Raw genomic sequence first — 115,343 nt, forward strand, 5'->3', positions numbered from 1 at the left:
ACGTCCGATGAAGGTTTGGTCTCGCGAAACGGCTCCAGCGCTGCTGACACCACAGCCGCCGCGGCCTGCCGAAGGCTGGCTTACGCCAACGTCCGATGAAGGTCTGGCCTCGCGGAGATGGCTCAGGCGCTTGGCCGACGTGACGATGGGCCGATAGGATCGATCAACTGGAATACGCGATGTTTCGTATTACGAGCCGGTACATCGTCCGGGAAGTCATCCCGCCCTTCCTGCTGTCGCTTTTCGTGTTCACGTTTCTGCTGTTGCTTCCGCCGATTCGGGATCGGGCCGAAGAACTGATCGGGATCGGAATCGCGCCCGGCGAGATCATCCGGATGCTGGCGCTTCTGATTCCTCAGTCGCTCGGACTGACTATCCCGATGGGATTCCTGCTGGGCGTTCTGATGGCCCTCGGACGTCTTTCCAGCGATCGGGAAACGGTGGCGATGCAGGCATGCGGGATCAGCTTCGGACGGATTCTCGCCCCGCTCCTTCTCCTCGCTACTATCGTGGCGGCCGTCAACTGCTGGATCATGGTCGAGTTGATTCCCCGGTCGAATCTGGCGTTCCGCGAACTGGTCTTCCAGGTGGTGGCGAATCGCGCCGAGGGTGAGATCAAGCCGCGGGTCTTCCACGCGGACGACTTCCCCAATCTCGTCCTGTACGTTCAGGAGGTCTCCCAGACGGGCGGCGGGTGGTCAAATGTCTTCCTGGCGGACGTTGGGGACCCGAACCGGCCGGACATCTACGTGGCGGAGCGCGGCCAGGTCATGGTCGATGCGGAACGCGGCACCGTCGAAGTCGCCCTATCGCGCGGAACACGCCACCATGTCGACCCGGCACGACCGGAAGAGTACGAGCGGCACGCGTTTGAGGACCTGCTGATTCAGGTAGATGCATCGTCGACTTTCCCCGCCGGTGGCGTGCAGGAAGGCTATGCGGAGATGACAATCCCGCAACTGCGCGAGCGAGCCTCGGAGATGGAGGCGGACGGTTTGTCGCCCCACTGGCCCATCATGTACCTCCACCAGAAGTTCTCCATCCCGGTGGCGTGTTTCGTCTTCGTGCTGTTGGGCGCGGCCTTCGGGATCAGCAATCGGAAGGATGGCCGCCTCGCCAGCTTCGCGTTGGGTATCGGCGTGATCTTTGCGTACTACATCGCGATGTATACGGGTGAAGCGATGGCAATGGGCCAGCGTATGTCGCCCGAGCTAGCCCGATGGCTACCCAATATGGTCTTGGGAACCGCCGGAATCCTGCTGGTCTGGTGGCGTACGGGACGGACCGATCGACGCCTTCCGGGCGCAGCGCTGGCAGCGCGCCTACTTCCCCGCCGGGTTCCCGGCGCGGGCGCCGGGGCGGTCGACGGTCCGAAGGCTCCCGGTAACCGGGGCGAGGCGCTCGTCACGGTTCCCAGAGGATCGGCCACTATCGGCTTCAACATCCTCGACTGGTACGTGACCGGCATGTACCTCCGGTGGGTCGGTCTGGCCTTCGTCGGCCTGCTCGGCATCTTCTACATTACGGAGTTCGTCGAGCTCTCCGACAACCTGTTCAAGGAACAGGCGACCGGCCTGATGCTGCTGCAGTATCTCTGGTACGCCACGCCGCAGTTCATCTACTACGTTCTGCCGGTAGCAGGACTCGTGGCGACGCTCGTGACTATCGGGGTTCTGACCCGGACGAGCGAGCTTACCGTCATGAAGGCATGTGGCATCAGTCTGTACCGGGTGGCGCTCCCGCTACTTGCCTTCAGCCTGGTCTGGAGCGGCTGCCTGTTCCTGATGGCCGAGACGGTGCTTGCCAGAGCGAACCGGCAGGCGGAGGCGCTCGATCAGCAGATTCGTTCCGGCCGGGTCCAGATGTTCGATCCGCTGAACCGGCGGTGGCTGGTGGATGACAACGGCCACATTTATCACTACCTCCATTTCGATCCGGATCGCCAGGAAGTCGGGGCGCTCTCGATCTTCGAGTTCGAAGATACCCCCTGGTCTCTCCGCCGGCGGACCTTCATCGCGGAAGCAACGTTCGGAACCGACGCCGGGGCACCCGCGGGCTGGAACGGTCGCGACGTCTGGGAACAGGACTTCACCGCCGGCACTTCGAATGGCTCGGGGTACCGGCGCGATGCCGAGCGCCGACTAGCGACGATCGCCCCCCCGGAGGTGTTTGCGTCCGAACTGCCGGAAGCAGAGTTGATGAGCTTCCGGGAACTACAGCAGTACATCGAGGAACTGCGGGCACGCGGCTTCGATGTCGTAAGCCTGGTGGTAGCGCTTCACCGCAAGGCGTCGTTTCCCTTCGTTACGGTGATCCTGACGCTGATCGCGATTCCGTTCGCGGTCACCACCGGCCGGCGCGGCACGTTGTACGGTGTCGGCGCAGGAATTGTCCTCGCGTTCACCTACTGGATCGTCGTCAGCATCTTCGGAGCTTTCGGCAGCGCCGGAATGCTTGCGCCGATCATCGCCGCGTGGGCGCCGAACGCCTTTTTCGGGGCATCGGCCGGCTATTTCCTCTTCGCGGTTCGCACCTGAGGAACTCCCGCCTCTATGGCCCGACCAGGTGCGGGCCGACAATCGTCAGGCTGCCGCGCGTGCCGGGGAAAGTGTTGACGGTGTCGACGACGATCAACAGGCTGTCGACAGCTGCCAGATCCGGTTGCGCCTCCAGGTCCGGCGTCACCCGGACCAGTTGATCAAAAGGAACCGTCACGGCGCGTCGCTCCGTACCGACGTAGAACGAGCGGCGCCAGCGGTCACCCTCGCCGCCAGCCGGATGCGAACGCCTCAGCTGCAACGAGAGCCTCATCGGCTGAGACGCTTCGGTTTCGAACCGTACGGCCGTTGTGCCGACAAGTTCTCCCGCCTCGAGGGGCTGGACGGCCGCGGCATAGGTCTCCACATCGGATCCCAGCTCGAACGTCATCTGGATCTCCTCACCGGCGTCTGTTTCCGGTCCGAGACGATTCGAAGCCAGGAACACTTCGGCATCCCTCTGCTCTACCTGCCATTCGCGTGGCAGCCTTCTACCCTGGCCAGTTGCCGCCGGGTCGTCGGCTTGTTCCGGCAGACTACTCGGTTCTGCAGAGATGGCGCTCACCAGGTTGGTATCGCCCACCGCGTCGGCCGGCGCTCCCCCGACATAAATGGGGTTGCTCACGATCCAGGGAACGGGGGGATCGCCCGGGGCGTCCGGCAGAAAGACCTCGACGCGGAAGGCCGTCCAATCTTCGGGGGCCACCGGCGTGCGGTACGTCAGCGTCGGACCCGGCTCTCCCGCCAATATCGGGGCGCCGTTGCTCAAGAGCGTGAACGTCGCGTCCTCCACGCCAGCCACGTTCGCAATGAGGTCTACGGGGCCATTTCCCGGGGTCCACTCCCCCATTCGAATCAACTCGCCGCCCGCCGCCCGGCCGGTCCAGGCGACTCGGGCCGGCCCGGCAATGGCGTCTACCACGGTATAGACCCGTCCTTCGCGCAGCGAAGATAGGATGGCCGCCGCGTCCGGCAGTGCTTGACCAATGAGCGGCCGGTCCAGCTCGATCTGTACCGAGAGCGCACGGAAGACCGGTTCGTAGCCCGGCAGCCGCAGGCCTCCATTCTCGGCACTGCCGTCCCCCGCTCCTTCCCCGCCGTAGCCCTCGTCGTCCGCTTCCGTGGAGAGACGCCCGTGAGCATCCGCTGCACCAATACCGACGACCCGGCGCCGGGACGCCAGGTCGTCCCAGAGCGCCAGGGCCGACTCGGGGCGATCGAGCATCAAGGCAAGGCTCTCGGCGGGGCGAATCCAGTAGCCGAACAACACGTGCGCCAACGAGGTCCAGTTCTCGTCGCGCCATTCGCTGTCACCATTGATCCATTCGACCGCGTCGACCGGCAGCGAGGGGTCGGACCAGGCCAACGCCGGCCTCGGCGACGTAGGATGCGCAGCGATCCCGATGCCCCCCAGTCGGCGGACATCCTCGATCACGCCCCGTGCATCACCACCGAGAGGGTACGGCGCCGAGCCGAGACCTAGCGCTGCGTAGTGACCTCCATCGGTGCTGACTTCGACGCCATCGATCATCAGCACGCCCTCGTAGTAGGCCGGCGCCGCAATCCCGGTCGCGTCGCCGTGATCCGTCAGAACGACGAAGTCGAGGTCCGCCTCGGCGGCGGCAGTTGCGATCTGCGGCACCGTCCCGCTCCCGTCCGAGCGACGACTATGCACGTGGTACACGCCACGAGCCGTGTGAGTGATGCCGCCGGCTGCGCTACTCGCTGAGTCCGGACCGGCCTGGGACGGGGGGAGCGGCGTCTCCAGAACGCGTGCCGACGGCGGCAACAGGAGGCCGAAGACAAGGCCAGCGGCCGCCGCGAGGGCGACTATCCCGATGAGGGGCCGTAACCGCCCTGCTCGCCGTTCCATGCGCCCTGTCCCCAGAACGCTCGTCCTGGCAGCCCGTGGTGTAACCCAACTCGGCCGGGCGGCTCAGGAGTGGACCGCCGCCAGGCAGTCCGGCGCGCCAGCGGCTGCGCGCAGAGCGTCCGCCTTGTCGGTTCGCTCCCAGGTGAACTCCGGCTCTGAACGCCCGAAGTGACCGAACGCCGCGGTTGATCGGTAGATTGGCCTGCGCAGATCGAGTGTTTCAATGATGTCCCGGGGCTTCAGCGCGAAGTGAGCCTGCACGAGGTCCCCGAGCTGTTCGTCCGTCATTCCGGTGGTGCCGGTACCGAACGTCTCGACCAGCACCGAAACCGGGTCGGCGACCCCGATCGCGTACGCCAGTTGAACCTGCACGCGGTCCGCGAGACCCGCCGCGACGCAGTTCTTCGCAATGTAGCGGGCCATGTAGGCCGCGGAACGGTCCACCTTTGTCGGGTCCTTTCCGGAGAACGCGCCGCCGCCATGGGGCGCCATGCCCCCGTACGTGTCGACGATGATCTTGCGTCCGGTCAGGCCGCAGTCGCCGTGCGGGCCGCCGGTGACGAACCGGCCGGTTGGATTCACGTGGATGATCGTCCGGTCGTCGAGGAGGCTCGCCGGCAACGTCGAACGGACGACCGCCTCCTCGATTCCCGCGCGCAACCGCTCGGTCGACACTTGGTCGCTGTGCTGGCTCGATACGACGACCGTGTGGATCCGCTGCGGTTCGTCGCCGACGTACTCGACCGTCACCTGCGACTTTCCGTCCGGCCTCAGGTACTCGAGCACGCCGTCGCGCCGCGCCGTTGACAGCGCCTTCACGAGACGGTGCGACAGGGCGATCGGGAGCGGCATCCGTTCCGGCGTCTCCGTGCAGGCGTAGCCGAACATCAATCCCTGATCGCCTGCCCCGCCCGGATCGACCCCCATCGCGATGTCGGGCGACTGGCTGTGCAGCCTCACCTGCACCTCGCAAGTGTTGGCGTCGAAGCCGAACGCAGCGTCGGTATAGCCGACGTCGCGCACCGCATCGCGCGCCACCGCCTCGTAGTCGACCTCGGCGCTGGTGGTGATCTCGCCCGCCAGGACGATGAGGTCGGTCGTCAGAAGCGACTCACAGGCGACACGTCCCCTGGGATCCTCGGCGAAGATGGCGTCGAGGACACCGTCCGAAACCTGATCCGCGATCTTGTCCGGATGTCCTTCGGTGACCGACTCGGAAGTGAAAAGATAGTGGCCGGTTCGGTGCATGGGTTGTGGTTCTCCTTCAGTATCGCTCCGGCTCTGGCGGGCAGGACGCGCCCACGGCAACCGTGGAGAGTACCAGCCCTCATACTGCCCGGTCAACGTAAGTCAGGCCCGCGGATGAAATGCCTCGAAGACCGCCTTGAGGCGAGCGTCCAGAACATGGGTGTAGATCTGCGTCGTAGACAGGTCCGAGTGCCCCAGCAGCGTCTGGATCGATCGGAGATCCGCCCCACGCTCCAGCAGGTGCGTGGCAAACGAATGCCGCAGAACATGGGGACTCAGGTCCCGTGGCAGCCCGGCCCGTTGGCCGTACTGTTTCAGTTTCTTCCAGAAACCGACGCGGCTCAGCTTTCCGCCCCCGCGAGCATTGACGAAGAGCCAGGACGATGTCCGCCCCTTGAGCAGCGCGGGCCGGGCTTCGTCGCGATAGCGGGTCACCCACTCGACCGCGGGCGCTCCCATCGGCACGAGGCGCTCCTTGTTCCCCTTGCCGAGGCAGGTGAGATAGCCATGGCGCAGGTTGAGATCGCCGGGCCGAAGCGACACCAGTTCAGTCACGCGGAGACCCGTGGCGTACAGGAGTTCAATGAGCGCCCGGTCGCGCAGACCGGCCGGCGTTCCGGTATCGGGCTGAGCGATCAATGTGTCGATTGCTTCGGCCGAGAGCGCCGACGGCAACGCCGGCCATGACCGCGGCGGCCGCAGATCTTCGGCCGGGTTCTCGTCGATGCGGCCGTCCGCCACCAGGAAGCGGTAGAAGCTCCGGACGCTGGCTACCACCCGGGCCACCGACCGGGGCGCGAGGCCGTCCGTCATTCTCTCGCGAACGAACGCCTCCAGGTCCTGCCGGCCAAGACGATCGAGCTCCTTGCGCCGACTGTCAGCGTACGCCGCGAGTGCCGCCAGGTCTCGGCGGTAGCTCGCGAGGGTGTGCGGAGACAGCCGGCGAACACCCTTCAGAACGTCAAGCCAAGCCTCAACCAGCCCGCGGGCGCGGTCGGCTGGAGACCAGCGTTGTATACTGGGCAACGTCGAACAACCCGGTTCGCGTCACTCTACAGGGGTTTCGTCAGTTGGCTCAACAGTTCGTGCGGGTTGTCGCCATCGGCCTTGCGCTCGGTTTGCCGCTGGCCGGCTGCGCCACTCGCAACGCCTCCGTCATTCCCGTTGCCGCCCAGCCGGCCGACTTCCCGACCCAGCTCGCCGAGTATGTGCGGGCGCAGACGGCGCTCGCCGCCGACGATTTCGAAGGAGCCCAGACCGCGCTTGCCGGCCTGATCGCCATAGCGGATCCGACCATCCGGCCACTCGCCGAAGTGGCGGCCGGCGCGAACGACATTGCGTCCATGCGAAGTGACTTCAAGCCGCTGTCAGAGTTCCTGGCAGCCATGGAGTTGCCACCGGGCTATGCACGCGCCTACTGTCCGATGTACGACGGCGGATCGAACTGGGTGCAGGTGGACGGCCCGGTCCGCAACCCGTACTACGGTTCGGAGATGCTCACCTGCGGCGTGGTCGACGCGGCCCCGGGTGCGCACATGGACCACAGCCCGCAACACGGCGGGCGAGTCTTCATGGCGCCCGACAGTTTTCACCACATCGAGGGGGTTTACCCCGAGCCGGGGATCTTCCGTCTCTATGCAACCGACAACTACCGCGAGCCAGTGGATGTCACGTTCTGGATGGGACGCATCGTTCTCGAGGAGGAGTACGACGCGGAGAGCGACGAGTTCGTTGAAGTTCGGTCGGCCGCCCTGCTGCCGTCGCCCGACGGCGCGTACCTCGAGGCGGAAGTCGGCGATCAGCCCTTTCCCGCCGAGATGATCGCCAAGATTCGCGTCGTGGAGGAGTTTCCTGAGGATCGGTTCGATTTCATCTTCAGCGAGTTCTCCAGCGCTGCGCCCGATGTAATCGATACTTCGCCCGCTGCCGCGGTGCCCGAGACGCTGCCGCTTGCCGAGCGTATCCGCCCACGCATCCCGGAACTGACGAGCGACATCGTTCAGGGGATCAGCCAGCGGAACGAAGAGATCGCAAACCTGGTAGCGACCGGCGGATTCACAGAGATCTTCATTCCGGCGCTTCAGTCGAAGGAACTGGCGCTCGCGCTGCACGATCGGGCGGAGGACCTGCCAGCGCAGGACCGCAATCTGATCCGAATCGCGGTTCGCAGCCTCGTCCGCTCCGCCTGGCTCCTTGACTGGTACGGAGATCTGGGCAACAAGCAGCAGGTCAGCGACGCGCACGACGTCTTCGACGAGGCGGTCGATCTCATCACCGAGATCTACGGAGGCGTGGAACCATGACATCGAGACGTCGGACGGGGGGCGCAACGATCGTGCGCATCGCGGCCAGCGCGCTGCTCACTTTGGTGATCGTGCTCACGGCGAGCTTGCCAACGGAAACGCACACGCCGATCGCATCACGCTGGAACTACAACGAGCACCTCTTCCCGATATTCCGGGACAACTGCGGAGCCTGCCACCGCGAGGGAGGCATCGCTCCGATGTCGCTCGTCACCTACAACGAGGCCTTCCCCTGGGCGCAGTCGATTCGCGAGGAGGTGCTTGGTCTTCGGATGCCGCCGTGGAAGGCGGAGGATGGCTTCGGCGACTTCCGGAACGGTCATGCCCTTCCCGCGAAGGAGATGGACATGATCCTCGAATGGTCCAGCGGCGGCTATCCGCAGGGGCCCCGCAACATGGAGCTCGACCCGGTCACCGGCCCCACCGACTGGCCACTCGGAGCGCCGGACCTGGAACTTGAGATGCCAGATCCGTTCACGGTCGACACAGGGACGAGCGAGACGGTTCGCTACTTCGTCTTACCGTCCGGCGCCAATGCGGATCGCCTTGTGACGGGCGCGGATGTGATACCCGGCGCGAGTGCGGTCGTCCGGGACGTGGCGATCTACATCGACCCGTCGGGGACGGCACGGTCGCTTGACGAGGCTGATCCGGAGCCGGGCTTTGCCGAGCCCGACGGCGCCCGCTTCCCTGCCGCCCCACCGATGGCGCTCTGGTCACCCGGCCGCGCGAGTGTTGTTCTGGAGAACACCGCTCACCCGATGCCGGCCGGAGCCGATGTCGTTGTGCGAATCCACTACAAGAAGACCTGGATAACGGACGGGCAGGAATTCACGGACCAGAGCCGGGTCGGCCTTTACTTCGCCGACGGTGATGCGGCGACCATCGAGTCGATCCTGATCGCTTCGCCAGCCGATGAAGCAGGCCGGACGATCACGTTCAGCCAGGCAATCGACAGCGACGTAAGAGTGCTTGCCATGCTGCCGGAGATCGAGATAGAGGCAAGGGACGTACAGGTCGTGGCAGTGACTCCTGACGGCTCTCGAGTGCCGATGCTGTTCCTCCGAGAGCCGGACACCGCATGGCCTACCCGCTACTGGTTCGATGCGCCGATCGCTCTGCCGGCCGGGACGACCATCGAGGTGGAGGCAGTCGTCCATCCAGGCGCGGACCATACGCCGGGACGGTCTCTGTTCGGCGCCGACGCGGGGGCGCCGATCCGCCTGATGATGGACTATGCGAGCGGCGCTGCCGTCGCCAACTGAGTCGATCGCGCTCGTCGCGGCTCTTTTCGCGACCGGCTGCGCGGAACTGAGTTCGCCCGCACCCATTCCCACCCTCTCAATTGGCGTCGTCGATGCCAACGTCTGGACTGGCGACCCGGAACGGCCGCTGGTCGAGGCGATCGGTGTGGCCGGTGATCGTGTCGCGGCGCTGGGATCGAGTGACGCGATTCGGGCGCTGGCGACCGACGCAATCATCATTGACGCGGACGGCGCTACCGTCGTGCCCGGCTTCATAGACGCCCATGTCCACCTGCTCGACGCCGGTCACCGACTGCTGGCGGATTCCACGGGCGACGCGCTGCTGCTGGACGATGACTTCTGGCCAGTAGCGCCGGAGCCACCGCCCGCTTACACGCCGGCCGAGGACGACGCGGCGCTGGACGCCGCCCTCGCCTATCTGGCAGAACGCGGAGTTACGTCGGTCCATCACATGGGAAGCTGGAGCGACCTGGAGGCACTCGGACGGGCGCGCGACTCGGGACGCCTTACCGTGCGGGTCTACGCCGCGGTGCCCCTGCCCACGTGGCGGCGGCTGCGCGACGCGATCGCCGATGGCCGTTTTGGCGGCGACGACGGACGGGGAGACAACTGGCTCCGAGTCGGTGCGCTGAAGGGCGTAGTGGACGGTACCGTCGAGACCGGTACCGCCGCGCTTGATCGCCCCTATCCCGACTCGGCCGACGATCGCGGCTTGATGCTGTACGACGTCGATCGACTTAGCGCGCAGGTCGATGCGGCTGACGCGGCAGAGCTCCAGGTGGCCCTTCACGCGGTCGGCAGCCGCGCCAATCACCTGGCGCTCAACGCCTACGAGCGGGTGATAGCGGCAAACGGTCCGCGCGACCGCAGGTTTCGGATCGAGCATGCACAACATCTCCGGCCGGACGACATTGCCCGGTTCGCCGCGCTGGACGTGATCGCCAGCATGCAGCCGGCCGGGATAGGTGACACCGGTCCGCGATTGGAAGCGATGGTGGGCAGCGCCGCGCTCGCGGAACCGTTTCCCGTCCGGTCCCTTCTGGACACCGGCGCGGTCGTGGCGTTCGGGACGAACTGGGGATTTGCACCGGCGGGCCCCATCCTCGGCCTGTACGGGGCGGTCACCCGGCGTCCGCTCGAAGCGTTCTATCGGAGCAGCTGGACCCCATCCGAGAGGATCACGATCGCCCGGGCTCTCAACGCCTACACCATTGCTGGCGCGTACGCCTCTTTCGAGGATCGAATCAAGGGGCGGCTGGCGATCGGGCAACTGGCCGACTTCGCGGTCCTCGACCTGGCGCTGCTCTCCGTGCCCTTGCCGGACGTCCGCCTGGCGTCGGTCGTCGTTACCGTTACCGGCGGCCGAATCGTCTACGACGCGCGCTGATTTAGCAGGCCATCGACCCGCATCATCTCGGCGTTCAGGATCGCCGCGCCGGCCGCGCCGCGAATGGTGTTGTGCCCGAGCGCAACGAACTTCCAGTCGAGGACGGGGCATCGCCGGAGGCGGCCGACCGTAACCGCCATGCCCTGCTCGCAGTCGACATCCAGCCGCGGCTGCGGGCGGTCCGGGTCGCCTGTGTAGTGAATCGGGCGCGCGGGCGCGGTCGGCAGCCCTTCCTCCTGTGGCCGGCCGCCGAACGAGCGGAACGCGTCGATCAGGTCCTGTTCCGACGGCGAGTCCTCGAATTCGACCGAAACCAGCATCGTATGCCCATTCAGGACAGGCACCCGCGTCGTCGTCGCGCTCACGACCATCGGGTGCGGGTGGATCGCGCCACCGTTCAGCGTGCCGAGAATCTTCTGGGTTTCCGTTTCCATCTTGTCCTCCTCGCCCCGGATGTGCGGGAGGATGTTGCCCGTGATGTCGAGTGACGCCACCCCCGGATAGCCGGCGCCGGACACTGCCTGCAACGTGGAAACGGTCACCCGGGAGGGATTGAATGGCCGGAGCGGCGCCAGGGCAAGCGTCAGGACGATGGTCGAGCAGTTCGGATTGGTGACAATACGCCCCGGCCATCCCCGTGCACGCCCCTGCACGTCTAGCAGCGCGAGATGGTCCGCGTTGATCTCCGGAATGAGCAGCGGCACGTCCGTTTCCATGCGGTAGTTCCGTGCGTTGCTCACCACCGTGTGCCCCGCCTCCGCGAACGCCCGCTCCACCTCACCCGCCACGGACGAGTCGAGGCCCGAAAAGACGAGGCTCGGCGACGCGCCCCCGGGCTCGCAACGCTGCACGGTCATCCCGGCAACGAACTCCGGGCGAGGCGTCGGGAGACGCCACGCCGTGGCGTCCGCGTAGGGCTTGCCGGCGGAGCGCTCGCTTGCGCCAATCCAGGCCACCTCGAACCAGGGATGGTCCGCCAACCCTGCTATGAACTCCTGCCCCACCGTCCCGGTGGCGCCCAGCACGCCAACCGGCACCCGCTCACTCATCTCACCTCCTGCCGTTCCGCCGACGCTGCCGCATCCGCCGTCTCGCCCAGCGGGAAGAACTCGTCATGCACCGCCTGTACCGCCCGCTCCGCGTCGACGGCATTGATCACGCAGGCGATCTTCATCTCCGACGAGCTGATGCAGTCGATGTTGATCCCCTCGCGCGCCAGCACGGCGAACATCCGGGCCGCGAGGCTGGGTGTCGAGGCCAGACGCGACCCGACGATCGAGATCTTGGCGACATCGGGGTCCACCTCGTCCGACTGCGCCAGGCCGCGCGCCTTCCAGCCATCGATCAGAGGGCGGGTCGCATCGACGTATTCGGTATCGAGAACGAACGTAATTCGCCCGATTCCCGCCGCGCTCGCACTCTGAATAATCAACCGGACGTTGATCGACCGCGCGGCCAGGTCCTGAAACACCTCTGCCGCAAGGCCGGGCCGATCCGGCACATCAATCAATGTCACCTTGGCGATCTTCGTCTCCTTGTTGACGCCGACGACCGCCGCCTGTTCCATCACCATCTCTTCTGCTCCACGGATCCACGTGCCTTCTCCGTTATGGAAGCTGGACCGCACATGGATCGGAATCCTGTAGGCCATGCAAACTTCCGCCGCGCGGGGATGCAGCACCTTGGCGCCGCTCGACGCCATTTCGATCGCTTCCTCGTAGGTCATCTCGACCCAGCGCGTCGCGTGCGGGACGACGCGCGGGTCTGCGGACATGACGCCATCGACGTCGGTGCAGATTTCGCATACGGTGGCGCCCACGGCCGCCGCCACCGCGGCGCCGGTGATGTCGCTGCCACCACGTCCAAGGGTGGTCACCTCCTGATCACGCGTGATCCCCTGAAAGCCCGTGATGATCACCACGCGCCCGTGTTCGAACTCCGCGTTGATGCGTGCCGTGTCGATCGACTCGATCCGTGCGATGTTGTACGCATCGTCGGTGCGGATGCCGCACTGCGACGCGGTCAGCGAGACCGCCGGTATCCCGCGATTCTGCAACGCCAGGCCGAGGAGCGATACGGACACCTGCTCACCCGTCGCCAGCAGGAGATCCATCTCTCGCCCGCGCGGTTCCGACGACACCTGATGCGCCAGACCAACCAACTCGTCCGTGGTCTTCCCCATCGCCGAAAGCACCACCGCCAGCCGCTGCGTCTCCTCCCGGGCGCGCGCTACGCGGTCGGCAATCCTGCAGATATGCTCTGCCGTGGCGACCGAAGTCCCGCCATATTTCTGGACGACGACGGGGGCCGCGGCGCTGGCGCCGGTCATCGCGCACCTCCCACCGCGGCGCTGGCCAGCTTCGCCGCCGCCAGCTGCGACGTCAACTGGTGCAGGAAGAGCCCGACGTCGGTGACGATGCCGGCCGTCTGGGACGACCCTCGATCCGCGAGCTTGGTTACAACCGCGGGATTGATGTCGACACAGACGACGCGGACACTCGACGGGAGCATGTTGCCGACACCAATACTGTGGAGCATCGTGGAGAGCATCACCACAAGGCTGACGTCGCGCAGTGAAGCCGCGTAGCGATCCTGCGCCTCGATCAGGTCCATCACCGTGTCGGGCAGCGGTCCGTCATCCCGGATGCTTCCCGCCAGGACATACTCGACATTGTTGCGGATTGCCTCGTACATGATGCCGGAGCGAAGCACACCCCGCTCCACCGCTGGCCGCAGGCCGCCCGCGCGGCTCACGACGTTGATCGCCCGCATGTGATTCCGGTGACCTTCCTTGACCGCGATTCCCGCATTCAGGTCGATGCCGAGCGACGTGCCGAATAGTGCATGCTCGACGTCATGTACGGCCAGCGCGTTCCCGGCCAGAATGACGTCGACGTAACCCTGGCGGATCAACTCGGCAAAGTACTCGGCGCCACCACTGTGAACCACCACCGGACCGGCAACGAACGCGATTCGTCCCCCCGCCGCCTTCGTCGTGCGCAACATCGACACGACGCGCGCCACGCTCACCTCCACGCGCCGCTCGGTCGAGACATCGCCCGTCATGAATGCGAAGCCGAGCCGGTCGCGCTCCCGGAACTCGGGCGACACGCGCACGCCGGCGACGCCGCAGACCACCTGGTCGCCGGCCCGGACGTCGCGGAGCTTGCGACACTCGGCATGGCCGTCCGCGACGATGATCACCGCGTCCATGCGCTGCCGCGCCACTTCAAGCCAGTCGCCGCCGTGATGGACGAAAGTCCGGTGGTTCGTAGTCGAATAGAAATCGTCCGGCACGCAGCCGTCCGCTTCCGCCGGCTCGAGCTTCGCATCCCGTTTCGCCGCTGCATGACAACCGAGCGGCATGAGATTCGAGAGCAGCTCCGTCAGCACCGCCGGGCTCGGCGCCGTCACCCTCAGCTGGAGATGCGAAATTTCCTCGTTCGTTCGTCCCAGATCAAACCGGAGCACCTCGAACGATGCTCCGTGCTCGATCACCCGGTCGAAGACCTCCTGGAGGAGGTTCGAATCGACCAGATGGCCTTCCGCCTCGACAACTTCGCTTCTCTCGGAGCGCAGCGCTTCGGTCTCGGTCATCACGCCCCTGCTGCTCCCGACGCACCGACCTTCGCTCCCCGCGCCGCGTCGCGCTCGGCGACGAACTGCTCGAACTCCCCCAGCGAGCGGCCGAGGGCGGTCGGTGCGTCGACCAGCGAGGACATCACGTCGGCGGTCTTGTAGCCATTGCCAGTAATACAGATGACCGTGCTCTCGTCGCGCGGGATTACCCCCTGCTCGAACAGCTTGCGCGCCACCGCAAGGGTCGTCCCGCCCGCCGGCTCCGTGAAGATGCCCTCGGTTCGCGCCAGCAGCCCGATCGCATCGAGAATCTCATCGTCGGTGGCGGAGGCGCCACCACCGCCCGATTCCCGCACGCTACGCAGTACGTGATAGCCGTCGGCCGGCGCGCCGATCGCGATTGACTTGGCAATCGTGTCCGGCCGAACCGGCTCGGGATAGTCGAGCCCCGTCTCGAGCGCGTGGATCACTGGAGCGCAGCCCGTCGCCTGCGCCGCATGGATGCGGGGTGGCGATCCATCCATCAGACCAGCGTCCAGAAGGTCGTTAAAGCCACGGCCGATCCGCGGCAACAACGTACCGCCCGCCACCGGACAGACGAGGTGCTGCGGGAAGCGCCAGCCGAGCTGCTCGACGATCTCGAAACCCATCGTCTTCGCGCCCTCGGCGTAGTAGGCGCGCAGGTTGATGTTTGCGAACGCCCAGCCGTACTTGTCTCCCACCTGCGTACAAAGGCGATTGACGTCATCGTAGGTCCCGTCGATCGCCACCACGTGCGGCCCGCTCACCGCGGAGCCCAGGATCTTCCCCGGCTCGAGCGTCCGCGGGATAAAGACGTAACACTCGAGGCCAAGCCGCGCCGCGTGCGCGGCGACGCTGTTCGCGAGGTTGCCGGTCGAGGCACAGCCGAACACGCCGGCGCCCAGCTCGCACGCCCGCGTGGCCGCCACCGGAACGACACGGTCCTTGTACGACAGGGTCGGGTGATTGACCGAATCGTCCTTCACATAGAGCTCGCGCACGCCCAGCTCCGCCGCCAGGCGGTCGGCGCGCACGAGCGGTGTGAATCCGGACGCAAGGCCGGTCCGAGGCTCGCCGTCGATTGGAAGAAACTCACGATACCGCCAGAGGCTGGGAGGCCGTGCGGCGATCGTCTCGCGCGAGACGTCCCGCCGGATCGCGTCACGATCGTACGTCGTCTCAAGGGGACCGAGGCACTCCGGGCAAACGTAGAACGCCTCGGCCGGAAAAGACGCCTGGCACATTGAGCATTGCAGGCCGGTCAGGTAGCTCATCGACGGTCTCCGGGAAGCAGGATTGGCATCCAGACGGGTGGGCGGGCGTGAAAATCGAACGCGGCGATTTCCGCCAGCGCCGCCTGCACGACATCCGTGCGGCACGGTTCGAGTGTGACGACGAATGGAAGCTCCGACTTCGAATAGCCCGGCACCTGCAACACCGAGTCGAAGTTCAATTCATGGCGGAGACACACTTCTGCGATCGCCGCGATGATTCCGGGACGGTCGACGACGACGAACCGAAGGTACTGCGGCGCAACGAAGTCCGCTTCTATCTCTGCGCGCGGTGGCACGGGCGTCCGCAGGGGCGGCGCTTCGCTGCCGATCCGCGCGATCGCCTCAAGGTCGGAGACCACCGCCACGGCAGTCGGATTTCCACCCGCGCCGAAGCCGCGAAACGCCGTCTCGCCGCCGTGCGAGCCCTCGACCACGACGACGTTCTGGCTTCCTTCGGCGCGCGCCATTGGCGATCGAATCGGGACCAGCATCGGCTGAACCGATGCCGTTATGCGATCGTCGCCGCCCCCGTTCACCAGTTCGGCGTGCGATACCTGGCGAATGGTGCTGTCAAGGCGTCGCGCGTAGACGAAGTCGATCGGCTCGACCGGACGGATCGATCGGAGGGGAATCGTGCTGGCGTCGAGGCGGCGTCCGAGGCCGACCGCCGCAAGTATCGCCAGCTTCGCGCCGGCATCGCCTCCGTCGATGTCCGCCGTCGGATCCGCCTCGGCGAAACCCTTCTCCTGCGCCTCCGCGAGCACTGCGTCGAACGACAGCTCCGGCTCCCTTTCCATGCGCGTCAGAATGTAGTTGCAGGTGCCGTTCAGCACCCCCGCGACACGGCAAAGACGGTCACCTGCCAACCCTTCCCGCACCGCGCGGATGATCGGCACGCCGCCAGCTACCGCCGCCTCGAACAGCAGATGCCGCCGGTGTTCCGCCGCCACATCAAGCAACTGGGCGCCGCTCTCGGCGATCACCTGCTTGTTTGCAGTGACGACGGACTTCCCCGCCTCAAGGGCCTGCCGGATCCAGTCGGCAGCCGGATGGGTACCGCCAATCAGCTCGACCACGATGTCGGCGTCGGAATCGAGAACGTCGGCAAAATCGGAAGTCCACACCAGATCGTCCGGTGTCCAAACCGCCGACGTCCGCTTCCGATTGACGTCGCGGTTGCAGACATGGGTAAGCCTGAGCGGCCGACCGTCCCCCGTGCCGAGGATCCTGGCGACCGACTGCCCGACCGTACCGAAACCGACGATCGCAACCTTCAGCACAGCGTCATTACCAAAAAAAATAGCCATCAGCCGACTGGCGGATGATGGCCATTGGAGCGTCGAGTTGTGCCGCTGGCGTCATCCGCTACCCGTGCGCCCCGTCATCGGGGTGCCCGGAGTAGCCGTGGTCTTCATGTGGCCAGCCGTCATGACCTTATGGCGATGCACCTTCTGCGGCTCCAACCCTCGGCAAGTCAACCGTGCTTTATACTCCGGCCGCCGGCCGCGCGTCAAACCGACGCCGGCCGCGCGATCCGCCCGGTGGCCGGGACTGCCAGATGCCTCTACTGGACTTCGCGGTCGTCATTCTCTACCTCGCCTTCTCCCTGTGGTTCGGCCGCCGACTACGGGGCGGCGATGGCGTCCGCGACTACTTTCTGACCGGCCGCCAAGCCCCCTGGTGGGCGATCATGGCATCGATCGTCGCCACCGAGACCAGCACGGTGACTGTCATCAGCGTACCCGGCTACGCCTTTGCCGGCGATCTGACATTCCTGCAACTGGCATTCGGCTATGTCGTCGGACGGCTACTGGTGGCCGCGTTCCTGCTTCCCGCCTTCTTCAGTCGCGATCTGCTCTCGGTCTACCAACTGCTGACGGAGCGGATGGGGCGTGGCCTCGGCCGGGCCGCGGCAGTGGTCTTCCTGGCCACGCGCAACATCGCCGACGGCCTGCGACTCTTCGCGACGGCGGTCGTGCTGGCGGCGATGGTCACGGTCGCGGCCGAGTCGACCAACACCGCCGCACCCTCTGAAACCCTTGTTCTCGGGCTCGCCATAGCAGCCATTGCCGCCGTTACGCTCGCCTACACATGGCTCGGTGGGATGCGTGCCGTGATCTGGATGGACGTCGTGCAGCTCGGGCTGTACCTGGCCGGCGCGCTTGCAGCGGTCACGATACTCGTGGGGCGTCTGCCGGATGGGTTGGCCGGCGCCTGGGTGGCCGCCTCGATGGCCGGCAAACTGACGCTCTTCGACTTTGCCTGGGATCTGACCCGGGACTACACCTTCTGGTCAGGCGTCATTGGCGGTGCCGTCTTCACGGCCGCCACGCACGGCGCGGACCAGATGTTCGTGCAACGCTATCTGTGCAGCCGGTCGCTTCGCGAGGCGCGGCTGGCCCTTGGCCTGAGCGGAGTCTTCGTCCTGGCGCAATTCGCACTCTTCCTCGCCATCGGTCTGTTACTCTGGGCGTTCTACGAAACCGTTGCGCCACCGGGAGCCCTGGAGTCAATCACGACGGCAGGTGCGTTACAGGCCGATCAGGTCTTTCCCCGGTTCCTGATGATGCACCTGCCCACCGGCCTGCGCGGCCTCGTGCTGGCCGCGATTCTGGCGGCGGCCATGTCGACGCTTTCGTCCTCGCTGAACTCGTCGGCGGCATCGACGATTGGCGACTTCTATCTGGCCCGTTTCCGTAGTCCCGACGACGACGCGCGTCTTCTGTGGACATCTCGGATGACCACGCTCGTGTGGGCTCTCGCGCAGGTCTGCGTCGCGCTCCTGGCTATCCGACTGTCGCAACGCGTTATTGACGACGTCCTGCGCGTGCAGTTCTTCGCCGGCGGGTTGATGCTCGGTCTGTTCGTCCTGAGCACGATGCGGACGCCGCCCGCGGCCCGGGCCGGCGTCGCGGGACTGGCGGTGGGAGTGGCGGTACTGCTCGCGGTGACGCTGTTCACCGCGTTGTCGTGGCAGTGGTACGTTCTGGTCGGCGCCATCGCGACAGTGGGAGCCGGAGCGCTCGCGCAACGCGCGGTCCAGCGGGAGGGGCTCGCATGAGCAGTTTCTCTCGGGCGGAACAACAGCTCCGTGATGCGGTCGCCGACGGCGTCTTCCCAGGCGCCGTCGCCGAGGCAGGAACCCTTGACGGCCCCGTCTGGAGTTGCGCGACCGGACATCTCACTCTCGGCCAGGACAGCCCGGCGGTCACCGCGGAGACCATCTTCGACCTGGCCTCACTCACAAAAGTGGTAGCCACGACAACGATTGCCATGCGACAGGCTGATGCTGGCGTGACGCCGCTCGATCTTCGTGTTGGCGATGCATTGACCGGCTGGCGCGGCGACGACCGCCGACAAGTCACCGTGCGCGATCTGCTGGCGCACTGCTCCGGTCTGACGGCGCATCTTCCCTTCTATCGCGACCACGCGGATCGCGCAGAGTTCGAAGCGTCCGTCTGCCAGCTGCCGCTCGAGTACCCCCCCCGAACGCGGTCCGTCTACAGTGACCTCGGTTTCATTCTGCTCGGTTTCATCCTGTCGAACCGGCACCCGGACGGCGCCGGTCTGGCGGAACAGTTCGCTCACTTCGCCGCGGAGCGCGGCTGGGGAGAAATCGGCTACCACCCACCCGCATCCTGGCGGCCCCGGACCGCCCCGACGGAACAGGATCCCTGGCGCGGACGAACCCTCGTTGCGGAAGTTCACGATGAAAACGCGTGGGCGCTGGGTGGTGCTGCAGGGCACGCCGGCCTCTTCGGCACGGCGGCGGCGGTCAGCGCGTTCGCGCGCGACATCCTGCGCGGGTTCAACGGCGACGCTACGATTGCTTCGCCTGCGACCTTCGAGACATTTTGCAGGTGCACCGATGTTCCCGGCAGCTCGCGCGCTCTCGGCTGGGACACGATGCGCCCTACGTCGTCATGCGGCGAGCGCCTCTCGCCGCGCTCCATAGGCCATACTGGGTTCACCGGCACGTCGCTCTGGATCGATCCGGACGCCGGCCTCTCGATCGTGTTGCTCACCAACCGTGTCCACCCGTCGAGAAAGAACGAAGCGATCCTGCAATTCCGCCCCGGCTTCCATTCGGCCGTCCATGCGGCGGTGACGCACCCATGCTCCTGACGCCGCTCGACTGGTTCCTGCTAGCCGTAACTCTGGCGCTTCCGATTACGGTGGGCATCCTGGCCGGACGAGGGGCAGGCCGGAGTCTGTCGGACTACTTTCTCTCCCGCCGCAACCTCCCGTGGTGGATCGCCGGAACTTCCATGGTCGCGACGACATTCGCCGCCGATACCCCGCTCGCGGTAACCGGCCTGGTGGCAACAAACGGCATCGCGGGCAACTGGCTCTGGTGGAACGCGGCCCTCGGCAGCATGTTGACCGTCGTCTGCTTCGCACGACTCTGGCGGCGCGCCGGCATCCTGACCGACGTGGAGTTCGTAGAGATTCGTTACACGGGCAGGACGGCGGCGCTGCTGCGCGGGCTGCGGGCGATCTGGCTCGGCCTTCCCGTCAACTGTCTGGTCATCGGTTGGGTAAACCTGGCGTTGTCGAAGGTGCTCTCCATCGCTCTGGGCTGGAATCGTCTGACCGCGGTGCTGATCGGCTTGGCGGCCACCGGCGCCTACGCGGCCCTCGCCGGACTCCGCGGAGTCGTCGCAGCAGATGTAGTGCAGTTCGTCGTCGCCATGACGGGAGCCGTCGCGCTGGCGTACTACGCACTCTCCACGCCCGCGGTGGGCGGGATCGAGGGCTTGCGGGCAGCGCTGCCGGAATCGACCTTCCGCCTGCTGCCGGCGGTCGGCTCCTCCGACCTGTCACTCACGACCGGCACGTTGCTACTGCCCCTCGGCGCGTTCTTCGCATACCTCGGCGTGCAATGGTGGGCGAGCTGGTATCCGGGGCAGGAGCCCGGGGGCGGCGGTTATGTCGCTCAACGGATGCTGTCGGCCAAGAACGAACGCCATGCCGTCCTGGCGACACTGTGGTTTACGCTGGCGCACTACTGTCTACGCCCCTGGCCCTGGGTGCTGGCCGCACTCGCCTCGCTCGTCCTCTACCCTGGCCTCGCCGACCCGGAGGCGGGCTACATCATGCTGATTCGCGATCATCTTCCCGCCGGCTGGCGCGGCCTGCTCGTGGGCGCCTTCTTCGCTGCCTACATGTCGACGGTATCGACCCAGCTGAACTGGGGCACGTCGTACCTGGTACACGACGGCTACCGGCGATTTGTTCGACCGGACGCGACCGAGAACCATCTGGTCACCGTCTCTCGCCTCACGACGATCGGCCTGATGATCGTGAGCGGGGCGATCACGTTCTGGCTCGACTCGGTCCGGCAGGCCTGGGAGTTCATGCTGGAAGCGGCGGCCGGACTTGGCCTGGTGCTGATCCTCCGGTGGTACTGGTGGCGTGTGACCGCGTTGTCGGAGATTACCGCCCTGGTCGCGTCCGCCGTCGGCTTCGTCCTACTTCGGACTCTGACCGATATCCCCTTCCCTGATTCCCTCCTCTATCTGGTCCCCTGGACCACCGGCTGGTGGATCGCGGTGACGCTCGCAACGCCACCCGACCCCCTCCCGCACCTGATTGCCTTCTACCGCCGCGCCCGCCCGGCCGGCCCCGGATGGCGTCCGATTGCCACCGCCGCCGGTGAGGCGCCACCTGAGCCGGTCGCACCGCTTCTGCGACGCTGGGCGGTTGGTGGCGCGGCAGTCTATGCGACGCTGGCGGCAACCCACCAGTGGTTGTTCGGAACGCGCACGTTCGCCGCTCTCCTGTTTGGGGCAGGGGCGGTATTGACCGTCTGGCTTGCGCGCGATCTGACGGCTACGGACCGGCGTCAGGCAACGTGACGTGGATCGACAACGGCGTACCGTCGCGAACGATACTCAGTGTGAACTCCTCAGCCGGGTCGACCGAGCGGAGATACCGTCGAAGCTCCTGGCGACCCTCGACCGCGGTCTCATCAATCATCGTAATCACGTCGCCCGCGCGCAAACCAGCCTCCGCGGCTGGAGTGGACGGCTCGACGTGTGTCACGAGCAGTCCCCGCTCAATGCCAAAGTAGTCGGCCAATTGTCCGTCGACGCCACGGACGCGCACCCCGAGGCGGCCCGGCGCAGACTCGAGGCGCAGCAGGGCGTCGCCCACGATGTCTCGCAACTCCAGTTCTTCCAGGCGCTCGGACAGTTCGCCTAAATGCAGCTCGAGTTCATCGATGTCGAACTCTCCTTCAGGACTTGTGAACATCCACGCCCGCCCACGGAAGCCGGGGTGTTCCGCGGTAGCAAGCGTCAGTGTCTCACTCTCGCCGTCGCGCAGCACCTCGAGCGTCACTTGCCGCCCGACTGGCGTTTCCCGGACCACCCTCGCGAGATGCCGGCTGCTCCGGACCCGCTCGCCGTCGAACTCGACGACGACGTCTCCCTCACGCAGCCCGGCCTGCGCCGCGGGACTTCCATCGGTCACGACAGTCACCGTCGCACCGACGTCCTGATCGTCGGCATCGCGGATCGCGATGCCGATCCAGCTTACGTCACGGGCTGGAGACAGGAACTCCGGCATTACGAAGCGAGAATCGTTGCCGCGCCACTCGAACTCCCGCTCGGTCTGGGCGGCGACGGGAATGGCCATGGCCAGTGCAGCCAGCACCGCCGCGCGCGCGCCGACGTACGCTCGGTATCCAATCCGTCGCATGGTGCGCCTCCTGTCGAGGTTCATGCTCTTGAGACGCGCGAGTCGCGATGTTGGTCTGCGCGGAGGATACGAGGGCAGAATCCCCCGTCACCCGGTCTACTGCAAACCCGGTGCCGTTGACGGGTCGCCCGCCGAGTCGACGACGAACAACCACTGGTCGTACTGCGCGGCGCCGTTGTACTGGCCGATGGAAGACGTGGTGCTCCGGCTCGCCACACCAGCGACGCCGCCTTCGACGCCGCCGGGGTCGTGGTCACCTCCGATCGCCCGGTCTCCCGTCATGGCCGGATCCGCACCGCCGGTACGGTCGGTCCCCGCGGGCGGTGCTTCCTCCCCACCGCCAGCCGTCCCGCCCAGTTCCGACGGGAGGATCAGACGGAATTCGCCATCTTCGGTCATCGGGTCCCGGTACGCGCGCCGGAGATACCGCCCCTCGACCAAAGTCTCGAGATCGGGAGGAAACGCCCCGGGCTGCTCGCGCTGGTAGAGCATGATGGCGCGCGCGTATTGCTCACCCCGAAAGACCAATTCCGCTTCGCGCTCCCGCTGGGCGGCATGTCGCCACGCAGGGAGCGCCATCGACGCCACCACACTCAGGACAGCCAGGCTGACGAGAAGCGCCGCCATCGCATAACCGCCCTCCGGTGCGCGTCCGATGCGGGAATCCCTCCGCCCGCGCCCTGACCGGCCCCGGCTACCACTCCGCATAGTTGGTTCCGTCCAGCGCCACCGCCTCCGATCCGCTCCGCACGTCGTACACCCCGCGTGCGAACGGATCGGCCGGATCGGAGGGGGCCGGCTCCAATTGCCAGGTGTCCGCCGATCCCGTAAACGGATCGACCGGGATCGCCCGGAGATAGCCCGTGCTCACAAGCGACTCGAGTGCCGGCGGGTACTCGCCCCGGTCCGCGTAGTGCTGATCGATCGCGTCGCGCATCCGGAAAAGATCCTCCTTCAGCACCGCCTCCCGCGAGCGGGTGACGGCACTCTGGTAACCGACCAGCGCGATGGTCGACAGAACCGTGATGAGCGAGATGACTATCGTCAGCTCGATCAGCGTCCATCCGTTGCACCGGAACGTGCAACGCCCTTTCGTCGTTGTCGACATCACCAGTCGCGGTAGCGGGTGCCGTCGAGCGCGGTGCCGCGAGCGCGGGAGTAGACGTCATAGACGTTCTCCCCACCCCAGCGGGCCGTGTCCGGATCGTCCTGGTACGACCGCAGCCCCCAATCCGCCTCGCGCGTCATCGGATCGATGGGAATTCGCCGAAGGAACCGGATCACCTCGCCCGCGTTCTCGTCAACCGGCTCGACCCCGTCAACCAGAGTCTGCAGATCCGGCGGATAGCCCTGGTTCTGCGGATCGACATCCGGCCCGGCGATCACGCCGAGGTCGACGGCATCCTTGTAGTTGTCAATCGCCACTCGCATTTCGCGCAGCGCGCGGCGCAGTTCGGTCTCCCGCTGCCGCTGCACGGTTACGCGGGCAAGCGGCGCCGCGGCCGACGCCAGGATCAGCAGGATGACGCTGACGATCAGCAGCTCGACAAAGGAGTAGCCCCGCTCGCTACGGTTGCGCGGGAGTCGCATCATCGTTCCCCTCGGCCGTGGCGTTCAGGTAGTACGTCGCCAGACCTAGCGTCAGGACCTGCATTCCCTCCACGTCTTCGCCGCCGCTCAGCAGAATCTCTTCGATCACCAAGAACTCGGGCAAGGCCTCCACCGCGGCGATGAACTGCCGCAGGTCGCGGTAGACGCCCTGCACCACCATCGAGACGCGGAGCCGCTCGAGGCTACTCGTCGCGTCCGTGTCGATTTCCGACGCGCGCCGCTCCATCATGAGGCCGTGCATATCGACAAGGGAGGCCAGCCGCGAGAAAGCGATCGCCCGCGCCCCCGGCAAATCGGACGGCAACAGACTGCTGCGGAAGGTACGGAGCTCCGTATCGACACGCGTCAGCCCATCGGCCGCGGCAGTGCTGCTTGCGAGTCGCTGCTCGGCCACGGCCAGTGCGGCAGCCGCCCCCGATGCGCGCTGCTCGGCGTTGGCCAACTTCACCGTCCAGGGGTAGACCGCGAATCCCCACAACCCGGCGTCGACCGCCAACAGGATTGCCACCGCCGACACCGCCACGCGCTTCTCAGTCACGACGCGCCGGGCGAAGGTCCAGGCCGAATCGGTCACGATCGTCCCTCCGCGTCCGACCCGGCTGCCCTGGCCGCCGCCGCCGGGGCGACCCGCCCACGAACCTGCGCCCGGTAGGTTCCGGCCTCGGCAAGTTCCGCCTGGCGCACCAGCACGTCCATGAACGCGCCGGTCGCCTCCAGCCGCTCGATGAACTGATCGATCTCCGCGAGATTCCGCCCCACCATACCCAGCTCAAGGGCCAGCACGCCATCGGCTGTGTCCGGCCGGACCGCCGTCAGCATCACCCCGGGCGGAAGCGTCTCGTCAATCAGATTGAAGAAGCCGGTCCAGGAAAAATTGCGCTGCGCAATCAGCCGGTTCACTTCTCCCGCGGCGGAGGCAAGTGAATCGACGTGCTCCTCCCCGAGGCCTCGCTCCAGGGCCGTGCTCCGGCCGGTAATCGCGGAAGCGTCACGCTCCGCCACCTCCGCTTCGCGAGTCAACAGGTCCGCCGCGCGGGAAAGCTCGACCAGGCGCACCGCGCCGAAGGCCAGAACCACGATGGCTGCGAAGCCGATTACCGCCAGTCCCAAGTGAATTGCGCGTTCGTTGTAGAAGGGACGCGTCGCGAGGTTCGTCGTCAGCATCGGATCGTACTGTCAGGCTGCGGGCATCTCCACTGCTCGCGACCGATCGCGCAGCAGAATCCCTATCGGCGCCGCCAGCAGTTCCAGAGGCGCCGTCCCGCCGGCGCCCCGGTCGTCCATGAGCGGCGCCAGCCGATCGACGAGGCGTTCGGTCGGAAGCTCCGGCAACCGCTCGGCGATGACGGTGTCGACATGCCCCTCCCCCACGATCAGCGCGCGCATCAGGCCACGGCCTCCGAGGCGATCCTGGTAATACATCACCGTCTGGTGCACGAGGTCCTCGACCCGTCCGCCATCAGCCGGCATGTGGCGGAAGAAGAGGAGTCGATCACTACGAACAATCGCTATCGAGGCAGCGTCCCCCACGGTCTGCACCAGCATCCAGTCGCCACCGTCGTCCCCCGCGCCGCGGGCCAGCGCCGCGTTGAGCAGATTGATACAAGCAAGATCCGCCACTCCCGCCCGCGCTGCTACGGCATCGCAGACTGCCTCGTATTCCTTCACGACATCGCGCCGGGCCAACACGGTTACGAAGGACTGTGCCCCCGCGTCGTCCCGGACCCCAGGCGTCCAGGCGAGCTGCGCCTCGTCCAGGCGAAACGGCGCCGAACCCCCTACCTGCCACCTGATCAGCTCATCGAGATCCGCGACGCGAATCGGCGGCTCGTCGAAACGGATGATTGACACCTTCGCCGCACCATCCGGCATAACGAGGGCGACGCGGGGCGGACGGCGCGGCAGCTGCCGCAGAGCCTCGTCGACCGCGCCGTTGACGGCCTGCGCATCCTGAATGTTCTGGCCGGTGATCGACGGAGTCACGGCTCCGTCCGGCAATCCGACACGGGCGTACCCTGCGAGCTGCGGCGGACCACTCCCGCGCGCGAGTTGGACAACGGAAACATGATCGGCGCCAATCGACACGGCTGAGGACGGTCCCGGCGATACCGCCAGCGCCCGCAACATGCGGCCGAACGCTCCCCGCTCAGGCAACGAACGTCACCTTGTTGATCTCGTGCAGAGTTGTCCGGCCCGCGAGCACCTGCTCGACAGCAGCCTCTCGCAGAAACCGCATCCCGGTAGCGTGAGCTGCCACCTTGATCTCCGACGCCGGGCGCCTTTCCAGAATCATCTCGCGCAGCTCGTCGGTGAGGTCGAGAAGCTCCCCTATCGCCGTGCGGCCCCGATAACCCGTGCCGGCGCACTCGATGCAGCCGCTCCCCTCGTACAACGCATGCCCCGCAGCCGCCGCCGGATCGATTGCCGACTCGCGGAGCGCTGACTCGGTCAGCTCCGCCGGCCGGCGGCAATCTCGGCAGAGGGTCCGAACCAGCCGCTGGGCCAAGACGCAGTTGAGGGCGGAGACGAACTGGTAGGGCTCCACACCCATATTGAGAAAGCGGCCGAGCACGTCGATCACGTTGTTCGCATGCACGGTCGTGAAGACCAGGTGTCCGGTGAGCGCGGACTGAATCGCGATCTGCGCCGTCTCCGGGTCGCGGATCTCGCCCACCATTATCTTGTCCGGATCGTGGCGAAGGATCGACCGCAGGCCGCGCGCGAACGTCAACCCCTTGCGTTCGTTGATCGGGATCTGCGTGATCCCTTTTAGCTGGTACTCGACCGGATCCTCGATCGTGACGATCTTGTCCTCCGGTGAGGCGATCTCCGAAAGCGCCGCATAGAGCGTGGTCGTCTTTCCGCTGCCGGTCGGGCCGGTCACGAGCACCATGCCGTATGGCTCCGCGATGGCGCGGCGAAACCGGCGAAGCAGGTCCTTCCGGAAGCCGAGAATGTCGAGGCGCAGCTCGCGAAACTGTTCGCTGATGGACGTCTTGTCGAGGATCCGGATCACCGCATCCTCGCCATGGATGCTGGGCATGATCGACACCCGGAAGTCGATCGCCTTGCCCGGCATGCGCAACTTGAACCGCCCATCCTGCGGCACCCGCTTCTCGGCGATGTCCAGTTCGGCCATCACCTTGATCCGGGAAAGGACCGCCCCATGGAACTGGCGGTCGATTGGCCGCATCGCCGGCTGCAGAACGCCGTCGATCCGATACTTGACGTGCACGGCGTCATCCTGGGTCTCGACGTGGATATCGCTCGCGCGCCGCTGAATAGCCGTGTAGATGATCGAATCAACCAGCTTGATCACGGGCGAGAGATCGCTTGTGAGCCGCTCGACGGTCAGCGCCTCTTCGCCAGCATCGTCTTCGCGGAGCAGTTGCAGGCCGAAGCTCTCGGTTGCTTCATCAAGCACGCGCTGAGAGCTCTCACTGCGCGAGAGAATCGCGTCGATCGCCGACGGCGTTCCGACCGTTACCGTGACCGTCGTGCCGAGCAACAGGGAAAGCTCGTCGATCATCGGCAGGTCGGTGGGATCCGAGACGACGATCTCAAGCGCCTCGCCGTTGCGGCGGCGCGGAACGAAGCGGTAACGAAGCATCAGGTCGGCCGGGATCGATCGCAACAACTCCTGGTCGATGACGAACGCGCTCATGTCGACAAAGTCGAGCCGGTAGCGCTCCGCCAACTCGCGCGTGCGCTCCTCCTCGACCGCCGGGTCGACAACCGTGCTCTCCGGGATTCCCGTTGCGGCGGCGTCCGTCTCGGCCATCACACAATTGTCCCCAACTGCAGGAGCGGCATGTACAACGCCAACAGCAGTGCCGCGATCACCAACCCCATCACCACCAGGAGGATCGGCTCGACGAGCGTCAGAAAGCGGGCGAGCGTCGTCTCGATCTCCTCGTCGAAAAAGTCAGCCACCGCGTTCAGCATCTCGCCCAAGGCTCCTGTCGATTCTCCCACCTCCACCATTTCTATCGCGACGGCCGGGAACCCGCCACGCGTATCCATCGACCCAGCGAGCGGCTGCCCCCCTCTGACGTCTCTCGCCACCTCGACGAGTTCCTGCGCGATATGACGGTTCCCCACCGCCTGGGACGTCACGTCGAGAGCCTGCACGAGCGGAATCCCCCCGCCCAGCAGCGTCGCAAGCGTACGGGCCATTTGCGACGTAGCGAACTTCGTTGCGACCCCGCCGGCGAACGGCACGCGCAGAAGCAGACGGTCAAGCTGGACGCCCCGCCCAGTCCGCCTCGACCATCCCCAGACGGCCGCGACCACGCCCACGGCAGCCAGCAGAATCAGCCAGCCGTAGCTGAGCGCAATAGTCGACATGCCGGTGAGTACGCGTGTTGCCAATGGCAGCGTGGCGCCCATCCCTTCGTAGAAGCTGGCGAACTCCGGGACAACGCGCAGCATGATGATTGCCACCACGCCGGCCGAAAGCGCAAGCAGAATCGCCGGGTAGATAAGCGCCGACAGCGTGCGCCGACGTACGCCGCTGATGACCCGTGCGTAGCTGACATATCGCCGAAGCGTCGCTTCGAGACTGCCGCTCTGCTCACCGGCCAGAACGGAGGCGGTGTAGACACCGGGCACGAGGTCGCCATGACTCGCGAACGCTTCAGAGAGCGCCACACCCCCTCGCACCTGTTCGTAGACATCGTCGAGGAGAGCCTTGAGCGCCGGCGCGTCGGTTCTCCGGCGCAGGATGTCGAGCGATTGCACTAGCGGCATCCCGGCCTGGAGCAGCACCGCCAACTCCTGATTGAAGACGGTGAATTCGCGGGTGCCAGGACGCCGGCCGATGGTACCGAGGGGGTGAGTCGCCCGGAGAAGCTGTGCCGGCATCCCGAACACGCCGGAACGGCGCAGAGAGAAGATGTACAGGCCTTCCTGCTCCAATTCGGCGCGTAGTCGCGCCTCATTGTCGGCCACGCACACCCGTTCGAGGATCCGGCCGTCGGCGGTCCCCAATCGGCAGCGGAACTCCATACCTCATGTCGCGGCCCGGGTCAGAGCCGGCCGGACAACAGAATCTCTCTCAGATTATCGGCGGGCCGCGGCTGCGGCAACAACCGGGTCGCCGCCAGAACCCTGCGGTGGAACGCGCGAAACGGCGTCCTAATTGACGTTATCGCCCGACTCGGCATCGCGGTGGGCGTCGACCAGGGCAAGCACCCGACCGACAAAATGGCGGGTCTCCCGGTACGGTGGTACGCCGTTGAACTGGCGGACCGCTGCTTCACCGGCGTTGTAGGCAGCGAGCGCGCCCCGGGTGCCGAACTTGTCCAGAAGACTCCGGAGATACCGGGTGCCCGCATCGATATTGGTCGCGGGATCGTACGGGTCGTCCACACCGAGGCTTTTCACCGTGGCGGGCATCAACTGCATGAGGCCGAGCGCGCCATGCGATGAGATCGCATCGGCGCGATAGGCTGACTCGGTCTCTATCAACGCGTGCACGAGCAGCGGATCGACGCCGTGCCGCGCCGAGGCCACCGCGACGATCTCGGCGTAGGGGCGCGCCGGGAGAGCCGGACCCGCGCTGGCTCTGGCCATTGCCATTGCTTCCGCCGGACGCGGCAGACCGGCGTCATCGACGTCGATCCTAGCGATCAGTTCGGGCACGATCGCCAACTCGCCGCCATCCCGAAGTTGAAGAACCAGCCCGTCGCCAACGGTGCTACGACCCGTCGTCGCGAGCACTTGCCCGTTACTGAAAATGACCCGCTCGGCGGCAACGGGCGCCTCGGCCGTGCGGCTGGGCCAGACAGCCAGCACGACAGCACAGCAGACGCACCATGCCAGGGTCTTCTTCAGGTTTGGCATCTCAACAGCGTTCCATTCCGGGTCGAACGGGGCTAACCCTCTGAGCGCAGGTCAGCCTGTACCCGTCCCTATCGGCCGATCGCGGCGTCCCCTCTAGATCGGTTCGACGTAAACGCTCAGGACCCGTGCGCCCAGTTCGCGCGCGTCGTCCCCTGCACCCAATTCAGAGGGGATGAAGGTCTGATCCACAACCAACTCCAGCCGGACCACGTCGTCGGATCCGATCTCGGCAGCCGTGATCGTCCGGTCGATCATCACAGGCTCGGAGGTGTCGAGAGTCAGTTCCTCCAGAACCCGGTCGCCGATCCGGAGACTGAACTCTTGCGGCGTCTCGAAAACATTGGGCCGCCCCGCCACCTCCACCATCAGCCGCGCATCGCCCCTGGGATTCTGGAAGGAGACTACGCCGCGACCGTCGGTCCAGCGCCAATAGGCCTGGCCGTCGGGCTGGAACTCCGCCCCGTGCCATCCCTCCTCGTAAACGAGAAAACTGCTCTCGTGTTGCGGCGTGAAAGTAACGGTGGCGGTGCGGTAGGCGTTCTGGCCGATGTGGTCGCCCGCGAGCGCCAGTCGCTCACCGGTCGACGGCAGATACAGCCCCACGGCAATATCTCCGTCTCCGATGTACGGATAGAGCGGCACCATGATCCGGCGCGAGTACTCGATGGTCTGCCCCGGTTCCCAATCGCTCGTCGGCGTCGCCGGTTGATGATCGTCGTTCCAGATCCGCTCACCGTTGTTGTCGAGCACGTGGACGAAAACCATGTAGTCGTCCGTTATCGGTACGAGGTCCGGCGAGACATCGAAGCGAAACGCTATCTCGAGCGGTCCCCCGATAGGCACGCTCGTCCGATCGAGGCGCAGGTTCACCGCGGCGACCGGCGGTCCGGACGCCCCGCCGCCGCAGCCGGCAGCGGCCAGAAGCATCGTCGCCAGCACCAGCAGACTGGCACCTACGGCTCGTACCGTGCGTTCCATTTGGTGACTCATGAACCTTGGAGTGTACCATAGGCCCCATGACGCTGGAAGCGCTCGGCATGATTGAAACCAAGGGGCTCGTAGGCTCGATCGAAGCCGCTGACGCGATGGTGAAGGCGGCCAACGTCATTCTCGTCGGCAAGGAATATATTGGCGCCGGCTACGTCACCGTCATGGTGCGGGGCGACGTCGGCGCGGTGAAGGCGGCAACGGACGCCGGCGCGGCAGCGGCGCGACGCGTTGGCGAACTGATTTCGGTCCATGTCATCCCCCGACCGCACACCGAGGTCGAGAAGATATTGCCGCAGGTGACGGAGGCCGCCCGATAGCCTGTGCCTGTGTCGCCCGAGTCCGGCCAGTCCCCGGAGCGCAGTTCCCGCGCCGCCGCCGAAGCGCAACACCTGGCCGATCGGGCGCACGACGCGCTTCCGCGACTCGCCGAACTGACGCAGGATCAGGTCGACGCCATCGTTGACGCCATGGCCACGGCGGCCGCTGGCGAGGCGGAAGCCCTTGCCGCCGACGCCGTGGCGGAGACTGGCTACGGCGTCATCGCCGACAAGGTTCAGAAGAATCTGTTCGCTGCGCGTGACATCCACCGATTCATCCGGTCCATGCGTACAGTCGGGGTGATCCGACGGCTGGACCAGCAGCGCGTCGTGGAGATCGCGGAGCCCTTCGGCGTTGTCGCGGCCATCGTTCCGTCGACAAATCCGACTTCCACGGCGATCTACAAGCTGCTCATAGCAATCAAGGCACGCTGCCCGATCGTGCTGAGCCCGCACCCGGCCGCGGCGGGTTGCGTGAACCGCACCGTCGCCTTGATGGAACGCGCAGGTCGCGACGCCGGCATGCCCGCCGGAGCAATCGGCTGCCTGTCGGAGGTATCGATAGAGGCGACTCAGGCGCTGATGACCCATCGTCGCGTGGCCGTGATCCTGGCCACCGGTGGAATGGGCCTGGTCCGCGCCGCCTACTCGGCCGGAAAGCCGGCGTACGGCGTCGGGCCAGGAAACGCTCCTGCCTACATCGAGCGTAGCGCCGATGTCGGAAAGGCGGTCGCCGACATCGTCACCGGCAAGACGTTCGACAACGGCCTGCTCTGCTCGTCGGAGAACGCCGTGGTTGTGGACACCGCGATCGACGACGCGGTACGCAACAGTTTCAAGGCCGAGGGTGGCTGTTTCCTGCGTCCCGAAGAGGCGGCGGCCCTTGCCGACTTGCTGGTGACGCCGCAGCGGCTGCCGAATCCGGCATGCGTCGGCCGCGACGCCATGACGATCGCACGGAAGGCGGGTCTTGGCGTGCCGCGTGGAACGCGCGTCTTGCTCGCGCCGCTTGACGGCGTCGGGCGGGACTATCCCCTCTCGATCGAAAAGCTCTGCCCCGTCCTCGCCTACTACGTGGTCGACGACTGGCGCGACGGTTGCGAGAGGTGCAAGGAACTCCTGCGTTACGGCGGCATGGGTCACACAATGGCCATCCACTCGCGGGACGAGGCGGTGATCCTGGAATTCGGCCTGAAGAAGCCCGCGTTTCGGATTGTCGTGAACACGCCGACGACGCTCGGATCGATCGGCATGACGACCGGTCTGGATCCTTCGATGACTCTCGGCTGCGGAGGTTGGGGAGGGAACATCACATCGGACAACATCTCTCCACGACACCTGCTGAACATCAAGCGTCTGGCGTACGAGACACGTCCCGCACCGCGAACCGGCAGATCGGATGGCGCGGCGGACGCGGTGGCCTCCCCTGACGGAACGCTGACCGGGCCCGATGCCATGGATGCCCACTCCGCGGCGACGTCGGACTCGGGAGCACATTCGGGTGGGCTTGATGCCAGCGGGCTCGATGCGCGGGTTGTGGCGGATCGGGTCGACGCCCTTTTGACGAAAGGCGATCGCGCGCCGTTGGGCGGAGCGCCGATCACGCCACCTCCGCCGGAGAGCGAGGCGGTCCCATTCGTCTGCGAGGACGATGTCCGCGCCGCCTTTCGGGACTCTCGACGGATAGTGATCGGCCCGCACACCATCGTCACGCCCGCCGCGCGCGACCTCGCGGAACGCCACCAGGTCTTCGTCGAGACGGACGCCACGCGAGACGGGCGCTGAGTCCGCCCGCGTACGCCAACAACTTCCGGGTGGGCATTGCGGCCCCGCCGCCCGCAGTCTTGCTAACGGTGCTTGAGAAGTGTCCAGACCGCCTGAAAAAAGTCTCTCCAGGAGATCTTCTTGCCCTCGGCGAAACTCCGACCCTGGTACCGGATCGGCACCTCGTGAATCGGAATCCCGCGCTTCAGGATCTTCGCCGTAATCTCCGGCTCGAAGTCGAAACTGTCGGCCACCGTCTCGATCTGCTGCAACAGCGTCCGGTCGATCAGCTTGTAGCAGGTCTCCATGTCGGTAAGCGATGAACCGTAGCAACGATTGGTAAGCCAGGTCAGCAGGCGGTTGCCTACGCGGTGACGAATCGCCATCGCCGGCCGCCCCGACGCCAGGCGCGAGCCGTACACCACCCGCGCCTCCTCCGTAACCGCGACGTGCAGCAGCGCCGCGTAGTCGGCCGGGTCGTACTCGAGGTCCGCGTCCTGCACGATCACGTAGTCGCCGGTCGCGCGAGCGAAACCCGCCCTGAGCGCCGCTCCCTTACCTTGGTTGCGCGGCTGCAACAGCAACGTCATCCTGTCTCCGTCGCGCACCGCACGCTCCCGCAACATCTCGCGTGTCCCGTCGGTCGAGCCATCGTCCACGACGATGACTTCGGTGTCGAGATCGACCGCTGCGACGCGGTCGAGGAGTTCTGCAATCGTCGCCTGCTCGTTGTAGACGGGGATCACAATGGAAAGGCGCATCGCGAAGGGCGTGAAGTCATGCGCATCATACAGAACGACTCAGCAGCCCGTGGTGAAACCCCCGCTTGGAACGGTTCTTGCATCACTGCAAGCCATGCTGGCCACGCTGCGGTCCGCCGCTGTCCTGGGCATCAACGCCTCGGTGGTGGACGTCCAGGTGGATATTTCGGATTCCGGACTGCCCACCTTCGCCATAGTCGGCCTTCCCGACTCCACCGTCCGAGAGAGCCGCGAACGCATCAGGAGCGCGCTGGAAAACGCGAACTACCCGTTCCCGCTCCGCCGGATTATCGTCAATCTCGCGCCGGCCGACACACCAAAGAGCGGTGCGTCGTTCGATCTGCCGATTGCCCTCGGCCTTCTGACCGCGATGGGCTGCCTCCCGCCGGAAGGGTTCGAGCAGACGCTTGTCGTCGGAGAGCTGTCACTCGATGGCCGCGTCCAGGCCGCGCACGGCGTGCTTCCGGTGGCCCTGCTGGCGGCTCGGCTCGGCCACCATTTGGTATTGCCGGCCACCAACGTTCCGGAGGCCCGAATCGTCGACGGTGTGGAGCTGATTCCTGCCCAGGGGCTCGTGCAGACGATCCGGGATCTCAAGAACGGGACCCGGACCGCCGATCCGCTGCCCGACGTCGCCCCGGTCCGGCGCGACGGTTGCCCGCTCGATCTGTCGGATGTGCAGGGACAACTGGGCGCGCGACGCGCGGCGGAAATCGCCGCCGCCGGTAGGCACAACTTGCTGATGATCGGACCGCCCGGGGCCGGCAAGACCCTGATTGCGCGGCGCATCCCGGGCCTGCTGCCTCCTCCGACGTTCGCGGAGGCAAGCGCTGTGACATCGATTCACTCGGTGGCCGGGCTGCTGGACCCGTCAGCCGGTCTGTTGTCGGACCGGCCGTTCCGGGCTCCGCATCACACCGCGTCGGTCTCCGCACTGATTGGCGGCGGACGCGATCCGCGGCCGGGCGAGATCAGTCTTGCGCACGCGGGCGTGCTGTTTCTCGACGAGATGGTCGAGTTCGACCGGCGTGTGCTCGAGGCGCTGCGAGAACCGCTAGAGGAAGGCGCCGTCCGCGTGGCCCGTGCGCTGCGAACCGTGCGGTTCCCCGCCCGCTTCCTTCTCGTGGGCGCCATGAACCCGTGCCCCTGCGGCTATGCCGGCGAGCCGTCCGGTCGGTGCCGGTGCACGCCATCGGAGGTGCGGCACTATAGCGATCGCATCTCAGGCCCCTTGCGCGACCGGATCGACCTCACGGTGCGGGTGGATCCCGTGCCGTTCGAGGCCCTCGCCCGCGAAGCAGCCGCGGAGTCGTCGGCCGATGTGCGCGCCCGCGTAAACGAGGCGCGAGAACGGCAGGCGACGCGCGATCGAACCGGGACAGGGCGGACCAATGCCGACTTGTCGGGCGAGGCGCTAAAGCGGCACGGCGCCCTCGATCCTTCCGGTCTTGCCCTTGTCGAACAGGCAATGAATCGACTGGGGCTCACCGGGCGCAGCTTCGATCGAGTCCGCCGTGTGGCCCGGACAATTGCCGATCTGGACGGCGCCGACGGCATACGCAGAGCGCACATCGTAGAAGCCCTCCACTACCGTGGGATCGACTGAACCGGCTGGTTTGTGGTAAAGTCCCGCAACCCAACACCGTACCTGTACGCGGGCAAGGTGCATGCCATCGAAGCGTTATACCGTCATTGTCGCGGATCGCGAAACAGGTGAAGTCCGTCGCGTTACCGTTGCCGTCCGACCGGCGGTAACCGCGCTTGCCATTCTGGCGCTTCTGCCGGCCATCGGGCTCGGCGTCTCCCGTTGGGACGCGAATACCGAGATCAACCGTCTTCGCGCCGAGAACGCCCGGTTACAAGTCGAGAGCGCAAGCTACCGCTCCGGTGCGGCCGATCTGGCGGGCCAGATAGGGTCGCTCCAGACCGCGATCGACAGACTGACTTCGCGCGCCGGGATGAACGAGCCGGTGCAGCGCTTGATTGATCGTCTGCCGGCGACGGTGGACCTCGAGATTCCGGCCACCCCGGCGCCGGGCCCGACGTTCGATCGGATCATGACGTTGCTTGATTCGCTGGACCGCGGACTATCAGCAATTCGCCACAGCGTCGCGCTGCGAGAAACACTGGCCAGTGCAACTCCCACGATCTGGCCGGCCGATGGCTGGATTTCGAGCGGCTACGGCTACCGGAACGACCCGTTCACGGGAGAACGGGAATTCCATTCCGCCCTCGATATATCCACTCGATCGGGTGAACCGGTCCACGCCACCGCGAGCGGCCTGGTCGCGGCGGCGCACCGTCAGGGCAACTACGGCAACATGGTCGAGATCAGGCACGGCTTCGATCTCACTACCCGCTATGGCCACCTGTCGTCGTTTGCAGTCGGCGTCGGTGACACCGTCGAACGAGGCGACATCATCGGCTACGCGGGAGCCACCGGTCGCGCCACCGGCTACCATGTACACTACGAAGTGGCCGTCAACGGCCAGAACATCAACCCGCTTCGTCTGCTGACCGAAACCGACCCGATTTCAGCGAATTGACCGCTTCGCGCCATGCGCGCCTGATGTGATGCTGGACACCGTCCTTGCGAAGGTCTTCGGCACACAGAACCAGCGGGATCTCAAGCGCGTCCAGCCACTCGTTACCCGAATCGGCGAACGCGAATCCGACGTGCGGGCGTGCTCCGACGCCGAGTTGCGCTCCCACACCAACACGTTCCGCGAGCAGATCGACCAGGGGGCGACACTCGACGACCTTCTGATCGACGCTTTCGCGGTGGTGCGCGAGGCGGGTCGGCGCGTGCTGGCGATGCGCCATTTCGACGTGCAGTTGATCGGCGGCATCATGCTGCACCGCGGCAAGATCGCAGAGATGAAGACCGGCGAGGGTAAGACGCTGGTTGCCACGCTCGCCGCCTACCTCAACGCGCTCGACGGCGGCGGCGTCCATGTCGTCACCGTGAACGACTACCTCGCCCGGCGCGACGCGGAATGGATGGGACGGATCTACCGCTTCCTCGGCATGACCGTCGGCGTCGTTCAGCACGACCTGCGGGACCACCAGCGGCGCGAGGCCTACGAGTCGGACATCACGTACGGCACGAACAACGAGTTCGGGTTCGACTACCTACGGGACAACATGAAGTTCGACCTGTCCCAGTTTGTCCAGCGGGGGCACCGCTACGCGATCGTCGACGAAGTGGACAGCATCCTCATCGACGAGGCGCGCACCCCGCTGATCATCTCCGGGCCCGCCCAGCAATCAACGGAGCTCTACTACGAAGTTGATCGGATTATCCCGCGACTCAAGCCTGGCGCGGTCACCCAGGGCAACGTCCCGGCGGAGCGGCGGGAGGAACTCGAGGACACGGGCGACTTCCTGATCGACGAGAAACACAAGACGGTAACCCTGACCGAGAGCGGAATGGCCATCTGCGAAAAACTGCTGGGCCACCGCCTGCAACCTGGCGGTCTCTACGATCCGGTCAACATGCCGCTCTTGCATCACGTCAACCAGGCGCTCCGGGCCCACTCGCTGTACGAACGCGACGTCGACTACATGGTGAAGGACGGCCAAGTCGTGATCGTCGACGAATTCACCGGCCGGCTTATGCCGGGACGCCGCTGGAGCGACGGTCTGCATCAGGCGGTGGAAGCGAAGGAGAAGGTGAAGATCGAGCGGGAGAACCAGACGCTCGCCACCGTCACATTCCAGAACTACTTCCGCAAGTACGACAAGCTGGCCGGCATGACCGGCACGGCCGAGACCGAGGCGACCGAGTTCGCGAAGATCTATGAGCTGGACGTTTTCTCGGTCCCGACCAACCGACCCCTCATCCGGATCGAGGAACCAGATCTGATCTACCGGACGTCGCGGGAGAAATACGACGCGATCGTCGAGGACGTCATCGCCACGCAGGAGGCGGGACGCCCGGTACTGGTCGGGACCGTATCGATCGAGAAGTCGGAACGGCTTTCCGGCTTGTTGAAGCGTCGCGGCGTCAAGCACACGGTGCTCAACGCGAAGTACCACGACAAGGAGGCGGAGATCGTCGCGCAGGCGGGACGCGAGGGAACGGTGACGATCGCCACCAACATGGCGGGACGCGGCACGGACATTCTCCTTGGCGGCAACCCGGAACACATGGCGCGCCGCCAGGCGCTCGCGGAAGAGGTGGCCGAGAGGCTGCCCGCGGGCGAGCAGAAGTTCGTTGACGACGAAGAGTTCGCGTATTTCTCCCACGACGGCTTCTACCGCGTGCCCAGAGCCGACTGGGATCGGATCTTCACGCACGTCAGGGCGGAAACGGGCTCCGAACACACCGGCGTCGTCGAGGCGGGTGGACTGCACATCATTGGCACCGAGAGGCACGAGGCCCGGCGGATAGACAACCAGCTCCGGGGCCGCGCCGGACGACAGGGAGACCCCGGATCCTCCCGCTTCTACCTGTCGCTCGAGGACGACCTGATGCGCATCTTCGGCTCGGACAAGATCCAGGGACTGATGGATCGCCTCGGCATGGAGGAAGGCGTGCCGATCGAGCACGGCATGGTGACCAAGGCCATCGAGCGGGCGCAGAAGCAGGTGGAAGGCCAGCACTTCTCCGTGCGCAAGCACCTGCTCGAGTACGACGACGTGATGAACAAGCAGCGCGAGAACGTGTACGCGCTTCGGCGTGAGTTGCTCGACAACCGGATTCGACTGGAAGACTACGAAGAGCCCGTCAGCGCGCACGAGTACCTCCTGATACTCGCGGAGGGGTTGATCGACGAGATCATCGAAGACTACTGCGGCCCCGATACGGAGCCGGAAGAATGGGACCTGCCGGCCGTCGTGCAACGGGTCGGCGATCTCTTCGGCCTCGACGAGGAGACGCGCGCCGCGTTCGATCTCAGCGACAAGAGCCCGGACGAAATGCGCGATCTGCTCTGGGGCGCAGCACGGACGGCGTACGAAACAAAGTCCGAGAATATCGACGAAGCCATCATGCAGCGTGTGGAACGTGACGTCATGCTGCAGGTCGTGGACACGCAGTGGAAGGACCACCTGTACGGTCTCGACCACCTGAAGGAGGGGATCAGTCTCCGCGGCTATGGTCAGCGCAACCCGCTCGTGGAATACAAGCGGGAGAGCTTCGCGATGTTCCAGGCCATGAAGGAGCGGATTGACGAAGAGACCGTTCGCTACCTCTGGCGGATCCGGCCGGTCGTGCGCGAACCCGACGAAACCGACAGCGGCCTGCAGCGGCCGATACCGGCACGCCCGTCGACGCCTCTTTCGTTCAATGATCCCGGCGCGGCGGAACCGGCGTTCGCGGCCGCGGGCGCGGCCGTGAGCGCGGGTGGCCCCGGTGGGCGCGGCCGACCGCGCCCCGCACGGGTCGGTGGCGACGACGCGCCGGTGGTGACGGTGCGGCGCGACTCGCCGAAGGTGGGACGGAACGATCCGTGCCCCTGCGGCAGTGGAAAGAAGTACAAGAAGTGCTGCGGGGCATGACGGAGGTGACCTGAGGTGGCAACCCACATTGAAACGGCAGCCGCTACGGCAACAGGAACGACCACCGCTTTCGAGATGGCGCTGACGTTCGACGACGTGCTGTTGAAGCCGCGTCACTCCGCAACGCTACCCAGCGCCGTCAACCTCTCCACCCGACTGACACGCAACATCGCGCTCAGCCTGCCCCTCGTCAGCGCCGCAATGGACACCGTGACGGAGGCGCCGATGGCGATTGCCATGGCGCAACTCGGCGGCATCGGCATCATCCACAAGAACCTCGACGTTGCCCGGCAGGCGTCCGAGGTGGACCGCGTGAAGCGGTCGGAGAGCGGGATGATCGTCAACCCGATTACGCTTTCGCCCCGGGCGCGCATCTATCAGGCGCTCGAGTTGATGAAGAAATACCGGATCTCCGGCGTGCCAATTACCGAGGACGGCCGGAACGAAGGGCGCCTCGTCGGGATCCTCACAAACCGCGACCTCCGGTTCCTCCGCGACGTCGAGCTGCCGATCGAGGAGGCGATGACGCGTGAAAACCTCATTACCGTGCCGGTCGGTACAACACTCGCCCAAGCCGAGGAAATCCTGCATCGGCACCGCGTCGAAAAGCTGCTGGTCGTCGACGGCAACTTCAACCTGCGGGGGCTTATAACCGTCAAGGACATCCAGAAGGCGATCAAGTACCCGCAAGCCAGCAAGGACACGCTGGGCCGCCTGCGAGTGGGCGCGGCGGTAGGCATCGGGCAGGACGCCATCGAGCGGGCCGAGGCGCTGGTAGCCGCACATGTCGACGTCCTGGTGCTGGACAGCGCACATGGCCACTCGCAGAACGTGATCGACGCGGCCAAACGGCTCCGGCAAGCGTTTCCCGACCTCGACCTGATCGCCGGCAACGTCGCCACGGCCGAGGGAACGCAGGCCCTGATCGACGCGGGCGTGGATGCCGTCAAGGTGGGGATCGGCTCCGGATCCATCTGCACCACCCGCATCATCGCGGGCATCGGGGTTCCCATGGTGACCGCCGTACTCGACTGCGCGCGCGTGGCGGCTGCCGCGAACATCCCGGTAATCGCTGACGGCGGCATCCGCTACTCGGGTGACATCACGAAGGCGCTCGCCTGTGGAGCAAGCACCGTCATGATGGGGAGCCTGTTCGCCGGAACGGACGAGGGCCCCGGGGAACTGATTCTGTACCAGGGGCGCAGTTTCAAGGAATATCGGGGCATGGGCTCTATCGGCGCCATGCGCCGCGGCAGCCGGGACCGCTACTTCCAGGAGGAATTCGATCTCGAGGTCCCCACCGAGGAGCGCGGCGAAAAACTGGTGCCTGAAGGTATCGAGGGACGCGTTCCTTACAAGGGCACCGTCGCAACGATGGTGCACCAGCTGGTGGGCGGCCTCCGGGCCGGCATGGGCTACTGCGGTGCGCCGACGCTCGAGGCGCTGCAGCGCGACGCCGAGTTCATCCGGATCACACCGGCCGGCGTGCACGAGAGCCATGTCCACGACGTGGTGATCACGAAGGAAGCTCCCAACTACCAGGCCAAGAGCTAGGTCCAGTGGGTGCGCCGGCGTCCACGCCGGCATCGACTGTTGTCCTCAGGCCGGCCTGGAGGCCGGCGAACCTTAACAGCCCGTGGTGTTGATCCTCACGGTTCGGTCGTCACCTCCGCCATCGTCGATCCGTACCTGGATCGCACCCGCCGGAGCCACCGCCAGACGGTCTGCCCACTCCACCGCCACGATGACGTCGCCGGCGGCCAACTCAAGCAGGTGCGGCTCGAACGCCACCGTCTCTGCCGTGCTCAACCGGTACAGGTCGACATGGTGGACGGTGCGTCGTCCCGCGTACTCCTGGGCCAGCACGAACGTTGGGCTGCTCACGTCGTCAGGCGACCCGCCGGCACCCTCTACCAAGCCGCGAACGAACGCAGTCTTGCCGGCCCCCAACTCCCCGTAGAGCAGTACCGTCGCCGGAACGCCGTCGTCGAGTGATGCCGCGAAGTCGCGCGCGATGCGGTACGTGTCGTCCTCGGAATGGCTCTCGTGAATCACCAAGCGTCGACCGCCTCCCCCCGTTCGAGCATCGCCGTCGCCAGACCGAGCCGGACCGCGATGTCACCCGCAATCAGGCCGGTCTGCCCCATGTCCCGCGCAGCCAGATCTCCCGCGAGGCCATGCAGGTAAACGGCGAGTGCGACGGCCTCGGCAAGGTCGTTCATCTGGCCGATCCAGCCCGCGATGGCTCCGGTCAGCACGTCGCCACTCCCGCCGGTCGCCATCCCGGGGTTGCCGGTTGCATTGATCCGGACGGTGCCGTCCGGGGAAGCAATCACGGTCCGTGCTCCCTTCAGAACGACGGTGACTTCGTGTTCCTGCGCGAACGCGCTGGCGATCCCAAGCCGATTCCGTTCCACCGCCCCGCTCGAGGTGCCAGCCAGCCGCGCCATTTCGCCGGCATGGGGCGTGATCACTAGTGGGCTGCCCCTGCGGCCGCGCAGTCGTCTTGGCGTTTCGGCACAGACGTTGAGTGCGTCCGCATCCAGCACGAGCGGCACCGAACTCTCTCGATCGATCAGCGCCTGCACCAACTTCGTCGTTCCCTTGCCAGTACCGAGTCCCGGGCCGGCGGCGATCACGTCCCATTTACCGGCCAACAGCTCGGCCAGGCCCTTTCGGCCAATCGTGCCGTCACGCTCCGGCAGGGCGTGCGTCATGTACTCCGGGATGGAGGCGACCAGCGCCTGACACGACGCCGGCGTCGCCACTGTTACAAGGCCCGCGCCCGCCCGAAGGGCGCCAAGGCCAGCCAGCCGCGCCGCCCCGGTCTTCCCGCGTGAACCCGCGACTATCGCGACACGGCCGAACATTCCCTTGTGGGCGTCAACCCTGCGTCTGGGCATCCACAACCGGAGTTCGGATCCGGTCATCAGGTCAATCCGCGGGCCGTCAAGGGCATTGACGACGTCAGGCGGAATCCCGATGTCGGCCACCTTGAGCGCACCGATTTCATCCGGGTGGAGGAGCAACGCGAGCTTCGGCGCGGCAAGCGTGACGGTAAGCGCCGCCCGGACAGAGAGCGCCCGTGCGTCCACGTCCACCGGACCATCTCCGTCCTTGCGGGCCTCCACCCTGGGCGCCTGCTCCAGCAGGCCCGACGGGACATCGATCGACACCACCGGCCGCCCCGACGCGTTGACATCCGAAACGGCCCGCGCCAGCGTACCCGCGAGCGGCCGGTTCAAACCGGTGCCCACGAGGGCATCGACGATGAGCGACGATGACGGAAGGCGCGCCGCCGAACCGCCCCAGGCGGTCTCCTCCTCCACCTCCGCGATCGACACGCCGGCGCTTCGCGCCCGCTCGAGCATCTCGCGCGCGTCGCCGGCGATGTCCTCGATCCGTCCGAGCAGGACGCCCGCGATGTCCTGCAGGCCGCGCTCCCGCAGGAGGCGCGCCACGACCCAGCCATCGCCGCCGTTGTTGCCCCGCCCGCAGAGTACGGTCACCGGCCCGCCGTCCAGCCGTTCCGACAGCCGATCGTCAATCGCCGCGACGACTTCGCGGCCCGCCCGCTCCATCAACTCGAGCGACGGCACGCCCCGTTCGTCTATCGTCAGCCGGTCCGCCTCGCGCATCTGCGTCGCTGTCACGACACGCATGACTCGATCCTATCCGGTCGGCGATAATTCGCTGATCCGTCACTACACATGGAGATAGCGGTCAACGTCAACGGCCGGATCAGCGAGGGACGCGAGGCCACCGTGCCCGCGCTCGACTACGGCTACCTCTTCGGCGACGGCGTCTACGAGACGTTGCGAACGTACAATCGGCGTCCCTTTCTCTTCGACCGGCACCTCGCGAGGTTCAGGGCGTCGGCCGAGCAGCTCGCCTTGTCCATGCCGCTCGATGCCACGGCGTGGGAGGCGCGGCTCGCCGAGACGATGCGAGCCCTCGATCATGACGGAGAAGTCACGATCCGGCTGCTGCTGACCCGCGGCCTGGGAGACTTCACGTACAACCCGGCTGCATGCCCCTCCCCTACCGCCGTGATCATTGTCCGGCCCGTCGCCGAAGTGCCCTCGGCTCATGTCAGGCACGGGATCACGATCCGAATCTCGTCCGTTATCCGGAACCACCCGCGGGCTCTGAGTCCCCGAATCAAGTCGAACAACCTGTTGAACAACATCCTGGCGATGCAGGAAGCGATCCAGCACGGAGCCGGCGAGGCGCTGCTCCTCAATGACCGGGGCGAGCTGACGGAGTGCGCTCAGTCGAATATCTTCTTGGTGCTGGACGGGACGGCGCTGACGCCACCCCTGGGCGCCGGTCTCCTCGAAGGCGTCACGCGCAATTTCCTCTTCGAGGTCGGCGAAGCGGCCAGCGTACCGGTTCGAGAGCAGACGCTCCGGCCGGAACATCTCGCGAACGCCGACGAACTATTCGTTACGAGCACAACGCGCGAGGTGCTCGGCGTCACACGTGTCGACGAAACCGAATACAGCCAAGGCCGCCCCGGCCCGATCACGACGAAGCTCGCGGTCGAATTCCGGCGACTAGCCCACGGGACTACTCCCATGCCTCGACCGGCGGACAGGCGCAGATGAGGTTCCGGTCGCCCCGGGCGTCGTCAATCCGGCTCACCGGTGGCCAGAACTTGCGGGCGGCAACGAACCGTAGCGGATACGCCGCCTGCTGCCGCGAGTACGGATGAGACCAGTCGTCGGCCGTGACATCAGCCGCCGGATGCGGCGCATTCACGAGAACGTTGTCGTCCCGATTCGCGCGGCCGTCGGCGACCGCCCGGATCTCCTCGCGGATGGCCAGCATCGCGGCGCAGAAGCGATCCAACTCGTCGAGCGGCTCACTCTCGGTCGGCTCCACCATAAGGGTTCCAGGCACCGGAAAAGACACCGTCGGCGCGTGAAAGCCATAGTCCATGAGCCGCTTGGCCACATCCTGAGCGGTGACGCCGCTCGACTCGCGCAGTGGGCGGAGATCGAAAATCAGCTCGTGCGCAACGCGGCCGTTGGGGCGCGTGTAGAGGACATCGTAGGCTGATTCCAGACGCGACTTGATGTAGTTCGCGTTGAGCAGCGCGTAACGGGCTGCGTCCGTAACGCCGTCGCGGCCCAGCATGCGGATGTAGGCGTACGAGATCAGCAGAATGCTCGCGCTCCCCCACGGTGCCGCCGCAACTGGCGCAATGCCGCCGTCGGCATTCTCAACGGCCAGGGGATGCCGCGGCAGGTACTCCGCCAGGTGCCGCGCGACCGCAATCGGTCCCATGCCAGGTCCGCCACCCCCATGCGGTATCGCAAAGGTCTTGTGCAGGTTGAGATGGCAGACGTCGGCACCGATCCGGGCCGGGGATGTGAGCCCCACCTGGGCATTTAGGTTGGCGCCATCCATGTAGACCTGGCCGCCCTCCTGGTGAACGGTGTCGCATATTTCCCGTATCGCCTCTTCGAATACGCCGTGAGTGGAGGGATACGTAATCATCAGCGCGCTCAGGCGGGATCCGTGCGCGGCGGCCTGTTCACGCAGGTGCTCCAGATCAACATTCCCGTCGCCGTCGCACCGGACGATTACCGGTTCGAGTCCCGCCATGGCCGCGCTCGCCGGGTTCGTGCCGTGAGCGGAGGCGGGAATCAGGACGACGTTTCGTTCGGATTGTCCCCGTGCCTGATGGTATGCCCGGATCGCAAGCAGCCCGGCGAATTCCCCCTGCGCGCCGGAATTGGGCTGCAGCGAGACCGCCTCGAAGCCGGTAATCGCGCAGAGCATCGCCTGGAGTTCATCGACGATCTGCTGATAGCCGGCCGCCTGCGACGCAGGCGCATACGGATGGACGCGGCCGAACGCCGGCCATGTCACAGGCAGCATCTCCGCGGCCGCGTTCAGCTTCATCGTGCAGGAGCCAAGCGGAATCATTGACGTGTCGAGACCGAGGTCCTTCCGTTCGAGCTGCTTCAGGAACCGCGTCATCTGAAGCTCGGAGTGGTGACTGTTGAAGACCGGATGCGTCAGGAACGGCGTGACTCGCTGCAGCGCGGCCGGCCAATCAGGAGGCGCCTCGTCTCCAACGACGCCGGCGACGGCGGTATTCGTTTCGCTTCCCGCGGCCCGGGCAAAGCAGTCGACGATCGCAGCGACATCCGCCTCGGTCACCGTTTCGTCAAGCGAGATCCCGACGTCGCCGTCGCCGTGGTACCGGAGGTTGATTCGCGCCGTCTCCGCCACCGCGCGAACGCGTGAAGTCGTGCGGCTCCCACTCGTAGCGATCCGGAGCGTGTCGAAGAACGCGTCATTGCGCTGAGAAAAGCCCAGCGACCCGAGGCGGCCCGCCAGCCCGCGAGTCAGCCCATGAACGCGCCGAGCGATCCGGCGCAAGCCCTCCGGTCCGTGCCAGACGGCGTACATACCCGCGACGTTCGCCAGGAGCGCCTGTGCCGTGCAGATGTTCGATGTCGCGCGCTCACGCCGGATGTGCTGCTCGCGCGTCTGCAGCGCCATGCGGTACGCCGTCCGTCCGCGCGAATCGACCGAAACACCGATCAGCCGCCCCGGCATCTGACGCGCGTGGCGCTTCTGCGTCGCGAAGAACGCAGCGTGCGGTCCTCCGCCGCCGACCGGCACACCGAAACGCTGTGCGCTCCCGACGACGACGTCAGCACCCGACTCGCCCGGCGGGGTCAACAGGGTCAACGCCAGCAGGTCGGAGGCCACCGCCACGAGCGCGCCCGCATCACGGGCCCATCCGGTCACCGGTCGCAAGTCGCGCAGGCGTCCCGACGCATCGGGGGACTGCGCGAGGATTCCGAAGACACCATCGGGTGCCCCTTCGGCGGTGGGCGCATCGATTTGGTGGAGACGATCCGGGTCAAACAGCTCGACGCGAATACCCAGCGGCTCGGCCCGGCCACGGATGACGGCGATAGTCTGGGGGAAACAGTCGGCCGACACCAGGAATCGGTTCGCGCGACGCCGGTGCTGGGCCTGGAGTCGGTGCAGCATGGCCATCGCCTCTGCCGCGGCGGTCGCCTCATCCAGCAGGGACGCGTTCGCCACTTCCATGCCGGTCAGGTCCTCGACCATTGTCTGGAAGGTCAGGAGCGCCTCGAGTCTCCCCTGCGCCACCTCCGCCTGGTAAGGCGTGTAGGGCGTGTACCAGCCCGGCTGCTCCAGCATGTTGCGCAGCAGTACCGGCGGCGTCACGGTGCCGTAGTAGCCGAGGCCGATGTACGACCGCCAGCGCTCGTTGCGCTCGGCTAGGCGGCTCATCCGTTCAAGGAACGCCGCCTCCGATTCGGCCGGTGGGAGATCCAGCGGACCATCGAGGCGGATGGTGGACGGCACGACCTCATCCGTCAGGGCGTCAAGGGACGGTGCGCCGACCGCCTGCAGCATCGCGTCCAGGTCGGACCGGCGCGGGCCAATGTGACGGGCTGCGAACATCACGCGACGCCGATCAGCGCACGGTAGCCGTCGGCGTCCATGAGGTCGTCCGCCTGCGACGGGTCATCCACGGCAATCGAAACCATCCAGGCGCCATGCGGATCCTGGTTGACCGACTCGGGCTGATCCTGAAGCGTGCCGTTCACTTCGACGACACGGCCGCTCATCGGGGCATACAGGTCGGAGACCGCCTTCACCGATTCAATCGACCCGAACTGTTCGCCCTTCGTCAACGTGGCGCCCGGCTCGGGGAGATCAACGAACACGACGTCGCCCAGTTGTTGCTGCGCGTAGTCGGTGACGCCGATGCGTCCGGTCTCCCCCTCGATCCGGATCCACTCATGGTCTTTCGTGTAGCGCAAGTCGGTCGGATAACTCATCGTGGCCTCCGATAGAACGGCATCCGGACTACCCGCGCGCGCAGGCGCGTTCCCCGAACGTCGATCAGCAGCTCGGTATCGCGCTTCGCCAGTGGCGCCGGAACGTACGCCATGCCGATGGCCTTCTTCAGATGCGGTGTCAACGTACCGCTGGTCACGCAGCCGATCGCATCGTCCGCACCATCGCCGTCGCCGGCATAAACGCCGCAGCCGTGGCGCGCGATCCCACGGTCGATCATCTCGAAACCGACAAGACGCCGCCGCGGCCCCGCATCTCTTTCGGCTGCCAGCGCCTCGCGCCCAATGAACGGTCCCTTCTCCCAGTTGACCAGCCAGCCCAGACCCGCTTCCAGCAGCGTCGTGGTCCGGTCCATGTCCTGCCCGTGCAGGCGCATCCCGGCTTCCAGCCGGAGTGTGTCGCGAGCACCCAGACCCGCGGGAACCAAGCCGTCTTCCTCACCCGCCCCAAGCACGCTGGTCCAGACCGCGTCGGCCGCCGCCGGGGCGACGAGGAGTTCGAAGCCGTCCTCTCCCGTATAGCCGGTCCGCGCAATCGTCGCGCGGGCGTTCGCCACTTCACCGGTTGCAAACCCAAAGGTGGGAACCGCCCGCAGCTCGACGCCGGTGAGCGGCTGCAGGATCGCCTCGGCGCGTGGCCCCTGCAGCGCAAGCAACGCATACCGTGCGCTCGTATCGATGACGATAGCGTCACTAGGTTTGCCTTCTCCGCCCGCCGCGAGGGAGTCCCGGATCCAACGCAGGTCAGTCTCGACGTTGGCGGCGTTCACGACCAGCAGGAAGTGATCGGGCGCCAGACGATATATCACGAGATCGTCAACGACCGTCCCCTCCCGTGTCGTCAGCGCCGAATACTGCGCCTGCCCTACCTCCAGCCGGCCCGCGTCGTTGGCGGTGACTCGCTGCAGCGCGGCGGGCGCATCCGCGCCAGCCAGCTCCAGCTCTCCCATGTGGCTCACGTCGAAGAGGCCGGCCGCAGTCCGCACCGCCTCGTGTTCTGCCGCGATACCGGCATACTGCAGTGGCATCTCCCAACCGCCGAACGGCACGATTCGGGCTCCAAGCGCCACGTGGCGCGAGTAGAGAGGCGTTCTCCGCGGGATATCGGCCGGCGTCCAGGCCATCGGTGTGGGAAGGGTCCGTCGCCCACGGCAGCGGACCGTGCAAGGGACGGCGTAACCCTACTACGCACCCGCTACCCGGTCAAGAATCTGCGGGGTCGGGGTATCATTGAGCGAGTCCGTTGCGTGGCCCGTTCGTTTTGTAAACGATCGGCAGGCGGTAGCGCTCTATACAAGGAAGACGGGCTGCGACTGCATCTGCATCGACCATGACAACCGCGAACGTCTCAGCCTCTGACCGGCGGGCCGCCGCCGACTCCGAACTCGTGGCGGAAGTGAAGACCCTCCTCGCCTCGGGCAAGCAAGTAGCCGCGGGTGAGCGCTTCGCCGAACTGATAGATCGCCATCAGCGTCGAGCGGCCAGGATCGCCTACTACTATCTGAGGGATCCGGCGGAGGTCGACGAAGCGGTGCAGGACGCGTTCGTCAAGGCGTTCACCCATCTGCCGTCCTTCCGCGAACGTCTGTTTTTTGAGCTCTGGTTCACGCGCATCCTGATGAACGGCTGCTACGACCGGCTCAAGGCCCGTTCGCGGCGCCTCCGCTGGATGGTACCGGTCGACGAATCCGAAGCGGACCAACAGGACTGGATCGCGCGCCAGCCAGCCACTGGATTGTCACCCGAAGCGGAACTGCTCGAAGCGGAACGGCGCACGGAGCTGCTCGCCGCTGTCGACCGTCTGCCGGAGCGGCAGCGCGCGGTCGTCGTGCTGAGCCAGTTCGAAGGGCATGCGACACGTGATGTAGCGGAGATGCTCAACTTGAGCGAGGCAACCGTCCGTGTCCACCTGTTCAGGGCGATCCGGACGCTGCGCCGACATCTGGCCGGCGCCACGTGGCTGGCGCAGCCGCCGACACGCAGCGCCGGGGAGGCGAAAGTCTGATGGCTCCGATACGCTGGCGGGAGATCGGAACGTGGTCGTTCTGGTTGCGCCGCCTCCATCCCGCACGGCATCTAACGGAACGGGAAACCGCGGCGATGGCGGTCGAACAGGAGACGACCGCGGACCCGGTCACGGCGTCACTTGCAGCGCATCTGGCAGCCTGCCCCGAGTGCGCGGCTCGTCGATCGGAGGCCCGGGTGGTCCTTGACCGCTTCGCCAACGCGGCGGAATCGGCATTCGACGCCGAGATGCCGCCCCATCGGCTTGCCAGACAGCGCCGCCGCGTCCTGCGCCGGATTGAAGGGGTTCTCGGTCAGCGCACGGCACGTATCCTGCGTTTCCCGGTGACCGACCGACCGACCGTACGCCAAGCCTCGCGTGCTGCTCGCTGGTTCGGCGCCACGGCGGCGGCCGGGCTGCTGGTCGCAATGGTGCTGGTGCAGCCTGGCGACGCACCACGTTCCGCATCGGACGTCGCTCCGCCTGGTGCAGAGACCCTTGCTACCGTGCCTGCCCTCGAGCTGGCGAGCGAGACGCCGCCGGCGTTGATGACGGACGAGCAACTCATGCGCGATCTGGAAACGGCACTCGCCACCCGGCGCGTCGAGCCCCTGATGGCGCTCGACGAACTGACCCCGCAGATCCGTGCAGCATTGACGGACATCCGCTGAACTGCCAACCGAGCACCGATCATCCTCTCGTGACCACGATTTTTCGCAAAGGCCTCGACGTCAAGCACCTCGTCGCGGATGAACTGGCGCGCGACTATCACAGCCAGCTAATCGACCGGATACGTGAGAACGGCCATACGCATCAGGATGGACGAGTGACGATCCACCTCGCTCAGGAGTTCGGTTTCTGTTACGGGGTCGATCGGGCAGTCGACTACGCCTACCAGACCAGACGCCGGTTCCCTAATCGGAAGGTCTACCTGACGGGTGAGATCATCCATAACCCGCAGGTCAATGAAAGGCTGCGCGACGCCGGCGTCCGCTTCCTGAGCGACTGCGGAGAGGCCATCGACAAGCTCGGGCCGGAAGACGTGGTGATTCTGCCAGCCTTCGGCGTAACCGTCGGTGACCTCGCGGAGTTGGATCGTCGCGGATGCACGCTGGTCGACACGACCTGCGGCTCGGTCCTCAACGTCTGGAAGAACGTTCGCCGCTACGCGCGTGACGGCTACACGTCGGTCATCCATGGCAAGATCGGACACGAAGAGACGCAGGCGACGGCCTCGCAGGCGGGGCTGACTCCAGGAGGCCGCTATGCCGTCGTGCGCGACAGGGCGGAAGCCACGCTCCTGTGCGACCGCATCCGGGGAGAATCGACGTCCAGAGCGTTCATGGAACGGCTTGGTCATGCCTGTTCGCCGGGCTTTGACCCGGAACGTGACCTCCGCAAGGTGGGCTTGGCCAACCAGACGACCATGCTGATGAGCGAGTCGCTGGAGGTGGGCGAAATGGTTCGCCAAGCGATGATCGATCGCCACGGTGAAGCGGACCTCGATGAACACTACCGGGCATTCGACACCATCTGCAGCGCCACGCAGGACCGGCAGGATGCCATTCTCGAGATGCTCGGCAGCAAACGGCTCGACCTGGCAATCGTCATCGGAGGGTACAACAGCAGCAACACCCGGAACCTCGCCCGTATCTGCAGGGACCGGGTGCCCACGTACCACATCGCCGGACCGGGCTGCCTGGAGTCGGCGCGCCTCGTGCGGCACCTTCCGGCGTCAAGCCCACCTGCCAACCCGGTGGAGGCGGCAGCGCGCGATTGGTTGCCGCCGGACGGACCGCTGGCCGTCGGCGTCACCGCCGGCGCGTCGACACCGGACACCGTCGTGGGCGAAGTGATCGAACGTCTCGTGGAACTGGCTTGAGGAGAACCGGCATGCGAAACCGAAGGCCGCGCATCGTCTCCCTGTTCTTGTTCTTGCTGCCTGCTCTCATCTGGACCGTGACCAGCCGGCCCGTGGAATCGGAGGCGGCACAACGCTTCAAGTGGTGGCAATCCGTCGAGGTCCAGACGGAGATCGGACTCACGCCGGAGCAGGGCGTCCGGATCGAAGCTATCTTCCAGGAACTCAGACCGACCCTGCGCAAGCTGATGCACCGCCTCGATCGGGAAGAGAAGGAGCTGAGTCAACTCATGCACGCCATGATCGCGGAGGAGTGGGAGGTGGCGCTGCAGATTGATCAGGTCGAGGCGGCGCGCGGCGCGCTCAGCAAGACCCGGACGCTGATGCTCTACCGGATGCACAAGGAACTCGAACCGGCCCAGATCGAGGCGTTGCACGAAATGTGGGAGCGTCGCGACAACAAGGAATCGTCGTCACGCGGGCCCCGCCAGCGCTAGCGCGACCGTGCGGGCGCGCCGCCGCGAAGCGCCTAGCAGTTCGAACCGTTCGGGCGCGTTTAGCGTCAATACGGATATCCCGGAAAGAAAACCGCCACGGAGCGGGTCCAAGTTACCGGGGCGGGAGGAAAACGCCTTGAACACGCATGCAACTCGTCTGACTGCCTTTTTTCTCGTCGCGACCGTGGCGCTCGTCGCGCCCGCCGCCCAGGCCCAGATCCTGGTTCCCGACGGAAGCGTGGCTCCGGAAACGATAGCCGCGGCTCGCCGTAGCGGCCAGCAGAACGTGTCGTCCGGCCGTTACGAACTTACGCTCGACGACGCCATCGAGCGAGCCCTCGAGCGCAACCTCGACATCGCCGTTCAGCGGATCAATCCGCTCGTGCAGGACATGGCGGTGGTGACCGCGAACGCCGCCTTCCTGCCGCTGGCTTCGTCCGGCTTCGGTCTGAACCAGTCCACTTTTCCCAACCGCACGCTGTTCGACGGAGGCGGCCTGACCGGGCGTTCGATCGTTACCGACCGAGGCAACTACGACGTCGGAATCGACCAGGCGGTCAAATGGGGCGGCGGACAATACAGCGTCACCTGGGACAGCAGCCGGTCCGAGTCGACCAACATCTTCAACAGCTTCAATCCGAGCTACGCCGCCAACATGAGCCTGACCTACACGCAGCCGCTACTGCGCGGGTTCCGGACGGATCAACGCCGCACGCAGCTCGCCGTCTCACGGATCGGCCGTGACATCTCGGACATCGACCTGGAGCAGACGATCATCAACACGCTTGCCGACGTCCAGTCACGTTACTGGGATCTGGTCTATGCAAACGCCTCGGTCGCCGTTCAGGAACAGGCGCTTGCCCTGGCCGAGCAGCTCGTCCGTGACAACCAGGTGCGGGTCGAGATCGGTACGCTCGCGCCCATCGATGTCGTGCAGGCCGAGTCCGAGGCCGCCGCGCGGCGACAGGCTCTGGCCCAGGCCATCCAGGTGTTGCGGACGGCCGAGCTTGCCCTGAAGCAGTTGATCGTCGGAGGCACGTCGGACGAGCTCTGGAGTATCGGGCTATTCCCCATTGATGAACCACAGGTCGCGACGTCGCCGATCGATCTCGAGGGAGCGGTTGCCAGCGCACTTGAACGCCGTACGGACATCGAGCGCGTCCGGCGGCAACTCGACATCAATGACGCGAACGTGGACAACCTGCGCAACTCCACCCTCCCGGCCCTCGACGTGGTCGGCAACTACCAATTGACCGGGCAGGGTGGACCGCGGCTGGTCCGGGACAACATCTTCGGTGGGAACGTCACGACGGAGATCCCTGGCGGTTACGGTGACGCCGTCAGCAGCATCGCCGGGAACGACTACCCGTTCTGGAGCGTCGCGCTCCAGATGAGCTACCCGTTGGGGCGAAGTGCCGACAAGGCGGCCTACGAGCGTGCCCGGCTGCAGGTGCAGCAGACCACCGCACAGATCCGGCAGATCGAGTTGCAGATCGCGAGCGAGATCACCAACGCCGCGTTGCAAATCGACGCCATTCAGGGGCGAATCGAGGCAGCGACGGCGGCGCGCGAACTCGCCGAGGAACAGTTGCGCGCCGAAGAGAGCCGTTTCGAGGTCGGCCTGTCGACCAATTTCTTTGTCGTGCAGGCCCAGCGCGACCTGGCAACCGCTCAGGACAACGAATTGCGCGCGATCCTCGACTTTCAATTGGCCTTGATTGAGTTCGAGCGGGCGCAGCGGTCGTCGCTGGGCGCGGCCGGGGTCACCGTAATCGGCGGAGGTGGGTAGCGGGCCGGAAGAATGGGCCCGCGCGCGGCGCACGGAGCATTAGATCATGAAGAAGCTGCTCATTACCGTCCTCCTGCTCGGGGGCGCGTCAGTCGCCTACGGCTACTACTACAACCTGCGGACCGTCGAGTTCGTGCCGGAAGTCACCACAACCCGTGTCAATGCGGGGGACGTGGTTGACACCGTTGGTGCAACCGGCGCACTCGAAGCGGTGACGACCGTACAGGTGGGCAGCCAGGTCTCGGGGATCATCCAGGAGCTGTACGTCGACTTCAACTCGATCGTCCGGGAAGGGGACGTCATCATGCGGCTCGACCCGGATCTGTTCGAGACTCAGATCGAGCAGTCGCGGGCCAATCTGCTGCGCGCCGAAGCGGACGTCGAGCGGCTGCGGGTCGGCGTCGAGGACGCGCAGACCCAGCTGCGTCGCTCCCGGGACTTGTCCGCCGCCGACTTGATTTCGCCGACCGAGCTCGAAGCGGCCGAGGTTGCGCTCCGCTCCGCTGAAGCGCAACTCAAGTCGGCAGAGGCGCAAGTGACCCAGGCCGAGGCTTCGCTGAACCAGAGCGAGGTCAACCTGGAGCACACCGTTATCCGCGCGCCGATCGACGGTATCGTGACTTCCCGCCTGGTCGATATCGGTCAGACCGTCGCGGCCAGCTTTCAGGCTCCGGAGTTGTTTGTCATCGCCGCCGATCTGACGAAGATGCGGGTCATCGCCGACATCGACGAGTCGGACGTCGGGCGTATCCGGCCGAATCAGCGAGTCACGTTCACGGTCGACGCCTACCCCGAGGAGCTGTTCGAGGGAACCGTGTCACAGATTCGCCTTGAGCCAATCCTGACACAGAACGTCGTGACCTACGCCACCGTGATCGACGCTCCCAACCCGGAATTGAAGCTGAAGCCCGGGATGACGGCGACCGTCACGGTCGAAGTGGCGCGGCGAAATGCCGCCTTGCGGGTGCCGAACGCGGCGGTCCGCTTTCGCCCCACGCCGGCGATGTTCGCGGCGCTGAATCAGCCCGCCCCGGCCGAACTGCAGGGAGGCCCGCCGCGCAACGCGATGGCGTCGCCGACCGGCGACCGGAGTGGTCCCCCCGCCGCGGCGGCGGACGCCGCTGCCGGGCAAGGTGGCGGGCCCGGAGGTCCCGGCGGCGGGTTCGGCGGCTTTGGCGGCTTTGGCGGCTTTGGCGGCGGCCAGGGTGGCCCGCCGAGCGAGGAACAGCGCCAACGGATGCGCGATCGGATACAGCAGATGTCACCGGAAGAACGCGAACAGTTCTTCGCCCAGATGCGTGAGCGTCGCGGCGGAGCCGGTGGTCCTGGCGGCGGCCCCGGCGGATTCGGTCGCCGCGGTGGCGGCCCGCCGACGGCGCGGCGGCCGGCGGCTGCGCCGACGACAGAGACCGTTCCAGCCGTCGAGCGGGGCGCTACGACGATCGATGCCCTGTTCGCGCCCCTTGAGGTGGCGGAACGCAACGCAAGGGTCTGGCTTCTGGAAGAATCCGGCCAGCTCCGCAGCGTCGACATCCGCCTCGGGGTAACCGACGGCTCGGCAAGCGAACTGGTCGAGGTTCTCGACGACGGGGTGACCCTCGCCGACGGTACGCTCCTCGTTACCAACATCAGCACGCCCGAATCGGGCGCCGGCCCGCCGTCCGGGAGCGGCAGCAGTTCGCCGCTGATGCCGCAGTTTCCGTTTGGGCGCCGAGGGCGCTAGATGCCGGTCATTGCCGTCGAAGACCTGACGAAGACCTATTCGATGGGCGACATCGACGTGCATGCCTTGCGTGGCGTCACCCTTTCCATCGATGCCGGTGAGTTCGTGGCGGTCACCGGTGCGTCGGGCTCCGGCAAGTCCACCCTCATGCACATCCTCGGTTGCCTCGACCGTCCGACGAAGGGCCGGTATCTGTTGGACGAACGGGACGTGTCGCGGTTGTCGCGCGATCAGCTTGCCGAGGTGCGCAACCGGAAGATCGGCTTCGTCTTCCAGGGCTTCAACCTGCTGGCCCGAACCACGGCGCTGGACAACGTCGAGCTGCCGCTGCTGTACGGCGGGTCCAGGCTGCGAGGCGTGAAGCGTCGGCAGCGAGCCGAGGCGATGCTGACCGCGGTCGGTCTCGCCGACCGGATGGACCACCTGCCGAATCAACTCTCCGGTGGTCAGCAGCAGCGGGTGGCGATCGCCCGGGCGCTGGTGAACCAGCCGTCGATCCTGCTGGCGGACGAGCCGACCGGCAACCTCGATTCCCGCACCAGCGTCGAAGTGATGGAGATCTTCCAGAGGCTCAACCAGGAAGACGGGATTACGGTACTCTTGATTACGCATGAACCGGATATTGCCGAGTACGCCAAACGGATCATCCGGTTCCATGACGGTCTGGTTGCTTCGGATGAACTGAACGTCCAGGTGCGGGCCACGCGCGCCATTGCCGGGGAGCCTGCCCCGACCGGAAGCCCCGTAGTTGCCGCGTCGTAGCGGAGGAGTTGACCATGTCGATCTTCATGGTGCTGCGCGTCGCCCTCAAGGCGCTTGGCCGGAACAAGATGCGAACGAGCCTGACGATGCTCGGCATGATCATCGGTGTCGCCGCCGTCATCACGATGGTGGGACTTGGCCGGGGGGCACAGGACGAAATCGAGCAGCAGATCCGCGCGGCCGGCACGAACATGATCAATATCCGCGCCGGCAACTTCCGCCGGGGCGGAGTCAGCATGGGAATGGGCCAGTCGCCCCGGTTGAAGGCGGAGGATGTCGACGCCATCCGCGAGCAGGTGCCCGGCGCCGTCTACCTGGCGGCGGGGGTCCGGACGCGCGACCAGGTAGTCGCCGAAGGGCAAAACTGGAATACCACCATCCAGGGTACGGACATCGAGTTTCCACAGATCCGTTTCTGGGGGATCGAGTACGGAGACTTCTTCACGACGACCCATGTCCAGAGTGCCGCGAAGGTTGCCGTGCTCGGTTCGGTCGTGCGCGACAACCTGTTCGGTGAGGGAGTCGATCCGGTAGGCTCCCGGGTTCGAATCCGGAACCAGTCGTTCCAGGTGATCGGCGTGATGCAGGCGAAGGGATCCGGTCAGTTTGGCGAGGATCAGGACGACGCGGTCTTCGTTCCGTTCACGACCGTCAACAAGAAGCTGCGGGGTCGTGACGGCACCAACATCTCGGAGATCGTCATCTCGGCGGCAGACGCCGACCGGATCAACGATGTGGCGGATGAGATCTCCGCCGTGCTGCGCGTAGAGCACGACCTGCAGCCGGGCGAAGACGACGACTTCATGGTACGGACCCAGGAAGACATGACCAGCATGCGGACGCAGACCACGCAGACCATGACCGGCCTGCTGGCCAGCATCGCCGGTGTCTCGCTGATCGTCGGCGGCATCGGCATCATGAACATCATGTTGGTCTCGGTGACCGAACGAACCCGCGAGATCGGGCTCCGCATGGCGGTGGGCGCCAAGGGGCGCGATGTCCTGCTGCAGTTCCTGGTCGAGGCGATCGTCCTGAGCCTGGTCGGCGGCCTGGTCGGGGTCGGCCTCGGCTTCGGGCTTTCCGAGGGACTGACCCAGTTCCTCGCCTGGCCTACTGCGATACCGCCCGACGCCGTGATTATTGCGGTCGGCTTCGCGGCGGGAACGGGGATCTTCTTTGGCTTCTACCCCGCCAGGAAGGCGGCCCAACTCGACCCGATCGAGTCACTTCGGTTCGAGTAGCTGCCGCGTCGGAGCCTTCACACGCACGGCGGCGGAACGACACCGACAACACCTGAAGGAGGGCCAGCACCATGCGTTTCCTTGACCCGTGGGCCAACTGCATACTCGCCACGCTCCGCATCGTGGCGGGCTACGGCTTCATGCTCCACGGTGTGCAGAAGCTATTCGGCGTTCTCGGCGGCACGCAACAGGAGATCCTGTCGTTGCTCGGGGTCGCCGGAGTCATCGAACTCGTCGGAGGAACGCTCATCGCGATCGGGTTGTTCACCCGCCCGGTGGCGTTCCTCTGCAGCGGACAAATGGCGGTGGCCTACTTCCTCGGTCACGTGGCGCGTTTCGGGGGGTTCCTGTTCCCCGTCGTGAACGACGGCGAGCGGGCCGTGCTGTACTGTTTCGTCTTCCTCTACATCGCCTCGCGCGGCCCGGGCGAGTGGAGCGTTGACGGCCTGTTCGGCAAGGGCTGATCGACCTCGTCGAGCACGGCCAGCAGCTCACGCACGGTTCGGCCACTCATCGGATCCACGAGATCCGGCGCGACCGCGGCAAGCGGCTCCAGCACGAACCGCCGTTCCCGAAACCGGGGGTGCGGGATCACGACCTCCGGTGTGCGAACTGTCAGGTTGCCCATCAGGATGAGGTCGAGGTCGAGCGTCCGGGGCGCCTGCGCGTGCGGCCGCGTGCGGCCGCTGGCCCGTTCGATCGCGTGCAGCTCGCGAAGCAGCGTGGCGGGATCCGAACTGCTGGAGCCAACAACGACACCGTTCAGGTAGGAAGGCTGCGGGCCAAGCGAGGGATCGCCGACGAACGTGGATTCGACGAACGGGGAGACTCGCAAACGCTCCAGAAGCGTCTCGAGGCGGCTGACGGCGTACGCGAGGTGGGCGCGGCGATCACCCAGGTTGCTACCCAGGGCGACGACGGTCAGGTGCGCTGCCGTTCCTTGCAGGTGATGCAGACCCGCGTCCATGGAATAGCGTTCAGGCGGGCGGGGGCGATCGGTTCGCCGCAATCCCGGCAGATCCCGTAGCTCCCTTCGTCCATGCGCCACAACGCCTCTTCGATCGCATTCAGGATCTTGGCGTCGGTCTGCTTCAGCTTGAGCTGAATGTGCACCTCGTTGTTGCCGTTGGCCTGATCGGCCATGTCGCCCTGGCGGGTGTTGTTCTCCATCGGCGTGGTGAGCGTATGCCCCCCTCGCTCGTTCAGGATTTCCCCCCGCTTCCTCAGCAACGCGTCCCGGTAAGTCTCGTAGGCGGCCTGCTCCATGGCCAGCCCCTCCCTGCGGGCCGATCCGGCGCCCGCTAACCCTGACAATTTATCACGGGCGCGGTTTACTCGGCACGCAGCGTCAGCAGCGGTTTCTGCCTCAGGACGCTGGCGCTTGCCGCGACTCCCACCACCAACACCGCCGACGCCGTCAACATCAGGCCGATAACGTTGATTGCCGGGGTGGGTGTCCAGGCCACCTCGAGGACCTGCCGAGTGAGAACCCACGTCAGACCGAGCGCGCCGACCGATCCGATCAGACCGGCCAGCAGGCCGAGCACACCGTACTCCAGGATGTACATGGACGTCAGGGCGCGCGTGTTGGCGCCGAGGGTACGGAAGACGGCAGCGTCATACAGTCGCTGGAACCGGGTCATGGCTACCGACCCGATCAGGATCAGCACGCCGGCAAAGAGCGCGATGGCGCCCACCGCCGTCACCGCGAGGATCACGTAATCAAGCACGCGGCGGAAAGTCCGGAGAATCTCCAGACCGTCGATCACCGAGACGTTCGGGAACTGACTCACGAGCTCCCGCTGCATCGCGCCGCGCGCCTCCGTACCGGCCGGACCCCGCAGGAACGCGATATAGGAATGCGGCGCGTCGGCGAACGCTCCGGGGCGAAACACGAAGATGAAGCCGCCGCTCCGTGAGTCATCCCAGTCGACTTCCCGGACGCTGGTTACCCGCGCTTCGATGGGACGGCCCAACAGGTCGAAACGGATTGTGTCGCCCAGCTGAACCCCGCGTTCGATCACGCTGTCCTCGACCGACACCTCCAAAGGCCCGTCCGGATCGGCGGGCGGAGCGTCGTCCCAGAATCTCCCCGCCACAATCCGTTCGTTCTCGGCCATCCGGGCCCGGTAGGTCACGGTGTACTCGCGGCCAAGCCCGGCGCGGCGGATGGCGCGGCGCCCCTCGATGTTGGTCTGCGAGCCGCTCACACCGGTGACTCGGGCGCGCAGCACGGGAAGCAGTGCGGGTACTGGATCCGTGCCGTCCGGGCCGAGCGGGGCCGCCTCCAGCACCCGCGTGATACCCGCCACCTGATCCTGTTGAATGTCGATCAGGAACATGTCGGGCATATCGTCCCGCAACTCGAGCGAGAAGGCGGTCAGCAGGTTCTCCTGGACGGCGTGGACACCGATGATGAAGAAGCTCCCGAGACCCACCGCGAGCAGGACAACCCGCGTCTGGTTGCCCGGCCGCCGCAGGCTGCGCGCCGCATGCCGCAGGGGAAACCAGGTCGACGTCTCGAGCGGACGGACGGCGCGAATGAGGCCGCGACTCACCAGATGCAGGGCGGCAGCAACCACGATGAATCCACCCGCCACCCACGCCCCGACCTCGAGCGAGGCGGCTTGCCACGCCGCCGACAGGACGAGACCCGTCACGGCGACGCCGATCGCAACAAGGCGCAGGGGGTCGCGTCCCGGCGGGTTCGGCGTCTCGCCCGGTCGCAGCAGCAGCAGCGGCTTGGCATGCCGTGTCTCGAGCAGCGGCACCAGGGCAAAGAGCATCGCCACGATAACGCCCACGGCGACGCCCTGCACGGCGGCTGACCACGTAAGCCCCGGCGCGATGCTGTCGGATCCAGTGATGGCTGCCGCCTGCTCGGTCAGGGAAGCCGGCAGCGACCAGATCGCGCCCTGTGCCACCACGACACCCAGCAACGCCCCACCCAGGCCGAGCAGGGCCACCTGCACGACGTAGATGGCCAGGACGCGGCCGTGCGTGGCGCCGAGACACTTCAGGATGGCGGCGCTCCGAAGCCGCTGCTGCACGAAGACCCGCGTCACGCTCCAGACGCCGATGCCGCCAAGGATGACGACGACGAAGCCGATCAGGCTGAGGTAGTTCTCGGCTCGGCTGAAGTTCCGCTCGATCCGATCCTCCGTGCGGCGGTACGACCCGAGCCGGACGAAGGCATCCTGAAGATCTTCACGCAAGGTATCAACGAGCGGTTCGATCGCCGGTTCCGGGACGCGGATGAGTACCTGACGCTCCGCTCGGCTGGCGAAACCGACGAGGCCGGTTGCCTCCAGTTCCGCGAGGTCGACGAGGACGCGCGGGCCGAAGCTGAACCCGCCCAACTGGCGGCCCGGCTCACTGATGATCGCGTCCCGGATAGTGAATGCCCGGTCGCCAATCACGATCTCGTCGCCTACCGCAACGTCCAGTTGCGGAAGCAATTCGCGCCCGACGAGGATGCCGCCGTCACGCAGCAATGCGGACGAGTACTCGGCCCCGCTCTGGAGCACGAACCGCCCGTAAAAGGGGAACGCGGCCTCGACTCCCCGCACTTCGACCACCTTTGTCTGCAACCCCCGCCCTTCCGGCAGGCGCGCCACGGTGATCGTGTCGATCGTCTCCATCCTGGCCGAGCCGGGAATGGCGTCGGCCCGCGCTTCAATCCGGGCCAGGATTTCTTCCGTCCACGGCTGTTCCGTCCGGACGTAGACATCGCCCCCGGTCAGACTGCGCGCCTCGCCGGCAAGGGCGGTCCGGACGTTCTGCACGAGAGAGCGCAGCGTGACGATGCCACCGACACCGATAGCGACGCACAGGAAGAAGAAGATGAGCCGGCGCCACGACGCGCGCAGTTCACGGAGCGACATGCGCAGGATGAATCGCATCGGCAGGAGGGCGGACCTGCTGGCTACCCGCCCGCGGCGGCCGCGGGCGCAGGCGCCGAATCCGGTTCCGGGTCACGTACTGCGGTTCGTCCGTCCAGCATCTCCAGGGTCACGTCGGTGCGGCCGGCAAGAGCCCGATCATGCGTCACCAGGACGATGGTCGTCCCTCGAGAACGGTTCACCTCGATCAGCAGGTCGACGACATGGCGGCCGTTGGTGCTGTCGAGGTTCCCGGTCGGCTCGTCCGCCAGGAGAAGCGGCGGATCGTTTGCGAGCGCTCGTGCGATGGCAACTCGTTGCTGCTCGCCCCCGGAAAGCTGCGACGGGTAGTGGTGCCCGCGATCGGTAAGACCCACTTCCTCCAGCAACGCGCGCCCCTTGCTCCAAGCATCGGCGGCACCCGCGATCTCGAGGGGCACCACGATGTTCTCGAGCGCGCTGAGCGACGGCAGAAGGTGGAAAAACTGGAAGACGAAGCCAATCCGGCCGCCACGGAAACGGGCCAGACGATCTTCGTCGAGCGACGTGATCGTCGTGCCGTCGATAACAATCTCGCCTGTCGACGGCATGTCCAGGCCGGCGATGAGGCCGAGAAGCGTGGACTTCCCACTGCCCGAAGGGCCGACGACCGAGAGCAACTGCCCCGCCGGCACGGCGAGGTCGAGCGGATGCAGGATTGTCAGCGGCTTGTCTCCGCTCCGGACGGTCTTCGAAACCCCGCGCAGCTCGATCATTGGGCGGTTCATTGTGCACCCTCGAGCCGCACTGCCGACCCGGTGGCGATCTCCGCCAGCAGCGGCTCCAGCGTCGACCAGAGATGCGAGGCAACCCGTTCTGCTCCGGCCGCGTTCGGATGAATTCCGTCGCGCTGGTTCAGGTCCGGCTCGCCCGCCACCCCTTCCAGCAGGAACGGTATCAATACGACGTCGCGCGTCTCTGCCAGCGTCCGAAACACCTCCCGGAACTGAGACGTATAGATGGCGCCGAAGTTCGGCGGCGCCTCCATCCCGGCCAGCACCACCGCGATATCGCGCTCCCCGGCGCGATCGACTATGGCCGCAAGGTTGTCATGCATCTGCTCGACCGGCAGCCCGCGCAGTCCGTCGTTCCCTCCCAGGGCCACCACCAGCATGTGGACATCGCCGTCTATCGCCCAATCAAGCCGCCGCAAGCCACCCGCCGTCGTATCACCCGACACGCCGCGCGGCGCGATCTCGATCGGCCAACCCGCGGCGTCCACGCGCGCCTGCAGACGCGCCGGAAACGCTTCGTGCTCCGGCAGGCCGAGGCCCGCGGTAAGCGAGTCGCCGAGGATCACCACGCGAGGACGTGGGCCGACGGGAGGTTCCGGAGCGGATCGCCGCCCTGTCTCCGTGGCGTCCGGAGCGGTCCGGAACGCCGATGGAACAACACTCTCCGGCGGGGCCGCCCCGCACGCGGTCATCCCCGCGACGAGCAACGCTGTCGGGACGAACCGCATCCGCTAATTTTACCTTCCCGTGATGCGGGTTACCGTTCCACCCCCCGTGCTCGCGCGAAGGGCGCATCCGTGGACGGTTTTCAGGTAGCATTGACCGCCCGATGAGTGGAGTGACAGTACGCCTCGGGTGCGCCGTTGTCTGTGCCGCGGTGGCCGGCGCCGCACCGGAAGACGCCGCCGTGGCGGCGGGATCGATGACGACACGCGGCCTGACCGCCATTGACGGCCTCGTTGTAGGCCACCACACGCTCGAATCCCGGCCGACCGGCTGCACGGTCATTTTGGCCGAGGGAGGTGCGACGGCGGCCGTCGATGTCCGGGGCGCCTCCCCGGGTACTCGCGAAACCGCGCTGCTGGATCCCACCAACCGGGTGCAACAGGTGCATGCCATTGTCCTCTCCGGCGGCAGTGCGTTCGGACTCGCCGCTGCGGACGGCGTCATGCGCTATCTCGACGAGCGCGGTGTGGGGTTTCCGACGCGCGGCGGCCCCGTACCGATCGTGCCCGCCGCCATTCTGTTCGATCTGACGTTGGGTGACGGTACCATCCGTCCCGACGCGGAATGCGGTTACCGCGCGGCCCAGACGGCCACGGGCGACGGCGTTGCCGAAGGCAGCGTCGGAGCCGGCGCCGGCGCCACCGTCGGCAAGCTCGGAGGGCCGGGGCGCGCGATGAAGGGTGGAATCGGCACCGCGTTAATCGAGTTGCCGGACGGTGTCCGCGTAGCAGCGCTGATGGCGGTCAACGCCGTGGGAGACATCCACGATCCGGAAACCGGCGCACTGATTGCCGGGGTCCGGACTCGGGATGGTCGCACCCTGGAAGGAGCGGGCAGCCTGCTCCGCCAGACTCCCTCCGCGGCGCCCCGCGGCGAGAACACGACGATCGGCGTCGTGGCTACCAACGTGCCCCTCACGCAGGCCCAACTGGGCGTCGTCGCCCGAATGGCCCACGACGGTCTGGCGCGGGTCGTCCGTCCGGCGCACACGCCGGTCGACGGCGACACGATCTTCGCGCTCTCCACCGACTCCATCGATTCCGGTGACTGGACAACCGACATTGGACGGCTTCGGATCGGCGCGCTGGCCGCCGAGGTTACGGCCGAGGCAATCGTCCGCGCAGTGCGCGAGGCGACAGGAGTGCCGGGCTATCCGGCGGCGCGTGATTTGATCGACGACGCGAAGGAGGACGGACGATGAACGCTGTCGTGCTTGCCGCGATCGGCCTCGTGGCGATCTTCTCGGGCTACCGCTTCTACTCGAAGTTCATGGCCGAGAAGATCTACCAGCTTGACCCGGACTTCGAGACGCCGTCGCACGCGATGCGCGACGACATCGACTACGTCCCCACCAACCGGTTCGTGCTCTGGGGCCACCACTTCACCGCGGTGGCTGGTGCGGCGCCGATCATCGGGCCGAGCATCGCCGTCGTCTGGGGCTGGCTGCCCGCCTTTCTCTGGGTGGTGCTCGGAACCATGTTCTTCGCGGGCGTGCATGACTTCGGCGCAATCTGGGCGAGCGTGCGGAACAAGGCGCTCTCGGTCGGCTCGCTGACCGGCGAAGTCGTGAGCCATCGAGCCCGCAACCTCTTCATGATCGTCGTCTTCTTCCTTTTGCTGATGGTGAACGCGGTTTTCGCGGTGGCCATCGCGGGCGAGTTCATCAATACCCCAGCGAGTGTCATTCCCGCGTGGACCGCCGTCGTGGTGGCGGTCGCCATCGGCATTCTCCTCTACAAGGTGGGGGTCGGCATAACCTGGCCGACGGTTCTCGGAACCATCATCCTGTATGCCGTCATTTATCTGGGCGAGCTCTTCCCCATCGCACTCGCCCCGATGGGCGGCATCGCCCCCGCGGCCCAGTGGATCCTGATCCTGTTCGCGTATGCCGCAGTTGCCTCGATGCTGCCAGTCTGGCTGCTGCTGCAGCCGCGCGACTATATCAACGGCATTCAACTCTTCGTCGGACTCGGCATCCTGTACGGCGCGGTCCTCCTCGCCGCCCCGAGCGTTGTTGCGCCGGCGATCAACCCGAACGTGCCGCCGGCGACGCCGCCGCTGATGCCGCTGCTGTTCGTCACGATCGCCTGTGGCGCAATCTCCGGGTTCCACGGCCTGGTCAGTTCCGGCACCACATCGAAACAGCTCAACAAAGAGACTGACGCGCGTTTCGTCGGCTACCTAGGGTCGTTGGGCGAAGGCGCCCTTGCCATCGTTGCCATCATCGCGGTTACCGCCGGCTTCAGCATGGCGGAGTGGCAGTCCTCGTACGCCAATGCCGAGAGCTTCGGCGCGGTGGGCGGCATCAGCGCGTTTGTGGAAGGCGGGTCGCGCATCGCGGCCAATGGGCTCGGCATGCCGCTTGGGTTCGCCCAGACGCTGCTTGCCGTCATGGCCGTGCTGTTTGCCGGCACGACGATGGATGCCGGGGTCCGCCTGCAGCGCTACATCGTGCAGGAGTGGGGCGCAATCTACAGCATTCCACCGCTTCAGAACGGCTACGTCGCGACCGCAATCGCGGTGGGGGCGTGCCTCGTGCTGGCGTTCGGCGCGGGCGGCGCCGACGGCAGCGGCGGCATGATCATCTGGCCGCTCTTCGGTACCACGAACCAGCTGCTCGCGGGGCTGACGCTGCTCGTAATCAGTGTGATGCTGGTGCAGCGCCGCCGCCCCGCACGCTACACCCTGATCCCGATGGTGTTCGTCACGACGATGGCTCTGCTGAGTGCGCTCTACCAGCTCAGCAGCCTGTACACCGAGGGCAACTACCTGCTGGTGGCGATCGATGTCATCATCATCATCACGGCGATCTTCGTCATGCTCGAAGCCGCATCCGCCCTGATGCGCGAACGACGGGCGGCGGCGGGCATGGCGGCTTCATAGCTGCCGCCTCGCTTCGGCTGCGCCCGGTACCGGTGTAAGAATGAGCGCCCAACGTCGCGACACGATCCGGTCGCTGCTTCGGGAGTTCTACGTGGCGCCTTACCGAGGCGCCGTGGCGCGGGCGCGCCGTGACGAAGACGACCTCTTCATGCTGTTCGTCTTCGCCGAGCTGATGGGCGTGCCGAACCCGGCGACTTACTACACGCTGGAGTTGCAGCCGCTCCTGCTCGAGCGGTTCCACGAGTGGCATCAACGCATGGGCATGGAACACTCGCCGCTCGACCATTTCCGCTGCTGCTGACATAGGCACCTTGACGCCTCCTCCGGCCTCCGCTGGACCAATCCGCTCGCATGACAGAACCGCGCTGATGCCGTACGACCCGCTGGCGCACCAGCTTCTCTTCGTCGGCGGCAAGGGTGGCGTCGGCAAGACGACGACGGCGGCAGCCATCGCGCTGGCTGCAGCGGAGCGTGGCCGGCGCTGCCTGGTTGTATCGACCGACCCCGCGCATTCGCTCGGTGACATCTTCGAACGGGCGATCGGGGATAGTGAAACGGCGCTCGCGCCCAATCTGACCGGCCTCGAGGTCGATCCGGACGCCGCCGCCACGGCGCACATCCAGACGGTGTCGACGCAGATGAAGCGGCTGGTCCACCCGCGCCTCTACGACGAAATAGACCGCCAGATGGCGCTCGCCCGGGAAGCACCGGGGGCCGTCGAGGCCGCTCTGCTGGAACGCGTGGCCTCGCTGATGGGTGAAGCGGGCGCGCGTTTCGACATGGTGGTGTTCGACACCGCTCCGAGCGGCCACACGGTGCGGTTGCTGACGCTGCCGGACGTGATGGCGGCCTGGATGGACGGCCTGCTTCGACAACGCGATCGTGCGTCGCGCCTCGGCAAGATGCTGGGGCACCTCGGTGGGGGCCGGGTGCAGGGAGACGACCTCTCGCTGATCGACGAGGCCGCGGATCATCCCCCCGACAGTCCGGAGGCGCGCGTGACGGCACTGCTGCACGCGCGCCGGCGCACGTTCGTGCGAGCACGTGAGCGACTGCTCGACACCGAACGGACCGCGTTCCTGCTGGTCGTCAACCCGGACCGTCTCTCGATACTGGAGAGCCGCCGAATCGTCGATACGCTGGGGCGATTCGACCTGCCGGTCGCGGCGCTGGTCGTCAACCGCGTCCTCCCCGAAACGGCCGACGCGTCCGGGTCGTTCTTCGAGGACCGGAGAAACCAGGAGCAGGCCTACGTGCGGGAAATCGCCGGCGCGTTCGCGCCACTCCCGCGCATCGTCGTCCCGCTCGGGCCGCGTGACGTGCACGGTATCGACGCGCTGCGCGATCTGGGCGCGCACCTTTGCGCCACATGACGAAGGCGTGATGACGGTCTCCCCCATCGCTGCCGCCGCCGTCTGCCTCGCCGCGTACATTCTGGCGTATCGCGTGTACGCCCGATTCCTCGCCGACCGCGTGTTCGCGATCGATCCCTCGCGACCCACGCCCGCCGTTACCCAGACCGACGATGTCGACTACGTCCCGGCGAACCGGTTCGTCCTGTTCGGCCACCAGTACGCGTCGATCACGGGCCTGTCACCCATGCTGGGTCCGGCCATAGCCGTTATCTGGGGTTGGCTGCCGGCAATGATCTGGGTGGTAGCCGGCGCCATCTTCGTCGGTGCGGTGCAGGACTTCGGGGCGCTGGTCGTCTCTATCCGGGCGCGCGGCATGTCACTCGGCCAGATAACCGGAAACCTCGTCGGCCGGCGCGGCAAGACGCTGTTCCACCTTGTGATCTTCTTCCTGATCGCGCTGGCAATGGGGGTCTTCGTCCACGTGATCGCGGTGCTGTTCACTGCCGACTTCTATCCGGAGTCCGTGCTCCCGAGCGGCCTGCTGATGGGCATCGCCATCGCGATGGGCATTCGTGTCCACCGGCACGGCGCCAGCGTCCGGACGTTGACCGCCATCGGCCTGCTGCTCGCGCCGGCCCTGATTCTGCTCGGGCTCCGCTATCCGATCATCGGCCCGTCGCTCGCCCAATGGAAGTGGCTCCTGCTCGCGTATTCGTTCGCCGCGAGCGTGCTGCCGGTCTGGCTGCTGCTGCAGCCGCGCGACTACATCAACAGCCTGCTGCTGTACGTGGGGGTCGGGGCGATGTACATCGGCTTCGTCCTGACGAATCCCTCGTTCGTCGCGCCGGCGGTCGATCTCGACCCGCCCGGCGCCCCGGCCATCGTGCCGTTCGTGTTCGTCGTCATCGCGTGCGGTGCGGCGAGCGGCTTCCATGCCCTGGTCTCTTCCGGCACGAGCGCGAAGCAGCTTGCGAGCGAGGGCGACGCGCGCTTCGTCGGGTACGGCGCGATGATCGGCGAGTCGCTTCTCGGGCTGATGGCCATTCTCGCCTGCACCGCCGGCTTCGTCTCGCGCGAAGCCTGGCTGGAGCGCTACGTAAGCTGGCAGGCAGCCGACAGCTTGGGAAACAACATCGCCGCCTTCGTGCAGGGCGCAACCCATTTCCTCGGCTCGCTCGGCTTCCCGGCCGCGTTCGCCGGGACGTTCGTCTCGGTGCTCGTCGTATCGTTCGCCCTCACCTCGCTCGACTCGGCCACGCGCCTGCTCCGCTACAACGTCTCGGAAATGGGCCAAACGCTCGGGGTCGCGGCGCTCGGCAACCGCTACGTCGCCTCGGGCGTCGCCGTCGCGGCCATCTGGGCGTTCGCGTTCATCCAGGTGGAGGGCGAGTACGCTGGACTGATCCTCTGGCAACTGTTCGGGACGACGAACCAGTTGCTCGCCGGCCTGGCCCTGCTCGCGGTGACGCTCTATCTGCTACGCCGCGGCAAACCCATCGGTTGGACCGGCGCCCCGATGCTCTTCATGCTGGCGTCGACCCTCACCGTCATGAGCGTGAACCTGACCGGCTTCTGGTCGGCAGGCCAGTGGCTGCTGTTCGCTACCGGCGCGACCATATTCACGCTCGCCCTCTGGTTGGCCGTCGAAGCGGCGATCGCCGTCCACAAGTTCCGGCGGCAGCCCGTGATCGAAGGCCTGGAGGTCGAACTCCGCGATCGCTGAGTCGACGGCGCCGGGAGACCCGCACGGCGAGAGATCTCAGAAACGAATCCGGAGGCCGGCGGTTGCCTGCAGGCCCCCCGTATCCACTTCGACGATGCCACCGTCGGCGGAGCTGAGGGCAATCCATGCACGGTTTAACTGCACGGTCCCGCCCACCCCGGCAACACGGGAGAAGTAGTACGCGACGTCGGCGCCCGCAACGAAACCGACCGCCGATTCCGATCGCAGTGAGTGCGCCGCGCCCGTGTACGAAGCCACCAGGTACGGATAGGCATGGTCGTACTCGACCCTGTCGACAAGGTCCTGCTTCAGACTGACGAACGTTGGCCCGCCAAAGAGCGTGACATCGGCCGATGCCGCGAGTGGCACGATCCAGGCGGCATGGACGTTGACGGTCAGTTCCTGCCGCTGCAACGCAGCCGACCTTCCCTCCACCACACGGTGGCGGCTGAACCGAAAGGGATACGGCAGGCGGGCCGTGAGATGGGCGTTCCCGCGCTGGGACGCCATCGAGACGCCCGTACCCACAGCGAGGTTACCCACGAGCCGAACTCGGCCGGTCACGTCGAACAGCGGGCCGTTCGCATCGGGATAGCTCGAGTCGAAGTCCCCCTGCTCGGCGAACTCCGTGAAGACGACGTTGTCCGTGATCCCGACGGACTGCATCTGCTGACCGCCGTTGATGGCAATCGAAATGCGTGACGGCTGGGCGGCGGCCGGCGCATGGGCCAACATCAACAACGCGCCGAGCGTCGCCGACAGCCCTTTGCCGATCGCGGATCGTGCGCTCTCCATAGGTTCACTCGAATCTGCTAGTCCAGGTCTACTGCCGTCAATGCCTCATCGATTGCCCGATAGACATCGCTGTCGCGTCCAAACAGGTCGTCGGCCGACTGGCGAATAACGTCGGCCGCCGTGAAGAAGCTGACGCTCGGAGGCATAAGGTCGGTCATGGCGCGCACGAAGGCCCGTTCCACCTGCTCGCGGTTGGCGGCTCCCACGCCCGTCACCGACAAGCCGGTCGTCCGGTTCTCTCCCCCCTCGATCGCCAGATAGAACGCGTGGCTCAGGATCGTGGAGTTCCAGTGGACGCCGTCGTAGTCAAAGCTCGGGAGGCGCACGATGGTCTCACCCAGATCGTCGGAGCCGTACTCGTGGAAGAAGGCGGTTTCTCCATCAGTGAGGAGCATGAAGAGAATCACGTTGCGCAGGGCCTCCGGGTACTGGATGCGAACATCCACACCCGGACGCGCAAGTATTGGTACCGACCGCGGGTCTTCCAGGGACCGGCCAAACGGCCGGTAGTCCTCGAACATCACGTAGTCGGCCCGAAGCGGACCCATGGGCGGCTCGTGGACCATGAACTCGACGGACGTGCCGACGATGTCCGAGAACGCCTCGTTGATGGCGCCACCCGCGTTCAGGAACAGCCGGATCTTCCCGTCCCTGCACAGCAGGCGAAACACCCGGTTCTCAACGCCCTCGCCGCTCACCCTCCACGTTGTGTCGCAGTCCGCTCGCCGACCGTCCTCCAAAGTGAAATCGGCCGGACCCGCGACCGAGAAGTAGCTATCGAGGAAGGGGCGGCCCGTTCGCCGCCGCACCGAATGAAAGGTGACCGCATGCATCAACTCGTGCGCCACCACGTCCAGGGATGCCCTCGCCCCGCCGCCGGGCGCAATTCCGAACCCCACCGTACCGGTCTTCTCGGGGCCGAACGGCGGAGGCGTAAAGAACCCATAGAAGATGTCGCCGATGTTGACCATCGCCATGATGCGTCCGTCGGCGCCGTCGACGCCATCCCACTCATGCCGGGCAGCGAGATAGTCGTAGGTGAATCCGGCATGCGCATGGACGTCGACCACGCCCGGGTCGTTCCAGTTGTTGTCCGAATCCGTCGCCACGTCACTCGGCGCCCACTTCGGTCCCCTCGGATCCAACAACGCGTCGACACGCGGTTCGTTGTCCCGCAGGTCGAGCGTGACGATCTCGGCTGGCCGCAGGCGGTCGTAGGCCTCGAACATGCCGCCGCTTCGGGACGCGCTTACCTTCTTGCGCTGGCCTCGAATTCCGGCGCCCACCCCGACGCTGCTCAGCACGTGCGTGTTCCTGCTCTGCTCGTTGAACGCCTGCTCCCTCCAGACCACCGCACCGGTGTGGGCGTTCACGAAGTACGTCGTGCGGTCGCGCATCACCCCGCGGTAGGCAAGAACGTAGCGAGCGCCTGGCAAGGACATGACTACCAGTTCCGGCGGGTCGTCCGTCGCCGGACCGGCGCCGGACCACGCTTCCATTCGTGCCATCGCGTCGGCCGGAGCAACGGACGGAATCGTGCTGACGCCGATGGCCTCGTGCAGCGTGCCGAAGATCGACTCGGTGACGCCGCGCCGCAGTTGCCGGGAGACACCGCCGCCGTATACCGGCACCCCTCGGTAGTACTCCCGAAAGTACTCGTGCGCTCGTCCCGAGACCTGCCGATCCGCCCGGCGTGAAACCAGTTCGAGCTCGCCGGCACGGGACATCGCGTCCACCCGAGCATCGAGCCGACGCAGCTCCGGGAGATCAGCCGACGCTGCCCTGATCGCGATTTGGCGCTGATTGCGCTCGATCACCCACTCCGGTTCCTGAGCGCTGAGCATGGCGCTTCCAAACGCCGCCACGAACATGGCGGCAGTTCGCCAGCGCAGGGCTGACGACACGGAATCGAAACGGGGCATGACCGAACGTGTCTTCAACGCGCCGTGAACCGGCAACAGGCAGGTAATCCCAGCATACCGTTACCGCCGCTCGAGGATCAGCACGTGGCGATCCTCCCCCTCGCGCTCGCTGTCACCAACGACAACCAGCACCAGACCGTCGTGAGCGGCGACGTCACGGGCGGGGCGGGGCGTGCCAAAGGCGCCGGCCGCCACCGGGTTGGCGGGATCCGACAGATCGACCACCTGCACGCCCTGCTCGGTGTCTGCGACGTAAGCCAAGTGCCCGTCGAGCGACACGTTGACGGCGCGCCCCGGAGTCTCGAACGACGCCAGCTTGGCGGGAGCCACAGGATCGGACACGTCGTACACCTGCAGGTTGCCGCCGCCGGCCCCCACGATCAGCGTGGGTCGTCCACCGGTCCCCACGGATACCTCGATGTCGCGCGGCGCGGCGGGCGCGTGCACGATGCCTACCGGTTCCGGCATGCCGGGCCGGGCGAGATCGAAGACGTACAGGCCGGACGGGGAGTCGGTCGCATAAGCGATCGTCCCCGCCGTCACCACGTCGCGCGCGTAGCCGTCCAGAAAGTACGAGCCGATGCCCGCAGGCGCCGTCTCATCCGAGACATCGACCAGGACGAAGCCCTCCATATGGTCGATAATCCCGACCTTGCCGGAGGCGCTGGCGCCGATCTTGGCCTGCCCGAGCGTCTGGTGCTGACTGAGCAGCGTCGGATTGTCCGGATCACTGATATCGACGATGCCGAGTCCGAAGAAATTGGCGCCGACGTAGGCCCGGTCGCCGGCCAGCCGGAAACCCCAGATTTCCTGCGGAAAGGCGTGCGCCCCTTGCGCCACCGGATTGGCCGGGTCCGACAGGTCGTGAATCGTGAAGTTGTGTCCCCCCGCCACGTACCCAATGCCGTCGCGCACGCGCACGAGGTTCGCCGGCCCCGGGATCTCCCCGACCTCCACAAGCGTCACGCTCTGCGCGGCGTGCTCCGTCGCCGGCCACGCGGCGGCAAGCAGAAGCGCCGCTACGACCGCCGCCCCTCTCCGTGCGCGTCGTGCGTAAAGCGACGTCATGGCTCGGCTCCGACCGCATCGGCCCCACCATTGGCAATGCGGTACAGCTTCGACTGCGTCCGGATGAAGAGACTGCCGCGCGCGATGGCGGGTGTCGCGAGGGTCATTTCGTTGAGCGGGTTCTTGTGCAGGATGTTGAATTCCCTGCCCGCCTCGACAACATAGGTCTCCCCGTCCTCGCTCAGCAGAAAGAGCTTGCCGTTGTAGGCCCACGGCGAGGCAGTGAACCCGTTGCCGATCTCGAGCCGCTGCCGGCCGTAGATCTCCTCGCCGGTGCGCGCATCGTGCGCCACCAGGAAGCCGCGATCGAGCAGCGTGTAGTAGATGTCGCCGTAGACGATCGCGGTAGTGTTGTACGTCCCGAGCAGCGGATACGACCAGGCGATGTGGTCCGACGCGCTGAGCGGTCCCGGAAACCCGGACGTGATGCCGTTCCGCATCTGCTCCTGCGTGAAGATGGAGATGTCGCCCGACGCGCCGGGCCTGACGGCATAGACGGGACGCAGTCCGCCGCCCGGATAACCGGAGCTGATGTAGACGAGGCCGTGCGCCGTGAACGGCGTCGGGATCGTAAGACCCGACATGCCGTGGAGCTCCCACAGCAGGTCGCCATCAAGCGTGTACGAGCGGACTCCCTGCGTACCCGCCGTCACCAGCTCGGTCCGCAAGTCATGTTCCCAGACGAACGGCGTCGACCAGTTCTGGCCCCGCTCGTCCCGGTCGACGCGCCAGGCCTCCTCGCCGCTGTCCTTCTCGAAGGCCGCGACGAACGAGTGCGTGGTGTTGTCGTTGACGATGTACAGCCGATCGTCGTGCAGGATGGGCGAGGCTCCGGTCCCCATCTCGAGTGTCGTGTTGTAAGCCTCCAACTCGCGCGTCCATACCATTTCGCCGCTCATGTTGAAGGCGGCAAGCTGGCCGATGGCGCCGAAATAGACGTAGACCCGGCGCCCGTCGGTCACCGGCGTCTCCGACGCGAAACTGTTCTTCAAGTGGCGCTTGCCAGGAGGTGTCGCAGCGTACAGCTCTCGCTGCCACCGGACCGCGCCGGTGTGGAAGTCGAACGCGTAGAGCACCCAGCGGTGCTCGTTCTCCGACGCTTCCGATCCGTTCTCCATCCCCGGGTCGTAGAGCCCCTTGATCGGCTCCGGCTCGTCTCCCGCGCTGATGGCGGAAGTGACGAAGACCAGGTCGCCCGCCACGACCGGCGAACTCCAGGCAAGCCCCGGGATGTCGGCCTTCCAGACGACGTTTTCCGTCTCGGTCCAGTGCTCCGGCAACTCCGGATCGTCCGGCACGACGCCAGCCGCCGGCCCCCGGAACTGAAGCCAGTCCTCCTGCGCGGCGGCGGACGCCGGAATCAGCAGCAGGCCAGCCAGCAGCGGCGTGATCAGGGTGGCTGCGGTACGGCGCATCGGTCTCCCTCCCTTGTGCGGAGCGGTTGCGAGACGTTCGTAGTGCCTAGACTGCACGCCTCCCGATCCGTCTGTCAAGAACGAGTGATTCGGGGCATAATAGGCGGAACTACCGCCCGTTTCACCAGGAGGTTCGGATGCGAAACCGACCTGCCGTATTGACCATCTTCTTCGTTCTCGCGGCCGCCGGAATGGCAGCGCCGCCGGTGGCCAGCGGCCAATCGCCCGACAACGCCTGGCAGGCGCCGCGCACGGCGGAGGGACGCCCCGACTTGCAGGGAGTCTGGGATTTCCGGAGCCTGACACCGTTCGAGCGGCCCGAGTCGGTCGCCGATCAGGACACGTTCACCGAGGAGGAGGCGGCGCAGTTCACGCAGGAGCGCCTCGCCCTGCTCGACAAGGACCGGCCGGGCGAGGACGGGCGAATCCCCCTCTCGGGCGGCTACAACGACTTCTGGTGGGACTACGGGCGGCAGCTCACCGATGACCTGCGGACATCGCTCGTCGTCGATCCTCCGACCGGGCGCGTGCCGGCGCTAACGGATGCGGGAGAGACCCGCGTCGCGGCGCGGCGCGCGGCACTGGGTCGCGACGCCCACGGCCCGGAGGATCGGGGAGCGTTCGAACGCTGCATCCTCGGCTTCAACGCTGGGCCGCCAATGAACCCGAGCGCGTACAACAACAACATGCAGCTCTTCCAGACGGCCGGCTACGTCGTCATCCTGAACGAGATGGTGCACGACGCGCGGATCATTCCGCTCGACGGTTCCGGTCATCTCCCCGACGGGGTTCGGCAGTGGCGCGGCGACTCCCGCGGCCGGTGGGAGGGCGAGACGCTGGTGATCGAGACCCGCAACTTCACCGACAGGACATCGTTCCGCGGCAGTGGCCCGAACCTGCACCTGGTCGAGCGCTTTACGCGGGTCGCGGCTGACACGCTGCTCTACGAGTACACCGTCACGGATCCCGAATCGTTCGAGCGTGACTGGTCGGTCGCGGTTCCCATGCGGAAGAACGACCTGCCTGTCTTCGAGTACGCCTGCCACGAGGGCAACTACGGCATGCTGAACCTGATGGTGAGCGCGCGCGCCGAGGATGCGCGGAAGGGGGCAAGGTAGCACAGCCCGCACGCTCGGCCGCGCCTCGTGCCGGCCTGTGGCGCCACCAGCGCCCAGACGCAGATTCAAGGAGTTGAAACCGATGCAGATAACCCCCATGCGCCGCTTCCTCGCAGTTGCGCTGATTACCGCCGGCTGCGCCCTCGCTATGGCGCCCGCCGTGACGGCACAGGTGGACCGCGTGGTCGATCCCAACTGGACCGTGCCTCGGCTTCCCGACGGTTCGCCCGACCTCCAGGGCCTCTGGGGCAACAAGACGATTACGCCGATGGAGCGTCCCGAAGGCGTCGCGGCGTTTCTCACCGACGAGCAGATCGCCGAGCGGAACCGCCAGCGCGCGCTGAGACAACAGCAGCAGGACGAGGCGCCGGCCCAACGCTACGAAGCGGGCGGCAACGTCGGCGGGTACGGCAGCTACTGGCTCGACGCGGGCGACACCGTGCTCCGGACCGGCCAGACAGCGCTCATCGTCGATCCGCCCGAGGGCCGCGCGCCGATCCGCCAATGGGCGCTCGACGCCAAGGCATACAACCTGGCCCACAACGGCGACCACTATCTGCACATGAGCGTGTGGGACCGCTGCCTCTCGCGCGGCGTCCCGGGATCGATGCTCCCGGCCGGCTACAACAACGCCTACCGGATCGTGCAGACTCCCGGCTACGTCACGATTCAGCACGAGATGATCCACGACGTGCGCGTCATTCCCGTCGTCGACGGGCCGGCGGACCGGGTCTTCATCCACGACAACATCCGGCAGTGGATGGGTGACGCCCGCGCCTGGTGGGAGGACGACACGCTGGTGGTCGAGACGAAGAACTTCCACAACCGCGGCTGGATTGCGTCGAGCAGCGCCGGCGCACGGCTCAAGGGGATTCCGACCAGCGAGGCGCTTCATGTTGTCGAGCGCTACCAGCGCGTGGCCGAGGACACGATCCTCTGGACTGTGAGAATTACCGACCAGAACGTCTACACGCGGCCCTGGACCATTCAGATGCCGCTGACGGCGGAGCCGCAATACGAGATCTACGAGTACGCCTGCCACGAGGGGAACTATGCGGTTCCCAACGCACTGAGCGGCCAGCGCGTCATCGATGCGCGTGCCGATACGTCAACCGAGGAACAGTAGCCGCAGGAGGAATCACATGCCCCGCATTCGACCGACTCGTATCTTCGCGCCCGCCCTCGTCACGCTCGGCGCCATCGTCGCACTCGGCGCTCTCGTCGCGCCCGCCGGCGCCCTTGACGGCGCCATCTTCAACGTGGTGGAACACCGCAACATCGACTACGTCGCCAGTGAGGATTACGCCGAGAACAAGGACAAGCTCGATCTGTTCATGCCGGAGGGTCTGACCAACGCGCCGGTAGTCGTCTACTTTCATGGAGGCGGACTGCAGAACGGCACGAAGGCAATCGGCGAGGGTCTGGGCCGGCAGCTCGCGTCACGCGGCATCGGCCTGGTCAGCGCGAACTACCGACTCTCCCCCAGCGTGATGCATCCCGCGCACATCGAGGACGCGACGGCCGCCTTCGCCTGGGCGAAGCGGAACATCGCGAGTTACGGCGGTGACGCCGACCGCGTGTTCGTTTCGGGCCACTCGGCCGGGGCCTACCTCGCCGCCCTGATGGCCCTGGACCCCCGCTACCTCGACGCGCACAACCTGCGGCTTTCCGACGTCCGGGGCGCCATTCCGATTAGTCCCTTCCTTTTCGTCGAGGATCACGATATCGCGCCCAGCCGTCCGAAGACCGTGTGGGGAACCGACGAGGCGGTCTGGCTCGACGCATCGGTCACTCCCTACATCGGGGCCGACAAGCCGCCGATGCTGTTCATCTACGCCGACGGCGACGACGACTGGCGCCGCGAGCAGAATCAGCGGCTCGCGGCGGAGTTGAGCGACGCCGGCAACGACGCCGCGGTGATCGAGATCGCGGACCGGACCCACGGCAGCGTCAACTCGAACATGGGTGACGACCTCGACACCGGCATGATGAAGGTCGTGTCGTTTGTCGAAGCGCACTGACCGCGGCCCTTGTCACGGTTCCAGAGGAGGTGACGTAATGAGACGCACCCTGACCATCGCGTCGGCGCTCATGGCCATCACCGGGCTCGCCACGGGAACGGCGTTCGCACAGGACGGGGACGGCTCATGGGCGGCGCCGAAGACCTCGTTCGGCCACCCCGACCTGCAAGGGGTCTGGGCGAATAACAACGCGACGCCATTACAACGGCCGGAAGTGCTCGGCGACCGCGAGTTTCTCACCGAGGAGGAGTTGGCCGCGCTGCAATCGCGAGCCGAAGAACTGTTCGCCCTCGACGGCGGCGACGCCGCGTTCGGCGACAGCGTGTTCACCGCGGCGCTGAACGAAGTGCAGAACTTCACGTCGCGCGACCGCGCCACCGGGAACTACAACCAGTTCTGGATGGTGGAACGCGACTGGGACAACCGCACGTCGCTCGTAGTTGACCCGCCGAACGGCCGCCTCCCGGAGACGACGCAGGCCGCCAAGATGCGCGCCGCCGACCGCAGCATGCGGCGGGGGCGGAACGCTCGGTGGACGGATGACCGAAGCCTGGGCGAGCGCTGCGTCAGCTTCGGGGCGCCGCGCCTCGGGGCCGGTTACAACAGCTACTACCAGATCTTCCAGACACCGGACCACGTGGTCATCCTGGTGGAGATGGCGCACGACGCGCGCATCATTCCGCTCGACGGACGCCCACACGTCGACGATGACGTCCGGCAGTGGCTGGGCGACTCCAGAGGCTACTGGGACGGCGACACGCTGGTAGTCGAGACGCGCAACTACTCGCCCTTCGCCAACTTCATGGGCGCCGCCGAGCACCTGGAGATCACCGAACGGTTCACCCGGGTGACCGAAGACGTGCTGCAGTACGAGATCACGGCGAACGACCCGACCACCTGGGTACGCCCGTGGACCGCCATGATCCCGCTCCGCAGCAGCCCCGACGCGCTCTACGAGTACGCGTGTCATGAAGGCAACATCGGCATGGAGGGGATTCTGGCCGGCGCGCGCGTCCAGGAAGCGGAGGAAGCGGCGGCCCGCTAGCCAGCCAACCACTTGCTGGACGGCTCCATTTGGTCGAGGAGAGCAGCGAGGCCGCGCGCTAGCGCGCCCTGACCGGCGCGTCGGGCGCGAGCCTCTGCGCACCCAGAGTCCTACGGGGAAGGAGAACCCATGGTGCACCACAAGGCGCGTCTACTTCATCTGTTGACATTCGCGGCAGCGATGGTCGCACTGCTGCTCGTGACGGCGACGCTCGGTGCGCAGTCGAGTGGTGGCTACACGGCGCCCCGCACCGCGTGGGACGTCCCCGACCTGCAGGGCATCTGGACGAACGCGACGCTGACGCCGGTCGAGCGACCGGAGTCGATGGCCGGCCAAGTGCTTACCGCAGAGGAAGCGGCCGCGTTCGAGACACGTTCCGCCGAGGCGCGTGCCGCGTCCGATACCTTCATCCCGGGCAATGTCGGCGCCTACAACCAGTTCTGGATGGACGGCGGCAAGGTGGTGACCGGCGACCGCCGGACATCGCTCATCATCGATCCACCCGACGGGCGGATCCCCTGGACCCGGGAGGGCCGCGAGCGGTTCGAGAGCGACTCCGCGCGGTACGGCGTCGGGCCGTTCGATTCGTGGGTCGACGCCGACACGGGCGAGCGCTGCCTTACCGACGGCCTGCCCTTCGTCCCGCTGCAGGGCTACAACATGAACTACCACATCCTGCAGGGACCCGGCTGGGTGGCGATGCTGAACGAAATGTTCCACGAGTACCGGTTGATCCCGACCGACGGACGGCCTCACGTCCCGGGCCATGTGGGACAAGTCCTGGGCGATGCGCGCGGGCGGTGGGAGGGTGACACCCTGGTGGTCGAAACGACCAGCTTTGCCGACAAGAGCCACTGGCTCTGGCGTGCCACCTGGCGCGCGGCGCGGCCTTCGCTCCGCCTGGTCGAGCGATTCACCCGCGTGGACGAGACGACGATCGACTACGAGTTCACGATGACCGACCCCGAGATGTTCACCCGTCCCTGGACGGCGCTGGTTCCGATGACGACCGATCATGCCTCGCGCGGCGTAACCTCCGGCCCGATGTTCGAGTACGCCTGCCACGAAGGGAACTACGGCCTGCTCAACATCATGCGGGGCGCCCGGGCAGAGGACGCCGAACAATAGCGCGTGGTAGGATCTGACCGCTCCCAGAGGAACCCAGGAGGCACTTTGATGAGGAACCGATTCGCGCTTGCGGCCATCGCGGTGACCGCAACACTCACGCTGGCCCCATTGACGGCCGGCGCCCAGCAAGCCGAGACGATGCGCACTCCGGACGGCCAGCCGGACATCTCCGGTATCTTTACCTTCCGGACGCTGACGCCGCTGCAACGACCCTCGGCGCTCGAGGGGCAGGAAACGCTTGATCCCGAATCGGCCGCCCAGTTCGAAGCATCGGAGCGGATCCGGTTGAACCGCGACCTTTTCGATCCCGAGAGCGGAGCGCCCAGCGCCGGCTACCAGTCGCGCGCCGAGGGTGGCGTACTTTCGTACAACGAGTTCTGGTACGAGCGGGGCGTCGAGCTGACCGCCGACAAGCGCACGTCGCTCGTGGTCGATCCGCCGAATGGACGCATCCCGTACAACCCGGAATACCAGCAGGCGGCTCGCATCCGCGGACTCAACCTCCGGAACGGATTCGCCGACCACTACACAGACCGGAGCCTCGCGGACCGCTGCATCATGGGCTTCAATGCGGGACCGCCCATGGTGTCGAGCGCGTACAACAACAACGTGCACATCCTGCAGATCCCCGGCTACGTCGTTATCGTCAACGAGATGGTGCACAACGCGCGCGTCATCCCGTTCGGTGACGAGAACAGCGAGCGCCACGGCCTGCGGCAGTGGTCGGGCGACTCGCGAGGCCGCTGGGAAGGCGAGACGTTCGTCGTAGAGACGAAGAACTTCCTCCGTGAGACCAGCCTGGGAGGCTCGTCAAAGGACACGATCGTCGTGGAGCGCTTCCGCCGTGCGGATCCCGACACGGTCATGTACGAGTTCACGGTCGAGGATCCGAACAACTTCACGCGGCCCTGGACGGCACTGATGCCGCTCCGGCGCACCGACGGAACGCTGTTCGAGTACGCCTGCCACGAGGGCAACATCGGCATGCACGGCATCATGGCGGGCGCCCGGCTGAAGAACACGCAGAAGGTAACGTCGCTCCCGCAGTAGCTAGCGGGCGCGGCAGGGATTTCAGAAAGAACGGCCCGTCTCAGCGCGCTGGGGCGGGCCGTTTTCTATGCCTCGGACTGAGCGGCGTCGACGCCCGACATCGCCGACGGAAGGAAGACGAACGATGCGTAGCTGGTTGCCATTCGTGATCATGACGGTACTGAGCTGGGGCACCTATATCCCGACGCTCCACCGCGGCACGACGGCGCTGGGCGGGAGCGGGATACACGCCTTCCTGCTGGTTGGCGTCGCGTACCTCCTGGTCGCCATTGCGGTGCCTGGCGTCATGGTGTTGCGCGCCGGCTCCTGGAGCACCTTCACACCAAACGGCATGGCATTCACGTTGGCCGCCGGCGTCCTGGGCGCTCTCGGCGCTCTCGGCATCGTCCTGGCGCTGGTCAACGGCGGCCGGCCCAGCGTCGTGCCGCCGCTGGTGTTCGCCGGCGCGCCAATCGTGAGCGTCTTCGTGGCCATGCTCTACAACCCGCCGCAGCAGAGCCCTTCCCCGCTCTTCTTCCTCGGCATTCTCATGGCGGCAGCAGGCGCCTTTCTGGTGCTCACCTACCGTCCGCATTAGCGCACCCCGGCGGGCCGCGTCCGTCGCAAGCCACGGAAGGTTGCGACGCCGCGGAACTGAGCCATGCAACGACTGTCCCGGCGCGCCGTGCTGCGCTCTCTCGCCGCCCCGGTGCTGCTCCCCTCGGTGGCGCTCGCGCAACCGGCGGGGGCCATCGTTCACGGCCAGCCGCGCCCACTCGCGGACGACGCCGTCACGCACGACTGGCCATCGTTCCTCGGACCGACCCACAACAGCGTCTCAAGTGAGACGCGCCTCAGCCGCGAGCTCCCACCGCCACTCGTCTGGGAACTTCCGACGGGCACCGGTTACGCCTCTCCCGCCATCGTCGGAGACCGTCTCGTCTATCTCCACCGGATCGGCGACGAAGAGGTCGTCGAATGCCTCCACCCCGAGACCGGCGCGATCCACTGGCGGCTTCGGTACCCGACCGCGTACCGCGATCGCTACGGTTACAACAACGGGCCGCGCGCCAGCCCGGTGGTCGACGCGGCGACCGGCCTCGTCTGCACGGTTGGCGCCGAAGGCCAGATGCACGCGATCGACCTCGCGAGCGGCCGCGTCGTCTGGCGGCGCGACCTGCGCGTCGACTACGACGTTTCGCAGGACTTCTTCGGCACCTCTTCGACGCCCCTGCTCGACGCGGGCCGGCTGATCGTCAACGTGGGCGCGCCAGGCGGACCCACCGTGGCGGCGTTCGATCTGGCGTCCGGGGACGAGACATGGCGCGCCGGCTCCGAGTGGGGCGCCAGCTACGCTTCACCGATTCCGGCGACGGTCCACGGCGAGCGGCGCGTTTTCGTTTTCGCCGGCGGTGAGTCTCAGCCGCCGTCGGGCGGCCTCCTCTCGATCGATCCGGCGACCGGCGCCATCGACTTCGCGTTCCCCTGGCGAAGCCGGACGTATGAATCGGTCAACGCCGCGTGTCCCGTCATCTTCGACAACCAGGCGTTCATCACGGCCAGCTACCGGGCCGGCGGCGCGCTGATCACCATCAACCGGGACTTCACGCACGACGTCGCCTGGACGACCCAGGAGTTCGCCCTCCACTACAACACGCCGATTCACCGGGACGGCTACCTGTACGGCTTCGACGGACGCAACATGGGAGACGCCTCGCTCGCCTGCGTGGACACGGCAACGGGCGAGATCGTCTGGCGTGAAGTGCCGGAATGGCAGGAAACGGTGGTGCAGGGCGGCCGTGAGCGACAGCTCCTGATGGGGACCGCGCGGGGCTCGCTGCTTGCGGCGGACGGACAGTTCCTCTGCCTAGGCGAACTGGGCCACCTCCTCTGGATGGATCTGACGCCGAAGGGGTACCGCGAGGTGTCGCGGGCCTGGCTGTTCGCGGCGCGCGAGTCCTGGAATCTGCCGGTTCTCTCGCGGGGCCTGCTCTACCTCACGCAGAACACGCGTGATCTGGTGACCGGTGATCTGCCCCGCCTCTGCTGCTACGACCTGCGGGCGTAGCGACCGCGCCGTCGCGCGTGTTGGGCCGCCAAGCCGTAACCGTTAGGCGATTCCGGCTCCCTGGGTTCCGACGTAGACGGAGTACAGGGACTGGCTCGCCGTCATGAACAAGCGATTCCGGCGCGTCCCCCCGAAGCAAACGTTCGCGCACCGCTCGGGCAAACGAATCACGCCGATCACGTCCCCGTCGGGCGCTATTACCTGAACGCCGTCACCAGCTCCCGCCCAGACGTTGCCGTCCACGTCGCACCGCATGCCGTCCGCGACCACGCGGGCCTCGGGGCGGCCGGGAGCCGAGAGCTGCACGAGGCTGCGGCCGTTGACGAGCCGCTCGCCGTCGACGTCCCAAACCTTCATCTCGCGTCCCGAGCCGGTGTCGGCGACGTACAACCGGTCGTAGTTCGGTGAGAAACAGAGGCCGTTCGGCGCACCGATCTCGTCGGTCACTCTCGCGATCGCACCGGTTGCACCATCCACGCGGTAGACGGACAAGGGCAGTTCCGTCTCGGCCGGCAGTCCCTCATAGTTCCCCCGGATCCCGTACGGTGGATCCGTGAACCAGATGCTCCGATCCGGATGGACCACCACGTCGTTCGGCGAGTTCAGGCGGGTCCCCTCGAACGTGTCGGCAATCACCGTAACCTCGCCGGAATGTTCGTACCGCGCCACGCGCCGCCCGCTGTGCTCGCACGAAAGCTGACGGCCCTCGTGGTCGAACGTGTTGCCGTTGCTGTGATTCGAAGGGCTCCGGAAGACGCTGACGTGGCTGTCCTCCTCCAGCCAGCGCATCTGCCGGTTATTGGGGATGTCGCTCCAGACGAGGTAGCGGCCGCTGCCGTTCCAGGCCGGACCTTCCGCCCAGAGGGTCCCGACGTAATGCCGCCGGATCGGCGTGTTGAACAGGATGTAACGCCGGAACCGGTCATCCAGGGCGATGATGTCCGGGTCGGGATACGCCAGTGGCGTGTTCCCCGACCAATCCCGCGGCTCGTAGGGCGGAATGTCCTGCTGCCACGCCATCAGGGCCGGCGCCCATGCCGCGGATCCGGCCGCCGCGCCAAGAAATGCCCGCCGGGTGACGCTCCCCATCGGCGTCAGCGCTCGACGCGCTGCGTGTTCTTCAGCCGGGCGCCTGCCATGATGCCGTGCATGCCGATGTTGCCTTCATGGCAGGCGTACTCGAAGAGCGGGCCGTCCGTCCTGCGGAGCGGCATCATCGCCGTCCACGGGCCGGTGAGGTTGTTCGGATCCTCGACGGTGAACTCGTATACGACCGTGTCGGGATCCAGGCGGCGGAACCGCTCGATGACGTGCGTGTCCTTCGACGAACCGCGCAGGCTGGTTTCGGTAATGAAGTTGTACGTCTCGACCACCAGCGTCTCGCCGTCCCAGTGCCCGCGCGACTCGCCCGACCACTGCCGCAGGCCGTGGCGCGGCGTATCGTCGATCGGGATGATCCGCGCGTTGTGGACCATCTCGTTGACAATGATGACGTAGCCTGGGATCTGCATGATGTGGACGTTGTTGTTGTACGAGGCGGCCGTCATCGGCGGACCCGCATTGAACCCCAGGATGCACCGATCCGACAGGCTCCGGTCCGTGTAGTGGTCGGCGAAACCGTTCCGGAGGTTGAGCCGGCGGACGCGCCGCGCCTCGCGGTGCTCGTCGGTGTACGGAATCCGGCCGCTCGGCGGATCGACGATGAGCGCGGTGCGCTTGTCGGCCGTCAGCTCCACGCCGCGCTCGTACCAGAACTCGTTGTAGGAGAGGACGCCGCCCTCGGCGCGCGACTGGTAGCCGGCGCTCGGTGCTCCGGTCTCCGGATCGAACAGGTCACGGTTCAGCCGGATGCGCTCGGACGCCTCGAACTGCGCCGCCGCCTCGGGATCGAGGGTCTCCTGCCCCTCCAGCGCCGCCGGCCGCTCAAGCGGCGTCAGGGTCCGGAAGGTGAACACGCCGGAGATATGCGGCTGCCCGTCAGGCGTCCGCATTGCGGCGCCGTCGCCATTCCCGTTCGTCTGGGCCAGCCCGGGCGCGGGCGCCAGCGCAAACAGCGCCAAGGCCACGAAAAGCACAGCGAATCGCTTTGTCATCGGATCTGCCTCCCCCGGGATGAACCCGGAACGGACCATGCTACCACGCCCCGCGACGTCCGATCCCCGGCCGTCAGTTCGCCTGCGAAGCGATGCGGTAGAGCTTCGAGGCGGTGCGGATAATGAGACTCCCGCGGGCGATGGCGGGCGTCGCCATTGTCCACTCCTCGAGCGAGTTCTTGCCCAGAATCTCGAATTCGGGACCCGCCTGAATGACGAACGTGTCGCCATCCTCGCTCAGGGCGAAGATCTTGCCGTTGTAGGCCCAGGGAGACGCCGTGAAGAGCGTGCCGGCGGTGACTCGGCGCCGCGGGTAGACCGGCTGTCCGTTGCGCGCGTCGTAGGCCATCATGACCCCGCGGTCGAGCAGCGTGTAGTGGGTGTCGCCATAGACCAGCGACGAGGGGTTGTAGGAGCCGAGCTGCTGGTTCGACCAGACGACGTAGTCGTTGCTCGCGCTCCCTTCACCGAGGGTGATGTCACCGCTCGCGCCGGCCCGGATGGCGTATACCGGCCGGGTCTGATCGGCGATGTAGCCGGAGTTTATGAACAGGAGATCGTGACTCTCGAACGGGGTCGGGATGACGAGCGAGGACATACCGTGCAGTTCCCAGAGCAACTCGCCGTCCTCGACGGCGTAGGAACGGACCCCGCCCGTGCCGGTCGTGACGAGCTCCGTTCGGACGTCGTTCTCCCAGACGAACGGCGTCGACCAATTGGTCGCCTCCTCGCGATCGGTCCGCCAGATCAGGTCCCCCGTTCGCGCGTCGTACGCCGCGACCCAGGACTGCGCCTCGCTGTCGTTCACCATGTAGAGGCGCCCGGCATGCAGCACGGGCGAGCCGGCCGCACCCCAGGAGCGGCGCGGCACCCATTCGAACGGAACCGTCCACGCCTCGTTCCCGTCGAAGTCGAGCGCGAACAGTCCGATGTCGCCGAGGTAGACGTACACCCGCTCGCCGTCGGTGACCGGTGTCTCGGAAGCGAACGTACTCTTCTGATGCGTCGGAAGCGACGGTACCGCCTCGTGCAGCGCGCGCTCCCAGCGGATCTCGCCCGTCTCGAAGTCGATGTCGTAGAGGACCCACCGAAGCGACTCCGTCTCCTGGTTCAGGAAGCCACCGGTCATCGTCCCGCCCAGGGACCGCGCCCGGTAGTGCTCGGTCGGCATCGGCGCTTCGTCGTTGCCGCCCGCGCGGGATGCCGTCAGAACGAAGACGTGCTCGCCCCAGACAATCGGAGAGCTCCAGGCGCGTCCGGGGATGTCAATCCGCCACGCGACGTTCTCGTCAACTCCCCACCGCTCCGGCAGCGCCGGGTCGTCGGGCACGACACCCGCCACCCCGCCGCGAAACTGCGGCCAGTGTTCCTGGGCCATTGCCGCGGTTGCGCTGAACGCCAGCAGCAGGCAAGCCATCCAGATTGTGCGTCGTTCCATCGTTGCGGTCTCCCCTCGCGGTTTGCGCACCATTCTATGACGGGGCGCGTAGACTGTGCCTCGTGACGCTGGCTCGATGGACCGCGTCCTGGTTGCGGCCGTACCGTGGACGGGTCGGGCTGATCCTGATCCTGTCGGCCGGGGAGATCGGTCTGACGGCGCTGGCGCCGTGGGCCCTCAAGTTGATTGTCGACTCGGTGCTCGGCGGGGAGCCGCTGCCGCAGCAACTCGCCGCCCTCCTGCCGGGCCTGGCGGCTACCGGGACCGTTACCCTGCTCGTAGTCTTCGCCGCATCCGGCCTGCTGCTGCAGGTGGCGGCCGAGGTGGTCCGCCTGACCCATACGCAACTGGAAGTGGAGATGGGCCAGCGCGTCGTGCACGACCTGAGAACGCGGCTCCTCGACCACCTTCAGGCGCTGCCGCTCGGCCATCATCTGAAGCACCGGACGGCGGACGCCGTCTACCGGCTCGACGCCGATACGTACTGCATCAACGACCTGGCGACGGGCGGCCTCTTTCCGATTGCGCTGGCCGGGCTGCATCTGGCGGTCATGTTCGGCATCCTGATCGCGATCGACCCGACCCTTGCGCTGCTGTCGCTCGGCGTCGCGCCGTTCCTCTACCTGTCGCTCCGTTACCACGCGACGACACTCGTCGAACGGGCCGAGCAGGTCAAGACGCAGGAATCCGGCCTCGTGGAACGGGCCTACGAGACGCTCCGCTCCATCGCCGCCGTTAAGGCCTTCGCCCGCGAGCGGCACGAGCTGCGCCGCTACGCCGACGCCGGCCGGGAGACCATGCGGGCCCGCGTGCGCCTCACCTGGCAGGAATCGCTCTTCTCGCTGGCGGTGACCGCGATCACGCTGGCGGGAACGGCGGTCATTCTGGTGGTGGGTGGACTGCACGTGCTCGACGGCACCCTGACGGTCGGGACGCTGCTGGTGGTCATCGCCTACCTGGCCGCGGTGTACGACCCGGTCAGCGCCATAGCCCACACCGTCGGCACGCTGCAGGAGGCAGTCGTGAGCGCACGGCGCGTGCGCGACCTGTTCGCCCTGCGCCCGGAAGTGCCGGAGGCACCCGGCGCCGTCGACGCGTCGGCGGTTTCCGGGGCCATCCGCTTCGAGGGCGTCGGTTTCTCGTACGACGGCGACCGGCAGGTCCTCGACGACGTGACCTTCGCGGCCCACCCCGGCGATCTCGTCGCGATAGTCGGGCCGACCGGCGCCGGCAAGACGACGCTCGTGCATCTGATTCCCCGGCTGTTCGACCCGACGGCGGGCCGCGTTCTCATCGACGAACGGAACGTGGCGGACTACCGGCTGCGGTCGCTGCGCGAACGGATCGCGCTCGCGCCGCAGGATCCGGTGCTGTTCGCCGGCACCATCGGCGACAACATCCGGTACGGCCGCCTGGGCGCTTCCGATGCCGACGTGGAGGCGGCAGCGCACGCCGCCCAGATCCACGACTTCATCTCCAGCCTCCCGTCGGGTTATCGGACACCGGTCGACGAGGCCGGAGCCACGCTCTCCGGCGGCGAGCGGCAACGCCTCGGGATCGCACGCGCGCTGGTAAAGCAGGCCCCGATCCTGATCCTGGACGAGCCAGCCTCCTCACTCGACGCCATCGCGGAAGCAGCCCTCTTCAACGCAATCCGTAAGGGCCGGAAGGGCCGCACGACGCTGGTGATCGCCCACCGGCTCGCCACCGTGCGCGACGCGACACGCATCCTGGTTCTCGACGGCGGCCGGGTCGCGGCGGCCGGAACCCACGACCACCTAGTCGCAACCAGCCCGCTCTACCGGCGGATGTGGGAGCGATTCTCGTCACCCGGGGGCCTGCGCAGCGGTCTCGCGACGGGCGCACCTGCACGATGAAGATCGTCCTTGCCGGCATCATTGGCAGGTATCCATTCGGGGGCGTCACCTGGTGTTCCCTCATGTACCTGCTCGGCCTTCGCGCGCTGGGTCACGAAGTCTGCTACCTGGAAGACACCGGCGAGTGCGTCTACGACGCCGACGCCGACGCCATCGCCCTGGATCCGGGTTACGGCACCCGTTACATCCAGGACGCGCTCGCGCCATTCGGCCTCGACGACCGCTGGTGCTTCGTCAACTACGACGAGACGTACCACGGCTGGACACGCCCGCAGCTCCGCGCCTTCTGCCGAGACGCGGATCTCTTCCTCAATCTCTCGGGCGGATCCTGGTTCTGGCGCGACGAATACCGCGCGATTCCGCATCGCGCCTTCATCGATTCGGACCCCGTCTTCACGCAGCTCGCGATTACCAAGGGCGTGCCGTGGTATGTCGATTTCTTCCGCGAATTCGATCACCTCTTCACCTTCGGCGCAAACATCGCGAAGCCGGGCGCGGCGGTCGATGTCCCGTCCGGCCCGTTCAAGTGGGAGCACACCTGGCAGCCGGTCACAACCGGACTCTGGCAGACCGATGAGCCGCCCTCACGTGACCGCTTCACGACGGTGATGACCTGGAAGACCGAGAGTTTCGCCGACGTCGACGGCAACAAGGACCGCGAGTTCGTTCGCTTCATCGATCTCCCGGCGCGAACCGCGGCGCGGTTCGAGATCGCCGTGAACGGCCCGCGCGACCTCCTTCGCCGGCATGGCTGGTCCCCCCTCGACGCGATGCAGGTATCGCGGACGGCGCCCGCCTACCAGTCGTTCATCCAGGGATCGAAGGCGGAGTTCGGCGTTGCGAAGCACGCCTATGTTGCTCATCGATCCGGCTGGTTCAGCGACCGGACCGCCTGCTATCTGGCTGCGGGACGCCCCGCCGTGGCGCAAGATACGGGCTGGTCAGATCATCTGCCGGCCGGCAAGGGGCTTCTTCCCTTTTCCACGCTGGAGGAGGCCGTCGACAGCGTCGAGCGCGTCGAGCGCGACTACGCGGCGCACTCGGCCAGAGCCCGTGAAATCGCAGTCGAATGCTTCGACGCGGACCGAATTCTGCCGCCGTTGATCGACCGGGCATGCGCATGAACCTGGAGTACGATGCGCCGAGCGAGCGCGCCGTGCTCGGCGCGTTGGAATACGGCGCAAGATCCGAGGGACGACCATGCAAGCGCGACGGTTCCTGATTCTCCTCGGCTTGGTCCTGCTGGCCGCGCCGCTTGCGGGCCAGGGGCAGGAACGCTTCGATCTACTCATCCGCGGCGGCCGGGTCGTCGACGGTTCCGGCAATCCCTGGGTGCGCGCCGACGTGGCGATCCGCGGCGACCAGATCGCGCGCATCGGTCACCTGCCGGAAGCCACCGCGGATCGCATCGTCGACGCCGAGGGGCTGGTGGTGGCGCCCGGTTTCATCGATCCGCACACCCATGCGGTGCGCGGCATCTTCGACGTGCCGACGGCCGACAACTACCTGCTCCAGGGCGTCACGACCCTGACCGAAGGCAACGACGGTAGCTCGCCGTGGCCGATCGGCGACCACCTGGAGCGAATCGCCGAGCTCGGCATCAGTCCGAACTGGGGAATCTTCGCCGGCCAGGGAACGATCCGGCGCGAGGTCATCGGCGCCGAGGACCGCGACCCGACGCGAGACGAGCTGGATCGGATGCGGGCGCTCGTCGCCCAGGCGATGCGGCAGGGAGCCTTCGGCCTGTCCACCGGATTGTTCTACGTCCCCGGCAGCTTCACATCGACCGAAGAGGTCATCGAACTATCGAAGATCGCGGCTTCCCACGGCGGAATCTACATCTCGCACATGCGCGACGAAGCACTGCGGTTGCTCGACTCGGTGCGGGAGACGATCCGTATCGGCGAGGAAGCGGGCATCCCGGTGCAGATGACCCATCACAAGGCGATCAGCCGCGACATGTGGGGCCGGAGCGCGGACAGTCTCGCGCTGGTGGACGCGGCGCGGGCACGGGGGGTCGACATCACCATCGATCAGTACCCCTACACCGCCTCCCAGACCGGAATCACCGCCATCGTGCCGCAGTGGGCCCAGGCGGGCGGAACCGAAGAGCTGATCGAACGGTTGCGGGATCCGGAAACGCGGCGTCGCATACGCGAGGAGATCGTCTATCGCATCGAGCACGATCGGGGCGGCGGCGATCCCGCGAACATCGTCATCGGCCTGTGCGAGTGGGACCGATCACTCGAAGGCAAGAGTCTCGCGGACATCCTGGACGAGCGCGGCATCGAGGTCACGACCGCGAACGCCGCCGACCTGGCCATGGAGATCATCGAGAGCGGCGGCGCCCGGGCCATCTACCACGCGATGGACGAACGGGATGTCGAGCGGATCATGCAACATCCGGCCACCGCCATCGGCTCCGACGGCGGCATCTCGGTTTTCGGGGCCAGCGTGCCCCACCCGCGTGAGTACGGCACGTTCGCCCGGGTTCTCGGCCGCTACGTGCGGGAACGGGGCGTCCTGACGATCGAGGAGGCGATCCGCAAGATGAGCGGCGCCACCGCCCATCGCCTGGGCCTGCAGGACCGGGGACTCCTGCGGGAGGGCTTCTTTGCCGACATCGCGGTCTTCGACCCCGACCGCGTCATCGACCGGGCGACATTTCCCGAACCGCACCAGTACAGCGAAGGCTTCGTGTACGTCCTGGTCAACGGCGTGCTCGTCGTCGAGGGCGGCAAGCATACGGGCGCGCGCCCGGGACGCGTGCTCTACGGCCCAGGGCGGCGCTAGCGCGCAGACTCAGGTCGCGGCTACTGCCGGGGCTCGAACTGCGGGTAGTCGACGCCGACCTGCTCCAGGTAAGTGTCGTAGCGCTCCTCGTCGTAGTAGAACTCCTCGAGCTGCGGCTTGAAGCGCTCCATGATGTCCCGGTTCAGCCAGATCGCCGGTTCGTCCTCCGGGCGCAGGAACGTCGTGTACTGCCGGTCCTTGGTCTGGATTTCCTCGAAATAGTCCCGCGCCGACTGCACGAGCTCCGGCTGAAGCAGGAAGTCGAGCAGGGTCAGCGCCTGCACCTTCGCCGCGGCCGTCGCACCCTGGTGGGCGATCGGCGTGGCCATGGCAATGGTCTTGTTCCAGTTGTGACCCGCTCCGCCGGGAATGTTCGAGGGAAACCGCAGCGTGGCGGTCGGCACCACCCAGGAAACATCACCGATGTCGTCGGAGCCACCGCCACGCCGCTGGTTGTCGGGAATGCGCTCGGCGCCGTCCAGCTCTTCCTGCACTTCCGTCAGCAGGCCCTGCTCCTCCACATCGAGCATCTTCTGCACGGCGCGGGCGAAGCGCTGATCGTCCTCCGACCAGTCAGGCATCCCGACCCGTTGGATGTTGGTGAACATCGTCTCGGCAATCACCCGGTTATGGTGCTGCGGCCAGGCCGCGCCGAGAACCCGCGAAGTGACGGTGGTGTCGGTCATCTTCGCCGCACCCTCCGCCATGGCGTCCCCAATTCGCCACATCCGCATGATGTTGTCGTAGTCGGTCTCGCGGAAGAAGTACCAGACGCTGGCGGTCGGCGGCACCACGTTGGGCTGGTCGCCTCCATCGGAGATGACGTAGTGCGAACGCTGCTGGATGCGCAGGTGCTCGCGCCGGAAGTTCCAGCCGATGTTCATCAGCTCGACCGCATCGAGCGCGCTCCGGCCGTTCCACGGATCGCCCGCGCCGTGCGCCGATTCGCCCTCGAACGTGTACTCCACCGAGACCATCCCGTTGCCGCGGCTGTCGCCCCAGGCGGTGGTCATGGCGCTGCTCACATGGCTGTAGAGAACCAGGTCGACGTCGTCGAAGACGCCGGCCCGGACGAAGAAGGCCTTGCCGCCAAGCTGCTCCTCGGCGATACCGGGCCAGATCAGCAGGGTGCCGGGAATCTCCTCCCGTTCCATGATCTCCTTTACCGCCAGCGCGGCGGCGATGTTCACGGCCTGGCCGGAGTTGTGCCCTTCGCCATGCCCCGGCGCCCCCTCGATCATCGGCTCGCGGTACGCCACCCCGGGCACCTGCGACGACCTCGGGATGCCGTCGACATCACTGCCGAGCGCAATCACCGGGCGTCCGGAACCCCATCGGGCCAGCCAGCCGCTCGGCATGCCCGCCGTGCCCAGCTCGATCTCGAATCCCTCCGCCTCGAGGAGCTCCGTGATGTAGCGCTGGGTCTCGAACTCCTGAAATCCGAGCTCGGCGAAGCTGAATAAGCTATCGACCATGCGTTGGACGAAGGCGCGGCGGCTGTCGACGCCCTCCAGCACCTCCGACTTGAGCCGCTCCAGGCGGTCGTCCGTCCCCGACTGCGACGCGGCGGCGGGAGGTGGTTCGGCCGCCGCAAGATCTGCACTTCCTGTAACGGGAATGACAACGGCGGCGACAACGACGGCGGCGGTCGACTTCAGGAACATGGAGCGCACGATAGTCCTCCCCGACGCCCTGCCCGCGATGGCGTCCTGTTGCAGCGGCACCTGCCCATGCGCACGAAGGGTCCGATAGCCAATCATAGACAATCGGAGTCCGGAACCGCCACGCGGGTAGAATCGGGCCATGAGCCGACCCGTTTCCGCGGGGCTGCCGTTTCTGCTTGCCGCCGGCGTGGCCCTTGCCGGGACGGCGTTCGCGCAGGATGGGCCGGCCGAACCGCCAGTCGTCTGGATCCTCGCGACCGGCGGGACGATCTCCGGCGGCGGGACATCCTCCACCAGTCTGACGGAATACCAGGCGGGAGCGTTCTCCGGCGAAGAGCTGGTCGCGGCGGTGCCGGCCCTCGCCGACCACGCCACCATCCGGGTGGAGCAGATCGCAAACGTCGGCAGTCCGAACATCACCTTCAACGATTGGCTGACCCTCGCCAACCGCATCAACACGATCTTCCGCGACGACCCGGACGTGGCGGGAGTGGTGATTACTCACGGCACCAACACGCTCGAGGAGACGGCCTACTTTCTGAACCTGACGGTCCGCCACGGCCGGCCGGTGGTGCTGGTCGGGTCGCAGCGGCCGGCGACGGCCATCAGCTCCGACGGCCCGCTCAATCTGCTGAACGCCGTCCGTACGGCAGCCGCCCCGGAGGCCCGTGGCAAGGGCGTGCTGGTCGTTCTGAACGACGAGATCAACGCCGCGCGCGACGTGACGAAGACCAGCACGTACCGTGTCGAGACCTTCCGGTCCCGCGAACTCGGTTTTCTCGGCTACGTCGACGGCGACCAGGTAACCTTCTACCGTCAGCCGACCCGGCGTCATACGTTCGAGTCCGAGTTCGACGTCAGCCGCGTTACCCGCTTCCCGCGAGTCGACATCGTCTATTCCTACGTGGAGCCGAATCCGCTGCTGATCAACGCGCTGATCGACGACGGGGTCGACGGGATCGTTCTCGCCGGGACCGGCGCCGGGCTCGTTTCCGGCCGCGAGCGGGAAGCGCTGGCACGCGTCGTCGACCTACCTCCGGAATCGAGACCGGTCATCGTACGGTCCAGCCGGACCGGCAGCGGCCGCGTGGTCCCGTTACCTTCCTACGACGAGGCAGGAATGGTCGCAGGAGACACCCTCAGTCCGCAGAAAGCGCGCATCCTGCTGATGCTGGCCCTCGCGAAGACCCGCGACCAGGAAGAAATCCGCCGGATCTTCCGCGAGTACTGACGGGTCGCGTGCAACATGAGCGGTACGGAGCGCCCCCTGCGCATCGCGCTGGTCGCGCCAGTGGCCCAGCGGATTCCGCCGGAACGTTCCGGCTCCATCGAATCGGTCACTGCCCTGCTGGCGGCGGGGCTGGTGGCGCGCGGCCACGACGTGACGCTCTACGCCGCCGGCTCGTCCAATACCCCGGCTGCGCTGCACGCCACCTTTCTCCGTGGCTACCACGAGGACGACGCGCTCTGGCCATGGGAGCTGTGCGAGCTGTTCAACATAGCCGCGGCGGTCGAACCGGCGAAATCCGGGGACCGCTTCGATCTTATTCACGCCCAGGCGGAGTACGCGCCGATCGCCCTCGCGTTCACCCGCCTCGCGCCCGTCCCGATCATCCAGACCGTCCACCACTGGCCGACCGACCCCGAGGTGGCTCTCTGGTCCCGGTACCCCGAGGCGCCGTTCATCGCCGTCTCGCAGGCACAGGCGCGGCGGCTGCGGGGCCTGAATGTCGCCGGAGTCATCCACCATGCGGTCGACGTCGACGCGCTGCCGTTCCGCGCAACCCCCGACGACTACGTGCTGTTCCTCGGACGGTTCACGGAAGGCAAGGGCGTGCTCGACGCGATCGCGATCGCCCGGCAGGCCGGCCAGCGGCTGATCCTGGCCGCCGCGGAGAACGACTACTACCGCGATCAGGTTGCGCCTCACGTCGACGGCGAGCATGTCCTCTATCGGGGCGAAGTCGATCGCGCCGGCGCCGCGGCCCTGCTCGGTGGCGCGCGCGCCCTGCTCTACCCCGTCACCTCGGACGAGCCCTTCGGCCTCGTCGTCGCCGAGGCGATGGCCTGCGGCACGCCGGTCGCCGCTCTCCACCGTGGCGCCGTACCGGAACTGATAGACAGCGGCGTGACCGGCATCATCGCGCGGACGCCAGCGCAGCTTGCCGACGCGCTCCCTGCCATCCTGGTGTTCGATCGCGGGCGCGTGCGCGAGCGTGCCATCGAGCGGTTTCATCCCGACAGGATGGTGGACCGCTACCTCGGGCACTACACCAGGCTCGCGTTCGACGGGGTGCGGCAATGACGGCGCATGAACTCAGTGGCCGATCACTGATGACGTTCTTTGCGCACCCGGACGACGAATCTCTCGCGGCAGGCGGACTGATCGCGTCGTGCGCCGCGGCGGGTTCGACGGTGACTCTGGTCGTGGCAACCCGGGGTGAGGCGGGACCGGGCCGGGAGGGCGCGAAGCTCGCCGCGGTGCGAACCCGCGAGATGGAAGCGGCGGCGCGCGTTCTCGGCGCATCCGAGCTGGTCTGGCTCGACTACCCGGATGGCCTGCTACCGTCCGCGGACGCGGGACAGCTGGAAGGCGACATCGCTCGGACGGTGGCGGCGCGCCGGCCGGAGCAATTGGTGACTTTCGATCGCGACGGGCTCTACTGGCATCCGGATCATGTGGCCCTCCACGAGCGGGTCACCGCGGCAATCGAGGAGCTGGGCGACGATGCGCCGGGCCTTTGGTACGTGACCATGCCGCACGGAGCGATGCGAGCCGTGGCCGATCATGCGGCGGCAAGGGGAAGGTCCCGCGCACCGATTCTCGGCGTCGACGATCCGGACGCGTTCGGCGCGGAGGCGCCGGCGGCAACCATCACGCTCGACGTCAGGCGGCATGCGGCACGGAAGCTCGCCGCGCTTGCCTGCCACGCCACGCAGTTCCACGGCTCCGCGCTTGCCGCGATCGCACCGGCCGAGGCGGTGTCCCTGCTCGGCCGTGAACAGTACCGGTGTGCCCACGCCGTACGATCCCAGGCATGCACCTGAAGGCGCTTCGGCAACTTCGCTGTCCGTTCTGCGGGACGCGGTTCACGGTCGTCTCGAACCGCGCCCTCCTGGTGGAGGCGGAGAGCATCGTGGAGGGCGTCATCTGGTGCGAATGCAGCGCATTTCCGGTGGTTGCCGGCATACCCGTGGTGATCGCGGACGATGCGACCCGAGACGCCATGCACGCGCTGGAGGCAGGGCACCGCACCCGGGCGCTATGGATGCTGCTCGGCCTTTCGGACGACGCGGCGCGGACGGAAGCGTTCCGCCGCCTGACGGACCCCGAACGGGCGCCGACCTACCGCGAACTGCTCCCGATCCTGTCGCGCGATGCGGAAGCGGACTGTTTTCTTTATCGTTTTTCCGACCCGACATTCCTGACCGCCGAAGCCCTCCTGGACGCCATCGCGCACGACCGCCCATCGCGCGGCCGGGCCCTCGACATCTGCGGCGGATCCGGTCATCTGACACGGGTTCTGATGCGGCAGCCGGGCAACGAAGGCGTTGTCCTAGCGGATCTCGTCTTCTGGAAACTCTGGCTCGCTTCCCGGATCACGACGCCCGGATGCGTGGCTGTCTGCTGCGACGCAAACAGCCCCCTGCCGTTCGACGACGCACAGTTCGATACCGTCCTCCTGAGCGACGCGTTCCCCTACATCTGGCAGAAACGGATGCTGGCGCGCGAGATGCAGCGAGTGGCGTCGCCCGACGGGGTTATCGTCCTGCCCCACCTCCACAACGCGCTGGGCGAGAACTACACTGCTGGTGACGGCCTGACGCCCGCGGCGTATCGCGACCTCTTCCTGCCGTTCAAACCACGATTGTTCGACGACCGGCCGATGGTGGACAGCGTCGTCGACCGTCGAATTGTCGATCTGACCGCCGATGTGGAGCCCGGCGAGCTGGCCGAGACGCCGTCGGTCACGCTGGTCGCCAGCCGCACCGCTGGCGTTTTCCGCCGCCGTAGCGTGCCCGATCAGCTTGACGTATGCGGCACATTGAGAATCAACCCGCTCTACCGGGCGGAACCGGCCGGTGACAACCGCCTGCGCTTGACGCTCCGGTTCCCGACGCCCGAGTACGAGGACGAGTTCAGACTCTTGAAGCGCTACCTGCCGCTGGAGACTACCGTGGACGCCAACCTCGGCGGACGCATCGGCCCGAAGACATTCGGCGACGACTACGCCCGTCTCCGTCGAAGCCGCGTGCTGCTCGACGTTCCCCAGAACTACTGCTAGTCTCGCCCAGGCGTCGAAGGCGCGCCGGATCAAGGCGCCGTGACGACGATTCCGCGCGGCTGACACCGCTCGAAATCCCCCAGGTTGTACGTGAGGATGCGATCTGCTGACGTTCTCTCGGCGCAACAGACGTGCAGTGCGTCGTAGACCGCGCCGCTCGCCAGGCCCGGCTCCGCTGCACGGCGGAGAGCTGCGCTGTAGTCATCCGCGGTGAGCGGTACCGCCGTCACTCTTACGCAGATCGTCTCCTCAATGAGCATGCGGGCCTCATTGGGCAGAACGCGGCGGGCCAGCGGTAGCGCAGTCAGTGTCGCATAGCATTCGGCCAGCGCATGCGTCGAGCAGAATCCCCTGTGGGGCGGCGCCGTGTAGCGCAGCAGAGCCTCGAGCGCCGCTTCGTGGTTGGCGAGCTGGTCGACGACCGCCGGCACCAGCACCGACGTGTCGAAGAGCACGCGCACCTACCGGCGGCCTTCCCTTATGGTCCGCCGGCTCCGCGCGTCTCTCTCCGCGCGAATGAATGCCGCGACGTCGACAGTCGCGCGCGTCCCACCATGATGGACCAGAACCCCTTTCTTGGTCACAAGCGCCGGCGCGGAGTCGACCTTGCGCAACTGCAGGCATTCTCCGTCCAGATCGATCTCCAGCGCGGTGCCGGCCAACAGGTTCAACTGCTCGCGGAATGGCTTTGGGACGACGACGCGCCCGGCGGAGTCAATGGTAATTACCATGGCATGATGGTATTGCAGATGGTCCAAACCGTCAACGTGGTAGGAATGACGCGCGTTGACGCGGGGCGGGAGCCACGGGGGCCGCCGTCATCCTTCGCCGAAGGCGTCGAGCAGGATGGGCAGCAGGCCGTGCATGGTCGCGACGGTCGCCGCGCCCGGGTCGAGGCCGGCACGGAAGCGGCGGCTCTCAAGACGCTGAAGCAGCGCGCTCCGTCCGGCAATCACGTGGACCGGGACGTTCCACGACGCGCCGGCCCCGCTCACCAGCGACGGAGGCTGGTGGTCCCCCACCAGGATCAGGACCAGGTCGCGATCGGCGCGCAACTTGAGGTAACCGCCGATCGTGGCGTAGGCGTATCGGAGCGCCTGCACGTAGCTCGGTCCCAGGTTCATCCAGTCGGGCTGCTCCGACCACGCGCGGTCGAGCACGTCGGCGTCGTACGGCCGCGGTGTCAACACACGCTTCCAGTCCGCCTGATAGGGCGGGGCCGGCGTGAACGGAGCGTGGGTGCTTATGGTCGAAAAGAAAACAAAACGTGGCGTGCGCGTGGCAGGCGCGATCTCGTGGCGATCGAGCATGGCGAGCGCGTACTGGTCCGTGACCGACCACCACCCGAACGGGGGCCCCTTGTAGCCAAGACGGTCGTAGTCGTACACGTCGTCGTAACCGTAAAACGCCCCCTCCGGCCAGGCGACGAGCATCCCGGGGACCAGCGCTACCGCGTGATAGCCGCCGCGCTGAAAGAGCGTCACGAGCGTATCGCGCTCCTGGGCAAGCAGCCGTGCGTTCGTCCGGTTGTCGCGCACCTCGGTGCCGGAGAGCAGGCTGAGGTGCGCGAGCCACGACTCCCCGCCGAACGTCGGCGACTCGACCAAGGCCGAAACGACCCGGCGGCCGGTCGCCTCGATGTTCTCGGCCAACTGGCTGCGGCCGGCGGCGAGTGGCTCCACCAGCGTCGGGACTTCCCAACTGACCGCACCGTACGATTCCATGAAGATCACGAAAACGTCCGCGCCGGCTACCCGCGTGAGGTCGGACTCGATTGACGGCGGCGGACCGAGCGCCTCGAGACCCGCGCCACTCGCTTCGTAAGCCACTTCGTATGCCTCGCGGGCATACGCCGGGGCCACGGGATCGGCGAAGTGGAGCCGGTCCGCCACGCGCCAGCCGATCGCCTGCTCCGCCCCCCAGAGCGTCAGGGCCAAGCCAGCCGCGGCACCGAGCCAGCGCCGCATCGACGGATCGCCGGCGGCGCGCGCCAGACGTCCCAGGCACACGCGCGACGCCAGGTACAGCACCAGCGGCGCTCCGATCACCACCGCGACTCCGGCCGCGACCGCCCACGACTCCGCCACTCGCGTGAACATCGCACCGACGCTCGGCATGTGTTGGACGTCCCAGTAGAGGTTGACGTCCCGCCCGTACAGCCCCTCGGTCGTGACGCCGACGTAACGGCCTGCGATGAGCAGCATCCAGACGGCCGCCAGCGTTCGCAGCAGGCGCCGGGATGCTGTTCGTCCCCGCCATTGCCACCCGATCAGGCCAAGCGCGACGATCGCCAGCTCGACCGACAGCGTGGCGGCCGGACGGACCGACAGCGTCGGCCAGACATGCTCGAACGTCACGGAGAGATTGAGCAGGACGAGCGAGACGACCAGCGCGATCCAGGCCACCCGGCGCCCTTCTACCGCGTCACGCTGTACGGCAGGCCCCGGCCACCGACGGCCAGGGCAAGCAGACTGCCGATCACCGGGGGTCCGTAGCCGTTCGTGAGATAGCCGGCGGTGAAGATCAGACCGCTCGCGAAATGAAAATTGAGGATCATGGCCAAGGCCAGCAAGGCGGTCAGACGAACCCGGAACCCGACCATGAGGGCAGCACCGGCCAGCATCTCGGCGATCGGCACGACGCGGGAAAAAACGGGGGCGCCGGGAATGGCGACGGTCTCCAGGTACCACAGACTGGCGCCGGACGTGAGCTCCCGCCAGAAGGACAGCTCCTGCAGCAGCGGGCCCGTGTCGCTCAACCACGGCACCTTGTCGTTGCCCATCAGCACCAGAAAAAGGCCGATGATCAACGACAGCGTCCGCAAGCCGAACGCGCCAGCCTGGCTGCTCTCGCGCCTGCCTCCAAGGCGGTAGAGTCCCTGTGGCACTACGCCCATTGTAACCGTCAGGACTTTCGCCCAGAATCGACATATGGCCTCTCTCGCCAGCCGCCTCCACCGGACGTGGGGCATGGGACGCTCGCTGGTCGTCTACCACGGAATTCCGGGACGCCAGCGGCGGTTGCGCCGGCTCTACCGATGTTTCGTCAAACCCGGCCAACTGGCGTTCGACCTCGGCGCCCATGTCGGCAATCGGACCCGTGCTCTGCGCGCCCTCGGGTGCCGCGTGGTTGCCGTCGAACCGCAGCCCGACTGCGCCCGGCTGCTCCGGTCGTGCTTCGACGATTCGGATCGGCGCAAGCGCGGCCGAAGAGTGCACACGCATCCCGCGATCGGCCATGTCGCAGTCCTCGAGATGGCGGTCGGCGCCTCCTCGGGGCCGGTGTCGCTGGCGATCAGCGAACGTCATCCCACCCTCACGACCACGTCGGCGGCCTGGCTGGAGACTCGGGGAGCCGATCCGCTGTTTGCGCGAATCCGCTGGAACAGACACACCACGGTAGAAGCGACGACACTCGATCTCCTGATTCAGAGGTTCGGCCTCCCCTCCTTCGTGAAGATCGACGTGGAGGGATCGGAATCGGAAGTCCTGGCGGGGCTCACGCAGCCGGTCCCCGGCCTCTCGTTCGAGTTTCTTCCCTCCGCGCTGGCCGACGTCCGGCTCTGCGTCAAGCGCCTGGAAGCGCTCGGACGCTATGGCTACAACTGGTCGTCCGGCGAGTCGTACAAGCTGGCGTCGGCCGACTGGCTGACCGGCAAGGAACTGATGGACGCGCTCGAGAGCGCCGACGCCCAGCGCCGCTCGGGCGACGTCTACGCCGTCCTGGGAGATCGGTGACACCCGTCCCGCGCTTCGACACCGGCGCCGTCCGCCGGTACTACGACCGTCACACGGCCCGCTTTCTCTCCTGGGGCCAGGGGGGAAGCGTCGGCGCCATCCACCGCGCTGTCTGGGGACCGGGAGTCGCGACGCGCGAGCAGGCGTTCCGGTACGTCGAAGACCGGATCGCCGACCAGTTGCCGGCATTGGCGTCACCTGACGGCAGCGTCACCGTGATCGACCTCGGGTGCGGCGTCGGCGCAACCCTCTGCTCGCTGGCGGAACGCCTGCCGGCGCTCCGCGGACTTGGCGTGACCCTCAGTCCGGTGCAGGCGCAGGAGGCCCAGGCGCGAGTTGAACGGCAGGGCCTCGTGGATCGGGTCCGGTGTATCGAGGGTGACTTCTGTGATCTCTCACTCGACCTGTCAGTGCCGGCGCCGGACCGACACCCGCGCGTAGATCTCATCTACGCCATCGAGTCGTTCGTCCACGGGACGAATCCCGCCTTCTTCTTCATCCAGTGCGCCCGGCGACTCCGCCCCGGCGGGCGCGTCATCATTTGCGACGACATGCTCCGGCCGGACGGGCATGCTCCCGGCGCGAGGCGAGCGATCGAGCGTTTCCAGCGCGGTTGGCGGATCAACACGCTGATCGACCGTGAGGAACTGCGGAAGCTGGCGGGCGGCGGCGGCTTCGCGCACGAGTCGACAATCGACCTCACGCCGCACCTGGAGCTGCGCCGCCCCCGCGACCGGGGTATCACCTTCATGGCCAACGTGGTCCGATGGCTGCCGCTCGACGGCCCACTCGGCCACCTGACCGGCGGCGCCGCGCTTGGCCGTTGCCTGCAACGCGGCTGGATCGCCTACGATCTCGCCCACTTCCGACGTCGCGATGACTGATTCACCCTCGAGATCGTGGGCACGGATGCCACCACGTGACCGGCGCGCCCTGGCCAGGCGCGATCCGGTGGCCATCCTGCCGCTCGGCGCCACGGAACAGCATGGTCCACACCTGCCGCTTACGACTGACAACGACATCAACCGCGGCCTCCTGGAACGCGCCCTCGCCAGGATTCCGCCCGACCTGCCGATCACCGTCTGCGAACCGGTCGACATCGGCGCCAGCGACGAGCATCTCGACGACCCGAACGCAGGGAGTTCCGGTCAGGGGACGGTGTCGATCGGCGCCGATGGCATGAAGTCCCGGATCCTGCGGGAAGGAAGGAAGCTCGCCCGCGCCGGCGTCCGGCGACTCGTTCTTCACAACAGCCACGGCGGAAACCGCCACGCCATGGAAATCGCGGCGCTTGACCTCCGTCGCCGCCAGCGGATGCTGGTGGTCTCGGCGAGCTGGTTCCGTTTCGGCCGGCCGCACGACGTCGATCTCCCGGAGTCCGAGTGGCGCCACGGGCTGCACGGAGGCGCCGTCGAGACCGCCATGATGCTGCATCTCCACCCCGACCGCGTCCGGACCCGGTGGATTCGGCGCTTCGCGTCTATCGGTGAGGAACTCGCGCAGGCGGGTTCGACGATCGGCCCCGAGGCGGCGGCGCCGTTCGCGTGGATGGCTTGGGACCTGAACCCGAACGGCGTCGTCGGCGACGCGACGCTCGCCACTCCCGTGCTGGGGCGGCGGCTCGTCGAGTACTACGGGGGCACGCTGGCCGCGGTCATTCGCGACGCCAGGGCGTTTCCGCTCGACCGTCTGGTGTAACCGGCGGCACCGATGCCCTGTGGGCCGGTGTTGACCGTTTCGGCGGAATGGCGGCGTCGGCGCCCGCCAGCATGTCGTGCAGCCAGTGGCCGGCCCGTTCCACCTTCGCCTTGACGTAGGGCTCGTTGTGAGGGTTGAGCGTGCCGTAGAGCGGCATCCGGCCCGCCACGTCGATGCCCGCCTCGCCCAGCGCAGTTACCTTGCCGGGGTTGTTTGTCAGCAGTTGAACCCGTTTCACACCCAGCACGCGAAGCATGTCGATTGCCGCGGAGTACTGCCGCTCGTCGGCGCCGAAGCCGAGCGTGCCGTCGGCGTCGATCGTATCGAGCCCTTCCTCCTGTAGCCGATACGCGCGCAGCTTGTTCGCCAGGCCGATGCCGCGCCCCTCCTGCGACATGTACAGAAGCACGCCGCCGCCCTGCTGGGCAAAGTAGCGGAGCGCTCCCCGCAGCTGCTCGCCGCAATCGCACCTGAGACTGCCGAACAAATCGCCCGTCAGGCAGGCGGAATGGATCCGCACCGGTGTTGGATCGGGCCACGACTCAGGTGCTCCGAAGAGAATCGCGACATGGTCGAGCAGGCCGTGCGACTCGCGGAAGATGACGAAGCGGGCATCCTCCGCCTCCGCGAGGGGGACCGGTCCGTCGCTGACACGCGTCACGTGGACGCTCCCGGCGGACGTGAGCACGTCGATCTGATCAGTCGTCACGGAGAGGGCCACGCCTCGATCAATCGCCTGCCGCAGCGGCTCCGAAGTGCCGGGGTCGGCCGTCACGCTCACCACGGCGGGCAGCAGGCGACCGACACGCACCAGGCGCAGGGCGCCCGTCTCGATGGACGATGCGGCACGACAGTCGAATTCGTCCTGACCGAACACGCCTCGCGAAGTCGCCAGGTGGACAATCTGATCCGCGTTCTCGCCGTTGAGGGCCAGACTGATCGGCGCCGCCCCCGTCGCCCTGACCTGCCGCTCCCCGTCCAGCGGGGCTGTCGACAGGCCCATCGAGGCCGCCCGCTCCCCGGTGACGGCGAGACGAACCGGTCCCTGGCGCCGCAGCGCTTTCAGCGCCGAGCCCGCCAGACCGTCGACGGCGGCGATCAGCGCGCCCGGTTCCGGCGCGGCCACACCGTTGGACGGGCCGACGTAGATCGGACGTCCCTGCCGGAGGTCGAACAGACCACGTTCAGCTTCGTACATGACGAACGTTCGCTACTGTACCCTCAGTCGGAGCCATCGTGCGTACCCCACAAGAGCCTACACCGCCTCTCGACCGCACGCTGGCCTGGCGCCTTGTTCGAACCGCCGGCCCGGGCGCAGGCGCCGCTAGACGTATCTATCATGATTCGGCGCCCTCGGTGTGGCTGCAAACCCTTCCCAGCGGCGGATGGAAAACGTCACATCCGCCAACCGACGAAGCGCGGCTGATACTGGACCTGTTCCTGCCGCTGCAACTCCGGCCGGATCTGATCGTGGTCCAGGCCGGCCAAAGTCTGGACGGTCGGATCGCCACCGAAGCGGGGCACTCTCACTACATCACCGGGCCGGAGGACATCCGACGGCTCCACCGGCTTCGGTCGCTGGTCGACGCGGTCGTCGTGGGCGCCGGTACGGTCGCCAGCGACAACCCTCGCCTGACGGTCCGGGAAGTGGATGGAGACAATCCCGCGCGGGTCGCCATCGACCCGGACGGGCGACTCGATCCGGCCTGTCATCTCTTGGCCGACGGCGCCGCGCCCACTCTGGTCGTCCGCCGTGACGGCGCCGCCGGGAGCGCCCTCCCCGGCGTCGAGACCATCACCCTGCCCGCCGATGCCAACAACCGCATCGATCCCCGGGCAATAGCGCAGGCGCTTCGCGCACGGGGCTTCCGGCGGCTGTTGATCGAAGGAGGCGGACTGACCGTGTCCCGTTTTCTGGACGCCGGCATCGTCGACCGGCTCCATGTCACCGTCGCCCCGCTGCTGATCGGCTCCGGACGTCCGGCCTTCACCCTTGCGCCGATTGCGACGCTGGATGAGGCTCTGCGGCCCCCATCCCGTACCTTCCGGCTCGGAAACGACGTTCTGTTCGATCTGGATCTGGGCTCCGGCGGCACGCCCTGACCGGCGCGGCTCACCGCTCTCGACGCTACGCGAGGTTTCACCACGGCTCCTCAATCCGGGGGAAGAGCGAGAAAGTCCGTGTGACCGACAATCAGCCGGAACTGGCCGCGGGCGATTGTGCGCGAACGGCGCGCGGCCCAGGCTCGAACCCGCTCCTCCTCGCCCGTCTGTTCGATAGCCGCCTCGACCCAGCCATCGAACAGCAGGCGGACGACCGCCATGTCGTCGGGGCCAAGCTGCCACGGACTCCGGAACAGCCAGGCGCGGTAGCCGGATCCCCGGAAGAGCATCTCGGCGTGCAATCCCGCCATGGGACCGAGCGCGCGGCCGAACCCCTTGTCACGCCGCTGGTGTTCGTTCACCGCGCGCCGGATCCAGCCATCGTCGACGTCGTCCGATTCGTCGTGGACCACCCACTCCAGGATGCCGTCGTAGTTGAGCGCAAACAGCACCGCGGCGCTTGTCGCGCGGCACGTGTCGACAACCGCGGCAAGCCAGTCCTTCGACACGAGATCGAGCAGCGCCGACGCCGTCACCAGGTGGGCGCCCGTCGCACGGGCCACCTCCAGTCCTGCGCTCGCCAGGTTCCCGGTCAACGTGGCCAGGCGCAGGTCGGGCACCCCCTCGGGCGGCCTCGCGCGCGCCAGCAACTCATGATCGTGATCGAACAGTGTCCATTGCTGCGGCCCGGGCAATCGGGGCGCGAGGTATCGCAGATTCGATCCGGTGCCGCTGCCGAGATCGATGATGTTCGACCAGCCATGCTTCGCCCAGGCCGGCGCCAGCAGTTGCATGACCGCCTTCGCCCTCGACTGGTGATCGAGCGGCTCTCGCATGGCCAGCCAGTCGGCCTCGAACCGTTCCTTCGTCAATCCTCTCCTCCGTGCTAGCGCGCCTTTGCGGGCGCGCGGGCGCCAAGCTCCTGGACCGCCGTTTGCGGCGCCAGCTCCAGCAGACATCGTTCGAAAACGGCGACCGCCGCGTCCCAGTCCGGCAGCGCGGCGGCATGACGTCGCGCCGCCGCCGCGAGCGTGGCACGCCGTCCGTCGTCACTCAGCAACGTCTCCAGCGCAACCGCCAGGGCCTGTTCGTCCCCCGGCGTGACCAGCAGTGCTGCATCGGCCGGCGCTGTGTGGGGAATCGCGCCGCCCGTCGTGCTGACGATCGGCAATCCGCGCGCCAGCGCTTCCGCCAGCACCATGCCGTACCCTTCGTAGTGCGATGGCAGGACGAAGATCGAACTGCGGCCGTACAAAGCGTCGAGTGCCGCGTCGTCGCACTCCCCCACGAATCGGATCCTCTCGTCCAGACCCGTCTGGACAACCGCCGCCATCACTTTCCGGACGAACGCCGTCTTCCGGTCGAGTGCCCCGGCGCAGATGCAGGTCCACGGGCGATGCCGCAGGCGTGCGAGGGACTGCACGAGGATGTCATGCCCTTTTCGCGGAGTCACCGAGGCGACTACCAGCAACATGGGCGGATAGCCGGCAACCGGTCCCCTGGCTGGCGCCGACGGATCCGTTCCCGGACGGACAACCCGCAGATGGGCCGGATCGACGCGATACCTCTCTGTCAGCGTCCGTGCAGTAAACGCGCTGGTCACGATCACGCCCCGCACGGCGGCCAGCCCACGCATTTCCAGCGTCGCCAGCCGCGCGCTGACCGCGGGGTCGAGTCCCGTCTCCTCGGCGACCGGATGGTGCACGAGCGCGACGATGCGCAACCGTTCCCCATGCTCGGCGACCGGCTCCGGCAGTCCCGCCATCGCGAGTCCGTCGATGACGACAAGCGCCTCGTCAGGCTGCGCGCAGAGCGCCGCGGCCAGGCTGTCTCGGGCGCTATCGTCCGGATCCGGAAACCTCCCCCGCAGACCCACGCGATCGATCCGCCAGCCGCGCAGCTCGAGGCCATCCAGCATGCGGTTGTCGTAGCGGTAGCCACCCGTCCGTTGTCGAAGCGGGGACGGCGCCAGCAGGCACAATCGCCGGCCGGTCGGTCTGGCGCGACCGGCCTCGCCTCCGACGCATGCCGCAGCACGCGGTCCGCTCACACAGTCCCCTCGTAACTGCCCCAGGCGACGTGCGACTCGTGCAGCGTCACCTTGATCCTGGTGGCTCCCTCGCCGGCCTCCCCCAGATCGCCCGCCCGGGCGGCCTTCGCCAGCCGGTCGAAGATCGTCTTTGCCAGCACCTCCGTCGATGTGTTGCCGCCCGAGAACGCGACCTCCTCGTCCAGGTTGCGATAGTTGAACTCCGCGAGAATCGCGCGCAGTACGTCCGCGGCGCGGCCGATGTCGACAACGATGCCGTCCGGGTCGAGATCCGGACGGGCGAACGTCGCGTCGACAACGTAGGTAGCGCCATGCAGTCGCTGCGCGGGGCCGAACTGCTCACCCCGGAAGCTGTGCGCAATCATGAAGTGGTCGCGGACGTTCAGGCTGTACATCGGTCTAACCCCCAGGATTTCAGGCGCCGTTGCCGTAGCGGATGCGGTGGCAGAGCGTATCATCCGGCGCGGCGCTCAGCCTCGCCATGACGCGCGGCACTTCCTCGAAGGGACTCTCGTGGGTGATGAGCGCATCGAATCGACCGTCGGCAAGGAGCGAGAGGGCGAATCGCAGGCGCCGTTCGCGCGTCCACTCGGCGGCGCGACGCGGCGGGACGCGTCCCACCTGGCTGCTCCGGATCGTCAGACGCCGCACGTGAAACGCCTCGCCGAGCGGAAGCGTCACCTCGCGCGCCCCGTACCAGCTTGCCTCGACAATGGTCCCTTCCATCGCCGCCACGTCGAGCGCCGCCCGTAGGCCCCCCGGTGCGCCGCTTGCGTGGATCACGAGATCCGCCGTCGCCGCCGGCGGCGGATCCGGACGCCACTGCAGACCCAGCGCATCGGCGACCGACTCGCGGGACCGGTTCGGATCGACCACCGTCACCGACGTCGCCGCGACGTCCCGGCAGCGCGCGGCGGCAAGCAGGCCGACCACGCCGCCGCCAATCACGACGATCCGGCTGCCCACCACCGGAGCCGCGTCCCAGGCGATGTTGACCGCCGTCTCCATGTTGGCGGCGAGCACGGCGCGCTCGGCCGGCACGTCATCCGGCACCGGATGGACGGCGGCCGCCGGCACGAGGTAGCGATCCTGGTGCGGATACAGGGAGAACACCGTGCGCCCCGCCAGCGTCTCCGGCCCCTCCTCCACGACGCCGACACTGCTGTAGCCGGACGTCACCGGCCCCGGATAGTCCCCCTGCTGAAACGGCGCGCGCATGGCCTCGTACTGCGACGGCGGCACGGCGCCCCGAAAGACCAGCGTCTCCGTGCCGCGGCTGATCCCGCTGTAGCGCGCGCGGACCAGCACCGCGTCTTCTTGCCTCGGCGGCAGATCGACGCGCACAATCTTCCCATGGCCCGGGTGGCTGACCACGAACTGCCGGGCGGTGCCGGTGACGGCCATCCGCGCAGTATGGAGCCGAGGCCGCGCGTAGTCCAGAAGGCGCCCCGTCAGTCCAGCAGCCTCCGCCGGGCCGGCGAAGACCTCCTGACCGGGCTGGCGCCGCTCCTGGCGGGCGCCCTTGGCGTCTGGTACGCGTTCGGGCTCCCGCTGATCTACTTCGCCGACGTCCTGGGACTGTACGGGCTGCTGGCGGGCCTGCTGGTCTATACGCTGCCGACCCGCCTGCCGCTCCCGGGCATTGGCCCCGCCAACCGCGTCACCCTGTTCCGCGCAACCCTGCTTCTGCCGGTCTGCGCCCTGGCGCTCCACTCATCGTTAGCGGAGGCCAACGTCCGCTGGTGGATCATCGTCGTCGGCACCATCGTCATGGTGCTGGACGCGGTCGACGGCCAGGTGGCTCGCCGGAGCGGCGGGAGCACCCGGTTCGGCGCCCGCTTCGACATGGAGCTGGACGCCTTCCTACTGCTGGCGCTTTCCGTACTGGTCTGGCGGTCCGGCCAGACAGGTCCCTGGGTGATCCTGATCGGTCTGCTCCGGTACCTCTTCGTCGCGGCCGGCTGGATCTGGCGCGACCTGACAGGGGAGCTCCCCGAAAGCTACCGGCGCAAAACGGTATGCGTAGTGCAGGGTGTGGTCCTCCTGACCTGTCTGGGCCCGATCATCCCGGCCACCATGGCCGCAACGATTGCCGCCCTCGCGCTCGCCCTGTTGATCTGGTCGTTCGGCGTCGATGTCCGTTGGCTCCGGACGGCTTCTCGTCGCCTGGCCGTCATTGCCGCCGTCTTCGTCGCCACCGGCTGCGGCCCCGCATGGCTCTCGAACGAGACGCGGCTGACCGTCGACGAACTGACGGAGCGCGCCGAACAAGGCGACAACGGTGCGCTGTTCGATCTCGGGACGCGTTTTCACGCCGCGGACGGCGTGCAGCGCGACAACATCACGGCCTACATGTGGTACGCGCTCGCCGAGGAATTCCTGACGACGGAGGAGCGCTACGAGGCGGCACGCATGCAGCTTGTGCTTGACCCCGACATGTTCCGGCACGAGATCGACGAGGCGCACCGGCTCGCCCGGCTGTGGAAGGCGGAGTATCGGCCAGCGGCGCGCTGACCACGGGTCATGCGCGCACCACGTGCACGATTCGACCGAGGAAACGGGAATGCTCGCGGACCTGGCGCGTCCGCCAGGTCATCACGCCGCACGCTCTTGCGCGGAACCTCCGTCCGGGTCCATGATGGCGGAGTCCGTACGAGAGCAACGAGGAGGCTGAAATGCGCTGTCGACATCCATTCACGGCGTTGCTGGCAATCGTCGTGCTGGCCCCGGTCGCCGCGGAAGCCCAGACGCTCCGGACCGCGTGGGGCGACCCGGACCTCCAGGGCATCTGGGACTTTCGCACCATCACCCCGCTGGAGCGCCCCGAGGATCTCGGGGACAAGGCGTTCCTGACCGTCGAAGAGGCGGCTGCCGCCGAACAGGAAGCGATCCAGCGGGATATCGACCTCTGGGAGGCGGAGGCTCGCCGCACCGAGGCGGGTGGCAACGTCGGCGCCTACAACAACTTCTGGATGGACCGCGGGACGACGCCAATCGAGACGCGGCGCACATCGCTGATCGTCTATCCTCCCAACGGCCGGTTCCCGGAACTCTCCGCGATTGGGGCGGAGAGAGCTGCCGCACGGCGCGCCCACATGGAAGCGCATCCGGCCGACTCCTACACCGACCGCAACACGTCGGACCGGTGCATCGTCGGCTTCAACGCAGGCCCGCCCATCACGCCGCTCGCCTACAACCAGAACATGCAGCTCTTCCAGACCCCGGACCACGCGGTGATCTACACCGAGATGGTCCACACGCCACGGATCGTGCCGCTCGATGGCCGAACGCCCCTCGATCCGGCTATCCGGCTCTGGTCGGGCGACTCGCGGGGACGCTGGGAAGGCGACACGCTGGTCATCGAGACGGCCAACTTCAAGGCCGAGCGGGCCTGGATCCCCCTGACTTCGGGAGGGTCGGGAATGGCCTCGTCGGAAAACATGACTCTGGTGGAGCGGTTTACGCGCGTCGACGAGGGCACGCTGCATTACACGTTCACGGTGACCGATCCCGATACGTGGGTGACCGACTGGACGGCTTCGATGCCGATGAAGCGCACGGACGCACCGCTGTTCGAGTACGCCTGCCACGAAGGCAACTATTCGATGGAGGGCATCCTGTCGGGCCATCGGGCCGACGAGCGGGCGGCGGCCGAGGGGCAGTAGAGCGGGACGAGTTGGTCGGCGTCCGGGCGCGTCAGCGCTCCTCGGCCCGCGCGCCTCCCAGCATGTTGACCATCGCCGTCCCGTTCCCCTCGTGGCACGCGTACTCGTACATCACGTAGTTGTCGTCCCGCGACAGCGTGATGCCCGCCTTCCAGGGCGTTACCCAGGTCTCGGGATCGTTGACGAACGCCTCGTACTCGAGCGTGTCGGCGTCGTGAAGCGTGAACCGTTCGGTGACCCGTAGCGCGTCGGTGTGGGCGTGGCCCCGGATGGCGCTCTTGTCGGTGAAGTTGGACGTCTCCACGACCAGTGCGTTTCCTTCCCACCGTCCGTAGGATCTTCCCATCCAGAGCCGGATGCCCGGATCGTCCGGCGGCTCCGCGTCCAGCGGGATGACGCGCACGTCGTGGATCATCTCGTACCGGATAATCACGTATCCCGGAACCTGCAGGATCTGGTAGGCGTTGTTGTAGAGGGACGGGAACGTCGAGGCCGGAACCCCGCGCGTGATGCACCGCACCCAGGGGTCCAGGTAGACGTAGGAATCGAACGTCCTCCGGCAGACCTCGTCGATGCGCCGACTGCCCCCCTCCGTCAGGGGTGGCAGCCGACCGTTCACCGGCTCGGCAATCAGGCTCGGCCGGACCGACGGCCTGCCCGTGGCCGTCTCAAACCAGTGCTCGGGAGGTCCGATCCCCGCGCCGTCCGGTTCCGGCAGCGGCTCGTCGGAGGGGATGCAGGTGCCGGTTCCGCCCAACAGCCGGGCCGGCCGCGTGCCGGGAGGAGGCGGCGCCTCCAGCGAGAACCCCTCGCCGAGGTCGAAGTTCGTCCAGATGCCCTGCAGGTCCAGGTCGCCCCAGGGGGTCCGCGGCGCCGTCCAGGCGCCACCCGAGCCCGCCGACTGCGCCCACGCCTCCGGCTTGCCACCGATAGCCGCGGCGGCGCCCACCACGCCGGCCGCCGCCAACGCCAGAACGCCGCCGAACGCAAAGAGTCGTTTCGACATCAGAACCTCCACAGGTTTAGCATGCCGAGGTTGGCGCCCGCTTGCAACCACCGATCGGGCGTTATGATGTCCTTAGGCCATGAAGACGAACGGCCCCTACAGAATCCCTCCCGCAAACGCGCTGATGGCCTTCGACAGCGCTGCGCGTCACGCCAATTTCACCTTGGCGGCGCGCGAGCTCGGCACCTCGCAGGCCGCCGTGAGCCGCCAGATTGCCAAGCTGGAGACCTGGCTGTCGGCGCGCCTGTTTGAGCGCTCGCGCGCCGGGGCGACCTTGACCGACGCCGGAAAACGCTTCCACAGCGGCGTGGCAGCCGGTCTGGCGGCCATTCACGACGGCGCCACCGAGGCGGCCGAGCTGTCCCAGACCCAACAGGTCGTCATTGCCTGCTCGCACGACGCATCCCACTTCTTCCTCATGCCGCACTACGACACCCTTCGGCGGTTACTCGGGAAAGACGTGCGAATCCGCATCCTCACGTACCATCCATCCGTTGGGAGGCTCGTGTCCGACCCTTCAGTCGACATCGTGCTGACCTGGAATGCGGCGGACGCAGACCCCGCGCACGACGCGATTGGAATCAGGGAAGCAGTCCGACCCGTCTGCTCGCGCACCTACGCCTCCACCCACGCGCAGATCCTCGCCGGGCCCGTTGCCGGCTGGAGTGGGCTGACGTTCCTCGACCTGGTGGGATTCAACGAGGGCTGGGCGACCTGGGAGGACTGGTTCGCGGTCGCCGGGAACCCGAACGGGACGCCGCGCCGCGTAGAATTCGACTACTACACCTACGTGCTCGAAGCGGCCGCCGCGGGACATGGCATCGCGCTGGCCTGGCGGCATCAGATAAGGCGGTCAATCCAGAGCGGCTCATTGGTCGCGCTCGGCAAGGGGTTCGTCGAAACCGGGAACCGTTTCTTCGGGGCACTCACGGAGAAGGGTCGCCGCAAGCCAATCGCGCGCACCTGCCTCGCGCTCCTGAACCGGCCGGAATAGAATCTCCAATACAGGCGCATGGTTCCGTCGAGGTGGATCGTGGCAATCGCTGCAGCACTGCTCATGGTGCTGGCGCCGGTTGGCCTCGCCCTCCACGAGCACGACGCCGGCTCGGAGCACGACGGTCACGCGGACTGTGATGCGTGTCACTTCCGCGTTCTGTCTGTGATCGCCGCGGACGGCGCGCCCGCGCCGATCGCACCGGAGCTCGTTGCGCACACCGTCGTGCCCGCCCCTGCGGCCGGCAGGTTGCACCTCGCTCTCGGGCTCCGTCCCACGCGCGGCCCACCAGCGTAGCCCCCTCGTCGCGCTCGCCCGCGACGTCCTGGTTTCGCATTCGCATCGGGCGAGCACGCTCCGTTTCGCCCCGACCGTCCAATGGCCGTGTTCGGCAAGGAAGAACCTAGTGCCTGCGCCAAGAGCGCAGGCGGATGCGAGGGAAGCGTGATGTCAACGCAAACGACGTATCGGCTCGCGCCGGGTGCCTCACGAGGTTGGCTCAAGCACTTTGAGCTGTCGTGGCGAGCATTGTGGCGCACGCCCTCGTTCACCGTTCCCGCCGTGGTGACGATCGCCCTGGGGATTGGGGCTGCGACGGCGGTGTTCAGCCTGGTCTACGCGATACTCCTCCGTCCATTTCCTTATCCGGACGCGGACCGCCTGGTGCGAGTGTTCACCGTAGCGGAGAGCGAGCAGGGGGCGGAGAGGAACTCCTCGCTGCTCGATATCGAAGAGTACAACCGACGTTCGAGTCTTCTGGAGAACATCGGCGGGTACACCGTTTTCGATTCGCAGATCGAGGGCGACGGTTCGGCGGAGGCCGTCGTCATCGCGCAGTTGAACCAGGAGGCCATGCACGCGGTGGGAGTGCAACCCGTACTGGGGCGGCTCTTCACCGCGGAGGAAGACCGCAAGGGCGGACCGGTGAACAAGGCGCTGCTCGGCTTTGGGCTGTGGCAACGTCGTTACGGCGGTGCGCCCGACGCGCTGGGGAAGATGATCCGGCTGCCCCTGGGCGAGTTCGAAGTGGTCGGGGTGATGCCCGCGGGATACGGGTACCCGGACCGGGCGACGCTGTGGCTCACGATGGAGAGCTGGTACGCGCTGGGGCTGGAGAGCTATCGCGAGAAGCAACGCGATCAGCGTTGGTACCCGACCGTGGCGCGCCTCGCGCAAGGAGCATCCCTCCAGCAGGCGCAGGACGAGATGGGCGCTGTGGCCCGGCAGCTCGCGACGGAATTTCCCACCACCAACCAGGACGTCGGTGTTCGTCTTGTGCCTCTGCGCGACGCCGAGGTGGGCGAGGTGCGCCCTTACCTGATGTTGTTGATCGGCGGCGTGTCGTTGGTTCTGCTGATCTGCCTCGTCAACGTTGCGAATCTGCTGCTCGCACGAGCCCTCACGCAGCGCAAGCAGTACGTGCTGCAAGCGGCGCTGGGGGCGGGGCGGTTCGAGCTGACGAAGGGACTCCTGGCCGAGAGCCTGCTGCTCGCCTCGGTCGGCGGGGTCGGCGGGGCTGTCATTGCGTGGGTGGCCGTCCGCGCGTTCCAGACCCTGCTTCCCGACTCGCTGCCCATGTGGATGCGCATCGCGGTTGACCCGCAGGTGCTGGCATTCTGCTTCGCGGCGACGGTGATCAGCGGGTTGGCGCTCGGGATCGCGCCTGCGGTAATGGGTTCGCGAGTCAACCTGACCGAGGCGCTGAAGGACGGGACGCGAGGGAGTTCGGGCGGTTCATGGCGGCGGTCCGCGCTCGTCGTGACGGAAGTGGCCGCCTCGCTGCTGCTGTTGCTGGGGGCGGGACTCTTGATGAAGACGTTCGTGCAAATGCAGAACGCGGATCACGGTTTCGAGGCCGAGAATCTCATCGTGGCGAACGTTCGCAACAATCTGTTGACGCAACAGGCGGAGCGCGCGGAACGAGCGGCGACGCTCGCGGCGTATCACGGGCGTGTGCTGGCGCAACTGCACGCCATACCCGGAGTCGACAGCGTGGCGGTCACCAACTCGCTCCCCTACGCGGGCGGGGAGTTGCGGCACGGGCGGCTTCGGGTCCAAGGCCGAGCGGAGGAGGAAACGCAGTTTCTGCTGCCAACGGCCGGAGCTGATGTCTCGTGGGACTACTTCGAAGCGATGCGGATTCCCCTGGTGGCAGGCCGGTTCTTCGAACGCACCGACGCGAGCGACAATGCTCCGGTGGTCATCGTCAACGAAGTCGGAGCAAGAGCGCTCTTTGGCGAGCGGAACCCGATCGGGCAGATGGTGCAGTGGGGAGACACGGTGGGGCCGGCGAACCCGTACTGCCGCGTCGTCGGAGTGGTGGGTGACGTCAAACATGGGGGCGCGGAGCGTGACGCAATCGAGCTGTACTACCCCTTCACGCAATGGCCGGTGGGCGGCGGCTACTACGTCCTGCGCACGCAACTGGATCAAGCCGGGATATCAAGGGCCATTCGAGCCGTGGTCTCAAGGGAGGACCAGAACGCGGCCATTGTTTCCATCCGGAGCATGACGGAACGCATCGACGGCGCGCTGTGGCAGCGCCGGCTATGGGGCGTTCTGTTCTCGGTGTTTGCGGCGTTGGCACTGCTGCTGGCCAGCGTCGGGCTGTACGGATTGCTGAGCTACTCCGTTTCGGTGCGCGCGCGGGACCTCGGGATCCGGTTGGCGCTCGGGGCAACACCAGCGGGCGTACGGGCCATGGTCGTTCGACGCGGAATGGCGTTGGTCCTGCTCGGACTCGGCATCGGGCTGGTGCTTTCGGTGGGAGCTCCCCGAACGATCGCGCACTTGCTGGTCGATGTTGCGGTGTTTGACTGGACTATCTACGCCTCGGTGGCCGGCTGTCTGGCCGCAGCCGGACTCCTGGCATCGCTATGGCCCGCCGTCCGCGCTTCGCGGCTCGACCCCGCACAGTCACTGAGGAGCGAATAGACCGAGCGCCTCAACGAAGCGCGAACGCGAACCACTCGCTCGGCATGTCGTCCCAGCCGATGGCGACGACGATGTACTGGCGCCCGTCCACCATGTAGCTCATCGGCGCGCCGCTCGTGCCGCCCGGCAGCTCCATCTCCCAGGCGACTCCGCCGGTCGCCTTGTCGAACGCGCGGAACGCCTTTCCGCCGGGTCCCCCGTAGTACTGCGGCAGCGACGCGACACCGGTGTTCGTCCCCTCGCCGAGGAAGATCAACTCCGGCGTCACGAGGACCGACGCGCGCCCGTGCGATCCGAGCCAGGGCAGGTCCAGATCGCGCAGCCGCGGATGGTCGCGCGGCCCCGGGCCGTTGGCCACCTGCCACAGGATCTCCCCCGCGTTCAGGTTGATGGCGGTCAGCCGGCCGTACGGCGGCTTGAAGAGCGGCAGCCCGTCGATCCGCGGCGTCGGCGTGTAGCGCTCGCGCGTGTACCGGACGTCCGACCGCGGATGCTCCGACGGCGTGAGGCCGATGATGTTCTGGCTGTAGGCCGACGGCACGTACATGACGCCGGTGGTCGGGTCGACGCCGGCGCCCTGCCAGTTCGCCCCGCCCGCCGTGCCGGGATTCAGGACGGTGCCGAGCAGGCCGCCCGGTGACCGGTCGATGATTACCGGCGGCTCGAACAGCGGACCCCAGCGGTAGTTCTCGAGCGCGGCCAGCGCCTCCGCCCGCATCTCGGGCGTGTAGTCGATCAGGTCCTCCTCGCGCACCCCCTGGAGTTCGAACGGCGGCGGCTTCGTCGGGAAGGGCTGCGTCTCGGCCAGTCGTTCGCCCGGGACGGGCGACGGCGGAACCGGCCGGTCCTCGATCGGCCAGACCGGCTCGCCGGTCACGCGATCGAACACGTAGGTGAAGCCCTGCTTGCTCGGGATGGCGACGGCGGCAATCTCGCGCCCGTCCACGGTGATGTCAACGAGGTTGGCGGACGAGGCGAAGTCGTAGTCCCAGACGCCGTGCCGCACCGCCTGGAAGTACCACTGCAGCTCGCCGGTCGCGACGTCGACGCAGACCAGGCTCTCGGCATACAGGTTGTCGCCGGGACGGTGGCCGCCGTAGTAGTCGCTGCTCGGCGTCGACAGCGGCAGGTACGCGAGGCCCAGCTCCGGATCCGCGGTCGGATGCGCCCACATGTTGGTGTTGCCGCTGTAGACCCACGAGGGCTGATCGCTGTCCGGGTCGATTCCCCAGGTCTCGATCCCCGGCTGGCCTTCGAGCGGGATCGTGTGGAACGTCCAGACCTGCTCGCCGGTCCGGACGTCGAAGCCGCGGACGTCGCCCCTCGGAGCCTCTTTCGTCGCC

Annotated in this window: 100 protein-coding genes (1 of these 100 only partly in view); 52 read left to right on the top strand and 48 right to left on the bottom strand. The window is 66.9% G+C overall.

The annotated features are described in order from the left end of the window. The first annotated feature begins 179 nt into the window (after positions 1 to 179). A complete protein-coding gene (gene lptG / locus F4Y45_09100) occupies positions 180 to 2,537 on the top strand; it encodes an LPS export ABC transporter permease LptG (GenBank protein ID MXY24663.1) in 2,358 nt (785 codons plus the stop codon). A 13-nt stretch (positions 2,538 to 2,550) separates the two neighbouring features. On the opposite strand, the gene F4Y45_09105 is transcribed toward lptG, so the two are convergent. From F4Y45_09105 to xerD, 3 genes are all read right to left on the bottom strand, one after another. Further along, a complete protein-coding gene (locus F4Y45_09105) occupies positions 2,551 to 4,179 on the bottom strand; it encodes a hypothetical protein (protein ID MXY24664.1) in 1,629 nt (542 codons plus the stop codon). A 294-nt stretch (positions 4,180 to 4,473) separates the two neighbouring features. Next, positions 4,474 to 5,658: a methionine adenosyltransferase gene (locus F4Y45_09110; GenBank protein MXY24665.1), complete on the bottom strand. Its 1,185-nt coding sequence runs from the start codon at positions 5,656 to 5,658 to the stop codon at positions 4,474 to 4,476. A gap of 102 nt (positions 5,659 to 5,760) precedes the next feature. Continuing rightward, positions 5,761 to 6,639: a site-specific tyrosine recombinase XerD gene (gene xerD, locus F4Y45_09115; protein ID MXY24666.1), complete on the bottom strand. Its 879-nt coding sequence runs from the start codon at positions 6,637 to 6,639 to the stop codon at positions 5,761 to 5,763. Between xerD and F4Y45_09120 the strand changes: the two genes are divergently transcribed. Genes F4Y45_09120 through F4Y45_09130 form a run of 3 tightly spaced genes read left to right on the top strand, consistent with a single transcriptional unit; the run spans position 6,552 to position 10,613 of the window. Then, on the top strand, positions 6,552 to 7,961 hold the full coding sequence (locus tag F4Y45_09120) for a DUF3347 domain-containing protein (GenBank protein ID MXY24667.1): 1,410 nt from the start codon (positions 6,552 to 6,554) through the stop codon (positions 7,959 to 7,961). The two genes, xerD and F4Y45_09120, sit on opposite strands and share 88 nt — an antisense overlap. Further along, positions 7,958 to 9,226: a hypothetical protein gene (locus F4Y45_09125; GenBank protein MXY24668.1), complete on the top strand. Its 1,269-nt coding sequence runs from the start codon at positions 7,958 to 7,960 to the stop codon at positions 9,224 to 9,226. The genes F4Y45_09120 and F4Y45_09125 overlap by 4 nt, the downstream gene beginning before the upstream one ends. After that, positions 9,198 to 10,613, top strand: a complete 1,416-nt coding sequence (locus F4Y45_09130) for an amidohydrolase family protein (protein ID MXY24669.1) — start codon at positions 9,198 to 9,200, stop codon at positions 10,611 to 10,613. The genes F4Y45_09125 and F4Y45_09130 overlap by 29 nt, the downstream gene beginning before the upstream one ends. Here the strand turns inward: F4Y45_09130 and asd are convergent. Genes asd through F4Y45_09155 form a run of 5 tightly spaced genes read right to left on the bottom strand, consistent with a single transcriptional unit; the run spans position 10,598 to position 16,794 of the window. After that, positions 10,598 to 11,662, bottom strand: coding sequence for an aspartate-semialdehyde dehydrogenase (gene asd / locus F4Y45_09135; GenBank protein MXY24670.1), 1,065 nt, complete (start codon positions 11,660 to 11,662; stop codon positions 10,598 to 10,600). The two genes, F4Y45_09130 and asd, sit on opposite strands and share 16 nt — an antisense overlap. Further along, positions 11,659 to 12,942, bottom strand: a complete 1,284-nt coding sequence (locus tag F4Y45_09140; GenBank protein MXY24671.1) for an aspartate kinase — start codon at positions 12,940 to 12,942, stop codon at positions 11,659 to 11,661. Before F4Y45_09140 ends, asd begins: the two co-directional genes overlap by 4 nt. Continuing rightward, positions 12,939 to 14,210 (bottom strand): TIGR00300 family protein, encoded by a 1,272-nt coding sequence (locus F4Y45_09145; protein ID MXY24672.1) that lies wholly within the window; start codon positions 14,208 to 14,210, stop codon positions 12,939 to 12,941. Before F4Y45_09145 ends, F4Y45_09140 begins: the two co-directional genes overlap by 4 nt. Further along, a complete protein-coding gene (locus tag F4Y45_09150; GenBank protein MXY24673.1) occupies positions 14,210 to 15,487 on the bottom strand; it encodes a threonine synthase in 1,278 nt (425 codons plus the stop codon). The genes F4Y45_09145 and F4Y45_09150 overlap by 1 nt, the downstream gene beginning before the upstream one ends. Then, positions 15,484 to 16,794 (bottom strand): homoserine dehydrogenase, encoded by a 1,311-nt coding sequence (locus F4Y45_09155; protein MXY24674.1) that lies wholly within the window; start codon positions 16,792 to 16,794, stop codon positions 15,484 to 15,486. Before F4Y45_09155 ends, F4Y45_09150 begins: the two co-directional genes overlap by 4 nt. A gap of 251 nt (positions 16,795 to 17,045) precedes the next feature. Between F4Y45_09155 and F4Y45_09160 the strand changes: the two genes are divergently transcribed. From F4Y45_09160 to F4Y45_09170, 3 genes are read left to right on the top strand one after another with little or no spacing between them, the layout of a single operon-like run. After that, a complete protein-coding gene (locus F4Y45_09160) occupies positions 17,046 to 18,548 on the top strand; it encodes a hypothetical protein (protein MXY24675.1) in 1,503 nt (500 codons plus the stop codon). Beyond that, positions 18,545 to 19,612 carry a beta-lactamase family protein gene (locus F4Y45_09165; protein ID MXY24676.1) on the top strand — a complete coding sequence of 356 codons (1,068 nt, stop codon included), beginning with the start codon at positions 18,545 to 18,547 and terminating at the stop codon, positions 19,610 to 19,612. Before F4Y45_09160 ends, F4Y45_09165 begins: the two co-directional genes overlap by 4 nt. Next, positions 19,603 to 21,345, top strand: a complete 1,743-nt coding sequence (locus F4Y45_09170; GenBank protein ID MXY24677.1) for a Na+:solute symporter — start codon at positions 19,603 to 19,605, stop codon at positions 21,343 to 21,345. Before F4Y45_09165 ends, F4Y45_09170 begins: the two co-directional genes overlap by 10 nt. On the opposite strand, the gene F4Y45_09175 is transcribed toward F4Y45_09170, so the two are convergent. The 11 genes from F4Y45_09175 to F4Y45_09225 all read right to left on the bottom strand — a co-directional run bounded on the left by F4Y45_09175 (position 21,320) and on the right by F4Y45_09225 (position 30,622). Beyond that, positions 21,320 to 22,213 carry a PDZ domain-containing protein gene (locus F4Y45_09175; protein MXY24678.1) on the bottom strand — a complete coding sequence of 298 codons (894 nt, stop codon included), beginning with the start codon at positions 22,211 to 22,213 and terminating at the stop codon, positions 21,320 to 21,322. The two genes, F4Y45_09170 and F4Y45_09175, sit on opposite strands and share 26 nt — an antisense overlap. A gap of 72 nt (positions 22,214 to 22,285) precedes the next feature. Next, the gene (locus tag F4Y45_09180; protein ID MXY24679.1) at positions 22,286 to 22,816 is read right to left on the bottom strand and encodes a type II secretion system protein; all 531 of its coding nucleotides are present in this window, start codon (positions 22,814 to 22,816) and stop codon (positions 22,286 to 22,288) included. A 67-nt stretch (positions 22,817 to 22,883) separates the two neighbouring features. Next, positions 22,884 to 23,297 (bottom strand): type II secretion system protein, encoded by a 414-nt coding sequence (locus tag F4Y45_09185; GenBank protein ID MXY24680.1) that lies wholly within the window; start codon positions 23,295 to 23,297, stop codon positions 22,884 to 22,886. Continuing rightward, positions 23,297 to 23,779 (bottom strand): type II secretion system protein, encoded by a 483-nt coding sequence (locus F4Y45_09190; protein MXY24681.1) that lies wholly within the window; start codon positions 23,777 to 23,779, stop codon positions 23,297 to 23,299. The genes F4Y45_09185 and F4Y45_09190 overlap by 1 nt, the downstream gene beginning before the upstream one ends. Further along, positions 23,757 to 24,374 (bottom strand): hypothetical protein, encoded by a 618-nt coding sequence (locus F4Y45_09195; GenBank protein ID MXY24682.1) that lies wholly within the window; start codon positions 24,372 to 24,374, stop codon positions 23,757 to 23,759. Before F4Y45_09195 ends, F4Y45_09190 begins: the two co-directional genes overlap by 23 nt. Then, positions 24,371 to 24,964, bottom strand: coding sequence for a hypothetical protein (locus tag F4Y45_09200; GenBank protein MXY24683.1), 594 nt, complete (start codon positions 24,962 to 24,964; stop codon positions 24,371 to 24,373). The genes F4Y45_09195 and F4Y45_09200 overlap by 4 nt, the downstream gene beginning before the upstream one ends. 12 nt (positions 24,965 to 24,976) lie before the next feature. Continuing rightward, the gene (locus F4Y45_09205) at positions 24,977 to 25,954 is read right to left on the bottom strand and encodes a hypothetical protein (protein MXY24684.1); all 978 of its coding nucleotides are present in this window, start codon (positions 25,952 to 25,954) and stop codon (positions 24,977 to 24,979) included. Then, the gene (locus tag F4Y45_09210) at positions 25,947 to 27,581 is read right to left on the bottom strand and encodes a type II/IV secretion system protein (protein MXY24685.1); all 1,635 of its coding nucleotides are present in this window, start codon (positions 27,579 to 27,581) and stop codon (positions 25,947 to 25,949) included. The genes F4Y45_09205 and F4Y45_09210 overlap by 8 nt, the downstream gene beginning before the upstream one ends. Next, on the bottom strand, positions 27,581 to 28,807 hold the full coding sequence (locus tag F4Y45_09215; GenBank protein MXY24686.1) for a type II secretion system F family protein: 1,227 nt from the start codon (positions 28,805 to 28,807) through the stop codon (positions 27,581 to 27,583). Before F4Y45_09215 ends, F4Y45_09210 begins: the two co-directional genes overlap by 1 nt. A gap of 129 nt (positions 28,808 to 28,936) precedes the next feature. Next, positions 28,937 to 29,644 carry a lytic transglycosylase domain-containing protein gene (locus F4Y45_09220; GenBank protein MXY24687.1) on the bottom strand — a complete coding sequence of 236 codons (708 nt, stop codon included), beginning with the start codon at positions 29,642 to 29,644 and terminating at the stop codon, positions 28,937 to 28,939. Positions 29,645 to 29,737: 93 nt separating this feature from the next. Beyond that, a complete protein-coding gene (locus F4Y45_09225) occupies positions 29,738 to 30,622 on the bottom strand; it encodes a hypothetical protein (protein MXY24688.1) in 885 nt (294 codons plus the stop codon). 38 nt (positions 30,623 to 30,660) lie between these two features. On the opposite strand from F4Y45_09225, the gene F4Y45_09230 reads away from it, so the two are divergent. Together F4Y45_09230 and F4Y45_09235 are read left to right on the top strand one after the other, a co-directional pair. Further along, entirely contained in the window at positions 30,661 to 30,951 is a 291-nt protein-coding gene (locus tag F4Y45_09230) for a BMC domain-containing protein (protein MXY24689.1), read from the top strand. 3 nt (positions 30,952 to 30,954) lie between these two features. Continuing rightward, the gene (locus F4Y45_09235; protein ID MXY24690.1) at positions 30,955 to 32,736 is read left to right on the top strand and encodes an aldehyde dehydrogenase family protein; all 1,782 of its coding nucleotides are present in this window, start codon (positions 30,955 to 30,957) and stop codon (positions 32,734 to 32,736) included. Positions 32,737 to 32,798: 62 nt separating this feature from the next. Here F4Y45_09235 and F4Y45_09240 read toward each other — a convergent pair whose 3' ends face one another. Then, positions 32,799 to 33,476, bottom strand: coding sequence for a glycosyltransferase family 2 protein (locus F4Y45_09240; GenBank protein MXY24691.1), 678 nt, complete (start codon positions 33,474 to 33,476; stop codon positions 32,799 to 32,801). 94 nt (positions 33,477 to 33,570) lie between these two features. Between F4Y45_09240 and F4Y45_09245 the strand changes: the two genes are divergently transcribed. The 4 genes from F4Y45_09245 (at position 33,571) to guaB (ending at position 40,532) form a co-directional block, all read left to right on the top strand. Further along, positions 33,571 to 35,082 carry a YifB family Mg chelatase-like AAA ATPase gene (locus F4Y45_09245; protein MXY24692.1) on the top strand — a complete coding sequence of 504 codons (1,512 nt, stop codon included), beginning with the start codon at positions 33,571 to 33,573 and terminating at the stop codon, positions 35,080 to 35,082. A gap of 61 nt (positions 35,083 to 35,143) precedes the next feature. Continuing rightward, positions 35,144 to 36,022, top strand: coding sequence for a M23 family metallopeptidase (locus F4Y45_09250; protein MXY24693.1), 879 nt, complete (start codon positions 35,144 to 35,146; stop codon positions 36,020 to 36,022). Between the two features lie 28 nt (positions 36,023 to 36,050). Beyond that, positions 36,051 to 38,978, top strand: a complete 2,928-nt coding sequence (gene secA, locus F4Y45_09255) for a preprotein translocase subunit SecA (protein MXY24694.1) — start codon at positions 36,051 to 36,053, stop codon at positions 38,976 to 38,978. Positions 38,979 to 39,053: 75 nt separating this feature from the next. Further along, entirely contained in the window at positions 39,054 to 40,532 is a 1,479-nt protein-coding gene (gene guaB, locus F4Y45_09260; protein MXY24695.1) for an IMP dehydrogenase, read from the top strand. Positions 40,533 to 40,604: 72 nt separating this feature from the next. Here the strand turns inward: guaB and tsaE are convergent, their stop codons facing one another. Together tsaE and F4Y45_09270 are read right to left on the bottom strand one after the other, a co-directional pair. Next, positions 40,605 to 41,036, bottom strand: coding sequence for a tRNA (adenosine(37)-N6)-threonylcarbamoyltransferase complex ATPase subunit type 1 TsaE (gene tsaE, locus F4Y45_09265; GenBank protein MXY24696.1), 432 nt, complete (start codon positions 41,034 to 41,036; stop codon positions 40,605 to 40,607). Next, complete coding sequence (locus F4Y45_09270; protein ID MXY24697.1) at positions 41,030 to 42,640, bottom strand: NAD(P)H-hydrate dehydratase; 1,611 nt, start codon at positions 42,638 to 42,640, stop codon at positions 41,030 to 41,032. Before F4Y45_09270 ends, tsaE begins: the two co-directional genes overlap by 7 nt. Positions 42,641 to 42,688: 48 nt before the next feature. Here F4Y45_09270 and F4Y45_09275 point away from each other — a divergent pair, with 48 nt between their 5' ends. Further along, entirely contained in the window at positions 42,689 to 43,585 is an 897-nt protein-coding gene (locus tag F4Y45_09275; protein MXY24698.1) for a branched-chain amino acid aminotransferase, read from the top strand. Here F4Y45_09275 and gcvP read toward each other — a convergent pair. The 3 genes from gcvP to gcvT are packed head-to-tail and all read right to left on the bottom strand — an operon-like array spanning position 43,548 to position 47,937. Beyond that, positions 43,548 to 46,436, bottom strand: coding sequence for an aminomethyl-transferring glycine dehydrogenase (gcvP, locus tag F4Y45_09280; protein ID MXY24699.1), 2,889 nt, complete (start codon positions 46,434 to 46,436; stop codon positions 43,548 to 43,550). The two genes, F4Y45_09275 and gcvP, sit on opposite strands and share 38 nt — an antisense overlap. Beyond that, positions 46,436 to 46,816 carry a glycine cleavage system protein GcvH gene (gene gcvH / locus F4Y45_09285; GenBank protein MXY24700.1) on the bottom strand — a complete coding sequence of 127 codons (381 nt, stop codon included), beginning with the start codon at positions 46,814 to 46,816 and terminating at the stop codon, positions 46,436 to 46,438. The genes gcvP and gcvH overlap by 1 nt, the downstream gene beginning before the upstream one ends. Next, positions 46,813 to 47,937 carry a glycine cleavage system aminomethyltransferase GcvT gene (gene gcvT, locus F4Y45_09290; protein MXY24701.1) on the bottom strand — a complete coding sequence of 375 codons (1,125 nt, stop codon included), beginning with the start codon at positions 47,935 to 47,937 and terminating at the stop codon, positions 46,813 to 46,815. The genes gcvH and gcvT overlap by 4 nt, the downstream gene beginning before the upstream one ends. A 227-nt stretch (positions 47,938 to 48,164) precedes the next feature. On the opposite strand from gcvT, the gene F4Y45_09295 reads away from it, so the two are divergent. From F4Y45_09295 to F4Y45_09335, 9 genes are all read left to right on the top strand, one after another. After that, positions 48,165 to 48,839, top strand: a complete 675-nt coding sequence (locus F4Y45_09295) for a sigma-70 family RNA polymerase sigma factor (GenBank protein MXY24702.1) — start codon at positions 48,165 to 48,167, stop codon at positions 48,837 to 48,839. Further along, positions 48,839 to 49,510, top strand: a complete 672-nt coding sequence (locus F4Y45_09300; protein MXY24703.1) for a hypothetical protein — start codon at positions 48,839 to 48,841, stop codon at positions 49,508 to 49,510. The genes F4Y45_09295 and F4Y45_09300 overlap by 1 nt, the downstream gene beginning before the upstream one ends. Before the next feature lie 29 nt (positions 49,511 to 49,539). Then, positions 49,540 to 50,721 (top strand): 4-hydroxy-3-methylbut-2-enyl diphosphate reductase, encoded by a 1,182-nt coding sequence (locus F4Y45_09305; GenBank protein MXY24704.1) that lies wholly within the window; start codon positions 49,540 to 49,542, stop codon positions 50,719 to 50,721. Positions 50,722 to 50,732: 11 nt separating this feature from the next. Continuing rightward, the gene (locus F4Y45_09310) at positions 50,733 to 51,197 is read left to right on the top strand and encodes a hypothetical protein (GenBank protein MXY24705.1); all 465 of its coding nucleotides are present in this window, start codon (positions 50,733 to 50,735) and stop codon (positions 51,195 to 51,197) included. A 7-nt stretch (positions 51,198 to 51,204) separates the two neighbouring features. Continuing rightward, positions 51,205 to 52,986 (top strand): TolC family protein, encoded by a 1,782-nt coding sequence (locus F4Y45_09315; GenBank protein ID MXY24706.1) that lies wholly within the window; start codon positions 51,205 to 51,207, stop codon positions 52,984 to 52,986. Between the two features lie 46 nt (positions 52,987 to 53,032). Then, positions 53,033 to 54,709, top strand: coding sequence for an efflux RND transporter periplasmic adaptor subunit (locus tag F4Y45_09320; protein MXY24707.1), 1,677 nt, complete (start codon positions 53,033 to 53,035; stop codon positions 54,707 to 54,709). Beyond that, on the top strand, positions 54,710 to 55,471 hold the full coding sequence (locus F4Y45_09325) for an ABC transporter ATP-binding protein (GenBank protein MXY24708.1): 762 nt from the start codon (positions 54,710 to 54,712) through the stop codon (positions 55,469 to 55,471). Between the two features lie 14 nt (positions 55,472 to 55,485). Continuing rightward, positions 55,486 to 56,712, top strand: coding sequence for an FtsX-like permease family protein (locus tag F4Y45_09330; GenBank protein ID MXY24709.1), 1,227 nt, complete (start codon positions 55,486 to 55,488; stop codon positions 56,710 to 56,712). Between the two features lie 71 nt (positions 56,713 to 56,783). Then, positions 56,784 to 57,176, top strand: coding sequence for a DoxX family protein (locus F4Y45_09335; GenBank protein MXY24710.1), 393 nt, complete (start codon positions 56,784 to 56,786; stop codon positions 57,174 to 57,176). Here F4Y45_09335 and folK read toward each other — a convergent pair. The 5 genes from folK to F4Y45_09360 all read right to left on the bottom strand — a co-directional run bounded on the left by folK (position 57,116) and on the right by F4Y45_09360 (position 62,094). Next, positions 57,116 to 57,679, bottom strand: a complete 564-nt coding sequence (gene folK, locus F4Y45_09340) for a 2-amino-4-hydroxy-6-hydroxymethyldihydropteridine diphosphokinase (protein MXY24711.1) — start codon at positions 57,677 to 57,679, stop codon at positions 57,116 to 57,118. The genes F4Y45_09335 and folK overlap by 61 nt on opposite strands. Continuing rightward, positions 57,634 to 57,978: an RNA polymerase-binding protein DksA gene (locus F4Y45_09345; GenBank protein ID MXY24712.1), complete on the bottom strand. Its 345-nt coding sequence runs from the start codon at positions 57,976 to 57,978 to the stop codon at positions 57,634 to 57,636. The genes folK and F4Y45_09345 overlap by 46 nt, the downstream gene beginning before the upstream one ends. Before the next feature lie 65 nt (positions 57,979 to 58,043). Beyond that, positions 58,044 to 60,614: an FtsX-like permease family protein gene (locus F4Y45_09350; GenBank protein MXY24713.1), complete on the bottom strand. Its 2,571-nt coding sequence runs from the start codon at positions 60,612 to 60,614 to the stop codon at positions 58,044 to 58,046. 23 nt (positions 60,615 to 60,637) lie between these two features. After that, positions 60,638 to 61,348: an ABC transporter ATP-binding protein gene (locus F4Y45_09355; GenBank protein MXY24714.1), complete on the bottom strand. Its 711-nt coding sequence runs from the start codon at positions 61,346 to 61,348 to the stop codon at positions 60,638 to 60,640. Positions 61,349 to 61,356: 8 nt separating this feature from the next. Then, positions 61,357 to 62,094: an arylesterase gene (locus tag F4Y45_09360; protein MXY24715.1), complete on the bottom strand. Its 738-nt coding sequence runs from the start codon at positions 62,092 to 62,094 to the stop codon at positions 61,357 to 61,359. A gap of 194 nt (positions 62,095 to 62,288) precedes the next feature. Here F4Y45_09360 and F4Y45_09365 point away from each other — a divergent pair, with 194 nt between their 5' ends. The 5 genes from F4Y45_09365 to F4Y45_09385 all read left to right on the top strand — a co-directional run bounded on the left by F4Y45_09365 (position 62,289) and on the right by F4Y45_09385 (position 68,053). After that, the gene (locus tag F4Y45_09365; protein ID MXY24716.1) at positions 62,289 to 63,293 is read left to right on the top strand and encodes a P1 family peptidase; all 1,005 of its coding nucleotides are present in this window, start codon (positions 62,289 to 62,291) and stop codon (positions 63,291 to 63,293) included. After that, positions 63,290 to 64,975 carry a carbon starvation protein A gene (locus F4Y45_09370; GenBank protein MXY24717.1) on the top strand — a complete coding sequence of 562 codons (1,686 nt, stop codon included), beginning with the start codon at positions 63,290 to 63,292 and terminating at the stop codon, positions 64,973 to 64,975. Before F4Y45_09365 ends, F4Y45_09370 begins: the two co-directional genes overlap by 4 nt. A gap of 40 nt (positions 64,976 to 65,015) precedes the next feature. Next, a complete protein-coding gene (locus tag F4Y45_09375) occupies positions 65,016 to 65,276 on the top strand; it encodes a DNA helicase (protein MXY24718.1) in 261 nt (86 codons plus the stop codon). A 67-nt stretch (positions 65,277 to 65,343) separates the two neighbouring features. After that, the gene (locus tag F4Y45_09380) at positions 65,344 to 66,348 is read left to right on the top strand and encodes an ArsA family ATPase (protein MXY24719.1); all 1,005 of its coding nucleotides are present in this window, start codon (positions 65,344 to 65,346) and stop codon (positions 66,346 to 66,348) included. Positions 66,349 to 66,358: 10 nt separating this feature from the next. Then, the gene (locus tag F4Y45_09385; GenBank protein MXY24720.1) at positions 66,359 to 68,053 is read left to right on the top strand and encodes a carbon starvation protein A; all 1,695 of its coding nucleotides are present in this window, start codon (positions 66,359 to 66,361) and stop codon (positions 68,051 to 68,053) included. 36 nt (positions 68,054 to 68,089) lie between these two features. On the opposite strand, the gene F4Y45_09390 is transcribed toward F4Y45_09385, so the two are convergent. The 4 genes from F4Y45_09390 to F4Y45_09405 are packed head-to-tail and all read right to left on the bottom strand — an operon-like array spanning position 68,090 to position 73,253. Beyond that, positions 68,090 to 68,848 carry a hypothetical protein gene (locus F4Y45_09390; GenBank protein MXY24721.1) on the bottom strand — a complete coding sequence of 253 codons (759 nt, stop codon included), beginning with the start codon at positions 68,846 to 68,848 and terminating at the stop codon, positions 68,090 to 68,092. A 17-nt stretch (positions 68,849 to 68,865) separates the two neighbouring features. Beyond that, complete coding sequence (locus F4Y45_09395) at positions 68,866 to 70,770, bottom strand: M4 family metallopeptidase (GenBank protein ID MXY24722.1); 1,905 nt, start codon at positions 70,768 to 70,770, stop codon at positions 68,866 to 68,868. Between the two features lie 60 nt (positions 70,771 to 70,830). Further along, complete coding sequence (locus tag F4Y45_09400) at positions 70,831 to 71,838, bottom strand: hypothetical protein (GenBank protein ID MXY24723.1); 1,008 nt, start codon at positions 71,836 to 71,838, stop codon at positions 70,831 to 70,833. After that, positions 71,835 to 73,253: a PQQ-binding-like beta-propeller repeat protein gene (locus F4Y45_09405; GenBank protein MXY24724.1), complete on the bottom strand. Its 1,419-nt coding sequence runs from the start codon at positions 73,251 to 73,253 to the stop codon at positions 71,835 to 71,837. Before F4Y45_09405 ends, F4Y45_09400 begins: the two co-directional genes overlap by 4 nt. Positions 73,254 to 73,390: 137 nt before the next feature. Between F4Y45_09405 and F4Y45_09410 the strand changes: the two genes are divergently transcribed. The 8 genes from F4Y45_09410 (at position 73,391) to F4Y45_09445 (ending at position 81,662) form a co-directional block, all read left to right on the top strand. Beyond that, positions 73,391 to 74,371 (top strand): hypothetical protein, encoded by a 981-nt coding sequence (locus F4Y45_09410; GenBank protein MXY24725.1) that lies wholly within the window; start codon positions 73,391 to 73,393, stop codon positions 74,369 to 74,371. Between the two features lie 82 nt (positions 74,372 to 74,453). Beyond that, positions 74,454 to 75,497: a hypothetical protein gene (locus F4Y45_09415; GenBank protein ID MXY24726.1), complete on the top strand. Its 1,044-nt coding sequence runs from the start codon at positions 74,454 to 74,456 to the stop codon at positions 75,495 to 75,497. Next, entirely contained in the window at positions 75,463 to 76,392 is a 930-nt protein-coding gene (locus F4Y45_09420) for an alpha/beta hydrolase (protein ID MXY24727.1), read from the top strand. Before F4Y45_09415 ends, F4Y45_09420 begins: the two co-directional genes overlap by 35 nt. A 37-nt stretch (positions 76,393 to 76,429) precedes the next feature. Then, complete coding sequence (locus F4Y45_09425) at positions 76,430 to 77,437, top strand: hypothetical protein (GenBank protein ID MXY24728.1); 1,008 nt, start codon at positions 76,430 to 76,432, stop codon at positions 77,435 to 77,437. A 129-nt stretch (positions 77,438 to 77,566) separates the two neighbouring features. Then, entirely contained in the window at positions 77,567 to 78,565 is a 999-nt protein-coding gene (locus tag F4Y45_09430) for a hypothetical protein (GenBank protein ID MXY24729.1), read from the top strand. A 48-nt stretch (positions 78,566 to 78,613) separates the two neighbouring features. After that, on the top strand, positions 78,614 to 79,615 hold the full coding sequence (locus tag F4Y45_09435; GenBank protein ID MXY24730.1) for a hypothetical protein: 1,002 nt from the start codon (positions 78,614 to 78,616) through the stop codon (positions 79,613 to 79,615). Between the two features lie 124 nt (positions 79,616 to 79,739). Beyond that, the gene (locus F4Y45_09440) at positions 79,740 to 80,192 is read left to right on the top strand and encodes a hypothetical protein (GenBank protein ID MXY24731.1); all 453 of its coding nucleotides are present in this window, start codon (positions 79,740 to 79,742) and stop codon (positions 80,190 to 80,192) included. Positions 80,193 to 80,255: 63 nt separating this feature from the next. Continuing rightward, positions 80,256 to 81,662 carry a PQQ-binding-like beta-propeller repeat protein gene (locus F4Y45_09445; GenBank protein ID MXY24732.1) on the top strand — a complete coding sequence of 469 codons (1,407 nt, stop codon included), beginning with the start codon at positions 80,256 to 80,258 and terminating at the stop codon, positions 81,660 to 81,662. Between the two features lie 42 nt (positions 81,663 to 81,704). Here F4Y45_09445 and F4Y45_09450 read toward each other — a convergent pair whose 3' ends face one another. The 3 genes from F4Y45_09450 to F4Y45_09460 form a co-directional block, all read right to left on the bottom strand. Next, complete coding sequence (locus F4Y45_09450; protein MXY24733.1) at positions 81,705 to 82,751, bottom strand: SMP-30/gluconolactonase/LRE family protein; 1,047 nt, start codon at positions 82,749 to 82,751, stop codon at positions 81,705 to 81,707. A 5-nt stretch (positions 82,752 to 82,756) separates the two neighbouring features. Next, positions 82,757 to 83,755 carry a hypothetical protein gene (locus F4Y45_09455; GenBank protein MXY24734.1) on the bottom strand — a complete coding sequence of 333 codons (999 nt, stop codon included), beginning with the start codon at positions 83,753 to 83,755 and terminating at the stop codon, positions 82,757 to 82,759. A 73-nt stretch (positions 83,756 to 83,828) separates the two neighbouring features. Beyond that, complete coding sequence (locus tag F4Y45_09460) at positions 83,829 to 85,226, bottom strand: PQQ-like beta-propeller repeat protein (GenBank protein MXY24735.1); 1,398 nt, start codon at positions 85,224 to 85,226, stop codon at positions 83,829 to 83,831. Between F4Y45_09460 and F4Y45_09465 the strand changes: the two genes are divergently transcribed. The 3 genes from F4Y45_09465 (at position 85,178) to F4Y45_09475 (ending at position 89,863) form a co-directional block, all read left to right on the top strand. Then, the gene (locus tag F4Y45_09465) at positions 85,178 to 87,070 is read left to right on the top strand and encodes an ABC transporter ATP-binding protein (protein ID MXY24736.1); all 1,893 of its coding nucleotides are present in this window, start codon (positions 85,178 to 85,180) and stop codon (positions 87,068 to 87,070) included. The genes F4Y45_09460 and F4Y45_09465 overlap by 49 nt on opposite strands. Then, entirely contained in the window at positions 87,067 to 88,194 is a 1,128-nt protein-coding gene (locus F4Y45_09470) for a hypothetical protein (GenBank protein ID MXY24737.1), read from the top strand. Before F4Y45_09465 ends, F4Y45_09470 begins: the two co-directional genes overlap by 4 nt. A 76-nt stretch (positions 88,195 to 88,270) precedes the next feature. Further along, the gene (locus F4Y45_09475; GenBank protein ID MXY24738.1) at positions 88,271 to 89,863 is read left to right on the top strand and encodes a D-aminoacylase; all 1,593 of its coding nucleotides are present in this window, start codon (positions 88,271 to 88,273) and stop codon (positions 89,861 to 89,863) included. A 20-nt stretch (positions 89,864 to 89,883) separates the two neighbouring features. Here F4Y45_09475 and F4Y45_09480 read toward each other — a convergent pair whose 3' ends face one another. Then, positions 89,884 to 91,527, bottom strand: coding sequence for an amidohydrolase (locus tag F4Y45_09480; GenBank protein MXY24739.1), 1,644 nt, complete (start codon positions 91,525 to 91,527; stop codon positions 89,884 to 89,886). A 139-nt stretch (positions 91,528 to 91,666) separates the two neighbouring features. On the opposite strand from F4Y45_09480, the gene F4Y45_09485 reads away from it, so the two are divergent. The 4 genes from F4Y45_09485 to F4Y45_09500 are packed head-to-tail and all read left to right on the top strand — an operon-like array spanning position 91,667 to position 95,813. Next, complete coding sequence (locus F4Y45_09485) at positions 91,667 to 92,758, top strand: asparaginase (protein ID MXY24740.1); 1,092 nt, start codon at positions 91,667 to 91,669, stop codon at positions 92,756 to 92,758. A gap of 15 nt (positions 92,759 to 92,773) precedes the next feature. Then, a complete protein-coding gene (locus tag F4Y45_09490; protein MXY24741.1) occupies positions 92,774 to 93,832 on the top strand; it encodes a glycosyltransferase family 4 protein in 1,059 nt (352 codons plus the stop codon). Then, complete coding sequence (locus F4Y45_09495) at positions 93,829 to 94,575, top strand: PIG-L family deacetylase (protein ID MXY24742.1); 747 nt, start codon at positions 93,829 to 93,831, stop codon at positions 94,573 to 94,575. The genes F4Y45_09490 and F4Y45_09495 overlap by 4 nt, the downstream gene beginning before the upstream one ends. After that, positions 94,566 to 95,813 (top strand): class I SAM-dependent methyltransferase, encoded by a 1,248-nt coding sequence (locus F4Y45_09500; protein ID MXY24743.1) that lies wholly within the window; start codon positions 94,566 to 94,568, stop codon positions 95,811 to 95,813. The genes F4Y45_09495 and F4Y45_09500 overlap by 10 nt, the downstream gene beginning before the upstream one ends. Positions 95,814 to 95,842: 29 nt before the next feature. Here F4Y45_09500 and F4Y45_09505 read toward each other — a convergent pair whose 3' ends face one another. The 3 genes from F4Y45_09505 to F4Y45_09515 all read right to left on the bottom strand — a co-directional run bounded on the left by F4Y45_09505 (position 95,843) and on the right by F4Y45_09515 (position 98,743). Beyond that, entirely contained in the window at positions 95,843 to 96,274 is a 432-nt protein-coding gene (locus tag F4Y45_09505) for a type II toxin-antitoxin system VapC family toxin (GenBank protein ID MXY24744.1), read from the bottom strand. Continuing rightward, the gene (locus tag F4Y45_09510; GenBank protein ID MXY24745.1) at positions 96,275 to 96,544 is read right to left on the bottom strand and encodes an AbrB/MazE/SpoVT family DNA-binding domain-containing protein; all 270 of its coding nucleotides are present in this window, start codon (positions 96,542 to 96,544) and stop codon (positions 96,275 to 96,277) included. An 87-nt stretch (positions 96,545 to 96,631) separates the two neighbouring features. Beyond that, the gene (locus F4Y45_09515) at positions 96,632 to 98,743 is read right to left on the bottom strand and encodes a sulfatase-like hydrolase/transferase (GenBank protein MXY24746.1); all 2,112 of its coding nucleotides are present in this window, start codon (positions 98,741 to 98,743) and stop codon (positions 96,632 to 96,634) included. Between F4Y45_09515 and F4Y45_09520 the strand changes: the two genes are divergently transcribed. From F4Y45_09520 to F4Y45_09530, 3 genes are read left to right on the top strand one after another with little or no spacing between them, the layout of a single operon-like run. After that, positions 98,744 to 99,550 (top strand): FkbM family methyltransferase, encoded by an 807-nt coding sequence (locus tag F4Y45_09520; protein ID MXY24747.1) that lies wholly within the window; start codon positions 98,744 to 98,746, stop codon positions 99,548 to 99,550. Next, positions 99,418 to 100,434, top strand: a complete 1,017-nt coding sequence (locus tag F4Y45_09525) for a methyltransferase domain-containing protein (protein ID MXY24748.1) — start codon at positions 99,418 to 99,420, stop codon at positions 100,432 to 100,434. Before F4Y45_09520 ends, F4Y45_09525 begins: the two co-directional genes overlap by 133 nt. After that, positions 100,427 to 101,248, top strand: coding sequence for a creatininase family protein (locus F4Y45_09530; GenBank protein ID MXY24749.1), 822 nt, complete (start codon positions 100,427 to 100,429; stop codon positions 101,246 to 101,248). The genes F4Y45_09525 and F4Y45_09530 overlap by 8 nt, the downstream gene beginning before the upstream one ends. Here F4Y45_09530 and F4Y45_09535 read toward each other — a convergent pair. Next, on the bottom strand, positions 101,205 to 102,446 hold the full coding sequence (locus F4Y45_09535) for a GTP cyclohydrolase II (GenBank protein ID MXY24750.1): 1,242 nt from the start codon (positions 102,444 to 102,446) through the stop codon (positions 101,205 to 101,207). The two genes, F4Y45_09530 and F4Y45_09535, sit on opposite strands and share 44 nt — an antisense overlap. 35 nt (positions 102,447 to 102,481) lie before the next feature. Here F4Y45_09535 and F4Y45_09540 point away from each other — a divergent pair, with 35 nt between their 5' ends. After that, the gene (locus F4Y45_09540; protein ID MXY24751.1) at positions 102,482 to 103,351 is read left to right on the top strand and encodes a RibD family protein; all 870 of its coding nucleotides are present in this window, start codon (positions 102,482 to 102,484) and stop codon (positions 103,349 to 103,351) included. A gap of 50 nt (positions 103,352 to 103,401) precedes the next feature. Here F4Y45_09540 and F4Y45_09545 read toward each other — a convergent pair whose 3' ends face one another. The 4 genes from F4Y45_09545 to F4Y45_09560 form a co-directional block, all read right to left on the bottom strand. Further along, a complete protein-coding gene (locus tag F4Y45_09545) occupies positions 103,402 to 104,223 on the bottom strand; it encodes a class I SAM-dependent methyltransferase (GenBank protein MXY24752.1) in 822 nt (273 codons plus the stop codon). A 14-nt stretch (positions 104,224 to 104,237) separates the two neighbouring features. Continuing rightward, positions 104,238 to 105,269, bottom strand: a complete 1,032-nt coding sequence (locus tag F4Y45_09550) for a glycosyltransferase family 4 protein (protein MXY24753.1) — start codon at positions 105,267 to 105,269, stop codon at positions 104,238 to 104,240. A gap of 128 nt (positions 105,270 to 105,397) precedes the next feature. Beyond that, the gene (locus F4Y45_09555) at positions 105,398 to 105,796 is read right to left on the bottom strand and encodes a 6-carboxytetrahydropterin synthase (GenBank protein ID MXY24754.1); all 399 of its coding nucleotides are present in this window, start codon (positions 105,794 to 105,796) and stop codon (positions 105,398 to 105,400) included. Between the two features lie 19 nt (positions 105,797 to 105,815). Next, the gene (locus F4Y45_09560; protein MXY24755.1) at positions 105,816 to 106,805 is read right to left on the bottom strand and encodes a zinc-binding alcohol dehydrogenase; all 990 of its coding nucleotides are present in this window, start codon (positions 106,803 to 106,805) and stop codon (positions 105,816 to 105,818) included. 9 nt (positions 106,806 to 106,814) lie between these two features. Here F4Y45_09560 and F4Y45_09565 point away from each other — a divergent pair, with 9 nt between their 5' ends. Together F4Y45_09565 and F4Y45_09570 are read left to right on the top strand one after the other, a co-directional pair. Continuing rightward, positions 106,815 to 107,915 (top strand): CDP-alcohol phosphatidyltransferase family protein, encoded by a 1,101-nt coding sequence (locus tag F4Y45_09565; protein MXY24756.1) that lies wholly within the window; start codon positions 106,815 to 106,817, stop codon positions 107,913 to 107,915. Between the two features lie 161 nt (positions 107,916 to 108,076). Next, positions 108,077 to 109,066, top strand: coding sequence for a hypothetical protein (locus tag F4Y45_09570; GenBank protein ID MXY24757.1), 990 nt, complete (start codon positions 108,077 to 108,079; stop codon positions 109,064 to 109,066). A 31-nt stretch (positions 109,067 to 109,097) separates the two neighbouring features. Here F4Y45_09570 and F4Y45_09575 read toward each other — a convergent pair whose 3' ends face one another. Continuing rightward, positions 109,098 to 110,072 carry a hypothetical protein gene (locus tag F4Y45_09575; GenBank protein ID MXY24758.1) on the bottom strand — a complete coding sequence of 325 codons (975 nt, stop codon included), beginning with the start codon at positions 110,070 to 110,072 and terminating at the stop codon, positions 109,098 to 109,100. A 79-nt stretch (positions 110,073 to 110,151) separates the two neighbouring features. On the opposite strand from F4Y45_09575, the gene F4Y45_09580 reads away from it, so the two are divergent. From F4Y45_09580 to F4Y45_09590, 3 genes are all read left to right on the top strand, one after another. Next, positions 110,152 to 111,066 carry a LysR family transcriptional regulator gene (locus tag F4Y45_09580; GenBank protein MXY24759.1) on the top strand — a complete coding sequence of 305 codons (915 nt, stop codon included), beginning with the start codon at positions 110,152 to 110,154 and terminating at the stop codon, positions 111,064 to 111,066. Between the two features lie 18 nt (positions 111,067 to 111,084). Continuing rightward, a complete protein-coding gene (locus F4Y45_09585) occupies positions 111,085 to 111,363 on the top strand; it encodes a hypothetical protein (protein MXY24760.1) in 279 nt (92 codons plus the stop codon). Positions 111,364 to 111,444: 81 nt separating this feature from the next. Next, positions 111,445 to 114,000 carry an ABC transporter permease gene (locus F4Y45_09590; protein ID MXY24761.1) on the top strand — a complete coding sequence of 852 codons (2,556 nt, stop codon included), beginning with the start codon at positions 111,445 to 111,447 and terminating at the stop codon, positions 113,998 to 114,000. Between the two features lie 10 nt (positions 114,001 to 114,010). Here the strand turns inward: F4Y45_09590 and F4Y45_09595 are convergent, their stop codons facing one another. Then, positions 114,011 to 115,343, bottom strand: the 3' portion of a protein-coding gene (locus F4Y45_09595) for a PQQ-binding-like beta-propeller repeat protein (GenBank protein MXY24762.1). The gene runs 677 nt beyond the window's last position; only the last 1,333 of its 2,010 coding nucleotides appear in the window; its start codon lies off the right edge, out of view — the gene reads right to left on this strand; the stop codon is at positions 114,011 to 114,013.

The sequence above is a fragment of the Acidobacteriota bacterium genome (assembly GCA_009838525.1).
Lineage (GTDB): Bacteria > Acidobacteriota > Vicinamibacteria > Vicinamibacterales > UBA8438 > VXRJ01.

Excerpts from the sequence above, each read along its gene's own strand:
- F4Y45_09425 (MXY24728.1), top strand. The coding sequence starts at position 76,430 with ATGAGACGCACCCTGACCATCGCGTCGGCGCTCATGGCCATCACCGGG.
- F4Y45_09500 (MXY24743.1), top strand. The coding sequence starts at position 94,566 with ATGCACCTGAAGGCGCTTCGGCAACTTCGCTGTCCGTTCTGCGGGACG.
- F4Y45_09430 (MXY24729.1), top strand. The coding sequence starts at position 77,567 with ATGGTGCACCACAAGGCGCGTCTACTTCATCTGTTGACATTCGCGGCA.
- F4Y45_09180 (MXY24679.1), bottom strand. The coding sequence starts at position 22,816 with ATGGCGGCGCTTCTCGTCAGCCTGGCTGTCCTGAGTGTGGTGGCGTCG.
- F4Y45_09535 (MXY24750.1), bottom strand. The coding sequence starts at position 102,446 with ATGTACGAAGCTGAACGTGGTCTGTTCGACCTCCGGCAGGGACGTCCG.
- F4Y45_09215 (MXY24686.1), bottom strand. The coding sequence starts at position 28,807 with ATGGAGTTCCGCTGCCGATTGGGGACCGCCGACGGCCGGATCCTCGAA.
- F4Y45_09325 (MXY24708.1), top strand. The coding sequence starts at position 54,710 with ATGCCGGTCATTGCCGTCGAAGACCTGACGAAGACCTATTCGATGGGC.
- F4Y45_09110 (MXY24665.1), bottom strand. The coding sequence starts at position 5,658 with ATGCACCGAACCGGCCACTATCTTTTCACTTCCGAGTCGGTCACCGAA.
- asd (MXY24670.1), bottom strand. The coding sequence starts at position 11,662 with ATGAGTGAGCGGGTGCCGGTTGGCGTGCTGGGCGCCACCGGGACGGTG.
- F4Y45_09440 (MXY24731.1), top strand. The coding sequence starts at position 79,740 with ATGCGTAGCTGGTTGCCATTCGTGATCATGACGGTACTGAGCTGGGGC.
- F4Y45_09125 (MXY24668.1), top strand. The coding sequence starts at position 7,958 with ATGACATCGAGACGTCGGACGGGGGGCGCAACGATCGTGCGCATCGCG.
- F4Y45_09490 (MXY24741.1), top strand. The coding sequence starts at position 92,774 with ATGAGCGGTACGGAGCGCCCCCTGCGCATCGCGCTGGTCGCGCCAGTG.
- F4Y45_09225 (MXY24688.1), bottom strand. The coding sequence starts at position 30,622 with ATGGAACGCACGGTACGAGCCGTAGGTGCCAGTCTGCTGGTGCTGGCG.
- F4Y45_09310 (MXY24705.1), top strand. The coding sequence starts at position 50,733 with ATGCGAAACCGAAGGCCGCGCATCGTCTCCCTGTTCTTGTTCTTGCTG.
- F4Y45_09185 (MXY24680.1), bottom strand. The coding sequence starts at position 23,297 with ATGTCGACAACGACGAAAGGGCGTTGCACGTTCCGGTGCAACGGATGG.
- F4Y45_09170 (MXY24677.1), top strand. The coding sequence starts at position 19,603 with ATGCTCCTGACGCCGCTCGACTGGTTCCTGCTAGCCGTAACTCTGGCG.
- F4Y45_09245 (MXY24692.1), top strand. The coding sequence starts at position 33,571 with ATGCTGGCCACGCTGCGGTCCGCCGCTGTCCTGGGCATCAACGCCTCG.
- F4Y45_09190 (MXY24681.1), bottom strand. The coding sequence starts at position 23,779 with ATGCGACTCCCGCGCAACCGTAGCGAGCGGGGCTACTCCTTTGTCGAG.
- F4Y45_09400 (MXY24723.1), bottom strand. The coding sequence starts at position 71,838 with ATGACGTCGCTTTACGCACGACGCGCACGGAGAGGGGCGGCGGTCGTA.
- secA (MXY24694.1), top strand. The coding sequence starts at position 36,051 with ATGCTGGACACCGTCCTTGCGAAGGTCTTCGGCACACAGAACCAGCGG.
- F4Y45_09470 (MXY24737.1), top strand. The coding sequence starts at position 87,067 with ATGAAGATCGTCCTTGCCGGCATCATTGGCAGGTATCCATTCGGGGGC.
- F4Y45_09530 (MXY24749.1), top strand. The coding sequence starts at position 100,427 with ATGACTGATTCACCCTCGAGATCGTGGGCACGGATGCCACCACGTGAC.
- F4Y45_09495 (MXY24742.1), top strand. The coding sequence starts at position 93,829 with ATGACGGCGCATGAACTCAGTGGCCGATCACTGATGACGTTCTTTGCG.
- F4Y45_09250 (MXY24693.1), top strand. The coding sequence starts at position 35,144 with ATGCCATCGAAGCGTTATACCGTCATTGTCGCGGATCGCGAAACAGGT.
- F4Y45_09370 (MXY24717.1), top strand. The coding sequence starts at position 63,290 with ATGAACGCTGTCGTGCTTGCCGCGATCGGCCTCGTGGCGATCTTCTCG.
- F4Y45_09580 (MXY24759.1), top strand. The coding sequence starts at position 110,152 with ATGAAGACGAACGGCCCCTACAGAATCCCTCCCGCAAACGCGCTGATG.
- F4Y45_09390 (MXY24721.1), bottom strand. The coding sequence starts at position 68,848 with ATGGAGAGCGCACGATCCGCGATCGGCAAAGGGCTGTCGGCGACGCTC.
- F4Y45_09360 (MXY24715.1), bottom strand. The coding sequence starts at position 62,094 with ATGCGGTTCGTCCCGACAGCGTTGCTCGTCGCGGGGATGACCGCGTGC.
- F4Y45_09320 (MXY24707.1), top strand. The coding sequence starts at position 53,033 with ATGAAGAAGCTGCTCATTACCGTCCTCCTGCTCGGGGGCGCGTCAGTC.
- F4Y45_09230 (MXY24689.1), top strand. The coding sequence starts at position 30,661 with ATGACGCTGGAAGCGCTCGGCATGATTGAAACCAAGGGGCTCGTAGGC.
- F4Y45_09550 (MXY24753.1), bottom strand. The coding sequence starts at position 105,269 with ATGCTGGATGGCCTCGAGCTGCGCGGCTGGCGGATCGATCGCGTGGGT.
- F4Y45_09275 (MXY24698.1), top strand. The coding sequence starts at position 42,689 with ATGGAGATAGCGGTCAACGTCAACGGCCGGATCAGCGAGGGACGCGAG.
- F4Y45_09380 (MXY24719.1), top strand. The coding sequence starts at position 65,344 with ATGCCGTACGACCCGCTGGCGCACCAGCTTCTCTTCGTCGGCGGCAAG.
- F4Y45_09375 (MXY24718.1), top strand. The coding sequence starts at position 65,016 with ATGAGCGCCCAACGTCGCGACACGATCCGGTCGCTGCTTCGGGAGTTC.
- F4Y45_09575 (MXY24758.1), bottom strand. The coding sequence starts at position 110,072 with ATGTCGAAACGACTCTTTGCGTTCGGCGGCGTTCTGGCGTTGGCGGCG.
- F4Y45_09335 (MXY24710.1), top strand. The coding sequence starts at position 56,784 with ATGCGTTTCCTTGACCCGTGGGCCAACTGCATACTCGCCACGCTCCGC.
- F4Y45_09415 (MXY24726.1), top strand. The coding sequence starts at position 74,454 with ATGCAGATAACCCCCATGCGCCGCTTCCTCGCAGTTGCGCTGATTACC.
- F4Y45_09240 (MXY24691.1), bottom strand. The coding sequence starts at position 33,476 with ATGCGCCTTTCCATTGTGATCCCCGTCTACAACGAGCAGGCGACGATT.
- F4Y45_09560 (MXY24755.1), bottom strand. The coding sequence starts at position 106,805 with ATGGCCGTCACCGGCACCGCCCGGCAGTTCGTGGTCAGCCACCCGGGC.
- F4Y45_09295 (MXY24702.1), top strand. The coding sequence starts at position 48,165 with ATGACAACCGCGAACGTCTCAGCCTCTGACCGGCGGGCCGCCGCCGAC.
- F4Y45_09565 (MXY24756.1), top strand. The coding sequence starts at position 106,815 with ATGGAGCCGAGGCCGCGCGTAGTCCAGAAGGCGCCCCGTCAGTCCAGC.
- F4Y45_09130 (MXY24669.1), top strand. The coding sequence starts at position 9,198 with ATGCGAGCGGCGCTGCCGTCGCCAACTGAGTCGATCGCGCTCGTCGCG.
- F4Y45_09160 (MXY24675.1), top strand. The coding sequence starts at position 17,046 with ATGCCTCTACTGGACTTCGCGGTCGTCATTCTCTACCTCGCCTTCTCC.
- F4Y45_09520 (MXY24747.1), top strand. The coding sequence starts at position 98,744 with ATGGCCTCTCTCGCCAGCCGCCTCCACCGGACGTGGGGCATGGGACGC.
- F4Y45_09150 (MXY24673.1), bottom strand. The coding sequence starts at position 15,487 with ATGAGCTACCTGACCGGCCTGCAATGCTCAATGTGCCAGGCGTCTTTT.
- gcvH (MXY24700.1), bottom strand. The coding sequence starts at position 46,816 with ATGAGTTATCCGACCGACTTGCGCTACACGAAAGACCATGAGTGGATC.
- F4Y45_09445 (MXY24732.1), top strand. The coding sequence starts at position 80,256 with ATGCAACGACTGTCCCGGCGCGCCGTGCTGCGCTCTCTCGCCGCCCCG.
- F4Y45_09450 (MXY24733.1), bottom strand. The coding sequence starts at position 82,751 with ATGGGGAGCGTCACCCGGCGGGCATTTCTTGGCGCGGCGGCCGGATCC.
- F4Y45_09435 (MXY24730.1), top strand. The coding sequence starts at position 78,614 with ATGAGGAACCGATTCGCGCTTGCGGCCATCGCGGTGACCGCAACACTC.
- F4Y45_09330 (MXY24709.1), top strand. The coding sequence starts at position 55,486 with ATGTCGATCTTCATGGTGCTGCGCGTCGCCCTCAAGGCGCTTGGCCGG.
- F4Y45_09410 (MXY24725.1), top strand. The coding sequence starts at position 73,391 with ATGCGAAACCGACCTGCCGTATTGACCATCTTCTTCGTTCTCGCGGCC.
- F4Y45_09210 (MXY24685.1), bottom strand. The coding sequence starts at position 27,581 with ATGGCCGAGACGGACGCCGCCGCAACGGGAATCCCGGAGAGCACGGTT.
- F4Y45_09485 (MXY24740.1), top strand. The coding sequence starts at position 91,667 with ATGAGCCGACCCGTTTCCGCGGGGCTGCCGTTTCTGCTTGCCGCCGGC.
- F4Y45_09350 (MXY24713.1), bottom strand. The coding sequence starts at position 60,614 with ATGCGATTCATCCTGCGCATGTCGCTCCGTGAACTGCGCGCGTCGTGG.
- F4Y45_09515 (MXY24746.1), bottom strand. The coding sequence starts at position 98,743 with ATGTCGATTCTGGGCGAAAGTCCTGACGGTTACAATGGGCGTAGTGCC.
- F4Y45_09300 (MXY24703.1), top strand. The coding sequence starts at position 48,839 with ATGGCTCCGATACGCTGGCGGGAGATCGGAACGTGGTCGTTCTGGTTG.
- F4Y45_09590 (MXY24761.1), top strand. The coding sequence starts at position 111,445 with ATGGCCGTGTTCGGCAAGGAAGAACCTAGTGCCTGCGCCAAGAGCGCA.
- F4Y45_09165 (MXY24676.1), top strand. The coding sequence starts at position 18,545 with ATGAGCAGTTTCTCTCGGGCGGAACAACAGCTCCGTGATGCGGTCGCC.
- gcvP (MXY24699.1), bottom strand. The coding sequence starts at position 46,436 with ATGTTCGCAGCCCGTCACATTGGCCCGCGCCGGTCCGACCTGGACGCG.
- F4Y45_09140 (MXY24671.1), bottom strand. The coding sequence starts at position 12,942 with ATGACCGGCGCCAGCGCCGCGGCCCCCGTCGTCGTCCAGAAATATGGC.
- F4Y45_09420 (MXY24727.1), top strand. The coding sequence starts at position 75,463 with ATGCGCGTGCCGATACGTCAACCGAGGAACAGTAGCCGCAGGAGGAAT.
- F4Y45_09145 (MXY24672.1), bottom strand. The coding sequence starts at position 14,210 with ATGACCGAGACCGAAGCGCTGCGCTCCGAGAGAAGCGAAGTTGTCGAG.
- folK (MXY24711.1), bottom strand. The coding sequence starts at position 57,679 with ATGGACGCGGGTCTGCATCACCTGCAAGGAACGGCAGCGCACCTGACC.
- F4Y45_09270 (MXY24697.1), bottom strand. The coding sequence starts at position 42,640 with ATGCGTGTCGTGACAGCGACGCAGATGCGCGAGGCGGACCGGCTGACG.
- F4Y45_09405 (MXY24724.1), bottom strand. The coding sequence starts at position 73,253 with ATGCGCCGTACCGCAGCCACCCTGATCACGCCGCTGCTGGCTGGCCTG.
- F4Y45_09200 (MXY24683.1), bottom strand. The coding sequence starts at position 24,964 with ATGCTGACGACGAACCTCGCGACGCGTCCCTTCTACAACGAACGCGCA.
- F4Y45_09385 (MXY24720.1), top strand. The coding sequence starts at position 66,359 with ATGACGGTCTCCCCCATCGCTGCCGCCGCCGTCTGCCTCGCCGCGTAC.
- F4Y45_09395 (MXY24722.1), bottom strand. The coding sequence starts at position 70,770 with ATGCCCCGTTTCGATTCCGTGTCGTCAGCCCTGCGCTGGCGAACTGCC.
- F4Y45_09355 (MXY24714.1), bottom strand. The coding sequence starts at position 61,348 with ATGATCGAGCTGCGCGGGGTTTCGAAGACCGTCCGGAGCGGAGACAAG.
- F4Y45_09555 (MXY24754.1), bottom strand. The coding sequence starts at position 105,796 with ATGTACAGCCTGAACGTCCGCGACCACTTCATGATTGCGCACAGCTTC.
- lptG (MXY24663.1), top strand. The coding sequence starts at position 180 with ATGTTTCGTATTACGAGCCGGTACATCGTCCGGGAAGTCATCCCGCCC.
- F4Y45_09455 (MXY24734.1), bottom strand. The coding sequence starts at position 83,755 with ATGACAAAGCGATTCGCTGTGCTTTTCGTGGCCTTGGCGCTGTTTGCG.
- F4Y45_09475 (MXY24738.1), top strand. The coding sequence starts at position 88,271 with ATGCAAGCGCGACGGTTCCTGATTCTCCTCGGCTTGGTCCTGCTGGCC.
- F4Y45_09510 (MXY24745.1), bottom strand. The coding sequence starts at position 96,544 with ATGGTAATTACCATTGACTCCGCCGGGCGCGTCGTCGTCCCAAAGCCA.
- F4Y45_09175 (MXY24678.1), bottom strand. The coding sequence starts at position 22,213 with ATGAACCTCGACAGGAGGCGCACCATGCGACGGATTGGATACCGAGCG.
- F4Y45_09480 (MXY24739.1), bottom strand. The coding sequence starts at position 91,527 with ATGTTCCTGAAGTCGACCGCCGCCGTCGTTGTCGCCGCCGTTGTCATT.
- F4Y45_09220 (MXY24687.1), bottom strand. The coding sequence starts at position 29,644 with ATGCCAAACCTGAAGAAGACCCTGGCATGGTGCGTCTGCTGTGCTGTC.
- guaB (MXY24695.1), top strand. The coding sequence starts at position 39,054 with ATGGCGCTGACGTTCGACGACGTGCTGTTGAAGCCGCGTCACTCCGCA.
- F4Y45_09155 (MXY24674.1), bottom strand. The coding sequence starts at position 16,794 with ATGGCTATTTTTTTTGGTAATGACGCTGTGCTGAAGGTTGCGATCGTC.
- F4Y45_09585 (MXY24760.1), top strand. The coding sequence starts at position 111,085 with ATGGTTCCGTCGAGGTGGATCGTGGCAATCGCTGCAGCACTGCTCATG.
- F4Y45_09570 (MXY24757.1), top strand. The coding sequence starts at position 108,077 with ATGCGCTGTCGACATCCATTCACGGCGTTGCTGGCAATCGTCGTGCTG.
- F4Y45_09365 (MXY24716.1), top strand. The coding sequence starts at position 62,289 with ATGACGACACGCGGCCTGACCGCCATTGACGGCCTCGTTGTAGGCCAC.
- F4Y45_09460 (MXY24735.1), bottom strand. The coding sequence starts at position 85,226 with ATGGTGCGCAAACCGCGAGGGGAGACCGCAACGATGGAACGACGCACA.
- F4Y45_09345 (MXY24712.1), bottom strand. The coding sequence starts at position 57,978 with ATGGAGCAGGCCGCCTACGAGACTTACCGGGACGCGTTGCTGAGGAAG.